Here is a 115,343-nt window from a genome sequence, read left to right as displayed (position 1 = left end):
ACGGTCAGGCAGGCCGCAGCGGCCAGACAGAGGATTTTTTTCAAAGACATAGCGTACACTTCTTTCTCTATAAGGGATTTTTCGCAGCCATCTTTGGCTTGCGGGGATATTTCTTGGGGCTTTCCTTTACTTTTTCGATATAGAGGACAGCGCGGACATCGTCCAGGCCTGGCAGGCGGACCGGCCGGACTTCGGCGACTTTGCCGCCCAGGATCTGCAGGGCTTTTTCGCCTTCCGCCAGTTCTTCTTCATACTGGGCCCCTTTGAGGGAAATGAAATAGCCGCCGGTCCGGACGTAAGGCAGGGCCCATTCGGCCAGGATGTTCAGGCGGGCCACGGCCCGGCTGGTGACGATATCGAAGGCACTGCGGTATTCCGGTTTATGGGCCATTTCTTCAGCCCGGCCGTGGAGGAACGAAGCGGTCAGTCCCAAATCGCAAACGACCTTTTCCAGGAAAGTCAGCCGCTTCTGCAGGGAATCGAAGAAGGTCACCTTCAGATCCGGCCGGTAAATGAGCAGGGGCAGGCCGGGAAAGCCGGCACCGGTCCCCAGATCGAGGACGCTGGCGCCATCTTTGAAATAAGCCGGGTCATAGCAGGACAGGCTGTCGGCCATGTGCTTGATGGCGACGCCTTTCGGATCGGTAATGGCCGTCAGGTTCATGACCTTGTTCGTTTCGACTAAAGCTTCGTCAAAGGTGCAGAACTGTGCCAGCTGGCTTTCTGATACGCTGAGGTCCATGGCCTTCAGGGCCTGTGCTAATTCACTGCGAAACATGATTTTTTTCCTCCCGGCTGTGCTGTTCCAGTACGATGAGCAGGGCCGTGATATCCGCCGGCGAGACGCCGGAGATACGGCTGGCCTGGCCCAGGGACAAGGGCCGGATTTCGTCTAGTTTCTGCCGGGCTTCGGCCGACAGGGTATCGATATCGGCATAGACGATGTCGGCAGGCATCTTCTTCTGTTCCAGGCGGTTCATCTTTTCAACCTGTTCCATCTGACGGCTGATATAGCCTTCGTATTTGATCATGATCTCGATTTCTTCTTCCACATCGGCAGCCAGTTCCGGCAGGTCGAAGACCGTCCGCAAGGCTTCATAATCGACATCATTGCGGCGCAGGAGGTCATAGGCCGTAATAGCCGTGTGAATCGGTGCCGTACCCAGGCGTTCCAGTTTTTCCAGGTTGGCCTTGGACGGCGTGACCGAAATCTCTTTCAAGGCGGCAATGCCCTGTTCGATAGCCTCTTTCTTGGCCGAGAAACGGTCGTACCGTTCCTGCGTGACCAGGCCCAAATCGTAGCCTTTCTGAGTCAGGCGCAGGTCGGCATTATCCTGGCGCAGGATGAGGCGGTATTCGCTGCGGCTGGTCATGATGCGGTACGGTTCATTCGTGCCCTTGGTGACCAAGTCGTCGATGAGGACGCCGATATAGGCTTCAGAACGGGTCAGGATGAACGGATCCTTCCCCTGTATCTTCAAGGCCGCGTTGATGCCGGCCATGAGGCCCTGGGCAGCCGCTTCTTCGTAGCCGCTGGTGCCGTTGGCCTGGCCTGCCGAGAAGAGGCCGGAAATCTTCTTCGTTTCCAGCCATGGTGTGAGCTGTGTCGGATCCAGGCAGTCGTATTCGATGGCGTAACCAGGACGCATGATCTTGACATCTTCCAGGCCCGGAATGGTCCGCAGGAAGGCGTACTGGACGTCAGCGGGCATGCTGGTGCTCATGCCCTGGACGTACATTTCTTCCGTCGATTCACCTTCCGGTTCGATGAACAACTGATGCCGCTTCTTATCGGCAAAGCGGACGATTTTCGATTCGATGGACGGGCAGTAACGCGGGCCGATGCCGGTGATGATGCCGTTACACATCGGCGCCCGATCGAGGTTGTCGCGGATGATCTTATGCGTTTCTTCATTGGTGAAAGTCAGCCAGCAGCATTCTTTGTTGCGGTCCTTGCGTTCCGACAGGAAAGAAAAGGCATGGCCGTCTTTATCGCCTTCCTGTTTGGCCATTTCGTCCGTCCGCAGGGTGCGGCGGTCGACGCGGGCCGGCGTCCCTGTCTTGAAGCGCATGAGCTTGAGGCCCGCCTTGAGGAGCGACCCCGACAGGTCTTCGGCCGAGCGCTGGCCGATGGGGCCGCCGGAATAGGTGCAGGTGCCGATGATGATTTTCCCCTTGAGGTAGGTCCCCGTCGCCAGGATGACGCACTTGGCTTTATAGACTTCGTCCAGTTCCGTCCGGACCCCGATGACGGCGCCGTCTTCGACGAGGAGATCCGTAATCATGAGCTGCTTGACATCGAGGTTTTCCTGGTTTTCCAGGGTCTTGGTCATGGCCAGCTGGTACATCTTCTTATCGGACTGGGCCCGGAGCGAATAGACAGCCGGTCCCTTGCCGGTATTGAGCATCCGCATCTGGAGGCAGGTCTTATCCGTATTGATGCCCATTTCCCCGCCCAGGGCGTCGATTTCCCGGACGAGATGGCTCTTGCCCGGACCACCGACGGCGGGATTACAGGGCATGAGGGCAATATTATCTAAGTTCAACGTCGCCATCAGGGTCTTGGCGCCCAGACGGGCACTGGCCAGGGCCGCTTCACAGCCGGCATGACCGGCACCGATGACGATGACATCGTATGTATCGACTACAAACATAGTTCCACCCCTTTATTTACCTAAACAGAATCGGCTGAATATTTCTTCGACCATATCGTCGTGAACGGTATCGCCAGTAATCGAACCCAAGAGGTCCCAGGCTTCGCGCAGGTCGACGACGGCACAGTCGACAGGCATGCCGGCTTCGATGGAATCGAGGGCCCGTTTCAAGGCTTCCCGGCTCTGGCGCACCAGTTCGATATGGCGCGTGTTGGTGAGCAGGGCGCTGCCGGCCGTATCGGCATGGGACAACGCCAGGGACAGGAGCTGTTCTTTCAAGGCTTCCAGGCCTTCCCCGGTGCCGGCCGACAAGGACAGGACGGGATGACCATACTGTCCCAGGTCTTTTTCCGCAACGACAGGCGTCAAGTCGCTCTTATTGAGGACGATGAGGACATTTCGCTCCTTCGTGTTCTCCAGGATGGCCCGGTCTTCCTCGGAAAGGGGCCGCGAGCTGTCGATGACGACGAGGATGATATCGGCCTTATCCATGTAGGCCTTGGCCTTGGTGACGCCGATTTTTTCGACTGTATCATCGGTCTCCCGGATACCCGCCGTATCGACGAGGCAGACCGGGACGCCCTTGAGGGAAATCCATTCTTCCAGGACGTCCCGCGTCGTCCCCGGCACGTCGGTGACGATGGCCCGGTCTTCCTGGAGCAGGCGGTTCAGCAGGCTCGACTTGCCGGCGTTCGGCGTGCCGGCAATGGCGGCCATGACGCCGTCGCGAATGATGCGGCCATCGTGGGAAGCTTCCAGCATCTCATCGAGGGACGCCAGCTGCTTGCGGATGGCACCGGCTACATCGGGGACCGTAATGTCTTCCAGGTCTTCTTCAGGATAATCGATAGTCACTTCCAGGCGGGTAATGAAATCGGTCAGCTCATGGCGCATGGCGCCGATGACCTTGGACAGGCGGCCTTCGAGCTGATTGACGGCACTGGTCAGGCCCTGACGGCTCTTGGCCTGGATAACATCCATGACGGCTTCGGCCTGGGCCAGATCGATGCGGCCGTTGACAAAAGCCCGCTGCGTAAATTCTCCGGGATTGGCCAGACGGGCGCCGTGGGCCAGGACCAGGCTGAGGATTTCTTCCAGGGCTTTGCGGCCGCCGTGGCACTGGATTTCCAGTACGTCTTCTGCCGTATAGGAATGGGGGCCCTTCATGATGAGCATCAGTACTTCATCGACAGGGCGGCCGTCATCGGCGACGACGAGACCATGCTGGATGGAACGGTCCCGGCGCTGGGCCAGGGGTTTTCCGGAAGGACTGCGGAAAATGGCGTCGCCGACCGCATAAGCATGGCTGCCGCTGATACGGATGACGCCGATACCGCTTTCCCCCAAAGGAGTGGCAATGGCCGCAATCGTATCGGTCGTATCGTACATAGGTCAATACTCCTTTCATATTCTAAAAGGAGCTGCCTCGATGTGACAGCTCCTTATATAATCCATAAACTAAATACTTATTCCTGGCTATAGATGACGACGTGGCGATAGGGATCCTGGCCTTCACTTTCCGTGCGGACCTGGGGATCGTTCTGCAAGGTCACGTGGATGATCTTGCGTTCATAGCCGTTCATCGGTTCCAGGACAACGCGGTCGCCGCTCTTTTTGACGCGGTTCGCCAGGCGGATAGCCAGCTGTTTCAGCGTTTCTTCGCGGCGATGGCGGTAATTTTCGACGTCGAGCATGATGAAATGACGCGTCGTTTCCCCCTGGTTCGTCGTCAAGTTGGTCAGGTACTGGAGTGCGTCCAGGGTCTGGCCGTGTTTGCCGATGAGGATGCCCAGGTTCTTGCCATGCAGGTGAAGCAGGACTTTATCGGACTTGATCATCTTTTCGATGACGACGTCGATGCCCATGTTCTTGAGGACTTCCTGGAGGAAGGCTTTGGCCTTAGCCGCTGCTTCTTCTGCCGTGAAGGCTTCTTCAGCAGCTTCGGCCGTTTCCGGTACAGCCAGTACCGTATCTTCCTGAGGAAGGCTTTCTGCTTCTACGCGGACAGCCGGTTCGGCAGCTTCCGGAGCCGCCGTTTTTTCGGCTTCTTCCAGCTGGCTTTCCATAGCCGGGACGACGGGTACGCCTTCTTTTTCGGTGATACGTACCTTAGCCGGCTTGCTGCCGAAGCCGAAAAAGCCGCTTTTCGGTTCTTCCAAGACTTCGATGTCGACTTCATCTTTCATTCTGCCGAGACGTACCAGGCCGGAACGGACGGCATCTTCAATCGTTTTTCCTGTAGTTTCGATGGTACTCATGCTTCTGATCGTGCTCCTTTTTTCTTGAGGTGGGTCATGAGGTACTGCTGTGCCCACTGGAATACGTTAGAAACAACCCAGTAAATGACCAGGCCGCTGGGGAAATTCAAACTGATCCAGCCGATGAACAAGGGCATGACGATCTTCATGATCTTCTGCTGCTTGGCCTGTGCATCCGAAGCCGCTACCTGCGCACCGGACATCTGGTTCTGGATGAAATAAGTCGAAACTGCCGACAGTACCGGCATGATATATGTGGGGTCCGGCTGGCCCAGGCTGGGAAGCCATAAGAAGCTTTCGAAAGCCGGGTCATAGGGATATTCCCGGAGAGCATAGAAAATAGCGATGAGGAATGGCATCTGAATGAGGATCGGCAGACAGCCCGACAAGGGGTTGACGCCCATTTCCCGATACAGTTTGGTCATTTCTTCCTGCATCTTTTTCTGATTGCCCTTATATTTCTTCTGTAATTCTTTGATCTTAGGCTGCAAGGTCTGCATGCCTTCCATGGAACGGATCTGTTTCGCCGTAAGCGGTGCCAGAACCAATTTGATGATCAAAGTAAGCATGATAATGGCAGCGCCATAGCTCGGATAGCCTACATTCTGGGTAAATGCATAGCAGTAATTCATGAATGTCGTCATAATACCGCTGAGGACATCCATTATTCCACTGAAAAAGCCCAATACGCTCAACTCCTGTTCAGTTGTAAAAATAGGGATCTACGGTACCGGATCATATCCGCCTTTGTGAAAGGGATGGCATTTTAAAATGCGCCTTAGTGCCAAATAACTCCCTTTGACAGCACCGTACTTCTGCAAGGCCTCGACGGCATAAGCAGAACAAGTCGGATAAAACCGGCAGCACGGCCGGTGAAGGGGCGATATGAACAACTGGTAAAACCGGATAAGGGCTATGAAACACCGTTTCATGTGTCATCACTTCTTCTTTAATACCCTGGCATGCCGGAATAACTGCAGGATGCTGTGTTCTGCGTCTTTGTATCCGGCGTATTTTAAACTGCTGCGGCCGATGAGGACCAAGTCGAAACCATCGCGCAATTCAAACTGGTGCAGGCGATAGACTTCCTTCATCAGGCGGCGGCAGCGGTTGCGTTCGACAGCGCAGCCGATTTTCTTACCCGTTACGAAACCAATCCGGGTCGGCTGTTTCGGTGAGCGCGGCAGGACGTACAGGACGACGCGGCGGTTGACATACGACTTGCCGCGGCGGTATACGAGCTGGTACTCATGATTTTTGCACAGCCGTTGCTCTTTTGTTAGTTCATACATACGTAATTGTCCTAAAAATGCCAGAAAAACAGAAAAATTCCGCCATCCGGAACTTTTCTGTTTATCTCGTAATAATTAAGCAGAGAGTTTCTTTCTGCCTTTCATGCGGCGTTTTTTCAAAACCATGCGGCCGCCTTTTGTCTTCATTCTTTCGCGGAAGCCATGAGTTCTCTTTCTCCACAATGTATTCGGCTGATATGTCTGTTTCAAGCTAGACACCTCCTTTGTCGTCATTGACAGTAAATGAATTTACACCATAACAGGTTAATTATAGTAAGCCAGCTTCTGGCTGTCAAGTCCCATTTTTTGAGCCCTATGCTTTTTGCGTATACCTTCTGTATAAGTATTCCAAGAAAATTTTCTTCCCATAATTTCGGTTTTGTTGTAAAATGTGGATAGATAAATAAGTTGTCAACAATCTATCCACATTTTGTGGATAAGTGGATAAGCCCTCGGAAATTCGATGATTATCGTCTTTCCGCCTTTTTGTGTCCCCCTTATCCCCTTTATCCACAATTCAGGCTATACACATATACACTTTATATGGTACACTCTATGTCACGCACAATTTTACGCACAGATTGGAAGGATTATTATGGACCTGCTCAGCTTATGGGAAAAAATGCTGGCTAACCTGAAACAAGTCTTGCCCAAAGAGATTTTTACCAACTGGTTTGAAGGCAACATCATTCCCTACTCTTATTCTGAAGAAGAGAATCTTCTCATATTGGACACGATGACGAATTTTCTCCGCGATTACGTCAGCAAAAAATATACGGACATCCTGGAGACGGTCGCCCAAGACGCCATCGGCCGCCCGACGCGGGTCCAGCTGATCACAAGCCAGGAAAAGAAACCTGCCGGGGAAAGCCAGTCCGAAGCCGTCGCCGAAACCATTACTCTGCCGTCCAAGCCGGCTGCCACCCCTGCACCGACGGAAACTGTAGTCCCGGATACGCACTCCGTCCCGTCAGGACAGACAGAATGGGTCCAGCCTGAGTTGCCCATCAGTGACGACAATACGGCTCCGATGCCCATCGTCAAAGAAGCCGTTCCCGTCAAACCCGATGAAACCCCTTATAATAATAATTTAAATAAAGATTATACCTTTGATAACTTCATCGTCGGCAACAGCAACCGCGTCGCTACGGCCGTGGCCAAGTCCATTGCAGCGGCACCGGCCCAGAAGTGGAATCCTTTCTACATCTACGGCGGCAGCGGCCTGGGCAAGACACACCTGATGCACGCCATCGGTCACGAACTGCTGAAGAACTTCCCCAATATGCGTCTCCTCTGTATCACCAGCGAAGACTTCGTCAACGAATTTATCCAGTGTATCCAGGACAAGAACACGGAAAGCTTCCGCCGCCGTTACCGCAACGTCGACGTCCTCTTCGTCGACGACATCCAGTTCCTGGGCCGTGGCGATAAAGAAAGCTCGAAAGAAGAATTTTTCCACACCTTCAATAAGCTCTACCAGGACAAAAAGCAGATGGTCTTCACCAGCGACCGGCCGCCACGGGATATCAAAAAATTGGAAGAACGCCTGCGTTCGCGCTTTGAAAACGGCATGGTCACCCAGATCGAACCGCCTGATCTGGAAACGCGCACGGCCATCTTGCGGGCCTGGGCTGAAAAAGAAAATATCACCTGCGACCTGGATGCCCTCAATTATATCGCAGCCAATGTCAGTGAAAATATCCGTAAACTGCACGGCGCCTTTATCCGTGTCCTCCTGGAAGCGTCACAATCCAAGAGCAACGTCACTTTGCCCCTGGTCAAGCATGCCATCCACTATATTACGGATGCCCAGGATGAGAAGAAATACATCACCATCGATGAAATCACGACCTATATCTGCCAGCACTATAACATCAATTATAAAGAACTGATGGGCAAGAAAAAGACCAAGGACATCGCTCTGCCGCGGCAGATTGCCATGTACATGTGCCGTGAACTGACGGGGAATACCTATCCCCATATCGGGACAGCCTTCAACGGCCGCGACCATACGACAGTCATGCATGCCTGCTCCCAGATCCGGAAAAAAATCGACAAGGACAGCCATTTCAAGGAGCATCTGGAAAAGATGATGAATGAAATCCGCGGTGTGGATAACTAGGCGGATAAAATTGTACATACATTGTGGATAAGTCGAAAAAAGAAATCCACAGTGGAAATGTGGATAAAAATCAACGTTTTATCCACACATTGTCCACAGGTGTGGATAGGTTAAAATAGCTGACTTTTTCCACTTATCCACAAATTCACAGCCACTATTACTAAGACTACTATTTTTTAATTCACATTTAATTAATTTACTCAGCGCAGAAAAGAGGATAACCCATTGAGACTAAAACTGAAAAAAGAAGATCTGAACAAAGGCCTGCAGGCAGTCCAGAAAGTCGCTCAGAACAAAAGCAACAACATATCTTCTGAAAACGGCTTGCTTATCAAAGCCCTGCATGGTATCATCGAGTTCCAGGCCAATGACTACGACATGGGCATCAAGATTACAGTTCCCGGCATCATTGAAGAAGGCGGGGAAGCTTTTATTGCCAATCCGTATTTAATGGAATTGACCCGGCGCCTGCCCAGCGATGAAATCGAAATCATCAAGGAAGATGCCGATACGCAGCTTATGATCAAAGGCGGCAAACTCAAGTTTGAATGTCTGACCATGAATCCCGATGATTTCAATGAAGTCGAAATCGTCGAAAACGGCTATGCCAGCTTTACGACGACGAGCGTCGTCATGAAAGACCTCATCGATAATACGTCCTATGCCTGTGCCACCGACGTGGCCCGGCCGATTTTCATGGGGACTTACCTCGATGTCCAGGGCGACCAGATGACCATGGTCGCTACGGATACGCACCGCCTGGCTTTGAAGACGGCCACCTTGGATGAACCTGTGGATAATCCGCTGCAGGCCGTTATCCCCAGCCGACTGTTATCAGAAATTTCCCGCCAGCTGCCGACGGATATCCCGGAAACGGTAGAAATCACGGCGGTCCGGAATTACCTGGCCGTCCAGTTCGGCAATGTCTACATCCGGACGCGGCTCATCGAAGGGGAGTTCCCAAATTATCGGCGCGTCATCCCGAGTGACTTCAAGTGCGTCGTCACCGTAGACCGGGCGGAATTTACGGGCGCCGTCGAACGCGCTTCCATCGTAGCCAAAGATGCCCAGTACAACGTCATCAACTTCATCGTCGCCGACGATCAGATCAAGCTCATGAGCCAGCATCCCGATTACGGGACCGTCGAAGATTACGTTCCCTGCCATCTGGAAGGCCAGGGCCTGGATATTTCCTTTAACGGGAAATTCATCCTCGATATCCTGAAACATTGCCATGATTCGGAAGTCATCTTGAAATCTAAGGAAAACAGCCCCATGCTGGTCCAGGATAAAGAAGATACGTCTTGTGTATTTGTTGTAACGCCTATGAGGACAAAATGATGGAAACAGTAACTATTACGACCGCGATGATCCAGCTCGACCAATTCTTGAAATGGGCCAGTATTTTACAGAGCGGCGGTGAAATCCGCTTCCTGCTGGACGAAAAGAAAATTTTTGTAAATGGAAATTTATGCACTGCTAAACGCAAAAAACTCTATCCGGGAGACAAAATCGAAATTAAAGGTATCGGTACGTATTTGATTAAAGGTGAATAATTATGATGATTGAATCGGTCCGGCTCCACCGTTTCCGCAATTATGAGGACGAAGTGATCACTTTTCCCAAAGCCATCATCCTCCTGTACGGGAGGAATGGCCAGGGCAAGACGAATCTCCTGGAATCCTTATATATGGGAGGCATCGGCAAGTCCTACCGGGGCATAGCCGACGCCGACCTCATCAGCTGGAACCAGGACCAGGCCAGCGTCATCATCCAGTTCAGGCGGAGCGAAACGCGGCAGCAGCTGAAGATCATCTTATCGAAGACGGCCAAGAAAGAACTCTGGGTCAATGAAACAAAAGTTCCCCAGAAGGAACTTGTCGGGACGCTCAACGAAGTCCTGTTCTCGCCGGACGACCTGCAGCTCATCAAGGGCAGCCCGTCCCTGCGGCGCCGGTTCATGGACATGGAGATTTCCCAGGTCAGCCGGTCCTATTACCAGGAACTGCTGCAGTATAACCGGGCTATTTCCCAGCGCAATCTCTTGCTGAAGAAAATGAAATATGAAGGCATCCATCCCATCGAGGAATGGGACCGCCAGATTGCCGGCTTTGCGGCCTCGCTGGTAGCCAAGCGGCTTTCGGCCCTGCACAAGCTGGCCTTTCTGGCCGGCGTCCTCCACAAGCGATTGAGCCGGGGCCAGGAGATGCTGGACCTAACATATGTTCAGCCCTACGGCGGCGGCGACCGGAGCCATCAGACCGATCCGGAATGGTACTATACGCTCTTGCAGCGCCATCTGGAAGAAGACGTCCGCCGTCAGGCAACATCCGTCGGCCCTCATCGGGACGACCTCGTCTTTTCCGTCGGCCCGGCAGACCTGCGGAAATACGGTTCCCAGGGACAGCAGCGGACGGCCGTCCTGGCCTTGAAATTATCAGAGCTGGAATACGTCAAGTCCGAGACGGGCGAATATCCCGTATTGCTCCTGGACGACGTCATGAGCGAACTGGACCCGGATCGCCGGCAGGCCTTGCTCGACTTTGTCCGCGACCGTATCCAGACGTTCATTACGACGACGGAGCCGGACATCTTTGCCGGCATGGCCGGGTGTCATCCCATTTGTATTGAAAAAGGGAAGGTGCTGTCTCATGGAGGAACGCAGTCTTGAATTAAAAAAAGCCGGTTTAGCCATACCGAAGGTATTGGAGCAGAACCGGCTTCTTTTGCCCTATCACCTGTACCAGGCCAAACGGGACTGGAAGCAGATTGCAGGCGAACAGATTGCTAAATATTCATATATATTAGATTTTAAGGATAAACAGGTCATCATTGCCGTCATGAACCCGGTCTATATGAATTACTTGTTTATGTATAAAAATAAAATAATAGAGGAAATTAATTCTTATGTCGGGCATCGGGCCATTGCCGATGTCCGTTTTGTCAAAAAGGGAAAGAAGCCGGTCCGGACGGTCTATGAGACCCTGGAAGGCGAGGTGGAAGATGTCTTTCCTAAAGAGACTATCAGCCAGGTGCGCCTGGATGACGCAACGGTGGCCCATATCCGTCGGGAAACGGCTCATCTGCCAGAAGGGCTGCGGGAAAAAGTCGTTCAGCTCCGCTTTGCCCAGGCCAAGCGGAAGAAGGCCTATGAGCTGGAAGGCTTCGCCGCCTGTCCCCGCTGCGGCCGCTGGATGGCGCCTGGCGAAAAGGAATGTCTCTTTTGCCGCAGTGAGGCCCGGCAGGCCTTGAAACGGCAGATCCGTTCCCACCTCGACGACATGCCCTGGCTGTCGTGGGAAGCCCTGGCCGCTTATCTCCAGGTACCGGTGACGGCAGGCGATGTGGAACAGGCGTATAATGAAGTCCGCCGGAACCTGATTTATACGTATATTGAAAAGGTCTATTATGAATACGATACGGCGGCCGATGATTTCACTCTGGCCATGCTCATCACCCGCCGCGTTCCCGGCGAGATTCCGCCGAAATTCATTGAGAACCTCGTTGCCAAATATAGGAGGAAAGACGACCATGTATCTTCACCTGAGCCGTGAGATTTCCATCCCTGCCGGCGATATCGTCGCCATCATCAATCTGAACGGTCATCCGGGCCGGTCCGTCCGCAAGCACCTGTGCCTTCCCCTGGTGGCTGTCGACGGGATACCGGAAAGGGACTGGCGCTGTCTGGTCATCACGGGAGAACAGGTCTTTGCCCTGCCGGTCACGGGGGAAACGATGGTCCGGCGTTATCAGAAGTGCCTGCGCCAGGCAAGGTATGTATTCAAAAATGTTTGAATTTAAGGTATAATAAAGTGTTAGATTGCCTAAATGGATCACTAAAATTGCAAGAAACAGGAGTTGAGAATCTCTATGTCGAAAGACAAAGCTAGATATGGTGCCGAACAGATTCAAGTATTGGAAGGCTTGGAAGCCGTCCGCAAACGGCCTGGGATGTACATCGGCAGTACATCGACACGAGGCCTTCATCATCTGGTCTACGAAGTCGTCGATAACAGTATCGACGAAGCCCTGGCCGGATATTGTACGCACATCGAAGTGACGATCCAGGAAGATAACAGCATTACTGTCGTCGATAATGGCCGTGGTATCCCCGTAGCCATGCATAAGATCGGCAAGCCCGCTGTCGAAGTCGTCCTGACTGTCCTCCATGCCGGCGGGAAATTCGGCGGCGACGGCTATCCTATCTCCGGCGGCCTCCACGGCGTCGGTATTTCCGTCGTCAACGCTCTCAGTGTCTGGACGAAGGTCCAGGTCAAGCGCGATGGCTACTTATGGGGCATTTCTTTCACCCGCGGCGTGACGGACGAACCGCTCCGGAAAATCCGTCCCCTGGAAGCTGGCGAAGAAACGGGGACGAAAGTTTCCTTCAAGCCGGACCACGAAATCTTCCCGGACACGGTCTATGATTTCAATACTTTGAAGACGCGCCTGCGCGAACTGGCCTTCCTCAATAAAGGCCTGCACATCACGCTGACTGACAAGCGCGGCGAAGGCAAGAGCGAAGTTTACTGCTACGAAGGCGGCCTGACATCGTTCGTCGAATTTCTCAACCAGAGCCATCAGGCCGTCAACCCGACGATCATCAACGTCGACGGCGAAAAGAATAAGGTCATCGTCGATATTGCCATGCAGTACAACGACGGCTACAGCGAAAATATCCTGACCTTCGTCAACGATATCTTCACCGAAGAAGGGGGCACGCACCTGAGCGGCTTCCGGTCCGGCCTGACGCGTACCATCAACGATTATGGCCGCAGTGCGGGTATCATTAAGGAAAATGAAGACAACTTGTCCGGCGAAGACGTCCGCGAAGGCTTGACGGCCGTTATCAGCGTAAAGGTCCGGGAACCGCAGTTCGAAGGCCAGACCAAGACCAAGCTGGGCAACAGCGAAGTCAAGGGCATCGTCGACAATATCATTTCAGATGGCTTGAAGGAATTTTTTGAAGAACATCCGTCCGAAGCCAAGGCTATCATCACCAAGACTATTTCTGCGTCCCGCGCCCGCCAGGCCGCCCGTCGTGCCCGGGAACTGACGCGCCGCAAGAATGCCCTGGAAATCAGCAGCCTTCCCGGTAAATTGGCAGACTGCTCGGAAAAGAATCCGGACCAGACGGAAATCTACCTGGTCGAAGGGGATTCGGCTGGCGGCAGTGCCAAGCAGGGCCGTGACCGCCGTTTCCAGGCCATCCTGCCCTTGCGCGGCAAGATCATCAACGTCGAAAAAGCCCGCCTCGACAAGATCCTGGCCAATGATGAAATCCGTTCCATGATTACCGCTTTCGGTACGGGCATCGGCCAGGAATTTGACTTGAGCAAACGCCGTTATGATAAGATCATCATCATGACCGATGCCGACGTCGACGGCGCCCACATCCGGACGCTGCTCCTGACCTTCTTCTATCGCTTCATGAAGCCCCTCATCACGGATGGCCACGTCTATATCGCCCAGCCGCCGCTCTACCAGGTACGTAAGGGCAAACAGGTCTGGTATTTCTATACGGATGAATCGATGCAGGCCAAGCTCGATGAACTGGGCCGCGATAACAACAGCGTCGTCGTCCAGCGCTACAAAGGCCTGGGCGAAATGAACCCGGAACAGTTGTGGGAAACGACGATGGACCCGGAAAACCGGACGATGCTCAAAGTCGAACTGGAAGATGCTGCCGAAGCGGACCGCATTTTCTCGGTCCTCATGGGTGACAAAGTCGAACCACGCCGCAAGTTCATCGAAGAAAACGCCAAGAAAGTCCGCAACCTGGATTTATAAGAGGAGACATTATGCCGAAACTTTCCCGAAAAATCGAATTGTTCACAGAATCGGTCATCGCCCGGATGTCGCGCATTGCCGAAGCTTCCGGAGCCATCAACCTGGCTGAAGGGTTCCCTGATTTCCCGCCGCCTCAGGCCATGTGCGACCGCCTCAGCCAGGTCGCTCAGGAAGGACCTCATCAGTACAGTATGGACCCTGGCGCAGCCAATCTGCGCCAGGCCATGGCCGACTGCCGCCGGCAGTTCACGGGACAGACTATCGACCCGGAAAAAGAAGTCGTCGTCACCTGTGGCGGGACGGAAGCCTTGATGGCAGCCATGATGACCCTCGTCGACCCTGGCGATAAAGTCATCCTCTTTTCGCCTTTTTACGAAGCGTACAGCACGGATGCCCTGCTCTGCGGCGCCGAACCGATTTACGTTTCCCTGCGGGAACCGGACTATACTTTTGATGGCGATGAACTGGAAGCGGCTTTTAAACAGAGGCCGAAAGTCATTTTTCTGTGCAACCCGTCCAATCCCTGCGGCAAGGTCTTCAGCCGTGACGAGTTGATGGTCATTTCCGGCCTGGCTGAAAAATACGATACTTTCGTCGTCATCGACGAAGTCTATGAACACATCCTATATGAACCGACGGAATATACGTATTTTTCGACCCTGCCCGGCATGTACGGACGGACCCTCTGCTGCGGTTCCTTGTCCAAGACGTATTCCATCACGGGCTGGCGCCTGGGCTATATCTTTGCTCCGCCGGAAATCACGGAAGCCATCAAGAAGCTCCACGTCTACCTGACCATCAGCGCGCCCAGTCCGCTGCAGGAAGCGGCTATCACGGGCCTTCGTTTCGGGCCGGACTATTACCAGGGTCTGCGGGCCATGTACACGCGCAAGCGGGATTTCGTCATGAAGCGCCTCGATGATATCGGCATCGGCCATAATGTACCGCAAGGGGCTTTCTACATGCTCGTCGATATCGGCGGCTATGGCTATGACGACGATGAGGCATTCTGCCGGGATTTGGCGGAAAAAGTCGGCGTCGCCCTGGTGCCGGCGTCGACGTTCTTCATCGAACCGGTCCATCACCTGGCGCGGCTGCAGTTCGCCGTCCGCGACGAAACCCTGGAAAAGGCTATGGAACGGCTCGAAAATATTTCTATCTTGAAAAAATGATCTGCTTTACCCTGTGTATGGGAGGGGATTTCGATGAAAAAATGGCAAATACTCTTGACCAGTCTTTGTTTCACCGTCACGGCCATGACCGCCCTGGCTGCAGAGGCGCCGGCAGCTGGCAGTACTGAAAAAGCGGCAGCCATCGTCCTGACAGACCCGACGGTCAATGTCAAGAACCTCAATGACTTTTACATCCTGAAAGGGAGTACCTACGATAAGGTCACGGGACTGCTGCAGAATTTGCCGTCCCAGACGACGGGACTCGTTGGCAGCTACTATTTCCGCGTCGATAAGAACCTCGTCGGCGATTACTTCTATCATGTAAAGGCCTATGATACGGCATCTCACGTCCTCATGGGCAACTATTTCGTCGCCAAGGATGAAAGCTGTGCCTGGAAACTGCAGGCCGGCGATGATGCGGCCCTTATCTACGGCAATACGGAAAAACTCATGGACAAAGTCGAAGTCGTCGTCTATCCGAAAAAGATTCCCCTGGGCAGCTACGGCATCATCCGCGTCCACGTACCGGGCATGATTCCTTATGACGTCAAAGCGACGAGTTTGAATACCAAAATCGCCGATATTACGGAAAAAATGAATATCCATCCGCTGCAGGCCGGCAAGACCGACCTGGTCATCGACGTGAAGATCGGTGATACTGTACGGACTGTGACCAAGACCCTTACCATCGTCGACGAAGCCGACCGTCATGGGAGTGAATCGTCCCACAGTGGACCCGGTGTCGGCGTCGGCATCGGCATTGGCTGGGGCGGCGGCTGGCACCACCACGGTGGCATCGGCATCGGCGTCGGTCCTTGGTGGTAGCGAGGTAAAAGGAGGGTGTATCTATTGTGGAGTTTTCCCTAGGGAAACAATTTATCGTCATCATTTTGCTGATTTTTGGCAATGGCATCTTTTCGCTGTTGGAAATGGCCATCGTCAGCTGCCATCAGTCGCGGCTGGAAGCCCTGGCCGATGAAGGCAGCAAATCGGCGGCCATCGTCCTGAAACTGCGTGAAAATCCGAATAAGATGTTTTCCATGGTCCAGTTCGGCATTACCCTGGTCAGCCTGCTCACCGGTGTCTACGGGGGCACGGAAATGGCCGGGCCCTTGTCGAAATACGTCGCCAAGATCCCCGGCCTGGAAAATTATGCCTATACGATCAGCCTGACGGGCATCGTCGCCTTCATCACCTATTTGACGATCATCCTCGGTGAAATCGTACCCAAGCGCATTGCCATCGACAAACCGGAAAAAATCGCCTGTCTCCTGGCCCGGCCGATGCTCTATTTTTCCGTCCTCTGTACACCGGTCGTCTGGATCCTGTCCTGGTCGACGGCAGTGGTCACGAAAATCATGGGCGTCAACAAGCCAGAAGTCCTGCCCGTCACAGAAGATGAAATCAAGCTGCTCCTGGAACAGGGCGTCGAACTGGGGGCCTTTGAAAAAGAAGAGCCGGAACTGGTAGACCGCGTCTTCCGCCTGGCCGATATGGACGTCGGCGATATCATGACCAACCGGACCCAGGTCGATTGGATTGACGTCGAGGACCCGGAAGAGACGATGATGCAGGAACTGGTGGCCTTCAATCACAATACCCTGCCCGTAGGCCGGGGTTCCCTGGATGATTTCATCGGCATGATTTCCGTCAGCGAAATCTTTCAGAAATACTATGCAGCTGTCCGCAAGGAAAAGGACGTTTCTTTGACAGCTATCGTTGAAGAGAGCGTCCACAAGCCGATTTATATTCCCGAATCCATGGACATCATGAAGGTCGTCCACGTCTTTCGCGAACACAGTGTCCATGAAGTCGCCGTTCTCGATGAATACGGCAATTTCAGCGGCATCCTGACGCTGCACGATATCCTGGAAGAATTAGTAGGCATCATGCCGGCCGGTGAAGAAGAAAAGAAAGAAGAAGCGAACCGCATCATCCAGCGCGGTCCCAATGAATGGCTCATGGAAGGCCTGCTGACCATTGAAGAGTTCAAGGACTTCTTCGACATCGAAGAGGACCTGCCCGAAGAAGACGAGGACCTCTATAAGACCCTCGGCGGCCTCATGACGTATGGCGTAGGCCGCATCCCGCGGGAAACCGATACGTATGAATGGGAAAATTTCACTTTTGAAGTCATGGATATGGATAACCTGCGGGTCGATAAGATTTTAGTGACCCGCAAGGAAATCCCGGATAGCGATGAAAAAGCGGAGAAGGGCAATGAAAAATAGTCAGCCTTTAAGAAAGGAAGGTTATATGGAAAGAGAAGAACGCCAGGCCATTTACCAGGTGTCTACGCTGCAGGCCCTGGCCCGCGGCAATTATTACGGCAGCACGGATATGGAAACACTGCTGCTCCATGGAGATACGGGGCTGGGCACGTTTCATGCCGTAGCCGGTGAACTCATCGTCATCGACGGCCACGCCTACCGCGTCTTAGGCGACGGATCGGCAGTAGAAGCGGCTCAGACCGATACAACGCCCTTCGCGACGGTAACGTGGCTGCGGCAGCAGGAGCCAGTCTTGCTGAAACATCAGCCTTCGATTGAAGCCTTGAAAGAAATCATGACGGAACATGTCCGCCGGCTGGGCATCAACGACGTCTACATCGTCCGCATCGACGGTCATTTCCGCCGTGTGTCGGCCCGGACCGAGCTGGAGCAGCAGGAGCCTTATAAGCCCTTTGCCAAAGTCCTGGAAACGGATGAACGCCGCTTTACCTTTGAAAATATAGACGGCAGCCTCATCGGGATTTACATTCCCGACTACTTGAGCGGTGTCAATACGTCGGGCTGGCATTCCCACTTCATTTCAGCGGACCGGAAAAAAGGCGGCCACGTCTTTGACCTGGATCTGGAAGAAGGCCGGGTCATCTTCAACAAAGCCGACCGCTTCATCCTCGACATGCCTCATAACAAGCAGTTCGAACGAGGTGACCTGACAGCAGCTTCACAGGAAGAAATCAAACAGATTGAACAAGGGAAATAAAAAAATAACCTGTCATTAGCATTTTTTTGACAGGTTATTTTTTATTTCGTATAATATCATCCGGTGTTGTCACGAACAATAGGCGGTTACTTAAGACCCAGAAATGGGGCGAGGCCCATGGATCATCTGAATATTACATTGTTACTTCTGATTGTCTTATTTACGGTTTTAAATAAAAAATAATCGCCTTTGCATCTCCAAGCAGTAAGGCGATTATTCTTTAGTGCTATTTGGGGCTGACCCGTTACGGACAGCACCTTTTTCATGTTTATTTTACCCTTTCCGCTAAATTACGTCAAGTTTATTATTCACATTTAGTAGAACGGAGAAATAGATTTTTCAGGACCTCGTGGGGGTCCTTTTTTTCTTTGATGATGGCATGGACGGCTGCCGTAATGGGCAGTTCTACGCCGTATTTTTGGGATAAGTCGAGGAGGGCTTCGGTCGTGCTGACGCCTTCGGCCAGTTTTTTGAAGGGCCTGCCTTCGATGAAGTCCTGGCCGAAGCGGCGGTTATTGCTGTGCAGGGAAAAGAGGGTCGCTTCGTAGTCGCCGAGGTGGCTCAGACCGTAGACGGTCATGGCCTGGCCGCCCATGGCGGCGACTAGGACCGAGAGCTCGTGAGCGCCGCGGGCCATGAGGGCCCCTTTCAGGCTGGTCAGATGGGCGCCGTCGAGCATACCGGCGGCGATGCCCATGACGTTCTTGGCGGCAGCGCCGATTTCGATGCCTAATAGGTCCTGACCATAGTAGAAGCGGATGAGGGGACTGGTGAAGGTATCGACTAAGAAATGGGTCAGGCCTTCATCAGCCGAGGCGATGACCATGCAGTTGGGCATGCCGCTGATGAAATCCTGGACGTGGCCCGGACCGACCCAGACGGCCGTGCGTACGGCCGGTTCCAGTTCTTCGGCCATGACCGTCGTCAATCGTTTGCCGCTCCCTTCCTCCAGGCCCTTCATGGCCAGGACAAAGGGCAGGGATGGGGCAAAGCCGGCTGCTTTCAGCTGACGGGCAAAGGAGCGCAGCTGCTGGGCGCTGATGGAGATGATGCAGATATCGGCAGCGTCCAGGGCGGCCTTCAGGTCCGATGTCAACGAGATGGAAGCGGGAAGGCTCAGGTATTCGTTCTTCCGGGTCTCTAAAAGTTCCTGCAAGTGCTGCGAACCGGGACGGCCCCACAAGGTGACGTCATGGCCGATGTGGTCGGCGTACCAGGCGTGGAAACTGCCCCAGCGGCCGCAGCCTAAGACGGTAATCTTCATGGAATACCTCCTTTGAGCTTACAGTTTGGCAATGACGGCGTCGCGGTATTCTTCCGTCGTGGCGCTGCCGCCCAAATCCGGTGTCAGATGCTGTTTTTCGGCCAGGACTTCGTCGACGGCTTTGCGGATCTTGGCGGCAATAGCCGTTTCGCCGATATATTCCAGGAGCATGCAGGCCGACCACAAGAGAGCCGTCGGGTTGGCGATGTGTTTACCGGCTATATCCGGGGCACTGCCGTGGACGGCTTCGAACATGGCATAGTCGTCGCCGACGTTCATGGACGGGAGCAGGCCCAGGCCGCCGATGAGACCGCTGGTCAGGTCGGACAGGATGTCGCCATAGAGGTTGGGCGTGACGATGATATCGAACTGTTCCGGACGCATGACCATCTGCATGCACGTGTTGTCGACGATTTTGTCGTCGCTTTCGATTTGCGGATAATCCTTGGCGATGGTGTGGAAGATGTCGAGGAACAAGCCGTCGCTCATCTTGAGGATATTGGCCTTATGGACGCAGGTAACCTTTTTGCGTCCATGGGCTACGGCGTAGTCGAAAGCGGCCTTAATGATGCGTTCACTGGCCTTGCGGGTGATGAGCTTGATGGCGTGGACCGTGTCTTCATTCATCTTGTATTCGACGCCGATGTACAGGTCTTCCGTGTTTTCCCGGAAAGTGACGATGTCGACGTTGGGGAAGGGCGTCTTGACGGCTGTGTTCGATTTGGCCGGACGGATATTGGCATAGAGGTCGTATTTGTTGCGCAGCGTGACGTTGAGCGAGCGGAACCCCTTGCCGATAGGCGTGGTGATTGGCGATTTCAGCAGGAGACGGGTCTTTTCAAACGAAGCGAAAGCGTCGTCCGGGATGAGGGCGCCGTGGCGTTCATATTCGGCAGCGCCGACGTTGAAAATTTCATAGGAAAGGGGAGCCTTGGCGGCGTCGAGGATCTGCAGAACAGCGTCGGTGATTTCCGGGCCGATGCCGTCGCCTTTGAATACGGTAATTGTCTTCATGATTTATCTGTCCTTTCTGGGAATATAATCCATCAGGTCGCCGACGTATTTCGCTGCCGGACGGACGATACGGTTATCATACAGCTTGTGTTCGATGTTGTGGGCCAGCCAGCCGACCATACGGCTGATGACGAAGAGCGGTGTATAGAGGTCGCGCGGGATGCCCAGCATATTGTAGGCGAAGCCGCTGTAATAATCGACGTTGCTGCACATGTTGACGCCTTTTTCTTCTTTCAAGGTCTTCATGGCCAGCTTTTCGAAGCGGTTGTAGAAGCGGAAGATATCGGTCATGCCTTTTTCCTTGGCCAGGATGCCGCAGTAGTGGCGCATGATTTCGGCGCGCGGGTCCGACAAGGTGTAGACGGCGTGGCCGAAGCCGTAGACCAGGCCATCGTGACAGCCTTTGAATTTCTTATTGAGTATCTGGTGGATGACGTCGACGATTTGTTCATCTGTGGCCTTAATGCCGATGGCGTCGATGACTTGTTCCATCATCAGGGAGACGCGGATATTGGCGCCGCCGTGACGCGGTCCCTTGAGGGCGCCGACAGAGCTGGCCATGCTGGAGTAGAGGTCCGTATCCGTCGACGAGACGACGATATTGGTGAACGTCGAGTTCGTGCCGCCGCCGTGGTCGGCGTGGAGAAATAAGAGGAGATCCAGGAGCTGCGCTTCTTTCGGCGTGAACTTGCTGTCCGGCCGCAGCATGGACAAGATGTTTTCAGCCGTCGAATAGTCTTTGCGGGGATAGTGGATGACCAGGCTCTTGCGGTTGTAATAATGGACTTTGGACATATAAGCATAGACCGCGATGGACGGCAGCTTGCTCATGATGTTCAAGCCCTTTCGGAGGGTCTGGTAGACGTCGGTGTTATCCGGGTCGGGGTCGTAGTTATAGAGGGTCAGCAGGGCGTGCTGCAGTTTATTCATTAAGTTCTTGCCGGGCAGGCGCAGGAGGTTCATTTCCAGGAAGTCGTCCGGCAGGTCGTAGCCGTTTTGTAAAACCTTGCAGAAGGCATTCAGTTCATCTTCAGTCGGCAAATAACCGAAGAGGAGGAGAAAGCTGGCTTCTTCGTATAAATAGCCTCTATAATTTTCCACTTTAGCCAGCTCGCGAATGTCGATGCCGCGATAGTACAAGACGCCGTCGCAATCGACTTTTTGGCCTTTTTCGTCGCGCTGGTAGCCGACGACATCGGCAATGCGGGTCAGGCCGACGAGGACGCCAGTATGATCTTCATTGCGCAGGCCGCGCTTTACGCCGTACTTGGTGAACCATTCGCGGGGAATCTGTGTGTAGTTCTGTGACTTGCCATAAAACTGGGCTAAATAAATATTTTTGTCCAAGATGATTCCTCTCTTTCCTGCAAGTATGAATATGGAAGAATAACTTATAAAATATCGGTTATCTACGAATATTCATAAATTTTATTTTGGGAATAATTTTTAACATATTCCTACAAAGTATAAGTTATTATAGCATAATTATGGAGAAAGTAAAATGAAAATCGCGTAAAGTATAAAACGTTTTAAGGGTAGCCATGGCCGTTTTAATTATGATATAATATTTACTGAAATGCTTAAATTTTTATATTGTGAAAATGGATTGCATTGTTTTCACGATGAGAAAAGCCATCGCCCAGGCGGTGACAAAGGAGGGCTTGGAATGATTCAGTTATATGATGGAGGCGCGTACCTGGTTCACGGGACAGATGTCGTACCGGAACAGGATGTGGCCAAACTCAGACAGCTCACAGGCAAGACTATTTCGAAAGAAGAAGGGCGGAAGGGGACCATCGCCTATTCTATCTTGAAAAATCACAATACATCAGGGTCCATGGAACACTTGAAAATCAAGTTCGATGCCATGGCTTCCCATGACATTACCTTTGTCGGCATCATCCAGACGGCAAAAGCCTCGGGAATGGAAAAATTCCCGCTCCCGTATGTGCTGACAAACTGTCACAATTCGCTCTGCGCCGTCGGCGGCACGATTAATGAAGACGACCACGTCTTCGGCTTGTCGGCAGCCAAGAAATATGGTGGCATCTTCGTTCCGCCTCACGTTGCCGTCATTCATCAGTACATGCGTGAAAAGATGGCCGGTTGCGGCCGCATGATCATCGGTTCCGACAGCCATACGCGCTATGGCGCCTTAGGGACCATGGCCGTCGGCGAAGGCGGCGGCGAGCTGGTCAAGCAGCTCTTGTGCGATACCTATGATATCGCCTATCCTGGCGTCGTCGGCGTCTACCTGACGGGGAAACCGAGCCCGGCCGTCGGCCCGCACGACATTGCCATCGCCATCGTCGGTGCCGTCTTCAAGAACGGCTATGTCAAGAACAAGGTCATGGAATTCGTCGGTCCTGGCGTCGCTTCCATGACGACGGATTACCGCAACAGCGTCGACGTCATGACGACGGAGACGACCTGCCTGTCGTCGGTATGGCGGACCGATGAAGACACTAAGGCCTATTTAACCCAGCACGGCCGCGGCGATGCCTATAAGGAATTGAATCCGGCCGACGTCGCCTACTATGACGGTATGATTTACATCGACCTGAGCACGATCAAGCCGATGATTGCCATGCCCATGCATCCCAGCAACGCCTTTATTATTGATGAGCTCAATGCCAATCTGGAAGATATCCTCCACGAAACAGAAGAAGCCATCAACGGCCGCATGAGCAATAAAGATTTGAAATACAGCCTGACCGATAAGATCCAGAACGGGAAACTCCAGGTCCAGCAGGGCGTCATCGCCGGCTGTGCCGGCGGCAACTACAGCAATGTCATGGCTGCCGCCCACATCCTGAAACAGGCTTCCTGCGGTAATGGCAATTTCACCCTCGACGTCTATCCGTCGTCGCAGCCGGTCTACCTCGACCTGGTCCGCAAAGGTGCTGTCGCCTCTCTCCTGGAAGCCGGTGCCATCTTCAAGACGGCTTTCTGCGGCCCCTGCTTCGGCGCAGGCGATACGCCGGCCAATAATGCCTTCAGCATCCGCCATACGACGCGTAACTTCCCGAACCGCGAAGGTTCCAAGCCGGGCAACGGCCAGTTCGCTTCCGTCGCCCTCATGGATGCCCGTTCCATCGCCGCGACAGCAGCCAATGGCGGCGTCCTGACCTCGGCCGAAGGTTATATGGACGACTACGTCGAAACACCTTACGATTACGATGACCAGCCCTATGCTACCCGCGTCTACCAGGGCTTCGGCCAGGCCGATGAAGGCGCTTCCCTGGTCTATGGCCCGAACATCAAGGATTGGCCGGACATGGAACCCCTGGCCGATTCGGTCCTGCTCAAGGTCTGCTCGAAAATCCTCGACCCGGTCACGACGACAGACGAACTCATCCCGTCTGGCGAAACGTCGTCGTACCGGTCCAATCCCCTGGGCCTGGCGGAATTTACCTTGTCCCGCCGCGATCCGGAATACGTCGGCCGGGCCAAAGCCGTCGACAAAGTTGAACGGGCCCGCCTGGCCGGCGACTGCCCGGCCGGTGTCGATCCGGCCTTGAAAGACGTCTTTGCCGTCTTGCGCGCTCATTTCGGCGACGTTTCCATGAAAGACGTAGAAATCGGCAGCATGATCTACTGCATCAAGCCCGGCGACGGTTCAGCCCGCGAACAGGCTGCCAGCTGCCAGCGCGTCCTCGGCGGCCTGGCCAACATCTGCCAGGAATATGCGACCAAGCGCTATCGTTCCAACGTCATCAACTGGGGTATGCTGCCCTTCCAGATGGAAGGCAAACCGGACTTTGAAATCGGCGATTACATCTATGTACCGGACGTCAAAAAAGCCCTCGACGGCGATATGAAAGCCATCAAGGCCTATGTCGTCGGCAAGGACTTGTGCGAATTGTCGCTGTACATCGCTCCCATGACGGACGATGAAAAGAAGATTGTCAAAGCCGGCTGCCTCATCAATTATAATAAAAAACGCTGATTCATTCATCGAAACTGTCGGGAAAAGCGCGGCTTCCTTCTTTTGGGGACGTGTGGTAGTGATTTTTCCAGGCCCGGTAGAACGTCGAATAATTGGTGAATCCGCAGTCATAGCAGATTTCCGTCAAAGCCCGCCCCTCCTGCATGAGGTGGCGGGCTTTTTGCAGCCGTTTCGTCGTGATGTAGCTGGCGGCGGTCATGCCCGTCTCGGCCTTGAAGAGGTGCATGAGGTAATCGGGGCTCATGAAAAAGGCCGCGGCCAGGCTGGAAATGGACAGGTCGCCGCTCAGGTTTTCTTCGATATAGGCCAGGATGCGGCGTATCTTTTCATTCTGATGGCCTTTCTGGACGACGTGGAGCTTGTCTTTCTGCAGGGCCCGCGTTAGGTGGATCATGAACTCCGTAAACAGCGTTTCCTGCAGGAGCGGGCTTTCCGGGCCCATGTCGGCCCAGGCCCGGCGCAGGCGGCACGATACATTGTATAAATTGTCCGCTTCCTGGGGCTGGCGCAGGATGGGTGCGTTTTCCCGCGTGAATATCTGCCCGGCCGGACAGCCGCGGCGTTCATAGCCCTGTAAGTAAGATGGAGAAATATAGGCTATGATGCGTTCGTAGACGGCATCGCCATAGATGATGGGGCGGTGGATCCTGCCGGCCGGGATGACGACGATGTCGAAGGGCTGCAGGTCGTAAGCCGTCCCTTCCACGTCATACGACACATGGCCCCGGAAGAAAAGGGTAATCTTGTCGAAGTCGTGATAATGATAGGGGCAGGTCCACTGCCGCTTGTCCGAGAGATGGAAGAGTTTCAGTTTTTCTGCTAAATAACCGGTTTTCTGAGCCATGGCCGTGTCACCTCGCCTGATATGCGTATAACAGGATTTGCAATATAAACAGCATTATTTTCATATATTTGCCACTTTCCGCTATTGTATAATAACAACTGTAAGGATTCAAGTAAGCAATGAAATCAGAAATAGATATTTTTTATGGAGGACTCAACTATGAAATTCGTAAAAATGCACGGTTTAGGCAATGACTTCGTCTTTTTGGAAGATAAGAACGGCGCTGACAAGGATTTTTCCCAGCTGGCCATCAAGATGTGCGCCCCTCATACGGGCATCGGTGCCGACGGCATCATCGTCATCGTGCCGAGCGATAAAGCCGACGTCCGCATGCGCATCATCAATGCCGACGGCAGTGAAGCGGAAATGTGCGGCAACGGCATCCGCTGCTTTGCCAAATACGTCTACGACAACGGCATCATCGACAAGAAAGAATTTGCTGTCGAAACCCTGGCGGGCATCATGAAACCGAAAGTCACTGTCGGCGACGACGGCAAAGTCAGCCTGGTCACGATCAACATGGGCAAACCCTTTACCGACCGCGCCCAGATTCCCATGGAAGGCCCGTCGGGTCCGGTCATCGATGAACCCATCGACATTGACGGCAAGACCTATAAGATCACCAGCCTGCTCATGGGCGTCCCCCACACCATGACTTACGTCAAGGATGTCGATGCCGTCGATCTCCATGAATTGGGCCCGAAATTTGAAACGTATAAAGCCTTCCCGCGCAAGACCAACATGAACTTCGTCCAGGTCATCGACGACCACACCATCAAAGTCCATACGTGGGAACGCGGTGCCGGGGCCACCCTGGCCTGCGGAACCGGCTCCTGCGCCTGCGCCGTCGGCTCTTTCCTGAACGGCTTCACCGGCCGCAGCGTCGACGTCCAGCTCTACTTGGGCACGCTGCACATCGAATACAACGAACAAGACGGCAACGTCTACATGACCGGCCCGGCCGCCGTCACCTTCACCGGCGACTGGCTGGAAGCGTAGGGACCGCGGGGCGGCCCGCTGTTAGCAGCTAGCAGTCAGCCGTTCGTAGGGGACGCCTAAAAGGCGTCCCGCCTGAATCTTGTGAATAATGCGTTCTGCAGTTCGTAGGGGCTCGCATGTGGTGCCCCCTACACTGTAAAATACGAATCACTAAAAAGGGCTACTATCTACTAGCTACTAACCACTAACCACTTAAAAGGCGCTGTCTTCATGCGACAGCGCCTTTTTTCACAGACAGGAGAAAAAAATGGACATGTTTTCTATCCGCAAGGGGGCCTTTATCGACAGGCCCAACCGTTTCATCGCCCATGTCGCTTTGGATGGGGATATCGTGACTTGCCATATGCCCAATCCCGGCCGCATGTGGGAACTGCTCTTTCCCGGCGTCGCTGTCTATATCCGGCCGGCAGCCAATCCCAAGCGGCGGACGGCTTACGACGTCGTCGGCATCGAGCGCGACGGCATCCCGATTCTGCTCGATACGCAGTACAATAATGATACGGCGGCCTGGCTGGTCCAGGAACACCGCATCCCCGGCTGGGAAGACTGGGACCTCATCCGCCGGGAAGTCACCGTCGGCGACAGCCGCTTCGACCTCCTCCTGGGACGGGGAGAAGAACGCTTTTTCGTCGAAGTCAAGTCGTGTACCCTTTTCAGCCGAAACGGCGCCATGTTCCCCGATGCCGTCACCGAACGGGGCCGAAAGCATATCCTGGAACTAGCCGCCATGAGTCGTCAGGGCATCCATACGGGCGTCTTGTTCTTGGTCCATTGGGACCGGGCCCGCTGGTTCCTGCCGGATTATCATACGGATCCGGCCTTTGCCCAGGCCTTTTATGAAGCGGCACCGCACCTGGACTGGAAAGCCCTAGCCCTGCACTGGGACGGCTCCTTTTCCCGGCCCGGCGTAGCCGGTGTGTTAGCGTATCCCCAGGCTATCCTGGAACGGGAGAATCACGACGGCGGTGATTATACATTCATCCTGCACCTGCCAGAAACGAAGGATATCGTCATCGGTTCCAAAGGGAGCTTCCATTTCCCGGCCGGCTACTATGTCTATACCGGGTCGGCCCGGAAGAACCTGGCTGCCCGCCTGGCCCGGCACAGCCGCAAGCGCAAGAAGATGCACTGGCATATCGATTACCTGCGGCAGGAAGCGGACGTCGTCGCCGCCCTGCCCATCCGGACGGCCGATGACCTGGAACACGACCTGGCACGGGCCGTCGGCGCCGTTTCCGACTGGTCCATCGACGGCTTTGGCTGCACGGACTGTACGTGTCCGTCCCATCTCTTCGGCTTTACGGTCAATCCCATCCATTACCGGCCCTTCATCCAGATTGTCGAAGATTTCCGCATGAACCGCCTAGACTCGTCTATTTTTTATGCTATAATGGGGTAAATCACAATTTGCTAGGGGGAGATAAAGACATGGAACGCGCACAAGCATTGGCTTTATTGCAAAAATATAATCAGGAACCGTTTCACATCATGCATGCTCTGACCGTCGAAGGCGTTATGCGCTGGTATGCCCAGGAACTGGGCTATGGCGACGACGTCGATTTCTGGGGACTCGTCGGCCTGCTCCACGATGTGGATTTTGAAAAATATCCGGACCAGCACTGTAAAAAGGCGCCGGAACTGTTGAAAGAAATCGATGCCGACGACGCTTTCATCCACGCTGTCGTTTGCCATGGCTATGGCATCTGTGTCGACGTCGCACCGGAACACTTGATGGAAAAAGTCCTCTTCGCGGCCGACGAATTGACGGGCCTCATCTGGGCTGCCGCCAAAATGCGTCCGTCCAAGAGCACGAAAGACATGGAAGTCAAGAGCCTGAAGAAGAAATTCAAAGATAAGCGCTTCGCCGCTGGCTGTTCCCGGGATGTCATCAAACAGGGGGCAGAAACCCTGGGCTGGGACTTGAACGACCTCTTTGAAAAGACGATTTTAGCTATGCGCTCCTGTGAAGACGGCGTCCGCAAGGAATGTCTGGAACTGACAGGCGTAGAAGAATAAATAGGAGGAAACCACTATGAAATTACGTAAAATGATGATGACCACTGTAGCCGCAGCCATGCTGACCCTCAGCGCTGCCGGCGCATCCTTCGCATCGGGCTTGGGCACGATCAATGCCGGTGCTCTCTTGCAGCAGCATCCGCAGTACGCTAAGACCATGGCTGCTTGGCAGTCCGACGTCAAATCGGCTCAGCAGGATTTCCAGAAAGAATTAAAAAAGACCAACGACAAGGCCGCTCAGCAGGCACTGGTACAGAAATATAACACCAAACTGAACCAGCAGCGCATCGCCCTGTTCTCGCCCTTGGAAAAGGATATCCTCGCTAAGACTCAGGCCGTCCAGAAAGAAAAAGGCCTGGACTACGTCGTCCTCTCGGGCTCCGTCGTCATCGGCCAGGCCCAGGACATCACCAAAGACGTCGCTGCTAAATTGAAATAATACCCATAGCCACTAACCACTTAAAAGGACTTGTCGCATGGCGGCAAGTCCTTTTGCATTCATGGAATTTCCAAAACGGGCAAAAAGCGCAAAGGTTGTCTTAGGGCGTTATCTTTTATTCCCTATGGCTCTAACGTATGATAAGGGTACGAAATGAGTCATTCGGAAACTAAAAGAAAAGGAGAACAAGTAGATGGAAATTGTTGCTATCGTCCTAAGTTTATTTTTACTTGTCACATTTGCTTATCGCGGATTTTCGGTTATTTTGTTTGCGCCGATTTTCGCCCTCTTTGCAGCCAGCTTTTCGGGGCTGCCGATTTTACCGGGGTATACGGAATTGTTCATGGCTAAAGCCGTTACCTACATCAAATCCTTCTTCCCGGTCTTCCTCCTCGGTGCCGTTTTCGGCAAGGTCATGGAAGAAACGGGCATGGCCCGCAGTATCGCTATGGAAACGATCAAGCTCATCGGGAAAGATAAGGCTGTCTTCGCCGTCGTCTTCGCCTGCATGATCCTCTGCTATGGCGGTATTTCCATGTTCGTCTGTGCTTTTGCTGTTTATCCCTTCGCTGCCGCTCTGTTCCGCGAAGCTGATATTCCGAAACGTTTGATTCCGGCCTGCTTCGTTGCCGGCGTCTTCACGGCTACCATGGACTGCTATCCTGGTTCGCCGCAGATCCAGAACATCATCCCGACGATTTATTTGGGAACGACGACTTTTGCCGCTCCAATCTTAGGTTTGATTTGCGGTACTTTATTGATCGTCCTCTGCTTCATTTACCTCGAATTTCGCCGCAAACAGATGGCCCGTTCCGGCGAAGGCTATGGCAACCATACCCTCAATGAAACGGTCATCGATCCGGAAGCTTCTCTTCCGCCCTGGCAGTTGTCCATCATTCCGCTCATCGTCGTCCTGGTCCTGAACTTCTACTTCTCCATGATTTTCCAGTGGGATGAATCCTTATTAGAACCGTTCCGCGCCATGAACGTGCCCCTGTTGGCTAAAGGCGTCCACAATGTCGTCGCTATCTGGGCCCTGGTCCTCGGCCTCTTGGCTGCTATCATCATCGCCGCTGCAACGGGCCGCAAATTCATGTCCAAGAACACCAGCGTCAAAGCTGCTCTTAATGCCGGCGCTCTCGGTTCTCTGCTGGCTATCATGAACACGGCTTCCGAAGTTGGTTACGGCAACGTAATTTCGTCCTTGCCGGGCTTCATGGAAGTCGCTGATGCCCTCCTCGGTATCGGCCAGGGCATGCCGTTGTTCAACGTCGCCTTGATGGTCAACATCCTGGCTGGTATCACCGGTTCTGCTTCCGGTGGTTTGAGTATCGCCCTCGATATCTTTGGTCAGCACTTCCTGGCAGAAACAGCTGCTGTCGGTATTCCGGCTGAAGTCGTCCACCGTATTGCAGCCATGGCTTCCGGCGGTATGGACAGCCTGCCCCATAACGGTGCTGTCATCACGACCTTGGCTATCTGCGGTCTGACTCATCGCGAAGCTTATAAGGATATGTTCGCCATTACCCTCTTGAAAGTAGTCGTCGCCTTCTTCGGCGTATTCTTCTACATGTTAACTGGTATTGTATGATTGGTTATTAGCGGGCCGCCCTTTGGGACGGCCCCTACAAATGCTAACCACTAGCCACTAACCACTCAAAAAGGCGCTGTCTTCGAGGACAGCGCCTTTTTCATTTCCCTTCTTTCAAATCAGCGGCACAGACTTTTCCGATGCGTGTGAGCAGGTTCAGTAGTTCCTCCCGCTCTTCTGGCTTAAAATCTTTAAAGACCATGTCGTTCAGTTCTTCGATACGCTTCTGGACCGGTTCTTTGATGGCCATGCCGGCAGCCGTCGGTTTGACGCGGATGCTGCGGCGGTTATTGGGGTCGAGGATGCGGTCGATGAGGCCTCGCTTCTGCATCCGGTCGAGGACGCCGGAAATGGTGGAGTTTTCGACGCGCAGGATGTTGGCAATTTCCTTCGGCGTCAGCGTTTCATCTTTCCAGAGACAGGCCAGGACGCCGTATTGTCCCGGTGTGATGCCGAACTCGGAAAGGTTTTCGGAGAAGATCAAAAAGACTTCATGTTGTGAAATGGTTAGCAAAAAATTAATGCATCTCGTGTAATCCACAGGATATCTGCCTTCCTTCTGACAATATTTCGTATTCCTAATTAGTTTACATTTTATCATATTTTTGCATATCTATCTAGTAAGTAGCTTTTATTTTTGCCTTGCCGTATAATAAATGTGAAAACATGCAAAGGAAGGGTTTTATGAAACGCAAGCAGATTTTTGGCTTTGATTATACCAATAACGAGTATATGAAAATCTTCATGTACCTTCTCGTCGGCGGCTCGGCGGCTCTCTTGGAATGGTCGCTTTTTTATATTTTCTTCCGGCTGTTGTCAGCCGGTGCTGTGTTTTCGATGCAGACGCAGACCGTCCTGGCTGCGACGACCCTGGCTTTTGCCTCGTCGACTCTATATCATTATGTGCTCTGTAACCGCTTTGTCTTCGACAGCGGCAGCCGCTATCACCGCGGGACGGAAGTGTCCCTGGTCTTCGTTGTCAGTGCCATCGGCCTGGGCTGGAATCTCCTGCTCATGTGGCTGTTTACGTCACCGGCTATTTTAGGGCTGAATCCGATGGTGTCGAAAATCATGGCCAGTGCCATCGTTACCGTTTGGAATTATGTGTCGCGTAAGAAATGGATTTTTAAGTAAGGGGGTGTCTCTATGGCACGAGCAGCACGCGTTATGGAAATTTTACAAGATATGATTCATATTGACAGCGAGACGAATACGCCTAAAGAACGACAGATGGAATTATACCTGCAGCAGTTCTTTTCTCATCTCGATGACGTCGCCAGCGGCCTCATCCACGTACCCGACGATAATTGCCAGCGGTCTGTCGTCTACGGCCTCGTCCGCGGCAGTACGGGCCATACGGTCATTTTCATGAATCATCACGATGTCGTCGACGTAGAGTCCTATGGCTATCTGCGGGACCAGGCCTTTGACCCGCAAGGGCTGTATAAGGCACTGGAACGGGCTCCGCTCAGTGAGGACGTGCGCCGGGACTGGGAAAGCGGGGAGTGGCTCTTTGGCCGCGGCTCCTGTGACATGAAAGGCGGCGCGGCTGCGCAATTAGCCGTCTTTGAGGATTATGCAGCCCATCCGGGCAAGGCCAGCCTGATTTATTTATCCCTGCCTGATGAAGAAACGTATTCGGCCGGCATGCGGACGGCCATTACCCTGCTCAATGAATTGCGTTCTTCTTATGGCCTGATCTACGATATCCTCATCGACAGCGAACCGAACCATAAAGAACAGGGGAAACTCGTGGCTTACACCGGTTCTGTCGGCAAAATCCTGCCCGTCGTCCTGGTCCAGGGCAAACCAGTCCACATCGGCTGCTATGATAAAGGCATGAATCCCGTCGGCGTCCTGGCCCACCTCATCGCGGCGACCGAAGGCAGCCGGGAACTGACCGACAGCTGCGATGGTGAACAGACGCCGCCGCCGGCCTGGGTCTATCTGCGGGACCGCAAGGAACGGTACGACGTGACCCTGCCCCAGCGCGTAGCTGCCGCCCTGAACCTGCTAACTTACGACAAGACACCGGACGATGTCATGTATGTCCTTTTGGAAGAAACGCGGCGGGCCGTCCATGACTTGCAGCAGACCATGGGCAGCAATCTGCCCGTCTCCGTCTGCAGTGCCGATGAGCTCTTGCAGCAGGCTGCGGCCTACCCCGGCTTCGACGTCTTCTATGAAGCGGCTAAACAGGCTTCTTTCGTCGCCCTGCAAGACGGGCGCAGCACCTATGCCGAAGAAACGATACACCTCTTGGAGCAGATTCTCGATTTCACGGGCATGACGGCGCCGATGGCCGTCGTCGCTTTTGCGCCACCTTATTATCCGGCAGCCGACAGCCTGTCTTTCCCGACGCCGGCCTTTACAGGCTTGCTGGAAAAGATTTCCTCGATGATGGATGTCCGCTTTGAACGCTATTTCAACGGCGTTTCCGATTGCAGTTACTGCTGCGTCGACCCCGATTTTGACGAAGGCATGGTCGAAAAGAACTTGCTCCTCTGGGGCAAAGCCTATCCCTTTGACTTGGAAAGTTTGAAAAAATTGCAGATTCCCTTCCTCCTCCTGGGACCGTGGGGCAAGGACTTGCACGAACGGACAGAACGCGTCCATATTGAAAGCGTATCGCAGAAATTGCCTCATATCCTCGATACCATCATTTCTTACGTCGGCCAGGCTGAATTATAAAATGTATGATGGTCGGTCAAGACATTACTAAAAAGCATGAAATAATGTAACCCATTTGTGACAATGATATGATATACTAGAACATAATAATGTCATAGGTGGCACTATTAAATACCAATAGGAAGCTGGGATTTATGATGAAAAAGAAATCTTTAGTATTGGCTGCAGTCATGGCAGCCTGCGCTACTTCCTTTGCTTTCGCTACGCCGCAGACGCAGTGGAACCAGGGACAGTGGCAGCTCGATTTAGGCGCTTGGAACCCGAAAGCAGAAGTTGACTCCAGCAACTGGAAAGACAGCGATTTCCAGGAAAAAACGGACTCTAAATGGAACTTCCAGGGCGGCTTGAGCTATGGCCTTACCGACAAATGGGGCTTGCAGTACAACTACTATGGCCTCAAAACCAAGTACAACGGGGACCATGACAACTACAAGACTGATGGCGATGAACACGAAGTAAACCTCGTTTACTCCATCAACAAGAACTTCGCTGCCTTCGCCGGCTGGAACCGCATTAAGAACGAAAGTGAAGATGTTAGCCAGACGAATAACGTCGCTCAGATCGGCTTGATCGCCAAAGCTCCCCTGGCTAAGAACCTCGACTTCTACGCTAAAGGCGCTGTCGGCACTAAGAAGACGACCATGTGGGAAGCTGGCCTCGGCTACAGCATCACACCGGACCTCGACATCAGCGCTGGCTATCGTTACTTGAACACCAAATTGGCTGATGAAGGCGACAACACATTTGGTGCATTGAAAGACGACGCTAACATCTCCTACAAAGGCTTCATCGCTGGCCTCTCCTATCGCTTCGGCGGCGGCCACAAAGAAGAAGCCCCGGCTCCGGAACCGGTTTACACACCGGAACCGACTCCGGCACCGGTCGTTGAAACGCCGGTCCAGAAGAACGACTACTACGTTGAAAGCGTTCACTTCGGCTTCGACGAAGACCAGCCGCTCGCTTCCGAACGCGCTAAGATGGACCACTTCGTCCAGGTTGCTAAAGCAAACCCTAGCGATACGTTCAAACTCGTCGGCAACACCGATGCCAAAGGCTCCAACGCTTACAACGATGACCTTTCCAAACGCCGCGTAGATAACGTAGCAGCATATGCTGAAAGCCAGGGCGTACCGGCTTCGCAGATGCAGCTCGACTACAAAGGCAAAACGGACCCCGTCAGCACCAACGACACCGAACAGGGCCGCGCTGACAACCGCCGCGTAGATATCTGGCAGAATCACTAAGTTTAGTGGCTCGTGGCTAGTTGTTCGTGGCTAGTGAAAAAGAAGCTGTCGCATAGCGACAGCTTCTTTTTTTCTGTAGGGGCTCGCACGTGGTGCCTCCTACAAGATGCTAGCCACGAACCACTAGCCCCTAACCACTAAATTCCCTCAAAAAGGGAATTTATCCTTGCCAAACTTCTGTTTTCACGATATAATAATGTAGCTAACTTAATAAAAGTACTGGTGCGTGGTAATCCGCCGGGGCTTGTGCAATGGGAACCTATGAACCTTGTCAGGTCCGAGAGGAAGCAGCAATAAGTAGACCTTTCCATGTGCCACGAGGAAACCTGGCGGGTTATCATACACGAGTACTTTTCAGTTGGTAAAAGCAGCGGTTAGCTGCTTTTTTTCGTATACGGAAGGGAAAGACTCATGGCATATATTGCATTATACCGCAAATGGCGGCCGAAGGATTTTGAAGATGTCGTCGGCCAGTCCCATATCACGGAAACCCTGCAAAAAGCGATAGATACGGACAAAGTAGCCCATGCTTACTTGTTTTCCGGTCCCCGCGGGACGGGCAAGACGAGCACGGCTAAAATTTTTGCCCGGGCCATGAACTGTGTCCACGGGCCGACGTCCCACCCGTGCAATGAATGTGAAGTCTGCCGCCACATCATGAGCGGCGAGTCCCTGGATGTCGTCGAAATCGATGCCGCTTCCAACCGCAGCATCGAAGACATCCGCACCTTGCGGGAAACGATTAAATTCATGCCGGCTGAAGGCCATAAGAAGATTTACATCATCGATGAAGTCCATATGCTGACGACAGAAGCTTTCAATGCCCTTCTGAAGACCCTGGAAGAACCGCCGGCCCATGTCATCTTCATCCTGGCGACGACGGAGCCGGAACGGATTCCCATGACCATCTTGTCGCGCTGTCAGCGTTATGAGTTCCGGCGTATTACCAGCGAGGATATTGCCAAACGCCTGCTCTATGTGGCCGGACAGGAACAGATCGACCTGACCAAAGGTGCTGCCCATATCCTGGCCGTCCAGGCCGACGGCGGCATGCGCGATGCTTTGAGTATGCTCGACCAGTGCGTCAGCAACACGAGCGGTACCATTGACGAAGGCGTCGTCCGCGATTTGCTAGGCCTCATCGGCAAAGACTGGCTGTTTTCCCTGGCTCAGGCCATTTTCGACGGCCAAGGCGATGTCATCATCAAGGCTGTCGACGACGTCATCCATATGGGCAAGGAGCCGCGGGTCATCTTGATGGAGCTGCTGGCTCATTTGCGGGCCGTCATGCTCTGCCAGGCCGCGTCATCTTCCGACACCCTTTCGGCTTACGACGACTGCCTCGACGAGTTGCGTAAACAGGCTGGCGAATGGACGCCAGCGGCAGTTTTTCAAGTCCTGGCCATTTTACAGCAGGCACTGCTGACGGCCAAGACGTCGCCGGTTCCGCGCATTGCCGTGGAAATGGGGCTGCTCATGGCAGCGCGGCAGCTGAATCAGCCGCCCGTTGTCCCCGTTGCAGCGGCTTCTGCCGCCAAGGCTCCGGCTAAACCGGCTAAAACTGCTGTGGCAGAAAAGCCGGAAGTCGTCCCAGTTCCGGAAGAGGACGATTACAGCGGCGGCTACGGCCTGGAAGAAGCTGTTCCCTTTCCAGAAGAAGAGTTTACTTCACCTGGACCCACCGTTGGCCAGGCACCGGTACAGGAAGCTGCGGCCGCTATGCCCCAGCCTGCTCGTCCGCCTGTGCCACCGGCACCGCCCCGGCCCGAGCCCGTGAAGGCGGCCGCTCCGGCTGCGAACGTACCCGCTCCGGCACCGTCCCCGGCAGCGCAGCCTGTCGCATCGGCCGAATACCAGGACGTCTGGAAAAAGATGTGCGCCATTCTCGATAAAGAAAAGAAGAAAGCCGTCTTGTCCTGTATTCGCAACGGCCGCGTCGTTTACATCGGCGAAGGCCAGGTCATCGTCGCCTTTAAGACGGCCTTCATGGTGAAAAGGGCCAACCGGGAAGATTACTATAAGTTTACCGATGCTGCCTTATCCCAGATACTGGGCGGTACGTACCACATGCAGGGCTTTTTGGAAGGTGATGCCGAACTGGATGGGTACGAAAAAAAAAAGAGTAACCTGACCCGGCCGGCGGAACCTGAACCGCTGCCCGAAGAGGATATTCCAGTTCCTGCGCCATCTCAAGAAGCAGCTAGTTCCAGCGATGAAACGGCATGGCAACCGGCTTCCATCGAGGATATGGATGAAGCCGAACGAGCCGCCTTGGGACCATTGCTTAAAAACGTAGGAGACTGTAATATATATATAGAAAATAAAAAATAAGTTTACACAAAATTAGGAGGAAAACAAATGTTTGGTGGAAATATGCAAGGTATGATGAAGAAAGTACAGAAAATGCAGAAAGAAATGAAGAAACTGCAGGAAGATTTGAAGAAACGCACTGTCGAAGCGACCGTCGGCGGCGGTGTCCTGACCATCGTCATGAACGGTGAAAAGAACGTCGAAAGCGTCCACATCGACCCGAGCATCATCGACCCGGAAGACGCTGAAATGCTGGAAGACCTCATGGTCGCTGCCGTCAATGAAGCCAACAAGAAAGTGGACGATATGATGGCTCAGGAAATGAGCAAGATCACCGGTGGCATGCACCTGCCGGGCATGTTTTAATGGATACGCCATTAGATAAGCTGACGGAAGAGTTCCGCCGCCTTCCCGGCATTGGCGTCAAGACGGCACGCAAGCTGGCCTACTATATCGTCCAGCAGCCGGCCAGCCGTGTCGACGAATTTGTCGATGCTATCCGCGATGCCAAAGCGAATATGCACTTCTGCTCGGTCTGCTTCAACTTATCGTCCCAGGATCCGTGCCCGATTTGCAGCGACATCAGCCGCGACCGCTCGACGATCTGCGTCGTCGAAACGCCGCAGGATGTCCAGGCCATTGAACGCAGCGGCGATTACCACGGCTTATATCACGTCCTGCACGGGGCCTTATCGCCTTTAGACGGCGTCAACGTCGAAGACCTGCGTATCCGCGAGCTCCTGCAGCGTCTGGGGAATACGACGGTCAAGGAAGTCATCTTGGCTACCGATCCTGACGTAGAAGGCGAAGCGACGGCGTTATACCTGGCCCGCCTCATCAAGACGGCCGGCATCCGCGTGACCCGCATTGCCCGCGGGCTTCCCATGGGCGGCGACATTGAATATGCTGACGAAGCGACGCTGGCTGGTGCCGTTGCCAATCGGCAGGAAATGTGAGGGTATTATGGAATATCTATGGATAGCCGCAGGCGTTTTTGTCCTGTTCTTAGTGCATAAGCTCATCTTGGCACCGATGCGCCATTTACTGGTCAATGTCGTCGTCGGCCTCATCGTCCTGTACGGTGTCAACCATTTTGGCTATCTTTTTGGCTTCCAGCACGTCCCCATCACCATCGGGACAGGCCTCATTATCGGCCTGTTCGGCTTGCCCGGGGTCGTACTGGTTACCTTGTATTACACGTTTTTTTAACCTACGCGAAGAGGGGATATCGTGAAATTGAAAAAATGGGCCGTCCTTGCCTGTACGGCTGCCTTGGCTGTATCAGTCCTTTCGGGCTGCGGCAACAGCGTGTCTACGAAAACTGAAACGGTTTCCAAGTCGGATCATCCTGTGGCTCTGACGCTGGATGCCAATATTACGGCTTTACATATGACCAATATCGTGCCGAAACTGTCGGGGAAACTCGTATCGACACCGTTGGCCGTCGGCCAGGAAGTCAAGGCTGGCGACGTCGTCGTCCAAGTCGATTCGGCACCGTATCAGCAGAGCGTCAGCCAGGCTGAATCGCAGCTTGTCGCTGCTTCATCGGCTGCGACGCCGACGTATAAGACCGTTACCGTACCGGCTGCCAGCAGCGGCGGCGGTGGTGGCGGCGATAACAGCGGCCACCGGGCGGAATTGAAGGCCTGGTATAATATGGGGGCCTTATCGAAAGTCGAATACAATCAGATGATGGCTGATGCTGGCGGCTCTTCAGGTTCTTCTCAGGGCGAGACGACTCAGACCGTCCAGGTCCAGGAAGCGCCGGCTGTGGACCATGAAAAAATCGCCCAGCTGCAGCAGGCCGTCCAGGCTGCCCGCGATATGTTAGGCAATACGACGATTTATTCGCCCATTGACGGCCGTGTCACGGCCGTATCGGATAATCCGTCTGTCGCCGTCGCCGGCAATGTCCTGGCTACGATTCAGCAGATGTCGCCGTTAGTGGCGACCTTTGCCATTCCTGAAATGTACATTGACGCTTTACAGGATGCCAAAAAAGACGGCAGCCTGCAAGTATCTATCATTGCCGCTTCGGGTGAAACGGAAACGGGGGAACTGACCTATCTGGCAACGACCAAGGATCCTTCGACCGGTTCTTATATGGCCAAGGTCACTTTCAACAACGCCAAGAACCTGTTCGTTCCCGGTGAATTTTATCACGTCCGCATCGCCACGCCGAAAGAAGTGTCCCAGATTACCGTTCCCAAGACGGCGGTCCGGACCAAAGACAGCGGTGACTTCGTTTACATCGTCAATGACAGCGGTCTGGCCGATGCCCGTTCCGTCCTGACTGGCGATGAAGAAGATGGCCGCGTCGTCATCCTCGACGGCCTCGACGAAGGCGATGTCGTCGTTGCCGATCCGCCGGATTCGCTGGAAATCGGCATGAAAGTTAAATCGTAATTCCAAGGAAGGTGAGAGCCAGTGGCAAAAGAAGAGCATCACAGCAGTTTATTGAAGTCCTTGGAAAAGAGCCTCGACGTCCTCGACCTCTTCGTGGAATGTAATACCGGCATGACCCTGAAGGACATTGCCGAACACACCCACTTGAATACGTCGACGGCCTTCCGCATTGTAAACACCTTGGAGCGGCGCCAGTATTTGACCCGCAACGATATGTCCAAGCAGTACCGCCTCGGTCCCCGAGCCCTGGCGCTGGGCTATTCGTCTCATTGGACAGAGAATGTCATCACTTTGGCCAAACCTTATTTACGGCGTTTACAGCAGTTGTTTAATGAAACGGTCAGCATTTACATTGCCGAAGGCGACTGCCGCATCTGCCTGGACCACGTCGAAAGCACCCATTCCCTGCGCCGGGTCATCCCCATCGGGGAGTCCCTGCCGCTCTATAAGGGGGCTGCCGGCCGGGTCCTGCTGGCCTGGACGAGCGATGACGAACGCAAGCGGTACATTGAAAAATACGGCAATATTTCTGAAGAAGAGTTCGCGGCCATCCGCCATAATGGCTATGCCATGACTCAGGATGAAAGCGAACACGGCTTATTTGCCCTGTCGGTACCTATCTTCAATTTTGAGGGCCAGGTCATCGCCTCTTTGACTATCGCCGGGCCGTCTATGCGTTTCTATGACTCGATCCGTCAGAAAATGCTGTTCACCATGAGCCAGTATGCCTATGAGATTTCCCATTCCCTGGGCTACCGGAAGAAAGCATGACCGGCCGGAAATGGAGGGCTGACGAATTTTGCGTCGACACCAGCGTACTGGCCCCGCGCCTGCTGGGGCAGTACCTCATCCATGAAACGCCACAGGGCCTCTGCAGTGGCCTCATCGTCGAGACCGAAGCTTATGGCGGCTGTTACGACGGCTTTGCCGACGACGGAGCCCATAGCTTTCATGGCCTTACCAAGCGGACGGCACCGATGTTCCACGCCGGCGGCATCAGTTATGTCTACCTGATTTACGGCATGTACTGCTGCTTCAATGTCGTCGCCGGTCCGGAAGGACAGGGCCAGGCCGTGCTCATACGGGCTGTTGAACCAGCTGAAGGGACTCCGCTCATGGTACAGCGCCGGAAGGCGAAGAAAGTCAGCAAGAATCTGACTAACGGGCCGGGAAAACTTTGCCAGGCCCTGGCTATTACGCGGGACCAGAACGGTCTGGATTTGACCGGTGATGAACTCTATCTGGCCCATCCGCTGCGTCAGGAACCTTTTTCTATCGTTCAGACGACGCGCATCAATATTGACTATGCCGAACGGGGAAAGCATTTTCCCTGGCGGTTCTATATAAAAGACAATCCTTATGTGTCTAAATTGTAATCCTAGTTAGGGGGAGATTACTATTATTGAATTTAGAGAAATCCGTTTGGAAGATAAACCCATTATAGATGACTATTTTCATCAGAAAAGATATGAACAGGCTGATGCTACCTTTATGACGCTATTTGCCTGGCAGAAGCCCTATGAAATCCAGTGGGCTGAAGAAGACAATGTCCTCTACATCCGCTCGGGCCGCGGCAAGAAACAGTTCTGGATCCCGCCTTTCGCCCGCAAAGACGGCAGTTTCGCTAAAGGCGTCCTGCGCATGCATGAATGGTTCGAAGAACACGGCTATCCTTTCTTGATGAAAGGCGTCACGCCGGCTGCTGTCGAACGGATCAAAGCGCTCTGCGAAGACTGTTACGACTTCACGCCGGACCGGGACAATTATGAATATGTCTACCTGACGCAGAACCTGATTAATCTGTCGGGCAAGAAATACCGCCAGAAAAAGAATAACCTCAACCATTTCCGTAATCAGTATTTCGGCAACTGGGAATACGTCCCCATTACGGAAGATATCTTCGATGAATGTCTGGCCGCTGAACAGTCCTGGTATGACCAGCATGAAGCCGGCGATGAAGACGATGAACTCTTAGGCGAACGCCATGCCATCGAAACGGTCTTTAACAACTGGGAAGTCCTCCAGCCGACAGGCGGCGCCATCCGCATGTATAATAAGATCGTCGCCTTCTCCATCGGTGAAATGCTCAACGATGATACGGCTATCATCCATTTTGAAAAGAGCGATCCGACCATCCGCGGCCTGTACCAGGTCATCAACCATGAATTTGTCGTCCATGCCTGGCCGCACACGACGTACATCAACCGCGAAGAAGACATGGGGATTCCCGGCCTGCGCCATTCCAAAGAATCGTATAATCCGGATCACTTCGTCGAAAAATACGACGTCACACTGCGCCAGAAATAAGGGGGCCTTTCTATGCACTTCCGTTTAGCGACTGAATCGGACCGGGGCCTCGTCGAAAGCCTTTGGGACTATTGTTTCGAACACCGGGAAGATCCGTTTTTCCAGTGGTATTTCAATCATTTTTATCGGCCTGAAAACGTCCTCATGGGCTTTGAAGGCGATGATATGGCCTGCCTGACCCATCTCAATCCGTATACGCTGTGCCTGCGCGGCAAAGCCATCGACACGTCGTATATCGTCGGTCTGGCAACGCATCCTGCAGCCCGGCGCAGCGGTGTCGGCGGGAAACTGTTGACGGCAGCCCTAAAGGAAATGAAGCGCCGCGGCCATTACATTCACATCCTCATGCCCAGCAAGGCCGGTTTCTATCAGCCTTATGGCTATGAACTCTATTGTCATCAGTGGAAGGAAACGATGCCCCTGGAAGCCTTGCGGCCTCTGACGGACCGGACCGTGCGCTATGCCTTTGTCAACAGCCCGGATCAGTGGCCTTATCTGGCCGCCGTTTATGAAGGCTATACGAAGGGCCTGTCCGGCTATGCCCTGCGCGATGAACAGAGCTGGCGGAGCCATATCGAGGCCCAGCTGGCCGAAGGCAATATCGCTGTCTGCTTCGATGGGGATGAACCGATTGGCTATGCCTTCTATCAGCTGGGAGAACCGACCATCATCAGCGGTGAATTTGTTTACACCTGCCGCAAGGGAAAACGGGGCCTCTTAGGCTATATGTACAACCACCGTTCTCAAGGCGAGGCCTTCCAATGGAACGAAGGCATCCATGACCAGTCCTATCGCTTTTATCCCGACGGGAAACAGGGCCATGAAACGATGCCCTTCATGACGGGCCGCATCGTCGATGTCAAAGGGGCCTTGGAACAGCTTCCCTACCAGACCGACGGTACGGTTACCTTCCATACGGAAGACCCCTTGGCGGATTGGAACTGCGGGACCTTTACCTTGACAGTAAACAATGGTAAACCCGTAGTTACCCAAGAAAAGAATGAGCAGGCCGACGTTACCCTGCCCATCGGTACCCTGGCTTTATTAGCCTTTGGCGCCATGGATGTAAACGACCTGGTTTTCAATGAAAAACTACAGGGAAATGAACAGGCCCTGCAAACCCTGCAGGCCCTCTTCCCGACCGAAAAAAACTGGATCAACGAGTGGTATTAGTGTCTTTTGTGGTTCGTTGTTAGTGATTCGTGGCTCGTAATCCGTAGGGGATTATACAAATCCATGGCGGGCCGCCCTTTGGGACGGCCCCTACGAAACCATTCACTAGCCACTAACCACTAACCACTAACCACTTAAAAATAGGCTGTCGCATAAGCGACAGCCTATTTTTTTACCGATAAACAGTGTAAACGACCACACTGGTTACGAGGAACACGGCGGTATACACCAGGAAGAGTGTGATCAGGGTATGGCGGCCGATGTTGGCGACGACCCGCCAGCCGCTCTTCATGCCGCCGGCCAGCATGACGTACAGGGAGTGGCCTGTGCTGGCCGGGACGTGAGCCGCTTCTCCAGGAAGAGCTTGGTACGTTCCTTCTACGACGGGATGATTTCCGTGATAGGACAGGTTGTTTTCTAAAATGCCGTCCGGGTTGGAGCGGATGTAGTCGTGGACATATTCCGTATGGCCGTCTGGGGCGATGCGGGTATAGCCGTTTACATGGTGGTAACCGGACGGCGCTTTGACTAAGCCTTCGTGGCTGACGACGCCGTCATGGGCAAAGGCGCTATCGTGGGCGAAGCCGTCGGCCATGCCGTCGACGACGCCGCCGGCAGCGGCTTTCAGGAAGGGCAGGACCAGGGCGATGATGACCAGGGGGATACTGCCCATGATGTTCAAAGCACCTGACGAGGAGTAACCATTCCGATAGAGCCAATACAACAAGAGCTGGAAGACGAAGGCGATAAGGGCGGCTAAGGCTGTCAAGGCCAAGACTCGAACCAGGAGAGACGCGTGAACGACTGTAAAGAAAACGTGAGGAAACGTGTTTACTATCGTTGCCAAGCCTCGGTAAATCGGCCGGTATAAGGTATTGAGCCAATCCATGCGGAAGTAGAGGACAAAGGCCAGGCCGTAGACCATAAGACCGGCAATGACAGCCCGCCAGTTCTTCAAGATGAAACCGATGCGGGCGATGAAGAGGACGATCATGATGATGAAGGCGACAGGCGCCAAAAAGGGAAATATGGCACAGAGGCCGCCGGCAATCAGGGAAAAGGCGAGCATCATGTAAATCATCTGCCAGGCCGTAACGATAAAAAAGCCGACGAAGCCGCCGATGATGACCCAGGGATTAAAACCGTGGATAAAAGTATACATGAGGATAGCGAAAATCCAGATGGCACTCAAAACATTCTGCCAAGTCGTGAGTTGTGCCGATACCCACTCCCGGCGCGTCATTTGCTGTCTGTCCATAAAATACCTCGCATACGTAGTCGTTACTTTTTATAGTAGAGAAAAAGCTGTAAAAAATCAAGAACATTACAGCCCCTTTTCCTTTTCGTCAAATAGGTGTAACATGAAATTATAATTCCCCTTATTGGCATGGAGGTGTTTCTATGGATTCTTTAGGTTATTTTGGCAAGTGGTTCCCGACAGAACACAAGAAGTATACCGCTATCATCGCCATGATGTATCTTGGCGTGGTAACGACGGTACTGGGTGTGTTGTTTGAATTGGCTCTTCGGGGACTGGAAATGATCGGCCTCTTCGGCGGCCCTGTTGGGATACGGCGGACGATCGATGTCCTGACTTTTTTCAGCGGTCTCAATACACTGGCTTCGCTGGCCCTTTTTGTCATCATGATTTATCTGCTCTATAAGACGCGGGCTTTAGTCTACCTGCTCAAAATGGCCCTTGGCTATTTCGTTGTAGACCTTTTATTGATTTTGATTGCCGACCTTTTCAGTGGGACTGTCGCTGCCATTCTCTGTATTCTGGGTATCATCGCTACTATTTATGTGAATCGCAGACGTTGGCATTATATCAGCAAATACCGCCGCTATATTTACTACGTCGTCCTCAGCTGGCTCATCAGTGCCCTTTGTACGGCGGCTGTCGTCGGCCACATCGTCTATAGTATGACCCAGCTCATGTTTGGCATGACCCGTGGTGGTTATGGGACTTTCATCGGCTATGCCGTCCTCCTGGTCCTGGTCTGGATGATTCCTGTTTTCTGCCAGCATTATATCTATCGCCGGGAAGAACGGCTGGGAACTTCCTTTTACCAAGCCTTCCGTCTCATGAATACCGTTCCTTGGACGGCCGTCTTCTTTATCTTCGGGATTTCGTCGCTGGCTTCTATCGGAACGATTAGTGGTGAAAACATGTTTACATCGTTTGACTTTGACGATACAGGTGACAACCAAGCCAATCTTGAAGATAGAAAAAATGGAATGTCAACGCGGAAAGTAAATGAAGTAAATAAAAAGACCTGCCCGTACTGCGGCCATCCTGTCGAAGGCGATGCCATTTTTTGCAGTCACTGCGGCAAACCCGTCTATACGTGCCCGCAATGCCATCACGTCGTCGACCCGACGGCCAAGTTCTGCCCTTCTTGCGGAACCAGACTGCAGACTCCCGATGCCTCAGCAGGCCCTTTGCCGGACCCTTTTAGCAAGGAAACGGAACCGGCAGCAGCGCCGTTATCTGAGGTTCCCCGCCATGACATTCAGCAGAATATGCCTCCTCAACGGCCTTTGAAGGAACAATTACGGGAACATGGCAAAGTCCTCATCGCCTTAGGTGTCGTCCTGGTCCTGGCCGTAGCGGGCGGTATCTGGTATGCCCATAGTCAGCCTAAAAGCCTTCCTGCCGGTACCGGGACCCATTCGCAGCAAGTTGTCAAAACGGCCGATTCTGAACTCTCTTTAAACGGTGTTTACCTGGGACAAAGCTGGGATGAAGCCAACGACGGGCTGGGACGGGAACTCAGTACCTCCGACAGTAAGGACGGGGCCGTTCACCATAAGTTCACCGATATGGACGTCGTCGTCAAAGACAACAAAGTCATCATGTTGACGTCGTCGTCGCCGGCAGCCCAGAGCAAGCGGGGAATCCATCAGGGAAGCTCTTTCGATGATGTCGTCAATGCCTATGGCGATGACTATCAGGCCTCGGAATACGGAGCCCAGATCCATTACGAATATACTTTTAAGACCGATGACGGGAAAACAGGAATCCTGCGCTTTGCCGTCAGCAAGAACAGCCAGGCTGTCGAATACATCAGCGTCCGCCTGGCCGATGAACAGACGGATGGCGCCAAACAGGCTTTCCTGGCTTATCATAAGGATATTTCCGGGCATCACCTGCAAGAGGCCTTCCAATTGCTGACACCTGATTTCCAGACTTCCGTCGGCGGTTATGATGGCTACGCACCGGGCTATGCCAATACTTTGTCCAGTGACGTTTCCAATATCCGCCAGATCGCTTCCGGCGGTAACAAGACGACCTTTTCCTTTGCTTTGAAAGCGCGGGACCGTATCCCAGGCAGTGCCAAAGTCAAAGTGCAGTATTTCAATGGCCAGGTCACGATGGTCAAAGATGGAGGTACCTGGAAAATCAGTGATATGAGTGCCAAGAAGTCGGGAGAACATGTGGAATAACTGGTATAGTCGTCATAAAGGGAAATTCAAGAAAATAGCCGTCCTGGTCCTCTGCATCGCTGCCGCCCTTTATGGCCTCTGCTTTTACATGAGTTATAAGGCAGCGGACATTTTCAACCAAGTCGTCGCCGAGCGCCAGCTCTTTCCCGGCACGGTAACTGTAGAACGGCTGACGGCGACGCCAGGCGGGACGGTCTCCTTTGAGAACCTGGTGTGGAACGACGAGGACGGCGATACGCTGGTCCAGATCCCAAAAGGCCAGTTCACGGTCAAGTTGAGCGATGTCCTGACCGGCCATATCGGTACACAGACCGTGGAAGACGTGACCTTGGATAATGCCTATATCCATTTGATCTTTAATGATAAAATGGAGTTACAGCATGTCAAGAAAATAAGCGGCCACCAGAGCGGAGATCCGCGGGGTTTCATCAAGGTCACCGGCCCTAAAGGCAATCACCCTTTTAACTGCCATGTCGCCCTGCACCAGAGCGTCATCGAAGCCGAAGCGCCAGGTCGTCATTTTACCATCGGCGATGTCGAGTTCTCTTCCCATATCCATACCAAGGGCAAGACGACCCTTGATCTGCGGGCCGGCCACTTTTCCGGTACTCTCGAAGCCAAGTCCCTGCGCATCCGCGGGAGCCTGGATTTCAAACCGGATACGCCACAGTATAACCTGTCCCTGTTGTTGAACGACTGCAATCCCCGTTCTCTCGGAGCTGGCCTCGACATCGACGACGCGGCGACGGTGTCGGCGGATATCCGCGGCCCCTTGTATGCGCCGGTCATCGACGGGACTTTGAAGATGGACCGCCTGGACATTACGGCCCTAGTCTTTACCGATGTCGTAGGGCAGGTCCACTATGAACAGGGCCTGCTCGATGTGACGGAAGTTACGGCCGGCGTCTTTGGCGGATCCATGAAGGGCCAGGGACAGGTGAACCTGGATGATAGGTCGTATACGGCCGATATGACCGGTTCCCGGCTCAAAGGCGGCATTGCGGCCCACGACCTCTTCCTGCGCTGTGATGTCGACTTGAACCTGCATATGGAAGAAAATAAATCGGCCGGCACGAAAGCCATTTATGGTGATTTCCGTTCCGGTCCGGGCCGCTATCACAACGTACCGTTCCGGGGCATTTCCGGTTCCTTTGCTCAAGATGGCAAGACCTTGAACTTCCGGGACGTCGTCATTTCCATGTTCTTTGGCGACGTATCGACGGATGCCTTTTCCATCGTCAACGGCAAAGTCAAGATAGGGGCCATCAACATCGACTATAAAAACGGCAAGCGGAGCCGCTGGGGAAAGGGCGGCCCGCAGACCATCCGGTGAACATAGATAGAGAAAGGAGTTTTCATCATGGATATTTCACGCTATTTAGCGAAATCAGGCGAAAAAGTCGATTTGGCCCAATGGCCGACGGCCTGCGATGTGGATATCGACAAGAAAAAAGTCAAAGAAGAACTGCTGGACCAGACGATTACGGAAATGCAGGATTTACAGGAAAAACTCTTTGCCGATAACCATTACGGCTTGGTCATCGTCCTGCAGGCCATGGACGCTGCCGGGAAAGACGGGACGGTCAAGCACGTCTTTGCTCGCCTCAATCCGGCTGGCGTCAAGGTGCAGAGCTTCAAGAAGCCGAGTTCGGAAGAATTGGACCACGACTACATGTGGCGCATCAACAAGGCCCTGCCCGGCCGGGGAGAAATCGGCATCTTCAACCGCTCCCATTACGAAGAAGTCGTCGTCGCCCGCATCCACAACCTCATCAAGAGCGACGGCATGCCGGAAGAACTGGTCCGCAAGGATATCTGGGAGAGCCGCTATCGCCAGATACGCGACTGGGAACGGTACTTGTCGGAAAATGGCTTTCCTATGGTCAAGATATTCCTTCATTTGTCGAAAAACGAACAGAAGAAACGCCTGATCGACCGCATCGTGACCAAGCAGAAGAACTGGAAGTTCGACATGTCCGATATTGAAGAACGGAAATACTGGAACCGATATCAGAAAGTCTATGGCGAAGTCCTGACAGCGACGTCAACGAAGTATGCGCCCTGGTATATCGTCCCGGCTGACGACAAGTGGTACACGCGCTATGTCGTTGCCCAGATCGTCCTCAAAGCGCTCAAGGCCATTGATCCGAAGTTCCCGAAATTATCGCCGGAAGTGGAAAAGCAGCTGACCCAGTTCCGTCAGCTCCTGAAAGAAGTCGATATCAAGGATTTGAAAACTATCAAGAATGTCATTGATGAGCAGAAAGTCAAATAAGAAGTGTTCCCGATAGGGCTGAATATGCTATAATTAAAAAGGTTCAAGGAAACCGATGAAGTTCTGTACAGGTTTTGAGATATATCTCAAGGAGGTACTGCCATGCTCGATGCAAAAGTAAAAGAATTAATTAACAAACAGATCAATCAGGAATTTTATTCGGAATATTTGTATTTAGCTTTTGCCAACTATTTCTATGATAATGGCCTCGACGGCTTTGCCAACTGGTATGATGTCCAGGCTCAGGAAGAACGGGACCACGCCATGCTCATGCGGACCTATCTGCACAACAACGGTGAACGCGTTACCTTCTCGGCCATTGCCGAACCGCAGAACGACTTTGATAGCATCAAAGCTGTCCTGAAAGCCGGCCTGGCCCATGAACAGTATGTCACATCCCTGATCAACAAGATCTATCAGGCCGCCGATAAAGTCCACGACTACCGGACCATGCAATGCTTCGACTGGTTCGTCAAGGAACAGGGTGAAGAAGAAAAGAATGCCGACGATTTGATCAAGAAATACAAGATGTTCGGCAGCGATGCCAAAGGCCTGTATTCTCTGAACCAGGAATTGCTGGCCCGTACCTATGTTGCTCCGACATTAGTCCTGTAAGTTTTACGATAATTCCATAAGCGCAATCAGGTGCGTAAGCTCAATAGAGAAGTCCGGTGCAAAACCGGCGCGGTCCCGCCGCTGTAAGGAGGAGCCAGGCTGCAAAGATGTCACTGTACGTTAGCGTATGGGAAGGCGCAGCCAGGACGATGAATCCGAGCCAGAAGAACTGCCTGATCCAGAATCACCGGTTGACCTGCGAGCGATGGGGATGGCGATTTTCATAGTTAGTGACTGTGATCGACTAAGTATGCAAAGGACTGTCGCATAAGGGTTTTACCCTCGTGTGGCAGTCCCTTTTTTTTTATGTTTTTTATAAAAGGAGAGATGGTTATGTTCCACAAAAAAATGAAAACAGCGTTACTCTTGTCCTTAGCCCTGACTTCGTTCGGTGCTTTTTCGGCCCCTTCGTTTGCTGCCGGCTATACGCTGAACCCCGAAGTCAAAGACGCCACGCCGGCTTTGAAGCAGGCCGCAGAAATCGGCGTCCGTACCTATAATAACCCGGCCATGCAGAACGAAGCCAATAAAGATGCCATCCTGGTGTTGAGTTTCGGTACGACTTATAAAGACAGCCGCCAGAAGACCATCGACCGGACTGTCGATGCCATCAAGGCGGCCCATCCGGACCAGAAAGTCGTCGTCGCCTTTACGTCACATATCATCGTCGACCGCATCAAGGCCAAAGAAGGCCTGACCGTACCGACGCCGGAACAGGCTATGGCCCAGTTGAAAAAAGAAGGCTATACGCGCGTGGCCATTACGTCCCTCGACGTCATCCCCGGCATGGAATACGCTTATGACTCGGCTATTTTCGACCTCTATAAAAAGGATTTCAAAAAAATGACCCTCGGCACGCCGTTGATGTATTGGATGGGTCAGGAAGACCAGCGCGATGATATCGCTGAATTTGTCAAAGCCTTTTCGACACAGTTCCCGAAAATCGGCAAGAAAGATGCCATCCTGGTCATGGCTCATGGCACGCCTCATCCGGCCAATGCCTACTACTCCGTCGTCCAGAACCGCCTCGATGCCGCTGATCTGGGCAATGTCTTCATCTATTCCGTCGAAGGCTGGCCCCATCTGGATACGGTCATTCCTCAGCTGAAAGCCAAGGGCATCGAGAACGTCATCCTCATGCCTATGATGATGGTCGCCGGCGACCATGCCAATAACGATATGGCCGGCGCTGATGACGATTCCCATAAGAGCATCCTGGAAAAAGAAGGATTCAAAGTGACAACCTATATCCATGGCTTGGGAGAAAATGAAGCGGTCCGCCAGATGTTCGTCGAACGGGCAGATGAAGCCTGGCAGGCCCTGGAAGCCCAGTAATTTGACTTCTTGGAATTTTTTCCTACCAATTTAGTCCATTCCTTTCGTCTATCATTCCACTTGCTTCCTCTGTATACTGAAGTCACGAAATGAACATAACAAACGTGAAGAAATAGGAGATGGAAGACATGAAGCAAGTGAAAATAATTACAGCGCAAGAAGCAGCACAGCTCGTCAAAGACGGTGACGTCGTTACGACTAACGGGTTCGTCGGTTCCGGCCAGCCGGAAGCCTTGACCAGTGCCCTGGAAGAACGCTTCCTCAACACGGGTTCGCCGAAAGATTTGACCCTCATCTATGCCGCTTCCCAAGGGAATACGGACGGCCGCGGCGGCGACCACTTCGCCCACGAAGGGATGCTGAAAAAAGCCATCCTCGGCCATTGGAATGCTGTTACTTCTTTACAGAAATTAGTCAATGAAAATAAAATCCAGGCTTATAACCTGCCGCAGGGCACGTTGTCCCAGTACTTCCGCGACGTCGCAGCTCATCGCTTAGGCACGATTACCCACGTCGGCCTCGATACCTTTGCCGACCCCCGCATCAGCGGCGGCCGCCTCAATGACGTCACCAAAGAAGATTTTGTCAAAGTCATCAACATCGAAGGCCATGACCAGCTCTTCTATCCGCGCATGGATATGAATATCGGCTTCATCCGCGGGACTTATGCCGATGAATGGGGCAACGTCGTTATGAGCAAGGAAGTATCGCCTTTCGATGCTACACCGCTGGCACAGGCCGTCCATAACAGCGGCGGTATCGTCGTCGTCCAGGTCGAAAAAATCGTCAAAGGCGGCACGCTCGACCCGAAACTGGTCAAAGTACCGGGCATCTATGTCGACTATATCGTCCAGGTCGATGATGAAACGAAACGGCAGCAGTCCTTTGATTGCGAATACGATCCGTCCCTGACCGGGGAAACGACGATTCCTGTCAAAGCCCTCGATCCGGCTCCGCTCAATGCCAAGAAAGTCATTGCCCGCCGGGCAGCTCTCCTGCTCCTCAATATGAGCAATGAAGCCGTCATCAACCTGGGTATCGGTATTCCGGAACTCGTTTCGTCGGTTGCTAACGAAGAAGGCATCGGCGACAGCCTGACCATGACTGTCGAAGCCGGGGCTATCGGCGGCGTTCCCCTCGGCGGCGTCCGCTTCGGTGCTTCTGTCAATGCCGAAGCTTATATGGACCAGGCTACCCAGTTCGACTTCTACGATGGCGGCGGTCTGGACCTGACCTGCCTGGGCCTGGCTGAATGTGATAAAGACGGCAACATCAACGTATCCAAATTCGGTACGCGTATCGCTGGCTGCGGCGGCTTCGTCAACATCACCCAGAATACGAAGAACGTCGTCTTCTGCGGCACCTTCACGACAGGGAAACTCCGCGAAGAAATCAAAGATGGCGAACTGCACATCACGCAGGAAGGGAAAGTCAAGAAATTCGTCCCCGAAGTCGGCCACATTACCTTCAGCGGCAACTATGCCCGGAAACATAAACAGCATGTCCTGTACATTACGGAACGTGCCGTATTCGAAATGAAGGAAGATGGCGTCCATCTGACAGAAATCGCACCGGGCGTCGACCTCCAGAAAGATGTCCTCGACCAGATGGGCTTCAAACCGATCATCGACGACGTCAAACTCATGCCGGCCTTCCTCTTCGAAGATAAACCCATGGGCCTGAAAAAGATGAAAGAAGAAATGAATAAATAATAGTTTGTAGCACAGAGTTTGTAGTTTGCAGAAAGGCTCCCCTGATAGGGGAGCTGGCCGCCGAAGGCGGTCTGAGAGGTTTTGACACAGCCGCGGACTATGCCATGAGTTGCGGACTGTAAAAAAAGAGGCTGTCGCATTAAGACAGCCTCTTTTTAAGTATTAAGTTTGTAGTTTATAGTTTTTAGTGAAGGTTTTTAAATTTAAAACCCTCTTCTACAAACTACAAACTCCCAACTACAAACTATAAAGCAAAAGGGACTACGCATGATGGCAGAAACCTTCGTGCGATAGCCCCTACTTTTTTTTACTTCGACAAGGACAAGGTCCGTTCGATGAGGGGTTTATAGGTTTCGTATTTTTTCTTGAGTGCCTCTAAATCGTACTGGCGGTACGACGGCTGGTTCTTCATGCTCTGGAAAGCGTTGAGCAGGATGGAGTGGAGACGGTTGCTGCTGATGACGTAGAAGGAATCGGCGTCATTGTGGATATTCCGCTTGTTCTTTTTCAAGAAGCCCGTCTTGTAGTTCGAGTAGAACGATAAGTCCTTGCCCGTGTACATGTCGTCGCTGACCGTCGGCAGGAGGACGCCCGTCGTTAAATGGGGATTCTTTTCCAGGCCCTCAAAGATACTTTTTATATGATCTTTCCGTTCTTCTGCGGTTAAGCTGTATTCGATATCGGTCAGGTAGATATAGCCCGATTCGACGTAGCGCAGGAGCGACGTCGTCGGCATGATGAAGGTGATTTCCGAGGCGTTGAGGATTTCTTCCCACGTGACGCAGAGGCGCTGGATGGAGAAGGCCTGTTCGGGCGAGACCCTTTCGCTGATGTGGTCGAAGACTTCGTGGGGCAGGAGAAATTCGAAGCCGATGGTCAAGTAGAAAAAGAATTTCGTCGTTGCATAGAAGGCCGTGCGGTAGCCTAATTCATCCATCCCCAGAGAGCTGACCGTCGACATGAGGGGCTTCTTTTCGGCGCCGTTGAAGCTGAATTTTTCATAAATGTCGCCGATCAAGGATTCATCGAAGATATAGGTGCACATCTTGAAGCGGGGCTGCGTGTCCAAAGCGTACTGGACGACGAACGAGTCCTTGAGGATGATGAGGTTGGCATTGGACGTATCCTGGATATCGTAAAAGACGAAATCGATGTCCAGGAAGCTGTCGAGGATGCGGTACACCGTGAGTAAGTCATCGAAGTTTTCTTCGATCTTATCCAGGTCCAGGCCGACGCGGATGGTCAGCTTGTGCTGCAATTTCAGTCCATCGAAATACTTCCAGAATCCCGTTTTATACAAGGTGCAGAATTCACCGAGGACCAGGAGTTCCCCGTCTGATTCCAGACTTTGGATGCTCTTTTGCAGTAAGTCCGACAAGAAAGCCGACGTATCGTGATGGCCGGTAATGACTTGAATGGACGGCCGGTTTTCTTTCCCCTTGGGGGAGCGGCTCTGATTGAGCGTCGTCCGGTAAGCTGCGCAGAGATACTGGCCGATTTCAAAACCTAAGTCTTCCGTATTTTCCGAAATGGGGAAGGCCTTGAAGAATTTGGCTTCTTTCTTCTGCTTGGCAATCAGTTCGGCAAAGTACTGACCCATTTCTTCGTTGATCCGTTCGACATAACGGGAAGACGGTAATTTCGTGCCATTGCTCCATTTATTGACATACGAGACGTCATAGCCGACGACGTCGGCCAGGGAGATGAACTTGGCCTGAGTGAAGGTAATGAGCCGTTTTAACGTCGATGCATATCCATCTGAAATCACGTTGGAACCCCCTTATAAATAAGTTCATGCTATTATCTAAAACGTACAGTTCGTAAAACACATGAAATACGCTCATGTGACGTATAGATTTAATTCACCAAAGCATGTACATTTTATCACATGCCTTGGTGAACCACAACGGATTTGGACAAAAAAATTCACAAGGACTTAATTCTATGCAAAAAAGGTCAAGCCTTTCCTGTTTTGTTCCAAGCCGGTCATTTGTATACTGTAGTCACAAGGTTGGTTCAAGGCAAGGCCAATCCATTGAGAAATAGTTAGTAAATCTAAGTAACTATATTAGGAGGTTTTTTATTATGGCTTACAACAACATTAAATTCGTCAACGAAGATGGTATCGGTATTTTAACGATCAGCCGCCCGAAGGCTCTCAACGCATTGAATACGGAAACAGTTACGGAACTGAATGATTGCGTTGGTAAAATCGAAGCTGACGAATCGGTCAAAGTTGTTATCATCACTGGTGAAGGTGCTAAATCCTTCGTAGCTGGCGCTGACATCGTCGAAATGTCCACCAAGAACCCTGTCGAAGGCCGTAAATTCGGTAAAATTTCCCAGGATACCTTCACTCGCATTGAAAACCTGCCCCAGCCGGTCATCGCTGCTGTCAACGGCTACGCTCTCGGCGGCGGCTGCGAACTCGCTTGCGCTTGCGACTTCCGTTATGCTGCTGAAAACGCTAAATTCGGTCAGCCTGAAGTTGGTCTCGGCATTACACCGGGCTTCGGTGGTACACAGCGTCTCCCCCGTGTCGTAGGCCGCGGCTATGGTAAAGAAATGATCTTCCGTGCTAACATGATCGACGCTCAGGAAGCTCATCGCATCGGCTTGGTCAACAAAGTCGTTCCCCAGGAAGAATTGATGGATACCTGCAAAAAGGTAGCTAAAGAAATCATGGGCAACGCTCCTATCGCTGTACAGCTCGCTAAGACCGCTATCAACCGTGGTATCAACTGCGACGTCGTCACCGGTATCGCTTACGAAGACGAAGTATTCGCTCTCTGCTTCTCCACGGAAGACCAGAAGGAAGGCATGGACGCATTCGTCAACAAACGCGCTAAACACTTCCAGGGCAAATAATAGCGTAAGTGCTTGATTGTTAGAAAAAGGGGCTTCGCATGGCAGCCAAAGCTTCGTGCGACAGTCCCTTTCCTATAAACCTTTAGTATGGAATAAGAATTATTTTTAGGAGGAATATTTACTATGGATTTCAAACTCAGCGAAATGCAGCAGGATATTGCTAAATTGGCGAAAGACTTTGCTGAAAAAGAATTGGCACCGACTGTCAAAGAACGTGACGAAAAAGAAGTCTTTGACCGCGCTATTCTCGACAAAATGGGCACCCTCGGCCTTCTCGGCATCCCCTGGGAAGAAGAAAACGGCGGCGTAGGTGCTGACTTCCTCAGCCTGGCTGTTGCCTGCGAAGAAGTTGCTAAAGTCGACCCGTCCATCGCTCTCAGCTTTGAAGTACACACCATGCTCTGCTCCTGGCCGATCTGGAAATTCGGCACGGCTGAACAGAAAGCCAAATATTTGAAACCCTTGGCAGAAGGCACGAAACTCGGCGCTTTCGGCCTCACGGAACCGAACGCTGGTACCGACGCTTTGAACGGCTCCACCGTTGCTACGAAAAATGAAGACGGCAGCTACACCTTGAACGGCTCCAAAGTCTTCAACACCAACGGCGGCGAAGCTGACGTTACCGTCGTATTCGCTTCCACGGACAAATCCAAAGGCGCTAAAGGCATGAGCGCTTTCATCCTTGAAAAAGGCATGGAAGGCTTCACCTATGGCAAAGAAGAAGTGAAAATGGGTATCCGCGCTTCCGTACAGCGTGAACTCGTATTCCAGAACGTAAAAGTTCCGGCTGAAAACCTCCTCGGCAAAGAAGGCGAAGGCTTTAAGATCGCTATGATGACCCTCGACGGCGGCCGTGTTGGCGTTGGCGCACAGGCTCTCGGCATTGCGGAAGGCGCTTACAATGCAGCTGTTCAGTACGCTAAAGAACGTACACAGTTCGGCAAACCGATTGCTAAATTCCAGGCTATCAGCTTCATGCTCGCTGACATGAAACTCAAAATCGAAACGGCTCGTCTTGCTGTTTATCAGGCTGCTTGGAAAATGGCTCAGCCCGACGTTAAATCCTACTCCGTAGACGCAGCTATCGCTAAGAAATACGCTTCTGACGTAGCTATGCAGGTCACCACCGATGCTGTCCAGGTATTCGGCGGCTATGGCTTCACTCGCGAATACCCGGTTGAACGCTACATGCGCGACGCTAAGATCACTCAGATCTATGAAGGCACCAACCAGGTACAGCAGATGGTTATCTCCGGCGCTATCCTCAGATAAGCCTTTTTTCCTGAAAAACGAATAATAGTATAGTAAGTATATAAGAAACGCTCCATAAAAAAGGACCTCACATGAAACTTCCGCCCATCATGTGGGGTTCTTTTTTTGCTGGAAATTAACAAATAAAGAATAATTATTTGTTAATTATTTCTTGACAAAAAGAGTCAAATCATGTAAGATATAGACATAACAAAGAACTAATATCAATTAAAAGTACAAAAGATTTCATGACCACCTATGAATGACATATAATATATATCTTTATATATAGAACTTGCATTTTTTATTAGAGGAGGAGTTACTATGAAAGACGTAAAATTCTATCAGCTCGAAGGTAAAAACGTATTGGCCTTGCTCAGCGGCAGTGTAGAAGGGGCTGAACCCATTGCTGTCGGCTCCGTCGATGCAGCGAAAGAAAAACACATCCCCGTCGTAAAACGCGTCGGTGATACGCTGGAAGTCACCGTTGGCTCTGTAACTCATCCGATGCTGGAAGAACATCATATTGAATGGATCGCTTTGGCAACGGACGATAAACTGGAAATCAAATTCCTCAAACCCGGTGAAGAACCGAAAGCCGTATTCGCAGCCGTAGACTCCGGCGTCGTATACGAATCGTGCAATCTCCACGGCATCTGGAAAGCTGAATTTTAATGGATGAAAAAAAGGGCTTGTCGCGCGACGACAAGCCCCTTTTTTTCGCCGGTCGCAGGCCGCAGGCCAGAGCTCATCGCCTCGAGTAACCCTCGGCTCGTAAAAAAAGCCCCGACCGGGGCCATCGTAGGGGCCGACCCGGCTAGGGCGGCCCGCTGTGATATTTGATCATGGCCCATTCGGAATGATGGTGAGCTTTTACGAGCCACGAGCCACGAACCACGGCTTTTTCCTCGGATTCAGATGCGGCGTTCCGCCGCGACAGACTCAAACGGACAACGACGCTTCGGGATGCCCTCAGCGCGTAGCGGGCCGCCTTTACAGGACGGCCCCTACGGATGCCGTTGCACAACGGAACCTCAAACTGACAACATCGCCTCGAGTAACCCTCGGCTCGTAAAAAAGCCCCGACCGGGGCCAGCGTAGGGGCCGACCCGGCTAGGGCGGCCCGCTGTGATATTTGATCATGGCCCATTCGGAATGATGGTGAGCTTTTACGAGCCACGAGCCACGAGCCACGAACCACGGCTTTTTCCTCGGAATCAGATGCGGCGTACCGCCGCGGCAGACTCAAACGGACAACGACGCTTCGGGAAACCCTCAGCGCGTAGCGGGCCGCCTTTACAGGACGGCCCCTACGGATGCCGTTACACCGCGGCATCTCAAACTGACAACATCGCCTCGAGTAACCCTCGGCTCGTAAAAAAATGCCCCGACCAGGGCCATCGTAGGGGCCGACCCGGCTAGGGCGGCCCGCTGTGATATTTGATCATGGCCCATTCGGAATGATGGTGAGCTTTTACGAGCCACGAGCCACGAACCACGGCTTTTTCCTCGGATTCAGATGCGGCGTTCCGCCGCGACAGACTCAAACGGACAACGACGCTTCGGGGAGCCCTCAGCGCGTAACGGGCCGCCTTTACAGGACGGCCCCTACGGATGCCGTTGCACAACGGCACCTCAAACTGACAATGACGCTTCGGGATGCCCTCAGCGCGTAACGGGCCGCCTTTACAGGACGGCCCCTACGGAATCGCGGCCAGGCGATGTTACGGATTGACGACGAACGATGAACGACGAACACATCGCCGCAGGCGATGATTCGTGGCCGGCGTCAAGAATTTGAAAAAAATCCTTGACATATTCTTTACACAGTAGTATACTAAATGAGCTGTCAGGGCAAGGCCCTGACGCCGCAGGAACTTTATCCTGCAAAGGTCTGTTTTATGCAGACCGGGGTGATTTGAGTTTTTAAAAAAGTTCAAATTAATCCTTGACAAGCTCTTCCGAGTTTGTTAAAATAAATAAGTCGTCGCCACCCGGTGATGACAACGATGACCTTTGAAAACTGAACAATGAACTGAATGAACGCCAGAGTGCGAGGTTCTATTTCAATAGAACGTCAAACAATGAGTAATACCAATCAATAAACAAGAGCCAAACAGCTCTTCCATATATCATGGAGAGTTTGATCCTGGCTCAGGACGAACGCTGGCGGCGTGCTTAACACATGCAAGTCGAACGAGAAGAGATGAGAAGCTTGCTTCTTATCAATTCGAGTGGCAAACGGGTGAGTAACGCGTAAGCAACCTGCCCTTCAGATGGGGACAACAGCTGGAAACGGCTGCTAATACCGAATACGTTCTTTTTGTCGCATGGCAGAGGGAAGAAAGGGAGGCTCTTCGGAGCTTTCGCTGAAGGAGGGGCTTGCGTCTGATTAGCTAGTTGGAGGGGTAACGGCCCACCAAGGCGACGATCAGTAGCCGGTCTGAGAGGATGAACGGCCACATTGGGACTGAGACACGGCCCAGACTCCTACGGGAGGCAGCAGTGGGGAATCTTCCGCAATGGACGAAAGTCTGACGGAGCAACGCCGCGTGAACGATGACGGCCTTCGGGTTGTAAAGTTCTGTTATACGGGACGAATGGCGTAGCGGTCAATACCCGTTACGAGTGACGGTACCGTAAGAGAAAGCCACGGCTAACTACGTGCCAGCAGCCGCGGTAATACGTAGGTGGCAAGCGTTGTCCGGAATTATTGGGCGTAAAGGGCGCGCAGGCGGCGTCGTAAGTCGGTCTTAAAAGTGCGGGGCTTAACCCCGTGAGGGGACCGAAACTGCGATGCTAGAGTATCGGAGAGGAAAGCGGAATTCCTAGTGTAGCGGTGAAATGCGTAGATATTAGGAGGAACACCAGTGGCGAAAGCGGCTTTCTGGACGACAACTGACGCTGAGGCGCGAAAGCCAGGGGAGCAAACGGGATTAGATACCCCGGTAGTCCTGGCCGTAAACGATGGATACTAGGTGTAGGAGGTATCGACCCCTTCTGTGCCGGAGTTAACGCAATAAGTATCCCGCCTGGGGAGTACGGCCGCAAGGCTGAAACTCAAAGGAATTGACGGGGGCCCGCACAAGCGGTGGAGTATGTGGTTTAATTCGACGCAACGCGAAGAACCTTACCAAGCCTTGACATTGATTGCTATGGATAGAGATATCCAGTTCCTCTTCGGAGGACAAGAAAACAGGTGGTGCACGGCTGTCGTCAGCTCGTGTCGTGAGATGTTGGGTTAAGTCCCGCAACGAGCGCAACCCCTATCTTCTGTTACCAGCGGTTCGGCCGGGGACTCAGGAGAGACTGCCGCAGACAATGCGGAGGAAGGCGGGGATGACGTCAAGTCATCATGCCCCTTATGGCTTGGGCTACACACGTACTACAATGGCTCTTAATAGAGGGAAGCGAAGGAGCGATCCGGAGCAAACCCCAAAAACAGAGTCCCAGTTCGGATTGCAGGCTGCAACTCGCCTGCATGAAGCAGGAATCGCTAGTAATCGCAGGTCAGCATACTGCGGTGAATACGTTCCCGGGCCTTGTACACACCGCCCGTCACACCACGAAAGTCATTCACACCCGAAGCCGGTGAGGTAACCTTTTGGAGCCAGCCGTCGAAGGTGGGGGCGATGATTGGGGTGAAGTCGTAACAAGGTAGCCGTATCGGAAGGTGCGGCTGGATCACCTCCTTTCTAGGGAAAACCTAAGAAGTCGGCACTTTGGTAATTCATTCATTGTTCAGTTTTGAGAGGTCATCCTCTCAATCGTACCTTGACAACTGCATAAAAATGTTAGAAAATACCTCTTTTTAAAAAGAGATCTTAACGAACCTTGAATTCTTGTTTATAGAAATTAGTCAAGTAAGTAAGGGCGTACGGCGGATGCCTTGGCCATATCAGCCGAAGAAGGACGCGATAAGCTGCGATAAGCTGCGGTGAGGTGCAAGTAACCTTTGACCCGCAGATCTCCGAATGGGGAAACCCGGCAGCAGTAGTGCTGTCATCCTCTATGAGGAAGGGCACCCGGTGAACTGAAACATCTAAGTAGCCGGAGGAAAAGGAATCAACAGAGATACCCCTAGTAGCGGCGAGCGAACGGGGCAGAGCCCAAACCGGAATGGGAAACCAATCCGGGGTTGTGGACTGCTATCAAATGCATGAGTGAAGCAGAATGAGCTGGGAAGCTCAGCCAGAGAGAGTGAGAGCCTCGTAGGCGTAAGCAAATGCATGGAGCAGGATCCAGAGTACCACGGGACACGAGAAACCCTGTGGGAAGCTGGGGGGACCACCCTCCAAGGCGAAACACTGATATGGACCGATAGCGCATAGTACCGTGAGGGAAAGGTGAAAAGAACCCCGGGAGGGGAATGAAAGAGAACCTGAAACCGTATGTCTACAAGCAGTCGAAGACCTTTATATGGTCGACGGCGTGCCTATTGAAGAATGAACCGGCGAGTTACTTCAGCTAGCGAGGTTAAGCGGAAAACGTGGAGCCGAAGCGAAAGCGAGTCTGAACAGGGCGTATAGTTAGTTGGAGTAGACCCGAAACCACAGTGATCTACCCATGTCCAGGTTGAAGCACAGGTAAAAATGTGTGGAGGACCGAACCAGTGAGCGTTGAAAAGCTTTTGGATGAGATGTGGGTAGGGGTGAAATGCCAATCGAACGTGGAGATAGCTGGTTCTCCCCGAAATAGCTTTAGGGCTAGCCTCATGGCGAGAGTACAGGCGGTAGAGCACTGAACGGGGTAGGGGCCTATCCGGCTACTGAACCTAATCAAACTGCGAATGGCTGTACTTATCCATGGGAGTCAGACTGTGAGTAATAAGGCCCATAGTCAAGAGGGAAACAGCCCAGACCAACAGCTAAGGTCCCCAATGCCGTACTAAGTGGCGAAGGATGTGGAATTTCGAAAACAACCAGGATGTTGGCTCAGAAGCAGCCACCATTAAAAGAGTGCGTAATAGCTCACTGGTCGAGAGACTCTGCGCCGAAGATGTCCGGGGCTAAAGTACGGAACCGAAGCTTTGGCAATTGACGTTAGTCAATTGGGTAGGGGAGCGTTCCTGCATGGGAGAAGCCTGACCGGAAGGACAGGTGGACAGGCAGGAAGAGAGAATGCCGGTATGAGTAGCGAAAAGAAGGGTGAGAATCCCTTCCACCGAAAGCCTAAGGGTTCCTGGGCAACGATCGTCGTCCCAGGGTAAGTCGGGACCTAATCCGAGGCGGAGACGCGTAGGAGATGGACAACAGGTTGAAATTCCTGTACTGGCTGAGGCCGTTTGAGCGAAGGAATGACACAGGAAGGAAGGCGCGCGTGCGATTGGAAGAGCACGTCCAAGCAGGTAGGTTGGGAGACAGGCAAATCCGTTTCCCGAGAGGCCGAGATGCGATGGGGAGCTTCTGGAGACAGAAGCGAAGGGGCTGGCACTAAACTGTCGAGAAAAGCTTCTAGTGAGGACTCAGGCACCCGTACCGAAACCGACACAGGTAGGCAGGATGAGAATTCTAAGGTGCGCGGGAAAACCCTCGTTAAGGAACTCGGCAAAATATATCCGTAACTTCGGGAAAAGGATAACCCAGCGTACGTGAAGTGCAGAAGCGCACGGAGCGGAGATGGGTGGCAGAAGAGAGGCCCAAGCGACTGTTTACCACAAACACAGGCGTCTGCTAAAGCGAAAGCTGATGTATAGATGCTGACACCTGCCCGGTGCTGGAAGGTTAAGAGGAAGTGTTAGCGCAAGCGAAGCAGTGAATTGAAGCCCCAGTAAACGGCGGCCGTAACTATAACGGTCCTAAGGTAGCGAAATTCCTTGTCGGGTAAGTTCCGACCCGCACGAAAGGTGTAACGATTTGGGCACTGTCTCAACGAGGGACCCGGTGAAATTGAAGTACCTGTGAAGATGCAGGTTACCCGCGACTGGACAGAAAGACCCCATGGAGCTTTACTGTAACCTGAGATTGGATTCCGGTAAGAGATGTACAGGATAGTTGGGAGGCTTAGATACAAGTACGCCAGTATTTGTGGAGCCATTGGTGGGATACCAACCTTGTTTTATTGGAATTCTAACGAGAAGCGTAACGAGCTTGCGGACAGTCTCAGGCGGGCAGTTTGACTGGGGCGGTCGCCTCCGAAAGAGTAACGGAGGCGCCCAAAGGTTCCCTCAGCGCGGACGGAAACCGCGCGAAGAGTGCAAAGGCAGAAGGGAGCTTGACTGCGAGACGGACAGGTCGAGCAGGGACGAAAGTCGGGCTTAGTGATCCGGTGGTAGAGAGTGGAATTGCCATCGCTCAACGGATAAAAGCTACCCTGGGGATAACAGGCTTATCTCTCCCAAGAGTCCATATCGACGGGGAGGTTTGGCACCTCGATGTCGGCTCATCACATCCTGGGGCTGAAGTAGGTCCCAAGGGTTGGGCTGTTCGCCCATTAAAGTGGTACGCGAGCTGGGTTCAGAACGTCGTGAGACAGTTCGGTCCCTATCCATCGCGGGCGTAAGAAACTTGAAAGGGGCTGCTCCTAGTACGAGAGGACCGGAGTGGACCGACCAATGGTGTACCAGTCATGGCGCCAGCCGTGCAGCTGGGTAGCTACGTCGGGGACGGATAAACGCTGAAAGCATCTAAGCGTGAAACCAGCCTAGAGATGAGGTTTCTCATTGTTTTAACAAGTAAGGTCCCACAAAGACGATGTGGTTGATAGGCCGGGAGTGGAAGTACAGCGATGTACGGAGCGGACCGGTACTAATAGACCGAGGACTTGACTTAAGCAGAGAACCAGTTTTGAAGGAGTCGGAGACGACACGCAAAACTGAGTGAATCGCTTACTCCGAATCTCAGAAAACTGTGAAACTGGAAACAGATACACAGAGGGAACGACGATTCGGAGACGAGCAGAGAGTTTGTTAAGAAAAACATTTTTATGCAGTTGTCAGGATACGAATCCTGAACAACCTAACAATTCAGTGGCGATAGCTGCGGGGATCCACCTGTTCCCATGCCGAACACAGCAGTTAAGCCCGCAAACGCCGAAAGTACTTGGGGGGAGGCCCCCTGGGAGGATAGGAAGCCGCTGATTCTTGTAAAAAAAGCACTGGAAAATTCCAGTGCTTTTTTTGTTGTTCGTAGTTCGTGGCTCGTGGCTCGTAGGGGCCGTCCCAAAGGGCGGCCCGCCTGAAATGTGATGTACACGTAATGCATGGTAAGTAAAGGAGCTTTGCGACGCGCAAAACCGTGTGAGTCGCTTATGCCGAATCTCGTGACCTGATGGTGTGAAAGTATACAGCCAGACAGAGATACCCTGGATTCGGCAGGAGAGGTGGGACGACCGCCAACCTTTTTGCGTGTGTATATTATTTTTTCACATAACGGATTGACTTTTCTTATTGTGAAATATATAATAAATACAAAGAATAAAAGCAAGGACAAAGATGTCTTGAGAATGAACATTATGCCCTTGCTCTTTTTTTACTCTTTTGTCAAATTTACATGAAAGGATGGATGGTTATGCTTTCACGGACCTTGTTGGGAATGAGATGGGGCGACTTATCGGAAGATACGCGCCAGATGTTGTTGAACCGCGCCGATATTGATGGCTTTAATGGCGCTGATGGAGACCGTTATAGTCGAGGGACGCTCCATTTCCGCGATACCCTCATGGGAATCCAGGCCTCAGTGGAAACAGATCGTTTTTCCGGCGATATGGGAAACAACGGCATTTTCATTGACGACGATGCTGTCATTTCCCGTATCTAATCTCATTTAAATACGAACACCTTGCATAAGCCGATGATGATAAAGGCTGCAACGATGATGACACTGATAACCCGAGTCTTAGTAAAGATCTTCGGGTTATTTTGTATGTTTTTTGGCGGGACTGGCGGCGGTACTTCCTGTTTGGTGCCGCAGATGGGGCACATGAGGACGCCGTCGCGCAATTCTGTACCGCATTTTGGACAAATCATAAGCTCAACTCCTGTTCTTCTTTTATGTATACTATAGAAGGCTCTTCAGGCTGTGTCAAGAAGTTATCTTTTTGTGAGGAAAAGATACGTATAAAACCTTGTATAAATGGGGAAAATAGCATACAATTTTACTTGTCTGCTGTTTTTTTATTACCAGAGAAAAGGAGATACGCCTTGAAAAGAAAAATTGGCTTGAGTTCACAGATTTTGATCGGCTTGGTCCTCGGTGCCCTGGTCGGTTATTTATTTCCTGATTTCGGCGATAAGCTGAAACCCTTCGGCGATGCTTTCTTGCGCATGATCAAGATGATCGTCGTTCCCCTCATCTTCAGTACCCTGGTTATGGGTATTGCCGGTACGGGTGATTTTAAGAAGCTCGGCCGCTTAGGCGGTAAGGCCATCATTTGGTTCGAGTTCGCTACGACCATTGCCCTGGCTATCGGCCTGCTGTTCATGAATATTGCAGAGCCTGGCGTAGGCGTTACCTTGTCGGCGTCTGCTGCCAATGCTTCCAACGCCGCTGCAGCCAGCCAGCACAGCGTCGACCTCGTCGATTATGCCGTACACATCATCCCGACGAATATCGTCGATGCCATGGCCCGCCAGGATATGCTGCAGATTATCTTTTTTGCCTGCTTCTTTGGCGTCGCCGTCGCCCATATCGGCGGTAAAGGCGAAACCATCGTCGATATCTGTCAGAGCGTGGCCGAAGCTATGTTCAAAGTGACGGGCTATGTCATGCACTTCGCCCCTATCGGCGTCTTTGCCATGATTGCCTATACCGTTGGCAGCTATGGCATTGCCATGCTTATCCCTTTGGGGAAGCTCATCCTGTCCGTTGCCTGTGCTACGGCTCTGTTCATCTGTGTCGTCGCCCTCATTGCCAGCGTCTTTACGGGCATCAATTTCTTCCACGTCATCCGGGCCTTGAAGGACATCCTCTTCCTGGCTTTCTCGACAGCCAGCAGTGAAGCGGCCCTGCCTGGTGCCATGAAGCGTCTGGAAGAATTAGGTGTTCCCAAGACCATCGTCACCTTCGTCATGCCTACAGGCTATTCTTTCAACCTCGACGGCTCGACGCTGTACAGCTCGGCCGGTATCTTATTCATTGCCCAGCTCTACGGCATCCAGATGCCCATTGAGCAGCAGCTGTTGGTCATGGTAACGCTCATGCTGTCGACCAAGGGCATTGCCGGTGTTCCCGGTGCAGGCATCATCGTCGTCGCTGCGACGGCTGCAGCCTTCAATCTGCCGACGGAAGGCGTTGCCATCCTCCTCGGTATCGACCGTCTCCTGGATATGATCCGCACGATCTGTAACGTCTGCGGCAACTGCATGGCTACGGTCGTCGTCGCCTGCTGGGAAAAGGAATTGAACAAGGCCACGTTCAATGAAAAGTACCGCGCTTTCTTAGGCGGGAAAAATAGCTGATTATTCGCCAAACTAGACTAAATCTGTTATAATAGTAGGGTAAATAAGTGCTCCGTAAGGGTTGCCTGACGGAAAACTTCATTCATGAAGCAGCCGTGCTCCTCTGCAAAGATTTGACTGCGCAGACGAGGCGAAAGCACCATTATCCGAAAAGGGACTGTCGCACGGAGGCTTCTTCCATCATGCGTGGTCCTTTTTTCTTTAATGTTTGAGGTTTGATGTATGATGCTTGAGGCGATGGCTTTTAAATTTAAAACCAGTCACATCAAACATCAAACTTTCAACATCAAACTTAAAAAGAGGCTGTCCGACAGCCTCTTTTTCTTTAGGAGGTATAAATATGGAAACAAGAGTCGCTTTAATCGGTATCATCGTAGGGAACCGCCAGGAATCGGCTAAACTGAACGAAATCCTGCATGAATATGGCCAGTACGTCGTCGGCCGCATGGGCGTTCCTTATAAAGATAAAGACATCAACGTCATCAGCCTCATCGTCGATGCGCCGCAGGACGTCATCAGTGCGCTGTCGGGTAAATTGGGCATGCTCCCCGACGTCAGCACCAAGACGATTTATCCGCCCATGCCGCAGTAGGAGGCACGTATGCTGAAAATTGCAATCTATGGTAAAGGCGGTATCGGGAAATCGACGATGACCAGTAACTTGGCGGCTTCCTTCGCTTATTTAGGCAAGAAAGTCATCCAGATAGGCTGCGACCCCAAGGCCGATTCGACATTCAACCTCCTCGGCGGCCATCCCGTCCAGCCGGTCATGAATTATCTGCGGGAACACGACGAAGATCCGGAATCCATCGAAGATATTTCCCGCATCGGCTATGGCGGCGTCCTCTGTATCGAAACGGGAGGGCCGACGCCGGGCCTGGGCTGTGCCGGCCGGGGCATCATCGCCACTTTTTCGCTCCTCGAAGACTTAGGTCTTTTTGAAAAATACGAGCCTGACGTCGTCCTGTACGATGTCTTGGGCGACGTCGTCTGCGGCGGCTTTGCGGCGCCGATCCGCGAAGGCTATGCCGAACAGGTCCTCATCGTCACATCTGGCGAAAAGATGGCCCTCTATGCGGCCAATAATATCAATACGGCTGTGGCCAATTTTGCCGACCGCAGTTATGCCAAGGTCCGGGGCATCATCCTCAACCGCCGCAATGTCCCCGACGAAGAAGCCAAGGTCCGGGCTTTTGCCGACCGGGCTCATTTGTCCATCGTCGGCGATATTCCCCGCAGCGATGACATCAACCGCTACGAAGATTTGGGCCAGACCGTCATCGAAGGCGATCCGGACCTGCCGATCAGCCGCACCTTCCTCGATTTGGCTCAGAAATTATTACAAGATAAGGAATGATTATGACAGAAAGAAAACCTTATGCCATTACCGTGCAGGACTTAGTGGAACGCGGCCGCGACGACATCCCGGCTGAACTCATTACGTCGACGCACCTCATTTATAATTCACCGGCCGCCCTGGCTTTCAACTCGCCTGGGGCCCAGGGCTTCGGCGTCAAACGGGCAGGCCTTTCCATTCCCGGTTCGGTCATGCTCCTCGTCGGTCCGGGCTGCTGCGGCCGCAATACGACCATCCTCAGCGAACTGGGCGGCTACAGTGATCGTTTTTTCTTCTACATCATGGATGAGACGGATATCGTCACGGGCCGCCATTTAAAGAAAATTCCCCAGGCCGTCTGTGAAGTCGTCGACAGCCTGGCTGAAAAGCCGTCGGTCGTCATGATCTGCATGACTTGTGTCGACGCCCTGCTGGGCACCGATATGGAACGGGTCTGCCGAAAAGCGGAAAAAGAAGCGGGTCTGCCCGTCGTGCCCTGCTATATGTACGCCCTGACCCGGGAAGGCCGTAAGCCGCCTATGGTCGATGTCCGCCGGGCCATTTATTCACTGCTGGAAAAACAGCCGCGCCGCCGCCGGACGGTCAACCTTTTGGGCTATTTCGCGCCCTTGCAGGACGACTGTGAAATCTACGATATCCTCCGCGGCGTCGGCTTTACGCAGATCAACGAAATTTCCCGCTGCCCCGACTTTGCTGCCTATAAAGCCATGTCTCAGGCCAACGTCAATTTCATCCTAAACCCGGAATCGCGCCTGGCTGCTCAGGATATGGAGAAACGGTTGGGGATTCCCAGCGTCGAACTGACGCGGCTCTACCAGGTCGCTCAGATCCACAAACAGTACCAGGCCCTGGCCCAGGTATTGGGGACGGAGATCGACGACAGTTCCTGGCACGAACGGGCCCAGGCCGTCGTCGGGAAGATGCGGGAGAAATACAGTGGGACGACTGTCGCCATCGGCGAGATGCAGAACGGCAATGCCTTTGAGATGGCCTTAGCCCTGACCCGCTATGGCTTCGTCATCAAAGAAATCTACGCCAACCTGGGACCGGATGACTTCGTCTACCTCCGCCATCTGGCCGCTTTGAGCCCGGATACGGAAGTCTACTCGAACTTATCGCCGTCTATGCTCTATTACCAGGGCCAGGATCATCCTGTCGACGTCACCATCGGCAAGGATGCCGCATATTACCATGAACAGGCCGCTCATCTTCATTGGGATGAAGATATCCAGCCCTTCGGCTATGCCGGAGTCATTTCCCTGTTACAGGGACTGGATCGGGTCCTGTCGGAAAGGAAGCATCCATGAAAGGTTTATGGAAATATATTTCACCCTTTGCTCCGGACGACTCCGGCGCGGCTGCCGTCCTCTACGGACTGAATGGCATTGTCGTCATCTGCGACGCCGGCGGCTGTGCCGGCAATATCTGCGGGTTTGACGAACCGCGCTGGTTCAGTGGCAAAAAAAGTGCCGTCTTCAGCGCCGGCCTGCGCGATATGGACGCCATCCTCGGCCGTGACGACCGCCTGGTCGACAAGCTCTGTGATGCGGCCAAGACAATCGATGCGTCCTTTGCGGCCATCGTCGGCACGCCGGTCCCTTCCGTCATCGGTACGGACTACAAGGCCTTGAAGCGCATGGCTGAAAAGCGCTTGTCCCTGCCGGTCGTTACCGTCGATACGACGGGGATGGACTATTACGACAAGGGCATTGAAAAGGCCTATGAGGCCCTGTTCCCGGCCCTGATCGACCCGTCACAGCAGGCCGAAGCCGATACGGTCGGCGTCCTCGGCGCCGTCCCGCTGGAACTGATGCATCCCGGCGATATCGAATGGATCAGCCAGTCCCTAGTGGAAGACGGCTGGCAGCAAATCCTCTTATTCGATGAAATCGATGATTACCGCAAGGCCGGCAAGGCCTCTCTCAATCTCGTCGTGTCGCCGGCGGGCCTGAAAGCGGCTCAATATCTGAAAGAGACTTTTGGTACGCCTTATGAGCTCCATTACTTCGGCCTCGACGCCGTCGTCGATTTCGACGACAACCTCTTTGCCGGTAAGAACGTCCTCATCATCCATCAACAGGTGGCCGCTTCGGCCATGGCCGCCATGGCGGAAGAAGCAGGCGCTGCCTATGTGACGACGGCTTCGTGGTTCATGGAACTTCCGGGACCGCAGTCGACGGACTACGTACAGCTCCGGGAAGAAGATGATTTGCGCCAGCTGGCCGATAACGACCATTTCGACGTCATCCTCGGCGATGCCTATTTCCGCCGGGCCCTGCCGAATTTCCACGGTCAGTACATTGATTTCCCGCATTTCGCTGTATCCGGGAGGGGATAAGATGTATACGGAACGGATTTGCGTCTTTGGTATCGTCCAGGGCGTCGGCTTCCGGCCCTTTGTCAGCCGCATCGCAACGGCCCACTCGATTTGCGGGACGGTCTGCAACAAGGGCTCTTACGTGGAAATCCTGGCCCAAGGGTCCCAATCAGACCTGGCCGCTTTCCGCGAGGATCTGGAGGCCAGGGCGCCGGAACGGTCGGCTATTTTGAAGGTCCTTAGGGAAAGCGAAGACCGGCCGCCTTATGAGGCCTTTTCCATTGTCGAAAGCGCTAGGGAAGAAGGCGATATCTTCGTCTCGCCGGACATTGCCATCTGCGATGCCTGTAAGAAAGAACTCTTTGACAAGACGAACCGCCGCTATCTCCATCCCTTCATCAACTGCACGGCCTGCGGGCCGCGGCTGACCATCCTCGACGCCATGCCCTATGACCGCGAGCGGACGAGTATGGGCGAATTTCCCATGTGCCCGCAGTGCGAATATGAATATACCCACGCCGAGACGCGGCGTTACGATGCCCAGCCCGTCTGCTGCAACGACTGTGGTCCCGAAGTCTATCTCCTGGACCGGCCCGAACGGCGCCGTCAGGCCATCGTCGCAGCCAGACAGGCTATCGTCGATGGGAAGATCATCGCCATCAAGGGCATCGGCGGCTTTCACCTGTGCTGTGATGCCCGCAATGAACAGGCTGTCCGGACACTGCGCCAGCGCAAGCGGCGGCCTGTGAAGCCCTTTGCCGTCATGATGAAGGACCTCGAAGCCGTCCGCCGGCAGTGCGTCATTCCCGACGGGGCGGAAAAGGTTCTCGACGGCCATCAGAAGCCCATCGTCTTACTGCCTAAGAAAAGCGGTCAGACCTTGGCGCCGTCCATCGCGCCGGGCAATCCGTCCGTCGGCGTCATGCTGCCCTATACGCCGCTCCATCTCTTGCTGTTTACCTATGACGATGACCTTTCCGTACCGGATGCGCTGGTCATGACCAGTGCCAATGAGTCCGGCGCGCCCATCTGCCATAACGATGAGGAAGCGCGGCAGGAATTATCCGGCCTTTGCGACCTCGTTTTGAGCCATAACCGCCGCATCCGCCTGCGGGCCGACGATTCGGTCATGGACTGGTATGACGGCAGGCCCTATATGATACGCCGGTCCCGGGGCTATGCGCCGCTGCCTTTCTTCTATGGCAGGGGAAGCGGCAAGGACGTCCTGGCTATGGGCGGGGAACTGAAGAACTGTTTCTGTATCGGCCGGAACAACTTGTTCTATCCATCGCCGTACATCGGCGACATGGCCGATATCCGCACGGTCGAAGCCCTGCGCCAGTCCATCCGCCGCATGACGACGCTCCTCGAAGCGAAACCGGCTGTCGTCGCCTGTGACCTGCATCCGCGTTATAATACGACGGCTGTAGCCCATGAACTGGGCCTGCCCGTCGTCGCCGTCCAGCACCATTATGCCCATATCTTGTCCTGCATGGCTGAAAATGGCTGTGAACAGCCCGTCATCGGCGTCGCCTTTGACGGCACCGGTTATGGGACGGACGGGACGATTTGGGGCGGCGAAATCCTGGTCAGCCAGGTCCAGGGCTTCCGCCGGGCTGGGTCCATCCAGCCTTTCTGGCAGCGCGGCGGCGATGCCTCTGCCCGCGAAGGCTGGCGCATTGCTGTCAGCCTCATCGACGGCTTGCAAGAAGACCGGGAAAAGGCCTCGGCCATCATCGATGAACTACAGCTCTGCAGCGCTGTAGAAAAGCAGGCCCAGTTTTTCCTGGCTGACCAGCAGATCAACAGCGTCTTGTCGACCAGTGCCGGCCGCCTCTTCGATGGCGTCAGCGCCATCCTCGGCATTTGCCGGGCTTCGACCTTTGAAGGTCAGGCGTCGATGGCCCTGCAGTTTGCGGCGGAGACCTGGGAAAAAGAACACCCTCAGCCGGCCGTGCAACCCATGGCACCGCTCCACGGTAAAGAGCGCCTGCTCTTGCCGACCGGGGCCCTGGTCCAACGTTTGCTGGAAGAACGCCTGGCTGGAGGGAATACGGACCAGCTGGCCTATGTCTTCCATCGTGACCTGGCGGCTATGATCGCCGGTGCCTGCCTGTCTGTCCGCGAGGAAACGGGCCTGACGACGGCCGCCCTGAGCGGCGGCGTCTTCCAGAACCGCCTGCTCCTGCGCCTTTGTGACCAGACCCTGCAGCAGCTGGGCTTCACCGTCCTGAAGCACAGTACGGTCCCGCCCAACGACGGCGGCATCGCCTTAGGACAGGCCGTTTACGCCGCATATATGTAGGGGCCGTCCCAAAGGGCGGCCCGCCTGGAACAATGATGTATGCATTATAAATACATGCGCAGGCCACCGTTCGTAGGGGCCGTCCCAACGGGCGGCCCGCCTGGACAATGCTGTATGCATTATAAATACATGCGCAGGCCACCGTTCGTAGGGGCCGTCCCAAAGGGCGGCCCGCTTGGAACAATGATGTACACGTTATACATGTTCGATGATATAAAAGGAGGAATTATCATGTGTGTAGGATTACCGGCACGTGTTATGAAAATACAGAATGGAATGGCCCTCGTCGATGCTTCCGGAGCCAAACGGGAAGTATCGGCAGCCCTTATTGATGAACTGGATCCTGGCGATTACGTCATGGTCCACGCCGGCATGGCTATTGCCAAGATTACCAATAATGATGCCGACGAAACCGACGATATCCTGGAGGAACTGGACTGATGGCAGAAGCAAAGAAGCGGACGGCCCTGGATATCATCCGCAGTTATGACGGGCCGAAAATCCGCATTATGGAAGTCTGCGGGACCCATACACATGAAATCTTCCGACAGGGCATCCGCCAGATCCTGCCGCCCCAGGTCGACGTCATTTCCGGACCGGGCTGCCCGGTCTGCGTCACGCCGGTCGGCTATATCGACCAGGCTATCTGGCTGGCTCTGGAAAAAGGCGTCACCATCTGCACCTTTGGCGACCTCGTCCGCGTCCCCGGCAGTACGATGAGCCTGGCTGACGCCCGCAGTGAGGGGGCTCATGTGGAGATCGTTTATTCGCCCCTCGATGCCTACGACTATGCCAAGGCGCACCCGGATGAAGACGTCGTCTTCTTGTCCGTCGGCTTTGAAACGACGACACCGCCGTCGTGCCTGGCCGTCAAACAGGCCGTCGCCGACGGGATGACGAATTTCTCCCTGCTCACGGCCAATAAGACCATGCCCATGGCCTATGAAGCGATGAAAGACAGCGCCGATGCCTTCCTCTATCCCGGCCATGTCGACGCCGTCATGGGGACCGGTGACGGCGAAGCCATGCTGAAAGAAGGCGTATCCGGTGTCGTCGCCGGTTTTACGGCCAAGGAACTGCTCACGGCCTTTGCCGTCATCCTGGCCAAGTTCCCCCAGGGGAAACCGTTCTTCAAGAACTGCTATCCCCGCGTCGTCAAAGCCGAAGGCAGCCCGGCAGCACAGGCCCTCATGAAAGAAGTCATGGAACCGTGCGATTCGGAATGGCGCGGCTTAGGCGTCATCCCCCAGTCGGGTCAGCAGCTGCGGCCCGCTTTCGCTGTCTGTGACGCCCGCAAGAAATACGGCGTACCCGATATGGACGGTCGCGCCAACCCGGCCTGCCGCTGCGGCGACATCCTGAAAGGTCAGTGCAAGCCGCCCCAGTGCCCGCTCTTCGGCAAGGTCTGCACGCCGGAACATCCTGTAGGAGCCTGCATGGTTTCCCATGAAGGGGCCTGCTCGGCTTATTATTTATATGGAGGCAATTTACATGAGTGATGTCATTACCTTAGCCCACGGTGCCGGCGGTAAACAGACTGCCGAACTCATCGACCGTGTCTTTAAAGCGCATTTTTCCAATCCCCAGTTCACCGGTGACGACGCCGCTGTCCTGCCCATCGGCGGGGCTAACCTGGCTTTCACGACGGATGGCTTCATCGTCTCGCCGCCGGAATTTCCAGGTGGCAATATCGGTAAACTGAGCATCTGCGGGACCGTCAACGACTTGTCCTGCATGGGCGCCAAGCCCTTATATCTGTCGTGTGCCTTCGTCATCGAAGAAGGCTTCCCCCTGGCCAAAGTCGAAGAATACGCTGCGGCCATGGCCAAGACGGCTGCCGAAGCCGGCGTGCGCATCGTCGCCGGCGATACGAAAGTCGCCGGTAAAGGCCAGGTCGACCACCTGTTCATTACGACGACGGGGATCGGCCAGATCGTCGACGGCGTCCATACGTCGGGAACTCTGGCCCGGCCTGGGGATGCCGTCATCGTCAGCGGCGACGTCGGCCGTCACGGCTGCACGATTCTCCTGGCCCGCAACCAGTTCGGCATCGACGCCGACGTGACCAGTGACTGCGCGCCCCTGTGGGGGACTGTCGAAGCCATGCTGGATACGACCAAGGATATTCACGTCATCCGCGATGCGACTCGCGGCGGCGTTGGCACGGTCCTCTACGAAATCGCCGGCCAGAGCCATGTCGGCATCCATTTGGACAGCCAGGCTATCCCCGTCGATCCGGCCGTCCGCGGCGTCTGCGGCATGCTCGGTTTGGAACCGCTTTACCTGGCCTGTGAAGGCCGTTTGGTCATCTTTGCGCCTAAAGCCGTTGCCGACGATATTGTCGCCACCCTGCGTCAGGGCAAATATTCGAAAGATGCGGCCATCATCGGCGAAGTCACAGCCGACCAGCCGGGCCGGGTCATCATGCGTACGGAAATCGGCGCGGAAACGCTGCTGCCGCCGCCGGGCGGTGAACTGCTGCCGCGCATCTGCTGAGGAGGAGGGAGAGCATGATTTACGAAAATGAAATCCATCCACCCCAGGTGCCGCGGTATCACGTCACGCCGGACGGAGCTGAAATCGCCATCGGCCAGGCATCGTTCCCCAAGCCGTTCCATATCGGCTTGCAATATGCTTCGCCGGCCCGGGGCCACTGGACCATCGCCCATTCGCCCATGCTCATCCCCGGTTGTCACGAAATCTACGTCTGCTGCGCCTGCTGCCTTCACGGTGTCGTCTTGTCGGCCGATGAAGTCCCGGACGGTGCCGGCCGTTTCTCCATGGTCACCTTGACCAATGAAAACCTGATCAAAGGCAATCTGGAAGAGATGATGATCGATGGCATTTCCCATATCATCGACGATATGCCCGAACATCCGAAGTGCGTCGAAGGCTTTACCAGCTGTATGCAGCATTTCCTGCACATCGACTTGCACGTCGTCTACGATACGCTGCGTCAGAAATATCCCGACATCGATTTCATCGACGGCTACATGATTCCGACTCTGCAGCGGCGCTTTACGCCGGATATCCTCGGTCGGCGCCAGCTCGTGCGGGCTGTCCAGCCCCTGCCGAAACAGAAGGCTGTCAACTATGTCGTCAATTACTATCCCGTCGACGAAGACAATGAATTGACGGTCATGCTCCGCCAGGGGGGCTACGCTATCCACGATTTCGCCGCCTGCAAGACCTATGAAGAATACAAGGCCATGGGCGAATCGCAGGCGAATATCTATTTCCTGGAAAATGCCGGCCCTGCCGCCAAGGACATGGAAAAGCGACTGGATCAGCAGGCCCTGTATCTGCCTTATGCCTATGACTATGAAACTTTGCGCCGCAACCTGCAGCAGGCAGCCCAAATCCTGGGCCTTGACCTGCCGGACTGCGACGCCTATGAACGGACTGTCGAAGAAAAAGTAAGGGCTCTGAAGGAACGAGTCGGCGACACGCACATCGCCATCGACTATACGGCGACGCCGCGGCCCCTGGGATTGGCCAAGTTTCTCTTGATTCACGGCTTCAATGTCTATGCCGTCTATCTCGATGCCATTTCGCCGGACGAAAAGGATACCTTCCAGTTCCTGCAGACCCACTATCCGGACCTGTCCCTGCGTTCGACGATGCATTTCAAGCGCCGTCTCCTGCCGCGCGACGACAGCCGAAAGTATGGGAAAGTCCTGGCCATCGGCCAGATGGCGGCGTATTTTACCGATACGAAGTACTTCGTCAATCTGATTGAAAACAGCGGCCTCTATGGCTATGTCGGCCTACTCAAGCTCCTCGATTGGATCGGTCGGGCTGACGAAGCCGAAAATCCCAAGATGCGGGATATCATTCAAATCAAAGCTTGGGGGTGTCACGGTTGAAACAAGCACAACGCGTCTTATCGACGTATGCTGTCGACATGTTCGGCATTGCGTCGTCGCTCTTTGAGTTAGGCGGCCTCATCGTCATGCACGATGCATCGGGCTGTAATTCGACATACGATACGCACGACGAACCGCGGTGGTACGATACGCCGAGTATGGTCTATATTTCCGGTCTCAACGAAATTGATACCATCCAGGGCAATGACCAGCGCCTCGTCGACGATATCGCTGAAGCCGTGGAAGCGGCCCATCCCCGCTTTGTCGCCATCGGCGGCAGTCCCATGCCGAACGCCATCGGCACGGACTTCAAGGCTATCGAGCGCCTGGTTGCGGCCCGGACGGGCCTGCCGACGCTGGGGTTCCGGACCGACGGCATCCACAGCTATCTGCCCGGAGCCGGCGGTGCCTATGTCTGGCTGGCCAAGACCTTCGTCAAGGCGCCGGAAAAGGCACCGCAGCGACCGGCAAAGCGGGTCAATCTCCTGGGGCTGACGCCATTGGACTTTTCCGTCGTCGGTAATGCGACGACGCTCAAGCAAATCGTCACCGATGCCGGTTTTACCTTGCAGAGTTCGTGGTCCATGGGGGACACGCTGGACCAGCTGGCGACGGCTGCCAATGCCGACGTCAACGTCGTCCTGTCGTCGACGGCCTTCTACCTGGCCCAATACCTGCGCGACACCTACGGCATCCCGTATGTCGTAGGCATCCCCATGGGCGAAAAGGGGACGGCGGACTGGCTGGAAGCTCTGCGGAACTGCGATTCGTCGTATCTCACGGGCTTTACAGGACAAGAAAAATATATTAGAGCCCAGTATGCCCTGGCCGACCTCAACGCCTGGAAGACGGAACAGGCCTACGACGATACGCCGTGCGACGTCCTGGTCATCGGTGAACCGGTCTACCTGCTGTCGATGAAGGCTTTCCTCCAGCAGGAAATGGGCCTTTCCGACGTCCGCCTGCTCTGCCCTCTGGCCGATGCGCCGCGGTGGCTCCTGGAACAGGTCGAAGTGGCCAGTGTGGAAGACGTTATCCGTCAGGAATGTTGTAAAGCCCGCCGGGTCATTGCCGACCCGATTTATGCCCGGCTCTTGCCGGACGAAAAGGAAAAATTCGTTTCCATGCCCCATGAAGCCTATTCCGGCCGTCATTACCACGATGACATGCCAATCTTCGTCGGGCCGTCCTTTACGGCATGGATGAAAGAGAAGTTGACTTGAGGAGGAAGACGTATGAGAAAATTTGCGATTTATGGGAAAGGCGGCATCGGCAAGTCGACGACGACGGCAAACTTATCGGCGGCTCTGTCCATGATGGGGAAAAAAGTCGTCCAAGTCGGCTGCGACCCTAAGGCCGATTCGACGCTGAACCTCTTGCATGGCGAACCGGTCATGCCGGTCATGGATTACTATCGGAAATATACGGAAGGACCGGACTTCGAGCACATCGGCAAAGAAGGTTTCGGCGGCGTCTTCTGCATCGAAACGGGCGGACCTACGCCGGGTCTGGGCTGTGCCGGCCGGGGCATCATTGCCACCTTCGACCTCATGGACGAACAGGAAGTCTTCCAGAAGCTCCAGCCTGACGTCGTCTTGTATGATGTCCTGGGCGACGTCGTCTGCGGCGGTTTCTCCGCGCCTATCCGCGATGGTTATGCCGATGAAATCTTTATCGTCACGTCCGGCGAAAAGATGGCCCTCTATGCAGCGGCCAACATCATCAAGGCCGTCGAGAATTTCAAGAGCCGCGGCTATGCCCAGGTCAAGGGCATAATCCTCAACCGCCGCAATGTCGACGACGAATACGAACTGGTCAAGGCCTTCGCAGACGAACACGGCCTGCCTATCGTAGCCGACATTCCCCGGAGCAAGGATATCCAGTATTATGAAAATAAGGGCATGACCGTCGTCGAAGGCAATCCGGACCTGGCGGTCAGCCAGATTTATCAGGACTTGGCCCGGAAACTGCTTCAGGCCTAGGAAGGGGACGATGTTATGGGAATGAATGATACGCCATCAGGCGAACGGGTCCATATTGGTTTCTTTGGCCGCCGCAATGCCGGGAAATCGAGTGTCGTCAACGCCGTGACCGGCCAGGACCTGTCTATCGTATCGGCGACGAAAGGGACGACGACGGACCCGGTCTACAAAGCCATGGAACTCCTGCCCTTAGGACCAGTGGTCATCATCGACACGCCGGGATTCGACGACGTCGGGGCCTTGGGGGAAGAACGGGTGCGCCGGACGAAACAGGTCCTCAACAAGACGGATATAGCTGTCGTCATCATCGACGCCGCTGAAGGCCGGTCGCCTGCCGACGATGAAGTCCTGAATCTCATCCGGGACAAGAACCTGCCTTACCTCGTCGTCTATAATAAATCGGACCTGCTGAACCAAGCCAGTAAGGCACAGGACCATGAAATCTACGTCAGCGCTTTGAAGGGAGAAGGCATTTACGAATTGAAAGAACGCCTGGCCCGCCTGAAACCTGTCGAGACAGCATCGCCTATTGTGAGCGACCTCATCCAGGGCGGTGACTTCGTCGTCCTCGTCGTCCCCATCGATACGGCAGCGCCGAAAGGGCGCCTTATCCTGCCGCAGCAGCAGACTATCCGGGAAATCATCGACAACGACAGTGCGGCCATCGTCGTCAAGGAATATGAACTGCGCCATACCTTGGAATGTCTGGGTCAGAAACCGGCCCTGGTCATTACAGACAGTCAGGTCTTTGCCAAAGTGTCGGCCGACACGCCTATGGACGTGCGCCTGACGTCGTTCTCCATCCTCATGGCTCGACATAAAGGCCTGCTGGAAACGGCCGTCCGCGGCGTCACGGCCCTGGAAAAGCTGCAAGACGGCGACACGGTCCTCATTGCCGAAGGCTGTACCCATCATCGCCAGTGCGACGACATCGGCACGGTCAAGATTCCCCGCTGGCTTCGTAATTATACGCATAAGGATATCCGCATCGAAACGGCCAGCGGCCGCGATTTTCCGGAAGACTTGTCGCCGTATGCCTTGGTCATCCACTGCGGCGGTTGTATGCTCAACGGCAGGGAAGTCCAATACCGCATGAAGTGCGCCGCCGACCAGGCTGTGCCCATTACCAACTACGGCATAGCCATTGCCTACATGCAGGGCATCTTGAAACGCAGCCTCAGCGTCTTCCCGTACTTGCAGTCGCTGGTTTAAAAAATAGTTTGTAGTATGGAGTTTGTAGAAAATGGTAGGGCGGTTGCTGAAACGGACCGCTGTAGAGGGGGCGCCCGTTTTAGGAGGGATTTGAATGGAAAAAACGCGTATCGAACGCGATGTACTGGGTGAAGTGGAGTTACCTGAAGGGACGATGTACGGTATCAATACGGCCAGGGCCTTGGAAAATTTCCCTTTAGGCCATAAGCGGACAGCGATGGATCTCATTTATGCCATGGTGACCGTTAAGAAAGCCGCTGCTCTGACTTATGCCCGCCTCGGTGTCCGTGAAGACGGGATTTATCAGGCCATCGCCGCGGCTTGCGACGCTATCTTGGCCGGTCAGTATGACGATGCTTTTGTAACCGAAGCCCTTCAAGGCGGCGCCGGTACGTCGACGAACATGAACGTCAATGAAGTCATTGCCAACGCGGCCTTGCTGAAGCTGGGGAAACAGCCCGGGCAGTACGACGTCATCCATCCCCTGGATGACGTCAACCGCGGCCAGTCGACGAATGACGTCTACCCGACGGCCCTGCGGATCGCCGCCATCCGCAAGCTGCGGGAACTGAGCCAGGCTTGTGCCGACTTGCAGGAAGCCTTCCAGCATAAAGAGCAGGCCTATGAAAAGACGTATAAATTGGGGCGGACGGAGCTCATGGATGCCGTTCCCATGACGGCAGGCGAAGAATTTGGCGCCTATGCCCAGGCCTTGTCCCGTGACCGCTGGCGTTTGTATAAAATCGAAGAACGCCTGCGCATGGTTAACCTTGGTGGCACGGCTATCGGCACATCCGATACGGCATCACGGCAGTACCGCTATGAAGTCATTGAGGAATTGCGCCGTTTGACGGGCATCGGCCTGGCTGCGGCAGAATACCCTGTCGACCTGACCCAGAACAACGACGTCTTCGTCGAAGTGTCGGGCTTGCTCAAGGCCCTGGCCGTCAACTTGATGAAAATTGCCAATGATTTGCGCCTCATGAATTCCGGCCCTCACGGCGGCATCGGTGAAATCCGCCTGCCTGCCCGTCAGCAGGGCAGTTCCATCATGCCCGGCAAGGTCAATCCGGTCATCCCGGAAATGGTCATGCAGTGTGCCATGAAAGTAATGGCTGACGACAGCGCCATCGCCATGGCCGCTGCCCACGGCGAATTTGAACTCAACGCCTTTGAACCGCTCATCGCCGACTGCCTCCTGGAAAGCCTGCAGCTCCTGATCCGGTCGGTACGCATCTTCCAGACGGCCTGTGTCGAAGGCCTGGAAGTACGGGAAGACCGGTGCCAGCAGCATTTGAAGGCATCTGCCGCCTTCGGGGCGGCCTACATCGGCGCTTTGGGCTATGATACGGTGAGCCGCATCATCAAGGACCATGAACCGGACGAAGCGCGGCGCATCTTGGAATCTATGGTGAAAAAGTAAGCCATGAATGGAAAGAGGGGCCTTATGTCGAATTTATCCTTGAAACTCGAACAAAAAGCGAAAATACTGCAGGTCCAGCGATTGACCATCCAGATGCTGGCCCTCCATGGCCAGGATTTGGTAGATTTCTTGCAGGAAAAAGTGACGGCTAACCCCTTGATGGACATCTGCTATCATGATGTCCGGGCCGACGAAGAAAAGGGCCGTAAAGCTATCGAGAATGTGCACAATCACGGCGCCTCCCTGGAAGCGAAGCTCATGGCCCAGCTGCGGGTCCAGACCCTGCCGAAACCGGTCATGCTGGCGGCGGGCCTGGTCATCGGCTCCCTCGATGCCAAAGGGTTTTTCCAGGGTGACTTAGCTTCTCTGGGCCGGGCTTACCAGTTGGGACCGGCCGATATGGAAAAAGGACTGGCCCTCGTCCAGTCCTTCGACCCGCCGGGCATTGCCGCCAGGGATCTCCGTGAAGCCCTGCTCATCCAGACCCGGCGGGCCCGCAAGGCGCCTCGCCAGGCGGAAGCCCTGCTAGAAAAGCATTATGACGATTTTCTCCAGGGGAAGTGGCAGAAAATCCAGGCTTCCCTGGGCTTGTCGGACTCGGAATTGCGGGATATCCGGGATTTTTTCAAGAGCCTGTCCCTCCAGCCGGCCAGCCAGATCGTCCAGGAAGAGGTATATATCCGGCCCGATATAGAAATCTACTGCGATGCCAAAGGCCAGCTGACCCAGCGGTCCCTTGAGGACATACCGGATGTCTATTTCCGCGATGATTTATACGACCAGTATGCCGCCCGGGGGGACAAGGAAATCTTGGATTACATCCGCAAAGCCCGCCGGGATTTTACCGATTTGGCCTCAGCCCTGGCTTACCGCCATCATTCCATCGAACAGGTCGTGGCCTGCCTCATGGACCGGCAGAAGGACTATTTCTTGCACCATCGGTCTTTGCGGCCCCTGCGCCAGAAGGATATCGCTGCCGACACCCAGCTCAGTACGGCGACGGTCAGCCGCGTCTGCCGCCACCGCTATGTCCTGTTTGAAGGGCGGATATATCCGCTCCAATCTTTTTTAGCGACGGCTTATCCTTCCGATACCGAAGGCAGTGTATCCGATAAGGTCGTCATGGAGAAAATCGCCGCCCTCGTCGCCGGTGAAGACAAAAGCCATCCTTATTCGGACCAGGACCTGTCTGAGTGCCTGGCTTTGTCGGACCGGATTTCCGTGGCCCGGCGGACAGTAACCAAACTCCGGCAGAAGCTGAATATCCCCAACAGCCGTATCCGCCGGTTGTAAGCGAGGCGTTACCACATCTTAATACCCTCTTAACGCACATATGCGTTAGGGTGAGTTGATTTTAACGCACGTGTGTGTTAGAATCGACACAAAGGATGTGATACGATGTATAGGTTTCCTACCGAAGAAAGCTTGACCGTAGAATTTAAAAGCGACAGAAATTGTTTACCTGATAACGATATTATTGATGCTGTTGTAGCTTTTGCCAATACAGAAGGTGGCGATTTGTATCTTGGTATAGAGGATGATGGTACAATAACAGGTCTCCATCCTAAACATAGGGATATCACTCGTCTTACTGCCTTCATTGCCAATAAAACAGTTCCTCCAGTCAGCACACGTGCGACAATACTTCATGATGGGCAATGTGATGTTTTGAAGTTAAGTGTTCCCCGATATACTTCGATTGTAGCAAGTGCTGCTGGAAAAATACAAAAACGTCGATTAAAAGCAGATCATACACCAGAAAATGTTCCTTTATATCCCTATGAAATTCCTCAGCGGCTTTCCAGTTTGTCTTTATTGGATTTCTCTGCACAACCATTGCCTGACTCAACCCGGGATGATTTGAGTGTTGCCGAACGGGAACGGTTGCGTCATATTATTCGTACCTATCATGGAGAGTCCGCACTTTTGGAGCTAGATGATCTGGAGCTGGATAAAGCTCTTCGGCTTGTCACCCAAATAGGCGAAGGCTATATTCCTACGGTCACCGGAATGTTGCTCATTGGTCGTGCAGAGCGCCTGCAGGAACTTATCCCTACAGCGGAATCATCTATACAAATTATGGATAATGCGCAACTTCGCGTCAACGAAACATTTACTCTCCCTCTGCTGGCCAGCATTGAAAAAATTAATACGTACTTTCTTTCTATTAACCAGGAAGATGAAATTGATGTTGGCTTATTCCGTGTTCCCATTCCACATTATGCTCCTCAGGCATTTCGTGAAGCGCTCATCAATGCGTATAGTCATCGGGACTATTCCATGCTGGGACGTGTCCGTGTTCTTATTGAACGCGATGGCATGACTATTGCTAATCCTGGTGGCTTTATCCAGGGCATTACTTATGATTCTCTGTTAGATGCTGAACCTCATGGTCGAAATCCCGTGCTTGCTGATTGTTTAAAACGCATTGGAATGGCCGAACGGTCTGGCCGGGGTATTGACCGTATCTATGCTGGTAGTTTGCGCTATGGCAAACTGCCACCAGACTACAGCCAATCTACTGATACTTCTGTGCGGCTTTATATCCCGGACAGTCGTCCTGATAAAAATTTTGTCCGCTTACTCATAGAAGAACAAGAAAAACTGAACCGTGATTTTACCGTTTATGAACTCTTAATTCTCAATTTATTGAAAACACATCACCGGATGTCACAAAAGGAAATAGCTGATGCTGCCGGAATTCCTTCATATAAGCTCCCAACTACGCTTGAATCGCTTGTAGAATCTGGCCTGATTGAGGCGATAGGACGGGGAAAAAGTCGTGGATATTTTCTCAGTGCCCATCTATATCAGCGACAAGAGAACACCATTGGATATGTGCGTCAAACTGACATTGATACAGTTCGTTACCCGGAACTCATCTTGAAGCTGGCTCAAAAGCAAGGACTGGTAACAAGATCAGATGTTGTCAAGCTTCTTCACGTTTCACCAGCTCAAGCTTATCATCTACTTAATAAGTTAAAGAAAAATCATAAACTTATTTTAGAAGGGCGAGGGAAATATGCCCACTATAAGCCAGTGAATCGGCAATAGTCATGAAGATACTGAGAGGAAAATTGTATTTCAGCACACGTTTCACACATCTTAACGCACATGTGCGTTAAATATATTGATTCTAACACATGCATGTGTTAAGGTGCGTTGGTTACCGGTGCAACTTGTTGAAAATCGTCTGGCGCGATACATTGAGTAATTTGGCTATATCCTTCTGGCTATAGCCTTTTTCTTGCAGCTCTCCGATGAGTATCTGCTGGATCGTCTTTTCCAGATGTTTCATGTCCAGCTGGAGCGATGCTGTATCGAGGAGACTTTCCTTCCGGTTTTCGTCGGGGATGTCAAATAATGAATCATAAGCCCCATTCAGGGTGTCGCCGAAGATGTAATAACGCAAGGTAACACTGTGCAGTTCGCGGATATTGCCCCACCAGTCATGCTGGATGAGGGCTTTTTTTAATATTTTGGGAAGGGAAACTTGGCGATGGCGGAAGCTTTGCAGGAAGTACGAGAATAAGTAGAGAACATCATCAGGCCGGTCGTTCAGAGATGGCAGGCTCAGGCGCAGGGTATTTGTCCTCAAAATGGTGAGCCGCCGTCAGGCCCGTCTTGGACGATTTGCGGCAGAAGCGGACAACCGACGATGGCCGTATCTGGTGTGACCGGAATCTGACGGACCTGGGCCAGTAGTTCTAAATGGGTCTTATCCAGGCTGTAGCGGCGATAGAAGACGATTTTTTTTACGCAGCTCTTCCGGGCAGGCGTCTTTGTTGAACATGAAGTTTTCGTTGAGGAGCAAATGGATCTTCTTATATTTCGGCGCAATGGAACGGAGCGTATATAAGGCATCGTTCATCGAACTGAACAGGCAGAGGATGGGGATGGTGTCGATGAGACGGGGAAAATCGATGATTTCTATTTTGATGCGGAAAGAGTGTTGGGTTAATTTTTCATTACTCAGAATGAACAGGACAACCGGAATTATGCCAAATTTGCCAAAATCGCCATGTTCGAGCCGTCCGATTCGCAGGAATGCATCGACATGACCAAGGAAGCCTATCGGGTCAGTGAAACCTATGACGTCCCGGTCATGATTCGCATGACGACCCGAGTCTGCCATTCCAAGAGCCTCGTCGAAGAAAAAGACCGCCAGGAAGTGGCGCCCGTCCTCTATCAGAAACAGCGGGATAAAATGGATGCCGTACCGGCCATTTCCAAGAGACGCCGCTATGTCATCGAAGAACAGGAAGAAAAATTGAAGGGCTATGCCGAAAGCTGTCCTTTCAATGAAATCGAGATGAACGACACGAAAATTGGCATTATCGCAGCCGGTGCGGCTTATCTGTATGCTAAGGAAGCCTTAGGCGATAAAGCGTCGTATTTGAAGCTGGGCTTTACTTATCCTCTGTCGATGGAGATAATCAAAGCCTTTTCCGATAACTTTGATGAACTCTACGTCATCGAAGAACTGGACCCCCCTTTATGGAAGAACAGATACGCCATCGGAAAGACACGGTCATGATCGGCGATATCGGCTGTTACGCCTTAGGCGGGGCGGCGCCGCTCAACGCCAAGGACCTGGCCGTCTGCATGGGCGATTCGACGTTCTTCCATACGGGCATCAATTCCCTGACCGATGTGGCCTATAACGGCTCGAATGCCATCTGTGTCATCCTGGACAACCGCATCACCGGTATGACCGGCCATCAGGATAACCCCAGGACGGGCTATAACATCAAAGGGGAACCGGCCACGCTCATTGACGTCGAAACGGTCGTCAATGTCCTGGGCATCAAGCACGTCCGGACGGTCAATCCCCTGGACCTGAAGGCCATGAAAGAAACGCTGGACTGGGCTTTTGCCATGGAAGATGAACCGTCGGTCATCATCACCAAATGGCCTTGTATCCTCAAAAAGTATTCCAAAGAAGATAAAGCCCAGTTCAACCTCGACAAGACGCCGTGCGTCGTCGATGCGGATAAGTGCATTGGCTGCAAGAAATGCCTCTCCACCGGCTGCCCGGCCCTGCGCTATGACAGTGAAACGAAGAAATCCAGTATTGCTCAGGCGGATTGCGTCGGCTGTACGGTCTGCATGCAGGTCTGCCCGGTTCAGGCCATTTCCAGAAAGGGGGATAAATAATATGTCAGATATAAAGAGTGTACTCTTCGTCGGTGTCGGTGGCCAGGGTACGATATTAGCCAGCAAAATCCTCACCATAGGCCTCATCGGACATGGCTACGATGTCAAGATGTCCGAAGTCCACGGCATGAGCCAGCGCGGCGGCAGCGTCAGTACGCAGGTCCACTTTGGCTCCAAAGTTTACTCACCCATCATCGGCGAAGGCTCGGCGGATATCCTCGTTTCCTTTGAAGAAATGGAAGCGGCCCGCTATGCCCGGTTCCTGAAGAAAGACGGCAAGATGGTCGTCAATACGACGCAGATTCCATCGCTGCCTGTCCTGTCCGGGGTCTGCCAGTATCCCCGGGGAATCGTTGAAGAACTGAAGAAACACGTGCCCGTCTGGGCTTTCGATGCGACGAAGGTCGATGCCATCGTCGAAAGCGAAGAACCGATTAGCCTGGCGCCGAACCGGGAACCGAGTGCTATTGACCAGCAGATTGCCGAGAATATTTTCCCTTACTTGCACGACGGCATTACCTTGCAACTCGGTATCGGTGGTATGCCCAATGCCTTAGGCAGCCTCATTGCCGGATTGGACTTGAAAGACTTAGGTATGCATACAGAGCTCATGAGTGACGGCTATCTCGATCTGTACCAGTCAGGGAAGATTACTAACGACAAAAAGCCTTTCCAGCGGGGGAAAGGCGTCTTCTCCATTTGTATGGGCTCGAAAGAACTCTATGAATTTTTGGACCATAACCAGGATATCCTGTCGGCACCTATGCATTATGTCAACAATCCAGAAACAATCCGCCAGCTCGATGATTTCATTTCCATCAACAGCTGTATTGCCGTCGACCTCTATGGCCAGGTCTGCTCGGAATCGGCAGGGACACGGAAAATCAGCGGGACTGGCGGCCATCTGGACTTCGTGACCGGCGCCTATGTAGCCGATCATGGCAAAGCCTTCCTGGCCATGCCGTCGAGCCGGGTCGATAAGCAGGGCATCCGTCATTCCAATATCCTGCCTAAGTTCACGGCCGGCGACATCATTACGACGCCGCGGACCCAGGCGCCGTACATGGTCACGGAATACGGCGTAGCCAACCTGTCCGGTCTGGCTACTTGGCAAAGGGCCGAAGCGCTGATTAACATCGCTCATCCCGATGTGCGCGAAGCCCTGATTCAAGCTGCTGAAGCCCAGCGCATCTGGCGGCAGAGAAACAAATGCTAGAAAGTGTCAGGATATTGAACCTCTCCCGCTTATAGAAGCGAGAGATTCTTGAGAAGTTTGATACATGGACTAACGCCTAACAGCCTATTCCAAAGGAGTTAGCTGTCAGGATATCCTTATTCTCAAAGGGCTGTCCAAAAGCCCCTTACACAGTCCCTCGAAATCGAAGTTCTGCTTACTTGAGTAGATACACATTTTGCACTTCTTTTCTACCCGTCGCGATTCGCCTATGGCGTCGTGCTGCGGCAAGGGGGAGTGCTCCTCCGAAAACGGCTCAAAGACCGTTGATTGAAAATACTTTTTTGTTCTCGCAGAAGTTCTAACTGCTATTAATATTATACCACAAGCTCGCCATTCATCCACCACCTAAGAGGTGGGGACGGTGTCAACGAACGCATTCCTGCTGCCACACTTCCGGGATCTCGTAATTTCTTCCGCAGACTGATGGAAAATTACAATGCATAACAGAATAAGCCTAAAAAAATGGTTTATGGAGTATTTTGTTCCATAAGCCAGTTTTTTTACTTATACGAAAGATAGCATGTTGTATTGCTTCATGCGGCGGATATCCTCTTTGGAAATCATCAGAGATTTGATGAGGTCGTCTGTTTCCGGGAGAATTTTTTTTGAAATAAGCATTTTGGTAGCGACGGGCATTAATGGTCGGGAAGAAACGCCGAATCCCATGGCCCATTTGGTGGGAGCATCTAAAAACGACGCGAGGATGCGGATAATATATTTTTCTATATAGGTATCCTGATTCTGGAATTCCATAGTGGTCAGGGCGTCGTAATGGGATATTGTTCCTGTATAAGTGTTTTCACAATTCTGATATTCATTATAATTCTTTATATTCATGTACATGATGGCTGGAAATATATGCTGATTTTCCGGAAATACATTGATAATCGTGCGGTTCAGATGGTTATTACGGCCATCATACATATATATGTACATGTGATTCAGATTTTTGAAGAAATTGGGAACGGTTACAGTTTCTGTTGGGACATTTTCCGGTGGCATGTATAATAACTGCTCGAGGCGGACCTGTAATACCTGTGCAATATCGAACAGGGTATCCAAATCCAAAGAAATTTTACCGCTTTCATATTTGGAAACTGTTGCTTTGCTCTTACAGATGCGATCCGCCAGTTCCTGGACGGTCAGCTTATTCTTTTTCCGGAATGTACGGATTGCCTTACCCGTATTTTCTGTTACCAGAGACATGAAATCACCTCTGATGTCATTGTACACGTTTTTTTGTTTCTTTAAAATATTCAAAATAAAAAAAACAATTGAAAAAACATGTCTTCTGATGAAATTGGAAGATGATTGGCCCTTATGTTTCGCCTAAAGAAACACAGTGACTATGTTTATGTCTTTAAACGAAACATAGGGGCTTTTGCCAGTGGACATCGGAACTGATATAGTATAAGCATAAACAGAGAGCTCTTACCTATAATAATTATAATTCTGAATAATCGCATATTTGTAGAAAAGAGGAATACTGATGACGTACGATTTTGATGAAATCATTGACAGAAAACATACGAATGCACTCAATACGGATGGGTTCCGTGGCTACATTTTCCATGATTTTGAAGGGAAAAAGACCTTTCCGTTCAAGGACGATGAATTTGTCCGCATGTGGGTAGCCGATATGGAATTTGCCATGTGCCCGGCTATTATCCAGGCAATCAAAGACCGGGCCGACAAGCGCATCATCGGATACAGCCAGGTGTTTGAACCGGAATTTTTCCAGGCCTATAATTCCTGGTGTGAAAAGATGTACGGCTGGACCTATCCGAAAGAAGAAATCTGCTTTTCTCTGGGTATCATACCGGCATTGTATACATTAGTCGATCTGCTTCTTGGCGACTATGATTATGCCATCATCAATACGCCGGCATACGGATATTTCCAGCACCCGATTGATGAACGGCATAAACACGCTATCCACAATAAGCTGAAATGTGATGCTCAGGGAAATTGGACCATCGATTTTGATGCATTAGAAAAAGACGCCTCCAATCCGTTTGCCAAACTTCTTATCTGGTGCAATCCACAGAATCCGACGGGACGGGTCTGGACAGAAGAAGAACTCCGCAAGGTAGCGGCTATTGTAGAAAAACATAATCTTTGGATTATCAGTGACGAAATCCATTGCGATCTCCTGCGCCAGGGCGTTAAACATATCCCCATGGCTAAGATTATGCCAGAATATAAAAAACTGATTACCTGCACCTCTGTATCCAAAGCATTCAATATGGCGGGGATGATGTTTGCCGAAATCATCATCCGCGATAAAGGGCTGCGCGATCTCTATATCGGTACGACCAATGCCTATGCCATGAACGTAAATCCCCTTTCTATCGCCGCCCATCAGGCAGCTTACGAACACGGGAGTGAATGGCTGGACCAGCTCAAGACGTATCTGGACGGGAATTTCCAGTTTGTGAAGGACACTCTGGACAGAGAACTCCCGGATATCACCTTCCAGATTCCACAGGCAACCTATCTGGCATGGGTCAACATGAATCCGTATCTCGGCGATGTGGAAGATATTCCTGATTTCATGGCTAATAAAGCAGGGGTTCTCCTGGAAGGAGGAGATGCACTCTTTGTCGATAATGCAAAAGGCTATATCCGCCTCAATCTGGCTATGCCGCGGGTTATCGTTGACAAAGGCCTGCAGCGTATCGTAAAGGCCGTTAAAGCCCATCAGGCTGAATAAGGGGTGGCCTACTATGGAAAATGCTACAAAACGTATAGGAATGGCTTCGGGCAGTACCCATTGGGAAAAAGCGGGTATGACTAGGAAGAATGGAAGAAGGCCGTAAAATTCGATAGTACAGACTGGGGCTGGGTAATTATGAGTATTGGCATGGCTATCGGTTCGGGCATTGTCTTCCTGCCGGTACAGGTCGGTCTAGTAGGTCTCTGGGTATTTCTCGCTTCGGCAGTCATCAGCTACCCAATCATGTATGGTTTCCAGCGGCTGTACATTAACACCTTGGCTAGCTCGCCGAAGTGTGAAGATTATGCCAGTGTCATCAGTGGCTATCTGGGAAAAAACTGGGGATTCTTCTTGGGGATTATTTACTTCATCATGATTATTATGGGAGTCATGATGTACTCTACGGCTATCACGAATGACAGTGCTTCCTTTTTGTACAGTTTTGGAGTAACGGATGCTATTTTATCTGAAAATCCTCTGTATGGACTGGTCATCATTGTATTATTGGTCGCAGTCGCTTCCCGTGGGGAACAAATCCTTTGTGAACGTACTCCCGCCTATAGAGGCGGGAGCTTCCTGCTTCAACGAGAACAGCGCCACTGACTCCAAAGAGTTGCGGCGTCTTACACTCTCTCCACAGGCGTAGATTCCCGTGCGACCCACGGTATTTTATGGATTACGTCAGGCTGATATTCGCCTGGCTTCTTCTCGGATATTGATGGCTGCGTTTTTATCGCGATTATGGTGACTTCCACATTTCGGGCAATTCCATTCCCTTACAGACAATTCCTTGGTTTCGTGGTTCTGATATCCGCAAATATGGCACAGCTGGCTGCTCGGATACCACTTGTCTATCTTGATAAGCTGTTTGCCTTGCCAAGCCAGCTTATATTCCAGCATGTTCGTGAACATATTCCAGCCATTGTCCGCTACGGATTTGCCAAAGCTGAACTTGCCACCCTTTTTCCGCTTTGCCATCGCTTTGACGCTGATATCCTCAATACCAATGGCATCATAGCGGTCTGCAAGGTAGCGGGCCTTCTTGTGCAGGAAATCCCGGCGTTGATTGGCCACTTTCTCATGAAGAATAGCTACGCGCAGTCTTTGCTTTTCCCTGTTGTGACTTCCTTTTTGCTTTTTGGATAGCTTCCGCTGCGCCTTAGCCAGTCTTTTCTCTGCCTTCCGCAGGAAATCTGGATATTTAGCATCCTCCTCATCGGAAGCCACATACAAGCCGTGCATCGCAAAATCCAAGCCAAGGAAGGTCTTCGGTATGACAGGGAGTACTTGGTTTTCATACTCCACCAGCATACTGATATAGTACTTTCCTGATGGCGTCTTGCTGATGGTTACGGTCTTTATGATACTGTTCTCTGGCAAGGGGCGATGCTGGCATAATTTCACCCAGCCGACTTTTGGCAGTTTCACCTTATGGTCCTCGATTCGGACAGAACCCTTCTGGTTGTTCGTAGAATACGAAGCGCGACTATTTTTCTTTGACTTGAAGCGCGGCTTGCCGAAATGCTGGCTGTCATTCCAAAAGTGGCTGTATGCCTTGTTCAGATTCAGTTGGGCATTGGCAAGGGCTAAACTATCGACTTCCTTTAGCCAAGGGAATTCTTCCTTGTACTGCGCAGGCGTGTTATTCAGCTTTTGGCCGGTTTCCTTATAATAGTCAATGCGGTCACTCAGCATCTTGTTGTAGATGAATCGGACACACCCAAAGGTCTTGGCAAACATCATTTTCTGTGCCGTTGTCGGATAGATTCTGTATCGGTATGCCTTATTCACTATCATCACCTGCCTTGACTTTCTATATACTTTCACTCTTACTACTGATTATACTGCAAATCAACTTGTGAAGCTATTGTTTTTCTGATGGCATCGAGCCCTCAGAAAAACCTGCAATTCATCTCACCGCCTAAAGAGGCGGGAGACTTCTTGCAGAATCAGGTTAAAGTATCGACCGGTATGGTACTGACGAAATTAATCGTTATAGCCGTATTGGGAGCTGTCATGATTCCCTATTGGAATCTGGCAAATGTAGGTGCATTTCCTAATATGAATGATTTTGGTGCTGTTAATGCCGTATATGCCAGTTTCTTTAAGAAAACGCTGCCTGCCCGGTCTTGTGTGGAAATCGGCAAACTCCCCATGAATGGCGATGTAGAGGTAGAAGTAGTTGCTTACTGCAAGTAAATCATGCTTTGCGCTTAGATAAATGCCCACCCTTCTTCCCTGGAAAAGGAACAATGGTTCCTTTTTCAGGGATTTTTTTGGCGCCGAATAGGCATGATTAAACCCCCAGTTCAACTGGGGGTAAGTAAAATTTCTTAAAGTAAAAAAAGAACCTCTCATGATACAATGTAGATGGTCTGGCAACCACTACATTATTCAGAAGAGAGGTTCATGTCAATGAATGACGTAAAAAGTTTATCACATAGCAAATGGCGATGCAAGTATCATATTGTATTTGCGCCTAAGTACCGTAGACAAATTATTTATGGACAAATAAAAGAAGATATAGGAAAGATATTAAGGTCACTTTGTAATCGAAAGCAGGTTGAGTTAATTGAAGGAGAATGCTGCCCGGATCATATTCATATTTTAGTGGCTATTCCACCGCATCTTAGCGTATCTCAATTCATGGGATATTTTAAAGAGTATAAAAGTAGCCTGATGATTTTTGACCGCCATGCAAACCTGAAATATAAATATGGGAATCGACATTTTTGGTGCCGAGGTTATTAAGTGGATACAGTGGGAAAATATGAAGGAGCTATTAAGGAGTATATTCGCAATCAATTACAAGAAGATATTGAAATGGATACATTAGATTTCAAGGAATACGTAGACCCGTTTACGGGTAGCAGGAAAAAGTAGGCAAAAAAAAGCCCCCGAGTAGGGGGCAGCCTGTAATAAAAGTGTGATTGCCAGACTTTTATTCGGTGCACTCTTTAGAGTGCTACCACGGGAGTTAGGCCCTTATAGGGCCTGAGCAAACCACCAGTTTTACTGGTGGTTATGATTCTTCTGTCGGAAAGAGATGTGCGGCAAGGGAATCTGCGCTAAGATGACGGCGGCGAAGACGAGGACGCAGCCGGTCAATTCTTTGGCTGTCATGACTTCTCCCAGGATAAGCCAGCCTGCTAAGGCGGCAAAAACTGATTCCAGGCTCATGATGAGGGTCGCCGTTGTCGGTTCGGTATATTTCTGGCCAACGATTTGCAAGGTGTAGGCGACGCCGCTGGACAGGCCGCCGGCGTAGAGAAGGGGCCATTTGGCAGCCCACAGGGCGGACCAGTCGGGCTGCTCGAAGAGGACTGTCAGGGTGCCGGAAAAGAGAAAGGCCGTGGCGAACTGGACCCAGGACAACTTGATGCTGTTGGCTTTTTTCAAGAGAAAATGGTCGATGACCAGGATGTGCAGGGCGAAGAAGACGGCACAGCAGAGGACCAGGAAGTCGCCGAAAGAAACTTGGAAATCGCCGTTGATGCATAAGAGGTAAAAGCCGGCAATGGCCAGGGCGACGCAGATTACGATGATCCGCGAGACCTTGCGGCCCATGAAGCGGCCCAGGAGGGGGACGAGAATGATATACAGGGCCGTGATGAACCCGGCTTTCCCAGCTGTCGTCATGGAGATACCGACCTGCTGCAGCGTATCGGCGGCGCCCAGGACCAGGCCGCACCAGGCCCCGCCTATGAGGGTGATGCGATCCGGCTTCAACTGGTGCAAAATTGGCGGATACGTCCCATCTGCCCTTTTATCGGTAAACAGCAGGATGACCGGGATGAGGACGACGATGGCGATGACATCGCGGGCGGCGCTGAAAGTAAAAGGGCCGATATAGTCCATGCCGACGCTCTGAGCGACAAAGGCCGCCCCCCAGATGAGGGCTGTAATGAGCAGCAGTATCGTGCCCTTTGCTTGTGACTGATACATGAGATAAATCTTCCTTTATTGTGGATTCGTCAAAGTGACAATAATATAATTGTACCATAAAACAAAAGCTTTTTTAGACGTTCTACCTCCAGATTTTGTAATATTTTTCACAAAATGTCGTTGCAGTTGTCGCAGGAAAGTTTTATACTATATGTAAGGTTATCTCATACTACTATTGCAAAGTCATGAAGGAGGAGACTTTAGAATGTACAAACTTTCACAAATCCCTGAAGAGTATAAGAAAAAATTGATTACGGCTGAACAGGCGGCAGCCCTCGTCAAAGATGGCGACCGCGTTTCTTATGGCCTCGGCTGCGCTGCTCCGTATGATATCGATATCGAAATCGGTAAGCGGGCTAAAGACCTGCACGGCGTTGAAATCGTCGCTACGACTGTCGTCAAAGACGAACCGTATGCAGCTTATCTGAATAGTGATTCGAACGAACAAATCCGCTTCGCAACGGCTCATATGAACGGGTTTGAACGCAAGATGTCCAAAGATGGCCGCTGCTGGTTCATTCCTATTCTCTTCAACGAATTGCCGAAGTATTGGGAAAACATCGATAAACTCATCATCCAGGTTCATCCTATGGACCAGTGGGGCAACTTCAATCTCGGGCCTCAGGCTTCGGACCTTCGCGGCTTGATCCGTGCAGCTAAGACGATCATTCTCGAAGTCAACCAGAACATGCCGAAAGCCCTGGGCTATGAAACGGAACTGAACCTCTGCGACGTTGACTATGTCGTCGAAGGTTCGAATCATCCTATGCCGCAGATCCCCAACCGGGCAGGTACGCCGGTCGACGACAAAATCGCCGATTACATCATCCCCATGATTGAAGACGGCAGTACGCTTCAGCTCGGTATCGGCGGTATCCCGTCGGCTGTCGGCCGCAAACTGGCTGAATCGGATGTCAAAGATTTGAGCGGTCATACGGAAATGCTCGTCGATTCCTATGTCGACCTCTATGAAGCCGGCAAGATTACGGGCAACAAGAACCGCGATAAAGGTAAAATCATTTATGCTTTTGCCGGTGGTACACAGCGCCTCTATGATTTCATCAACGATAACCAGATCGTCTTCAATGCGCCGGTAAGCTACGTCAACAACGTCGGCGTCGTTGCCAGCATCGATAAATTCATCTCCATCAACGGCTGCATCGACCTTGACCTCTATGGCCAGGTCAACGCTGAAACGGCTGGCTATCAGCAGATTAGCGGAACCGGCGGCCAGCTCGACTTCGCCCAGGGCGCTTTCGCATCCAACGGCGGCAAGAGCTTCATCTGCGTCCATTCGACGCGTAAATTCAAGGATGGCCATGTCGAATCCCTGATCAAACCGACCCTCCCGGCTGGCACGGTCATCACGACGCCGCGTTCGGCTGTCCACTACATCGTCACCGAATACGGTACAGCCCTGCTGAAAGGCAAATCGACGTGGGAACGCGCCGAAGCCTTGATCAACATCGCTCATCCGGACTTCCGTGAAGAACTCATCAAAGATGCAGAAAAGATGGGCATCTGGACCAAGACCAGCAAGATTTCCATGTAAATAATAGGTTGTAGTCCGTAGGGGCTTGCACGTGGTAAGCCCGCCCTACAACGCAAAAAGAGGCTGTCTTCATGCGACAGCCTCTTTTTCTATGCGCCAGCTAAACTGGTGATTTTTTCCAGCATGTGTTGGTAGATCCTGATTTTGCTTTCCAGTTCCGGACCGTTGCAAGGCTGGCAGTATGACGCCTTTGTCATGCTGTCGAAGTAGTCCAGGACCATCTTATCCAACTCTTTGTCGACGATGATGTAGAACGGGTCGGCCTGGCTGTTCATGGCCAGGGTATTCTTTTTGAAGAAGCTCATGCGGTAGTTGGAATAAAAGGACAGGTTGGCTTCTTTGTAGGACAGGAAGGCCGGCGACAAGTGCATCGTCGACAAGGTGATGCACTGGCTCTGGGTCAGCGTCCGGGCGATGACCTTCAAATGTTCAATCCGTTCGCTTGGCGTCAAGGTATACTGGACGTCGGTCAAGTCGATGTGTCCCGTTTCCAGATAGCGCATGAAGGAGGGCGTCGGCACGATGAGCGATACGCGGGCTTTGGCGATGATTTCTTCCCAGGTAATGCATAGCCGCTCGATATTGCCGGCTCGGTCGGCCGACGATTCGGAAATAAGCCGGTCGAATACTTCCTGTGGCAGGAGGTATTCGATGCCGTTGGTCAGGAAGAAGCAGAACCGCGACGTTTCATAGAAGGACGTGCGGTAGCCGTAGTCGTCGTTCCAAGGGCTCTGGATATGCGTGAGGAGTTTCGGTGTATGGTGGACGCCAAAGCGCTCGTAAATGTCGTGAACGACGGCTGGATCATCGATATAGGAACACATCATCATCCCCCGGTGGCTTTGAAGCGAATACTGGATGACGAACTGGTCCTTGAGGATGATGAGGTTGGCGTCGCTCAGGGCAGAGAAGTCGTAAAAAGTGAATTCTGCATCCATGAAGCGATTGAGGACGGCGTAGAGTCGGGTCACGTATTTAGGATGGCGGCGCAGTTTTTCCTTGTCCAGACCGATGCGGATGCGCAGGCGTTTATAGTGGGACGGCACGTCGAGGTAAGACCAAAAGCCATCGTCATAGAAATCAAAGAATTCTCCATAAATGACTAATTCTTCCTTGCCCGTCAGGGTAGGGATTTTTTTTCGGAATAAATCTTTTAAGAAGTGGGCGGCTTTCTGATGGCTCGTGACGATGCGGACAGGCCAGGATTTCTTGCTTTTTTCAGTGCGTCCGTTTTGGAGCGACGTGCGGTATGCCCGGCTTAGATAGTCGCTGATGGCGAAGGTCAGGTCTTCTGTCGTGTCGGGAAAAGAAAAATAGCGGCAGCAGTCTTCGCGGCGATCGAGTTTTTCAATCGTTTCAGCAAAGAGTGCAGCCGCATCTTCATTGACGCGTTCTATAGCCCGTGACGATGGCAGCTTGGCTCCGTTGATCCACTTACTGATATAGGATACATCGTAACCGATGCGTTCTGCCAGGGTCACAGATTTTGTTTTCGTGAATTTCATGAATTTCTTCAATGCAATCGGGTAAGTTTCTACGATCATGTATCATTCCCCCTCTATCGGGCAGCTTTTTTATTCACTCCTCCAGAAATAAGCCTGCTTTTATTATTGTAACACAGAATTTATCGATAAAAAATAAGGCGAATAAGGTGAATTCATGAAAATTTCAAGTTTTCCTGTTTTTTTCAACCTGTCTGGAGACTATACTAAGGCCATGCTTGAGGACATCAAGCGAAGAAAGAATCTAAGCATCATGATCCTAGGAGGTGGACGGACGTGAGACCCTTTGTTTTTCCTTTTTCGCAGCACATCGGTGCCCCATCGGTCCCGGTGGTCCAGCCTGGAGACAGGGTACAGCGTGGCCAATGCATCGCTGAGGCTGGGGAAGGATTAGGAAGCCCGATATATACGAGTGTATCCGGGATGGTCCTGGAAGTGACGGGGAATGCCGTCATCGTTCGAGCTGACGACGTCCAGCCGAAAGACTACGTGCCCCTTACGGCACAGGCGCCGTTGGAGTGTATCCGTCAGGCCGGAATCGTCGGCTTGGGCGGCGCCGGATTCCCGACGTATCAGAAACTGGCCGTTCCTTTTTCTCATGGCGGTGTCGTCATTGCCAATGCTTCAGAGTGTGAACCCATCCTGAACCATAATATCGACGCCTTGGAAAAAGATTGCCGTCCGATGATACGCGGCTTGCAGCTGGCTATGGACCTCGTCCATGCCGATAAAGGTGTCATCGCCATCAAAGCCATCCATGGTGACGCCGTCCGGGCTTTACAGCAAGCTATTGCTGATGATGACCGCCTGGCCCTTCATTTTTTGCCCAATATCTATCCTGTTGGGGAAGAACGGGCCGTCGTCCGGGAAGTCCTAGGGACGCTCCTCGATGCCGGCAGCCTGCCGTCGAAAGCCGGAGCCGTCATCATCAATGTGGAAACGCTCCAGCGCATGGCCGAAGCCATCGATGCTAAGAAACCGCTCATCGACAAAGACTTGACCGTAGCGGGCAAGTTGAATGGCCCGGAAGTCCAGATTTTCCATGATATGCCCTTGGGCATGGCTGTCAGCGATGTCTTGGAACGGGCCGGCGGCTTGGGAAAGGAATATGGCGAGCTCATCATGGGAGGCCCGTTCATGGGCAAGCGGACGACGCTGGATGCGCCTATCGTCAAGACGACAGGCGGCATCATTGCGGCAGAAACGTTTTTGCCAGGACCTGAAAAAATAGGGCTTCTCGTCTGTGCCTGCGGCGCCGATGAAAAACGGCTACGGGAAATGGCAGCGTCCATGGGTTCTGCCGTCGCCGGCGTCGCCTTCTGCAAACAGGCTCACGAAGTCAAGCCAGGCGTCCGCAAATGCGATAATCCCGGCCATTGCCCGGGACAAGTCCAACGGGTCATGACCTTGAAGAAAGAAGGGGCCCAGGCCCTGCTCATCAGCAACTGCACGGACTGTACCAATACGGTCATGGCCTGTGCGCCACAGCTCCATTTGCCGGTCTACCATTGTACCGATGGTGCCCTGCGGGCTGTCCATCATAAATTAATCCGCCGCATCAAGGCGTAATTCATACTACACAGGGGGAGTGATTGTATGTCTATTACGAAAGATACCTTACAGAAACACCTTACGGATCCTGCTGTTTTCTGCTGCCGCCGGGCTAAGGGGACAGTCATCGGAGCCGATGACCTGGAAGATCCGACGCTGTTTGACGATATGGTCGATGCCGGCCTGCTCACCTTGAGCGATGACGGCTTGACTATCGAAGAAGTCTTGGGCAGTACGCTCCAGAAAGACGTAGAAGCCTTGACGCCGATTACCAAAGACGTCTTGGATAAAGTCAATCCTAAGTCGGCTAAGCCTGTTGAAACGGTACCGACCGCAGCTCCGGCCAAAGCAGCTGCTCCGGAAGCCGCACCGTCCGGGACGATTCATCTGAAAATCGATAAACTGGAAGGCCTGAGCCTGGATATCCCGGCAGGGACCGTCTTAGGCGCGTCCGGTGTCCTGCCGGCAGCAGAAACGGGCAGAGGCGAAAAGAAAGTCATCCGCACACTGCTCAAGAAGCACATCAAGATTACAGATGTCGAAATCAGCGACCATACGGCCATCAAAGACGGCAAGATTTTTATCGATGGATCCATCGTTGACAAGGCCGTCAAAGAAGACCCGCTCTGCGTCAGCATGAGCCTCGATGTTATTTATCCTGATAAACGCCACGTCTATACGGACACCATCATGGACGTCGCGCCTATTGCGACGAAAGTCGAAGGCGAACTCGGTGAAGGCGTCACTAAAGTGGCTGACGGCGTCGTATTCATGCTCACTGGCGTCGATGAAGATGGCGTCCAGATTCACGAATTCGGATCGTCTGAAGGGTTCCTCGATGAAAAGATGTATTTTGGCCATCCTGGCTGTGCCGATGAAGGGGACATCATCATCCGCTGCCATGCCGTCATCAAACGGCTTACCGGCATGACCCGTCCGGGACCTTTTGCCGCTCATAAATGCGAAGACTACATCATTCAGGCCGTCCGCAACGAATTGAAGAAATACGACGGTGAAGTCGTCCGTGAAGAAGTTTGCGAAGACCTGCGCCGGAAAGGCAATCCCCGCGTCGTCTTGGTCAAGGAAATCATGGGCCAAGGGGCTATGCATGACAATGTTCTCTGCCCGAATGAACCGTGCGGCGTCATGGGCGGCCAGAAAAACGTCGACCTCGGCAACGTGCCCATCGTCTTGACGCCGAACCAGGTCCGCGACGGTTCCATCCACGCTTTGACCTGCATTGGACCGGCTACGAAAGAAATGACCCGCCATTATATCCGCGAACCCTTGGTCGAAGGCCTGGCTAAGGATGATGAACTGGACCTTATCGGCGTCGTCTTCGTCGGATCCCCTCAGGTCAATGACGAAAAGCTCTGGGTTTCTGACCGCTTAGGTTCGCTTTTGGAAAGCCTGGACATCGACGGTTGCATCATTACGACGGAAGGTTTTGGCAACAACCATATCGACTTCATCCAGCATATCGGCCAGGCTGGCAAGCGGGGAATCCCCGTCGTGGGCGTTTCCTTCTGCGCCTACCAGGGACAGCTCGTCGTTGGCAATCCCTATGCCGATGCCATGGTCGAAGAAAATATGGACCAAGGCGGTTTTGAAAACGACGTCGCCGGCTGCTCGTGCGTCACGAAAGAAGTAGCAGCCCGGGCTATCCAGATGCTCAAGAATAAGATGGCCGGCGTCCCCATTGCGGCAGCACCGAAAAAATGGGATAACGCCGTTATAAACGCTAACAATAAACTCCTCGGTCTCCCGGAAACAGTTCTCCTCGATAAAGGGACGCTCCACTGATGGCAAAACTCGACTATCAGATCAACCCGGTACTCATGGAAGGGACTGTGACCAAGGCGGGTGCTGACGATGTGGCGCTCAACCTGCGGGGGAGACTCGGTGTGATCCACGCAGCACCGTCTTTGTTCCTTCATCAGCCTCGGGAAGGCCGGAAATTCCGATTTTATTTTAGTTATATGCAAATCGTAAAGGCCCCGCTCGATTACGATTATGCGCCGCTCCAGATAGACCGGGAATTCACACCGGTCTTGGCCGGCGGCGTCCTCAGCGAAGTCAATGATACGGCCATCAAAGCCGACTGCCTCGGCGGTTTGGCTACCATTGCCGTACCGCGGCGTTGGGTCTTTACCGATGTGACCCTAAAAGAGGGAGAATATACTGAATTTTACATCAGCCCCATGGCGGCTGTAGATGAACTATAGGAGGGGTAGTTATGAATTTAACGACTGTAGAAGGGATGCGCTCGGAAATCTTCGTTCCCGTTACACCGAAACCGGTATTTACTGAATTAAAGAAACCACTGAGTGAATGTAAAGTCGCCTTCATTACGGCTGGCGGCATCCATAAAAAAGACCAGACGCCGTTCAATACATCTGGGGATTTTACGTATCGCGTCATCCCCTTCGATACGCCATCGTCGAACCTGATGGTTACCCACGGCGGCTTCGATAACTCCGATATTAATAAGGACGTCAACGCCATGTTCCCCATCGACCGCCTGCACGAATTGGTTGCTGAAGGCTTCATCGGATCCCTTCCGAAAGAAACGTATACTTTCATGGGCGGCGGCGGCAACGTCGAAAAATTCCGCAACGAAACGGGTCCGGAAATCGCCAAGAAGCTGAAAGCCCAGGGCGTCGATGTCGTCCTTTGCACCGGCGGCTGCGGGACCTGCCACCGTTCGGCAACCATCGTCACCCGCTGCTGCGAAGCTGAAGGCATGAGCTGCTGCGTCATCGCCGCCTTACCGCCTATTGCCCGTCAGCAAGGAGCTCCGCGCATTACAGCGCCGCACGTACCTATCGGATCCAATGCCGGCGAACCGAATAATATCCCCATGCAGACGGCCATCCTCAAGGAATCCCTGGAATGGGTCCGCGATTGCCCGAGTTATAATGGTCTGAAAGTTCTTCCCTATGAATATCGCCATAATGTGTAATAAAAATATAAGAGTGGAAGGGGGGATTCGATGTGGCATGCTAATCAGGAACGCTTGATGGAAAAATTGCGGGGCGACGAAAAAATCCTGGTCATCGATTCGCATACCATGGGAGAACCGACGCGCATCGTCGTCAATGGATTTCCTCATGCACCAGGCAAAACGATGATGGAAAAGAAACAGTACATCGCCAAACACTACGATACGTACCGTCAGGCAATCTTACTAGAGCCCCGGGGCCATACGAATATGTTCGGTGCCATCCTCATGACGCCAGTCCACGAAGAAGCCGACGTCGGCGTTATCTTCATGGACAGCGGCGGTTATCTGAACATGTGCGGTCACGGCTCCATCGGCGTCGCGACGGTACTGGTCAATGAACAGATGATACCTGTCCACGAACCGTATACGGATATCTGCCTCGATGCGCCGTCAGGTCTCATCAAAGCCCATGTTAAAGTCGAAGCTGGCCGGGCCGTAGAAGTGACCATTACCAACGTGCCCTGCTTCTTATATCGGACAGGTGTCACCGTTCCCGTCGATGGCTTAGGCCATGTCGCCCTGGACATCGCCTTCGGCGGCAGCTTCTTCGCCCTCGTCGACGCCGATGCCTTGGGGATGCGCTTAGCGCCGGACAATATCCGGACCATCATCGATACGGGAATGAACATCCTCCATTCTGTCAATGCTCAGGAAGTCGTAGCCCATCCGGAACTGGACATCCACAGCGTCGACTTAGTCGAATTTTATGGCAAGGCCGACCGGCCCGAAGCGACCATGAAGAATGCCGTCGTCTTCGGCAACTACCAGATTGACCGCAGCCCCTGCGGGACCGGTACCAGCGCAAAAGTGGCGTCGCTGTACTTGCGGGGAAAATTGAAGAAAAATGAACTTTTCGTTTATGAGAGTATCATGGGGACCTTGTTCAAAGCCCGCATCGTAGAGGATGCCAAAGTCGGCGGCATGGCTGCGGCTATTCCACAGATTACGGGCAGTGCCTATATTACGGGCATCAACTGCCTGGTCCTCGATGAGACGGACCCGTTCCGCCATGGTTTCCAGATTCAAGCCTGATTCCAACGTTCCGGTCGCGAGACCTGAATGATAGATTCCAGTCATACATACGAAGAGGGGTGCCTGATTATGATGATGAACAGTAAAGTAAAAAAAGCAATCTTAGCCGGCTTGAGTGCCGTCGTATCCATATCTGTCTTAGCTGGCTGTGGCGGGGGAAGTGGCAGCGGTGATAAGGCTAGCCTGAAAGGGAAAGAATTGAAAGTAGCGACCGGGATCTATGCGCCTTTTGCTTTCAAAGATGAAAACAGCAAGCTCGTCGGTTACGACTTGGACTTGCTCGACGCCATGTCCAAGAAACTGGGCTTTACGTATAAAGTCACGCCGACAGAATACGACAACATGTTCATGGCCGTCGCCAATGGCGAATATGATATCGGCATGGGCCAGGTCTGCATTACCGAAGACCGCAAGAAAAAGATGGACTTCACCGAACCTTATGAAAACGCAGGATTGCAGTTCATCGTCCGCAAAGATGAAAACCTTACGTCTGTCGATCAGCTGAAAGGTAAGAAAATCGCCGTCGAAAAAGGGACAGCTTCTCATAAGTACGTAACGGAACACTGCAGGGACTCGGAAATCGTCGTCTTCCCGTCCATTTCGGCAGCCTTCATGGAGGTTGAACAGGGGAAGGCCGATGCCCTTATGCAGGATAAACCGAATGCCGTCTACTATTTGAAGAAACATCCCGAAAGCGGCCTGACCCTCTTAGGGGAAGAAACGGCGAAAATTCCCGATGGTTTCGCCCTGCCAAAGGACAGCCCGTATAAAGCCGAATTCGACAAAGCTTTGAAGGAATTGCAGGAAGACGGGACAATCAAGAAATTAGAAGATAAATGGCTGAACGTCTAAGGTCATCAGTCATACCGCAGTGGCCCGGCAAGAGTCGTACTTTTGCCGGACTTCTTGCTATAAGGGGTATTCCTTTAAGGAGGGAAGGCTATGTTTAACTGGGAACACTTGGACATCATCATCGGTGTCATTATGAAAGGTCTGTTCTGGACCGTCGTCATTTCCGTGACGAGTATCATCATCGGCTATTTCATCGGCTTGGCTACGGGTTTTTCCCGGGCCCGCAATATACGCATCCTCAAGAGCATCAGCGCCTTTTATGTCTGGATCATCCGCAGCACGCCAATCTTGGTCCAGGCTTTGTACATCTATTTCGTCATGCCGAAACTCTTTGGCCTCCATTTATCTCATGAAGCGGCAGGCATTCTCTGTGTTTCCCTTAATGCCGGGGCTTACATTTCAGAAATCGTCCGCGGCGCTATCCTGGAAGTGCCTAAAGGCCAGTGGGAAGCAGGGATGTCTTTGGGAATGACGAAATTCCAGATTGTCATGAAACTGATCCTGCCCATGGCTTTCCGGACTATGTTGCCGGCACTGGGCAACCAGTTCATCATTACCGTAAAGGATACGTCTATCCTGACCGTCATCGGTGTCGCCGAAATGACCTATCAAGCTGGTCAGTACGCGTCGTCGAACTTTGAATTCGTCGAAAGCTATACGGTCCTGGCCGTGTTCTACTTAGTCTTGATTTCGCTGCTGACAGTCGCTGTCAATATTTGCGAACAGAAGATGGGAGCTGATGTAAAATGATGAGAATTGAACATTTGAAGAAACAGTATGGTGATAACCTGGTCCTAAATGATATCAGCCTGTCCCTGGATGATGAAGTTACCTGTATCCTCGGACCCTCCGGTGCCGGGAAGAGCACTTTCTTGCGCTGTCTGAATCTGTTGGAATCGCCGACTGGAGGCGACATCAAATATAATGGCCAGAGCATCCTTCAGCCTGGCTACGACATCCGTAAGATGCGCGAAGAAGTGACCATGGTCTTCCAGCATTTCAACCTCTTTCCCCTGCGCAACGTCGTCGGCAACGTCATGCTGGCCCTGCAGAGCGTCAAACACATGAAAAAAGCCGACGCCCACGATATTGCCATGGAAATGCTCAAAAAAGTCGACATGGCCGACAAGGCCGAAAAGATGCCGGATATGCTCTCCGGCGGCCAGCAGCAGCGCGTCGCCATTGCCCGCGCCCTGGCCATGAACCCTAAGATGATTCTTTTCGATGAACCGACATCGGCCTTGGACCCGGAACTCGTCGGCGGCGTTCTCGATGTCATGCGCGACTTGGCCCACAATGGCATGTCTATGGTCATCGTGACCCATGAAATGGCTTTTGCCCGCGACGTGTCGGACCGCATCGTCTTCATGGCCGACAGCATTGTCCAGGAAGATACGACGCCGGCTGAATTCTTCAGCCATCCCAAGACGGAACGAGCCCGCAACTTCTTGAGCCGTTTCTTGTCGTAAAGGAGGGAGTACGATGGAAAAATTCATCATCACCATTAACCGTCAGTTTGGCAGTATGGGCCGGCCCATTGCCAAAGAAATGGCCGAAGCCCTGAACGTCGAGTTCTATGACCGGGACCTCATCGAAGCGGCGGCGAAAAAGATGAATATGTCCTTGTCCATTGCTAGCGATCTGGAAGAATCGGCCAAACCCAACCGCTTCTGGCGCATGTGCTTTCCCTTAGGGCACGACGAAACGCGGAAACAGGACGAGCTCTTCCAGGTAGAAAAGAAAATCATCTTGAACCTAGCCGATGCCAAGTCGTGCATCATCGTCGGCCGCTGTTCCGATTCTATCTTGAAATGTTCCAAGCACTTGCTGCGCATCTTTATCTATGCACCCTATAAAGAACGCCTCAAGAACTGCGTTGAACGGCTCAAGATGGACGAACGGACGGCCAAGGAAATGATGCGCAACGTCGACCGGGCCCGCGACGCCTACCAGGTTCGTTATGCCGGTTATCTGCCAGGCGACTTCCACCATACGGACCTGCTCATCAACAGCAGCTTTCTCGGCGTCGAAGCGACGGCCCAGTATTTGACCGAACTCGTACTCAAAAAATACGGCTCCCACCACATTGCGTAAGACTAGCCGAGCTCCCGCCAGGGACATCATCCTCGTTATTGACAAACAAAAAGGCCTATTGCATGATAGTAGTAACAATAAGCTGAATCAGTCAAAGGAGATATCTTATGGACGGGAGCAAAATTTGTTATATCTATTTCATTCTAAGTCAGGCCATCTGGGGCGTACTGCCGGCCTTCTGGCTGCTGTTGCGGCAGCTGCCGCCGCTGTACACGCTGGCCTCGCGCATTGTCTGGGCGTCGGTCTTCTGCTTTTTCCTCATCATACAGAAAAAGCTCCTGCCCGACCTGAAAGGGGTCCGGCAGGAGCGCTGGCAATGGCCGTATATTGCTGGGGCCTGTATCTTCATTACCCTGAACTGGGGGTCTTATATTTACGCGACGACACAGGGCTTCATTCTCCAGGCCAGCCTGGCCTATTTCATCAATCCTATCGTCCTCGTCTTTTTCGGCGGCCTTCTCTTCCATGAACGGCTGCGGCCTATCCAGAAACTGTCCGTCGTCGTCGCCGGAGCCGGCCTGGTCCTGGCCTTCTGTCTGTACGGTGTCGTTCCCTGGTTGTCGTTCCTCATCTGCCTGACCTGGGCGACGTACAGCATGTTGAAAAAGAAAGTCCGCCTGGACAGCCAGGTTTCGGTCTTCATCGAATCCTTTTCCATGGTACCCTTATCCCTGCTTTTCATCGCCTTTAGCGAAGGGCATGGCCTGGGTGCCATAGGAACCTTCCAGGGTTGGCAATGGCTGCTCCTGCCGGCGACGGGCGTCGTCACCGCCGTTCCTATGATGCTCTTTTCGGCCGGTGTCAAAGGGGTCCCCATAACGACGGGCGGTATGCTCATGTACCTCTCGCCGAGCATCACCCTGGTCATCGGCCTCTTGAGCGGTGAAACTATCACGCCGCCCTTGCGCCTGACCTTCTGCTTCGCCTGGGTAGCCGTCGCCCTCTACGTGTACGGCCTTTACCAGACAATCAAGGGGCTTCGTGAAAGTGAATGCCATTAAGCACACCCCGGTTCCAGAATTACGCTGTAGGGACTCGCACGTGGCGAGCCCGTTCCGGGATATGTGTGATTTCCAGGCCAGTTTACAGTACAGCAGTACAGCCTTTGTAGTTTACAGAGAAAACCTTTAAATTTAAAGCCATTCACTAACCACTAGCCACTAAACCCTAATCACTAAAAAGGCGCTGTCTTCCTGCGACAGCGCCTTTTTCTCACTTACTTTCAAAAAAGGCTTTATAGGCCAGGTAGCCACTGTAGGCATCGGCTTTGGCGACGATTTCTAAAGGAGCGTGCATGCTGTGCATGGCTACGCCGCAGTCGACGACGTCGCAGCCCCAGTCGGCCATGATGTAGGCGATGGTGCCACCGCCACCTTGGTCGACTTTACCCAGTTCCCCGACCTGCCAGGGAACTTCTTTTTCGTTGAAGATGCGGCGGATCTTGGCCATAAATTCGGCGTTGGCGTCGTTGCTGCCGGCCTTGCCGCGGGCACCGGTGTATTTGCACAGGCAGATGCCGTAGCCGAGTTTGGCCGAGTTCTGTTCTTCATAGGCATCGGCAAAGACCGGGTCGAAGGCGGCGCAGACGTCGGCCGACAGGACTTCGCTGTTGCGCAGGGTCCGGCGCAGCCAGATTTCTTGGTCACGACCCTGGAGGGACAAGAGTTCGGCAATGAAGTCCGGAAAATACGACGAGTGGACGCCGGTGTTGCCGACGGAACCGATTTCTTCTTTATCGGCAAAGAGGGCGACTTGCGTCTTTTCCCCTGGTTCGGCATCGAGGATGGCGGCTAGGTTGGCGTAAGAGCAGACGCGGTCGTCATGGCCGTGGGACATGATCATCGACCGGTCCAGGCCGACGTCGCGGCTCTTGACGGCCGGGATGATTTCCAGTTCGGCACTGGTGAAATCTTCTTCTTCAATACCGTATTTGTCCTTTAACAAGGTCAGAATAGCCGGTTTCGTCTTTTCTCCTTCGCCGTTCGTGCCGGCCAGGGGCATGAGCATTTCGCCGCTGATGGCTTCAGAGAGTTTCTTAGCAGCCTGGTCCTTGCCCAGGTGAGGCAGGAGGTCGTTGATGAACAGGACAGGATCGCCCTGGTCTTCGCCGATGGAGACGTCGATGCGGCTGCCATCGGCTTTATAGACGACGCCAATCAGGGACAAGGGCAGGCAGACCCACTGGTATTTCAGCAAGCCGCCGTAATAATGGGTCTTGAAGTAGACGATTTTGTTCTTTTCGACAACGGGCATGGCCTTGACGTCCAGCCGCGGGCAGTCGATATGGGAGCCGACGATTTTCAGCCCCTTTTCGATGGGGTCAGAGCCGATGACGGCTAAGATGACCGATTTCCCTTTCTGGTCCCAGTAGACCTTGTCGCCGGCTTTCAGGCTGGTGAAGTCAGCCAAGGGCCGGAATCCGGCGTTTTCAGCCTGGCGGATGATTTCCTTATTGGCCAGCCGTTCTGTCCGGGCTGTGTCCAAAAACTGGCGGTAGTGGACGCTGTAAGTTTCCATCTGGCCGCGCTGTTCCGGTGAGAAGCGGGCCCAGACGCTGTTTTCTGTATCAAATGCTTTCATGCATAAGCCTCCCTTTTAAAATGGATGAATTATGAACTTGCATCCTTATTATAACGCACTTATCAGGGCTGTACCAGCTCTTGTAAAAGACTAGTGAAGCAGTTGTATTTTCTCATGTTATGTGGTATTATTAGCCATATTTTATAAATAATAATTCATACATGGAGGGTTTGCCATGATCGATAAAATGATTATCAAAGACTTAGTGAAGCAGGCTGTGCCTGATATTTGTGCCATGCGCCGTCATATCCATGAAAATCCGGAATTATCTGGCGAAGAAGTGGAAACGGCTGCTTTTATGGCAGCCAAGCTGCGGTCTTTCGGAATCGATGTACAGGAATATGTTGCCGGTACGACGGCTGTCCTGGGGACGCTCAAAGGCGGAAAGCCGGGACCGGTCATCGCTTTGCGGGCCGATATGGACGCCCTGCCCATGACGGAAGAAACGGGCCTGCCCTTTGCGTCCAATTTCCCCGGCAAGATGCACGCCTGCGGCCATGACGGCCACATGAGCATCCTCCTCGGTGCCGCTAAGGTTCTGAGCCAGGTGAAAGACGATATTCCCGGTACGGTCGTCTTCATCTGCCAGCCAGCCGAAGAAAAATCGCCTGTCGGCGGCGCCAAGGGGCTGGTTGCGTCCGGCGTCCTCGACGGCGTCGATGCCGTTTACGGCCTCCACGTCTGGCCGGCCCTGCCCAGTGGCAAAATCGGCGTCCTGCCCGGCCCGATGATGGCTGCTTCGGATCATATCCGCATCGTCCTCAATGGTAAGGCCAGCCATGCCGCCATGCCCCATAAAGGCGTCGACACCATCGTCGCTGCGGCCCAGTTCCTGACAGCGGCCCAGACTATCATCAGCCGCCGCGTCAATCCCCTTTATCCGGCTGTCCTGACCTTTGGCAGGATTACTGGCGGCACGCGCTACAATGTCGTCGCCGATACCGTCGAAATCGAAGGGACCTGCCGGACGTACCACGCCGAAGCCCAGGATGCTGTCGAAGCCCATCTGCAGGATACGCTGAAGGGAATCGATGCCATGTACGGGACGGTCAGCCGCCTCGATTATGAACGGGGTTATGCCGCTGTCCGCAACACGCCCCAGCAGGCCGCTTTTGTCGCCGGTGTGGCTAAGGACTGCTTTGGCCCGGGCATCTTGGCAGACGTCGACGAACCGGCCATGACGGCCGAAGACTTTTCCGGATATCTGCAGAAATTCGACGGTGCCTTCTTCTGGCTCGGTGCGACCAAGCCTGGTGATACGGTCTATCCTTTGCACAATACTCATTTTGCCGTCGATGAAGCTTGCCTGCCTGTAGGCGTCGAACTGATGGTTTCCTTAGTTCTGGCCAAAATGAAAGAAAAAGCATAATTATTTTTGAAAAAGTGCAACTTAAAAAAGGAATCTGCCCCCTTCATCTCGAATATATAATATTAACTGAGATTCCATAGGAGGCGATTGTTTTATGAAAGAATACACAAGTGATAAAATTCGCAACGTTGCTGTACTTTCGCATGATGGCGCCGGCAAAACGGCTGTTGTTGAATCATTACTGCTTGCCTGCGGTGCTGTCGATGCCGTTGGCGTCGGTAAAGACAACAAGCATATTATGGACTATGAACCGGAAGAAATTAAGAGAAACGTCACCATCCAGCTTGGCATTGCGCCTTGCGAATGGGAAGGCTATAAGCTGAATTTCCTCGATACGCCGGGGTACTCCGAATTCTGCGGCGAAGTCCGCGCCGCCCTGCGTGCCAGCGACGGCATCCTGCTCGTCGTTTCGGCTGAATCGGGCGTCGAAATGGATACGGAACGGGCCTGGGACTACGGCGTTGAATTGAAATTGCCGCGCATGGTTTATGTCAACAAGATGGATGCGGAACATGCCGATTTCTTCGGCTGCCTGGAAAAACTGCGTTCGGTCTTCGGCAAATCCATCATGCCCCTTCAGATCCCTATCGGCGAAGGCAAGGATTTCCGGGGCATCATCGACGTCTGCAAGATGGTAGCCTGGGAATGGAACAATGGCGAATGCTCGGAAATCAAGGTTCCGCCGGAATATATGGCCAAAGCCCGCGAAGTCCGCGAAATGTGCATGGAAGCCGCTGCCGAAGGCGATGATGAATTGCTGGAAAAATACCTCAACGGCGATGAACTGACTATCGAAGAACTGCGCAAAGGCCTGCGCCAGGGCATGCTTACGGGCCGTGTCTGCCCGCTCATGTGCGGCAGTGCCATCAACCATATCGGTACGGCCGAACTCCTGCGCCGTATCATCACCTACATGCCCGACGCTTCGCAGAAAGTCATGATGGGCACGGATAAGAAGACGGGCGAACCGGTCCTGGTCTATCCCAACAAGCCGTTCACGGCTTTCGTCTTCAAGACCCTTGTCGATCCCTTTGCCGGCAAATTGAGCTATGTCCGCATTTTCTCGGGCGAACTCAAAGAAGGAGATAAATTGTATAATATGTCCCAGGGCAAAGAAGAAAAGATGGGCAAAGTCTTGACCCTGGTCGGCAAGGAACAGATCCCCGTTCCGGCTGCCATTGCCGGGGACATCGTCGTCCTGCCGAAATTACCGAGTGCCCGGACCGGCGATACCTTTGCCGCTCCCGATTTCCCCGTCATTTATGACCCCATCCGCTTCCCGAACCCACTGCACACGGTAGCCCTGGTCCCGGAAAAGAAGGGCGAAGAAGAAAAATTGATGAACGCTCTCCTGAAGGTCAGCGAAGAAGATCCGACGTGCCAAGTAGAAAAGAGTACGGAAGGCAAACAGCTCCTCGTCCGTTGCATGGGCGACGTCCACCTCGATCATATCCTGACTAAGATTGAACGGAAATACGGTGTCAAAGCGAAACAGGAAGACGTCTACATCCCGTATCGTGAAACCATCAAGAGCAAGGCGACAGCTGAAGGTAAACATAAGAAACAGAGCGGCGGTCACGGTCAGTTCGGCCATGTCTTCTTGGATATCGAACCGCTGACGACGGGCGAACCCTTTGAATTCGTCGATAAGATTTTTGGCGGTGCCGTGCCGAAACAGTACATCCCGGCTGTTGAAAAAGGCGTCCGCGAAACCTTGGAAAAAGGCCTCATCGCCGGCTTCCCCATGATCAACGTCAAAGTCACGTTGACCGATGGCTCTTATCACCCCGTCGACTCGTCGGAAATGGCCTTCAAAGTCGCTGCCGCCCAGGCCCTCAAGAAAGCCGTACCGGAAGCTAAACCGATCCTCTTGGAACCGATTTACAACGTCGACGTCGTCATCCCGGAAGATTACATGGGTGATGTCATGGGCGACTTCAGCAGCCGCCGTGGCCGCATCCTCGGTATGGAACATCATCGCAACCGCAAAGGCATCATCGTCGTTAAAGCCCAGGTCCCTCTGGCAGAAATGAAAGATTACGTCACCGTCCTGCGCTCCATGACCCAGGGCAAAGGCACGTTCAACATGGAATTTTTCGACTATGAAGAAGTACCGAAGAAAATCATGGATGAAATCATCGAAAAAAGACAAAGTGAATAAGACTAGTGGCTAGCAGTTCGTGGCTCGTGGCTAGTTAAGGGCCGTCCCTTTGGACGGCTCTTTTTTCTAGCCATGAACCACGAACCACGAGACCCTACAGGCATATGCTCAAACAGCATACACGTGTTTACCCAAACGCCTTGCCAGGGCGCTTCTGGCGTCGTATAATAAGGATATAAGTAAACGTAAAACGTCGTACTAAAAACAAATCAGACGAAAGGGTGATTTTTATGTCCCAATGGACAGATATGTACAAACAGAAACTGATGACGCCGGAAGAAGCAGTGAAAGTCGTTAAATCCGGGGATTGGGTCGATTACGGTATGGGCACGACTCAGCCGATTCTCCTCGACCAGGCCCTGGCAGCCCGACGGGATGAACTGCAAGATGTCAAGGTCCGCATGTGTCTTTCCGTAGCGCCGCGGCAAATCATCGAACAGGACCCGGAACGCAAGGCCTTTACGGCTATGAACTGGCATATGAGCGGCTATGACCGGAAAAAATGCGCCCTCGGCCAGATGAATTTCATCCCCATGTGCTACCGCAACAAGCCGTCCATGTACCGCGACCTCCTTGACGTCGACGTGGCCTTGATTACCGTCGGCCCCATGGATAAACACGGCTTCTTCAATTTCGGCCTGGCCGTCTCGGCAACGGAAGCTATCACCAAGAAGGCCAAGAAGGTCATCGTCGAAGTCAATGAAGCCATGCCCCGTGTTCTCGGCGGCCGCGGCGAATGTATCCATATCAGCGATATCGACGGAATCGTCGAATACGGCAACCATCCCTTGGCGACGATTCCCTTTACGACAGGTGATGACATCGACGCCAAGATTGCCAAGACCATTGTTCAGCAGATTCCCGACGGGGCGACACTGCAGCTCGGCATCGGCAGCCTGCCCAACACGATCGGTGCCCTCTTGGCCGAATCGGACCTGAAAGACCTAGGCGTCCATACGGAAATGCTCGTCGATGCCTTTTACCTCATGTATCAGCACGGCCAGCTCACGAACCGTCGCAAGGCCTTTTGCCGTGATAAGGTAAGCTGGGCCTTTGCCCTGGGGACGCAGGACCTCTATGACTGGATGGACGACAATCCTTTCCTGGCAGCCTATCCGGTAGACGTCATCAATGATCCTTTCGTCATTTCCCAGATGGATAATTTCATTTCTATCAATAACTGCATCGACATCGACCTCTTTGGCCAGGTATCGTCTGAATCGGCCGGGACCCATCAAATCAGCGGCAGTGGCGGTCAGCTCGACTTCACCGACGGCGCTTATCGGTCCCGCGGCGGCAAGAGCATCATCGCCTTGCGGTCGACGTTCCACAACAAGAAGACCGGCCGCGACGAATCGCGCATCATCCCGACGCTGGCAGCGGGCACGACGGTTACGGACCCGCGCTCCCAGGTCAACTGGGTCGCTACGGAATATGGCATCGTCAACCTCATGGGTGCCTCGACCTGGGAACGGGCTGAACGCCTCATCAGCATCGCCCATCCGGATTTCCGGGAAGACCTGATCAAAGAAGCCGAAAAAATGAAAATCTGGAGATATAGCAATAAACGGTAGGGGATACGCCATTATTCTGGCAAGTGTCTCTCCAGGATACTTGTTCGTCGTAGGTCGTTCATCGTAGGTCGAAATTTCAAAAGCCATTACGATGAACGACGAACGATGAACTGCAAACTACAAACTCTGAACTCTAAACCATGAACTAATTTTTACCCTCTAGAGAAAACTGGAAATATTTGTTATAATATAATCGTATGCGCCCATTTGTTCATTTTACGGGCTGCCATATGACGATAACGATTCGGACTGCGGGTCCTTTGCTGGCCGGCAGTTATTTTCAGTTTGTATATGAGGTGAAATTTGTGGACGAACAACAAGTAGATAAAATTGTGCCGGTTTGTCTGGAAAGTGAAATGCAGACGTCGTACATCGACTATGCCATGAGTGTCATCATCACTCGTGCCCTGCCAGATGTACGCGATGGGCTGAAGCCGGTTCACCGGCGTATTCTCTATGCTATGCACGAAGCAGGCATGACGCCGAACAAGCCCTATAAAAAATCGGCTCGTATTGTCGGCGAAGTTTTAGGTAAGTATCACCCCCATGGTGACAGCTCCGTCTATGATGCGACCGTCCGCCTGGCTCAGGATTTCTCAACGCGCTATCCCTTGGTCGATGGCCACGGCAACTTCGGTTCTGTTGACGGCGACTCGGCCGCTGCCATGCGTTATACCGAAGTCCGTATGGCTAAGATTACCGGCGAAATGCTGGAAGATATCGACAAGGAAACGGTCGATTTCATGCCCAACTACGATGGCTCCCTGCAGGAACCGACGGTCCTGCCGTCGAAGATCCCGAACCTCCTGGTCAACGGTTCGGCTGGGATTGCTGTCGGCATGGCCACAAACATTCCGCCTCATAATTTAGGCGAAGTCATCGACGGCTGCGTCCTGCTCATCGACAACCCCGAAGCCAGCCTGGAAGAAATCATGACTAAAATCAAAGGGCCTGATTTCCCGACGGGCGCTAAGATCATGGGCCGCGACGGCATCATCAAAGCCTATTCGACCGGCCGGGGCAGCATCAAGATGCGGTCCTGTGCGACTATCGAACCGATGAACAAGGGGAAACACCGCATTGTCGTGACGGAAATCCCGTATCAGGTCAATAAAGCGCGCGTCATCGAGTCCATTGCCGACTTGTCCCGCAATAAGGAAATCGACGGCATTACGGCCCTGCGCGATGAATCGGACCGCAAGGGCATGCGCATCGTCGTCGAACTGCGGGCCGATGTCAACCCGGATATCGTCCTGAACAAGCTGTACAAGCACACGCAGCTCCAGGAAACGTTCGGCGTCATCATGCTGGCCCTCGTCGACGGCCATCCGCGCGTCTTGACGCTCAAACAGATTCTGAACTACTATCTTGATCATCAGAAAGACGTCATCACCCGCCGTAGCAAGTTCGAGCTCGATAAAGCCCTGGCACGGGCTCATATCTTGGAAGGCCTGCTCATTGCCCTGGACCACATCGACGAAGTCATCAAGACGATCCGCGAATCGGCTACGGACGATGCGGCAAAACAGTCTTTGATGAGCAAGTTCAATCTCAGCGAAAAACAGGCCCTGGCTATCCTCGACATGCGTCTGCGCCGTCTGACCGGCTTAGAACGCGAAAAGATCGAAGAAGAATATGCGGAACTGGAAAAACGCATTGCCTACTTGCGCAGCGTCCTGGCTGATGAACACAAAGTCATGGAAATCGTAAAGACGGAACTCCTCGATGCCAAGAAGAAATTCGGTGATGAACGGCGTACACAGATCGTAGCCGATTCGTCGGATTTCTCCATCGAAGATATGATCCCCAATGAACGCATGGTCCTCACGCTGACCCGTCGGGGTTACATGAAGCGCATCAACGCCAATGTATACCATACACAGAACAAAGGCGGCCGCGGCATCAAGGGCATGGGTACGAAAGATGAAGATGCTGTAAACCATCTGCTCTATACATCGGCATGGAATACGGTCCTGTTCTTCACCAACTTCGGGCGCGTCTATCGCTTGAAGGCCTATGAAATCCCGGAAGCCAACAGCCGTAATTCCAAGGGTATTGCCGCCATCAACATCCTGCCCTTGTCCAATGGTGAAAAAGTCAACGCCCTCATCGACCTCGATCAGGTCGACCCGTCGATGAACCTGTTCATGGTTACAGAAAAAGGCCTGGTCAAGAAGACGCTCCTCCAGGAATTTAAGAACGTCCGCCGCAATGGCCTCATCGCCATTTCCCTCATGGAAGGGGACCACTTGGCCAAGGTACGCCTGACCAACGGCGACCAGACGATTATCTTGGCGACTAAATTGGGCATGGCTATCTGCTTCAATGAAAATGACGTCCGTCCCATGGGCCGGAATACCCGCGGCGTCCGCGGCATTACCCTGGCCGAAGGCGATATGGTCATCGGTGCTGACGTCCTTGAACCGGACTGCCAGGTCCTGACCGTCAGTGAAGAAGGCTTCGGCAAGCGCAACAATATCGATGCCTATAAAGTCCAGCTCCGCGGCGGTAAAGGCATCAAGAACTTCAAGATTACGCCGAAGACTGGCGACATCGTTGGCGTCGAAGTTGTCCATGAAGGACAGGAACTGATGCTCATCACATCGAATGGTATCGTCATCCGCACGGACATCGAAAGCATCGGCATCAAGAAAGGCCGCAATACATCAGGCGTCAAGATTCAGAAACTGGAAGGCGACGATAAAGTAGCGGCACTCGATACCATTGCTATCGAAGGCAACGATGAAGACGAAAAAGAACAGACGAAATTGTTTAAATAAAAAAAGAGGCCTGCGGGCCTCTTTTTTTGTGCCAGTCGCAGTTTGCCGGCCGCAGTCCGCCTCGGACTCAGATGCGGCGTTCCGCCGCGACAGACTCAAACTGACAACGACGCTTCGGGATGCCCTCGGCGCGTGGCGGGCCGCCTTCACAGGACGCCCCCTACGGATACCGTTGCACAGTGGCATCTCAAACTGACAACATCGCCTCGAGTAACCCTCGGCTCGTAAAAAAAGCCCCGACCGGGGCCAGCGTAGGGGCTGACCCGGCTAGGGCGGCCCGCTGTGATATTTGATCATGGCCTATTCGGAATGATGGTGAGCTTTTACGAGCTACGAGCCACGAACTACGAAC

General features: G+C 52.9%; 98 protein-coding genes, 3 rRNA genes, 1 other RNA gene, 3 pseudogenes and 1 riboswitch (1 of these 106 running past the window's edge). Of the genes and pseudogenes, 81 read left to right on the top strand and 24 right to left on the bottom strand.

Going from position 1 to position 115,343, the window contains the following annotated elements; translation table 11 throughout:
* The 9 genes from C6362_RS04055 to rpmH all read right to left on the bottom strand — a co-directional run.
* Positions 1–50, bottom strand: the beginning of a protein-coding gene (locus C6362_RS04055; protein ID WP_014015478.1) for a D-alanyl-D-alanine carboxypeptidase family protein. 1,096 nt of this gene lie to the left of the window's left edge; 50 of the gene's 1,146 nt are visible here — the first part of the coding sequence; the start codon lies at positions 48–50; its stop codon lies off the left edge, out of view.
* A 17-nt stretch (positions 51–67) separates the two neighbouring features.
* The gene (gene rsmG, locus C6362_RS04050) at positions 68–778 is read right to left on the bottom strand and encodes a 16S rRNA (guanine(527)-N(7))-methyltransferase RsmG (protein WP_014015477.1); all 711 of its coding nucleotides are present in this window, start codon (positions 776–778) and stop codon (positions 68–70) included.
* Positions 765–2,654 (bottom strand): tRNA uridine-5-carboxymethylaminomethyl(34) synthesis enzyme MnmG, encoded by a 1,890-nt coding sequence (mnmG, locus tag C6362_RS04045; RefSeq protein WP_014015476.1) that lies wholly within the window; start codon positions 2,652–2,654, stop codon positions 765–767. Before mnmG ends, rsmG begins: the two co-directional genes overlap by 14 nt.
* A 12-nt stretch (positions 2,655–2,666) precedes the next feature.
* Positions 2,667–4,043: a tRNA uridine-5-carboxymethylaminomethyl(34) synthesis GTPase MnmE gene (mnmE, locus tag C6362_RS04040; RefSeq protein ID WP_014015475.1), complete on the bottom strand. Its 1,377-nt coding sequence runs from the start codon at positions 4,041–4,043 to the stop codon at positions 2,667–2,669.
* Positions 4,044–4,120: 77 nt separating this feature from the next.
* On the bottom strand, positions 4,121–4,912 hold the full coding sequence (jag, locus tag C6362_RS04035) for an RNA-binding cell elongation regulator Jag/EloR (RefSeq protein ID WP_014015474.1): 792 nt from the start codon (positions 4,910–4,912) through the stop codon (positions 4,121–4,123).
* Complete coding sequence (locus tag C6362_RS04030; RefSeq protein WP_036205049.1) at positions 4,909–5,577, bottom strand: YidC/Oxa1 family membrane protein insertase; 669 nt, start codon at positions 5,575–5,577, stop codon at positions 4,909–4,911. Before C6362_RS04030 ends, jag begins: the two co-directional genes overlap by 4 nt.
* Before the next feature lie 57 nt (positions 5,578–5,634).
* Entirely contained in the window at positions 5,635–5,844 is a 210-nt protein-coding gene (yidD, locus tag C6362_RS04025) for a membrane protein insertion efficiency factor YidD (RefSeq protein ID WP_071821835.1), read from the bottom strand.
* A gap of 6 nt (positions 5,845–5,850) precedes the next feature.
* Positions 5,851–6,204 carry a ribonuclease P protein component gene (gene rnpA / locus C6362_RS04020; RefSeq protein WP_014015472.1) on the bottom strand — a complete coding sequence of 118 codons (354 nt, stop codon included), beginning with the start codon at positions 6,202–6,204 and terminating at the stop codon, positions 5,851–5,853.
* Between the two features lie 75 nt (positions 6,205–6,279).
* Positions 6,280–6,414, bottom strand: a complete 135-nt coding sequence (gene rpmH / locus C6362_RS04015; protein WP_020310268.1) for a 50S ribosomal protein L34 — start codon at positions 6,412–6,414, stop codon at positions 6,280–6,282.
* A 385-nt stretch (positions 6,415–6,799) separates the two neighbouring features.
* On the opposite strand from rpmH, the gene dnaA reads away from it, so the two are divergent.
* From dnaA to budA, 11 genes are all read left to right on the top strand, one after another.
* Complete coding sequence (dnaA, locus tag C6362_RS04010; protein WP_014015471.1) at positions 6,800–8,326, top strand: chromosomal replication initiator protein DnaA; 1,527 nt, start codon at positions 6,800–6,802, stop codon at positions 8,324–8,326.
* A 225-nt stretch (positions 8,327–8,551) separates the two neighbouring features.
* Entirely contained in the window at positions 8,552–9,667 is a 1,116-nt protein-coding gene (gene dnaN / locus C6362_RS04005) for a DNA polymerase III subunit beta (RefSeq protein ID WP_014015470.1), read from the top strand.
* A complete protein-coding gene (locus C6362_RS04000) occupies positions 9,667–9,882 on the top strand; it encodes an RNA-binding S4 domain-containing protein (RefSeq protein ID WP_041647081.1) in 216 nt (71 codons plus the stop codon). The genes dnaN and C6362_RS04000 overlap by 1 nt, the downstream gene beginning before the upstream one ends.
* A 2-nt stretch (positions 9,883–9,884) precedes the next feature.
* Positions 9,885–10,997: a DNA replication/repair protein RecF gene (recF, locus tag C6362_RS03995; protein WP_014015468.1), complete on the top strand. Its 1,113-nt coding sequence runs from the start codon at positions 9,885–9,887 to the stop codon at positions 10,995–10,997.
* Positions 10,978–11,880, top strand: a complete 903-nt coding sequence (locus C6362_RS03990; protein WP_014015467.1) for a DUF721 domain-containing protein — start codon at positions 10,978–10,980, stop codon at positions 11,878–11,880. The genes recF and C6362_RS03990 overlap by 20 nt, the downstream gene beginning before the upstream one ends.
* Entirely contained in the window at positions 11,858–12,121 is a 264-nt protein-coding gene (locus C6362_RS03985) for a hypothetical protein (RefSeq protein WP_014015466.1), read from the top strand. Before C6362_RS03990 ends, C6362_RS03985 begins: the two co-directional genes overlap by 23 nt.
* Before the next feature lie 75 nt (positions 12,122–12,196).
* Complete coding sequence (gyrB, locus tag C6362_RS03980) at positions 12,197–14,116, top strand: DNA topoisomerase (ATP-hydrolyzing) subunit B (RefSeq protein WP_014015465.1); 1,920 nt, start codon at positions 12,197–12,199, stop codon at positions 14,114–14,116.
* An 11-nt stretch (positions 14,117–14,127) separates the two neighbouring features.
* On the top strand, positions 14,128–15,288 hold the full coding sequence (locus C6362_RS03975) for a pyridoxal phosphate-dependent aminotransferase (RefSeq protein WP_014015464.1): 1,161 nt from the start codon (positions 14,128–14,130) through the stop codon (positions 15,286–15,288).
* A 33-nt stretch (positions 15,289–15,321) separates the two neighbouring features.
* Positions 15,322–16,113 carry a hypothetical protein gene (locus C6362_RS03970; protein WP_014015463.1) on the top strand — a complete coding sequence of 264 codons (792 nt, stop codon included), beginning with the start codon at positions 15,322–15,324 and terminating at the stop codon, positions 16,111–16,113.
* Between the two features lie 26 nt (positions 16,114–16,139).
* Positions 16,140–17,519: a hemolysin family protein gene (locus tag C6362_RS03965; RefSeq protein ID WP_014015462.1), complete on the top strand. Its 1,380-nt coding sequence runs from the start codon at positions 16,140–16,142 to the stop codon at positions 17,517–17,519.
* 25 nt (positions 17,520–17,544) lie between these two features.
* Complete coding sequence (gene budA, locus C6362_RS03960; RefSeq protein WP_014015461.1) at positions 17,545–18,276, top strand: acetolactate decarboxylase; 732 nt, start codon at positions 17,545–17,547, stop codon at positions 18,274–18,276.
* A 304-nt stretch (positions 18,277–18,580) separates the two neighbouring features.
* Here the strand turns inward: budA and C6362_RS03955 are convergent, their stop codons facing one another.
* From C6362_RS03955 to C6362_RS03945, 3 genes are read right to left on the bottom strand one after another with little or no spacing between them, the layout of a single operon-like run.
* Positions 18,581–19,540 carry an NAD(P)H-dependent glycerol-3-phosphate dehydrogenase gene (locus C6362_RS03955; RefSeq protein WP_014015460.1) on the bottom strand — a complete coding sequence of 320 codons (960 nt, stop codon included), beginning with the start codon at positions 19,538–19,540 and terminating at the stop codon, positions 18,581–18,583.
* An 18-nt stretch (positions 19,541–19,558) separates the two neighbouring features.
* Complete coding sequence (locus C6362_RS03950; RefSeq protein WP_014015459.1) at positions 19,559–20,554, bottom strand: isocitrate/isopropylmalate dehydrogenase family protein; 996 nt, start codon at positions 20,552–20,554, stop codon at positions 19,559–19,561.
* A 3-nt stretch (positions 20,555–20,557) separates the two neighbouring features.
* On the bottom strand, positions 20,558–21,901 hold the full coding sequence (locus C6362_RS03945) for a citrate synthase (protein ID WP_014015458.1): 1,344 nt from the start codon (positions 21,899–21,901) through the stop codon (positions 20,558–20,560).
* A 319-nt stretch (positions 21,902–22,220) separates the two neighbouring features.
* On the opposite strand from C6362_RS03945, the gene C6362_RS03940 reads away from it, so the two are divergent.
* The gene (locus C6362_RS03940; protein WP_014015457.1) at positions 22,221–24,503 is read left to right on the top strand and encodes a hydratase; all 2,283 of its coding nucleotides are present in this window, start codon (positions 22,221–22,223) and stop codon (positions 24,501–24,503) included.
* 1 nt (position 24,504) lies between these two features.
* Here C6362_RS03940 and C6362_RS03935 read toward each other — a convergent pair whose 3' ends face one another.
* A complete protein-coding gene (locus C6362_RS03935; RefSeq protein WP_014015456.1) occupies positions 24,505–25,347 on the bottom strand; it encodes an AraC family transcriptional regulator in 843 nt (280 codons plus the stop codon).
* A 159-nt stretch (positions 25,348–25,506) separates the two neighbouring features.
* On the opposite strand from C6362_RS03935, the gene dapF reads away from it, so the two are divergent.
* From dapF to C6362_RS03910, 5 genes are all read left to right on the top strand, one after another.
* Positions 25,507–26,346 (top strand): diaminopimelate epimerase, encoded by an 840-nt coding sequence (dapF, locus tag C6362_RS03930; RefSeq protein WP_014015455.1) that lies wholly within the window; start codon positions 25,507–25,509, stop codon positions 26,344–26,346.
* Positions 26,347–26,593: 247 nt separating this feature from the next.
* Positions 26,594–27,745 (top strand): DNA/RNA nuclease SfsA, encoded by a 1,152-nt coding sequence (gene sfsA / locus C6362_RS03925; protein ID WP_014015454.1) that lies wholly within the window; start codon positions 26,594–26,596, stop codon positions 27,743–27,745.
* 29 nt (positions 27,746–27,774) lie between these two features.
* On the top strand, positions 27,775–28,362 hold the full coding sequence (locus C6362_RS03920; RefSeq protein WP_014015453.1) for a hydrolase: 588 nt from the start codon (positions 27,775–27,777) through the stop codon (positions 28,360–28,362).
* Positions 28,363–28,378: 16 nt separating this feature from the next.
* Positions 28,379–28,801 carry an OmpH family outer membrane protein gene (locus tag C6362_RS03915; RefSeq protein ID WP_014015452.1) on the top strand — a complete coding sequence of 141 codons (423 nt, stop codon included), beginning with the start codon at positions 28,379–28,381 and terminating at the stop codon, positions 28,799–28,801.
* A 193-nt stretch (positions 28,802–28,994) separates the two neighbouring features.
* Positions 28,995–30,392 carry a GntP family permease gene (locus C6362_RS03910; protein WP_014015451.1) on the top strand — a complete coding sequence of 466 codons (1,398 nt, stop codon included), beginning with the start codon at positions 28,995–28,997 and terminating at the stop codon, positions 30,390–30,392.
* 100 nt (positions 30,393–30,492) lie between these two features.
* On the opposite strand, the gene C6362_RS03905 is transcribed toward C6362_RS03910, so the two are convergent.
* Positions 30,493–30,933, bottom strand: a complete 441-nt coding sequence (locus C6362_RS03905; RefSeq protein WP_014015450.1) for a MarR family winged helix-turn-helix transcriptional regulator — start codon at positions 30,931–30,933, stop codon at positions 30,493–30,495.
* Between the two features lie 143 nt (positions 30,934–31,076).
* Between C6362_RS03905 and C6362_RS03900 the strand changes: the two genes are divergently transcribed.
* The 13 genes from C6362_RS03900 (at position 31,077) to C6362_RS03840 (ending at position 42,523) form a co-directional block, all read left to right on the top strand.
* Complete coding sequence (locus C6362_RS03900) at positions 31,077–31,526, top strand: GtrA family protein (protein WP_014015449.1); 450 nt, start codon at positions 31,077–31,079, stop codon at positions 31,524–31,526.
* A 12-nt stretch (positions 31,527–31,538) separates the two neighbouring features.
* Positions 31,539–33,083: a M20/M25/M40 family metallo-hydrolase gene (locus C6362_RS03895; protein WP_014015448.1), complete on the top strand. Its 1,545-nt coding sequence runs from the start codon at positions 31,539–31,541 to the stop codon at positions 33,081–33,083.
* A 134-nt stretch (positions 33,084–33,217) separates the two neighbouring features.
* The gene (locus tag C6362_RS03890) at positions 33,218–34,327 is read left to right on the top strand and encodes an OmpA family protein (protein ID WP_014015447.1); all 1,110 of its coding nucleotides are present in this window, start codon (positions 33,218–33,220) and stop codon (positions 34,325–34,327) included.
* 177 nt (positions 34,328–34,504) lie between these two features.
* An RNA gene (gene ffs / locus C6362_RS03885) (signal recognition particle sRNA large type) lies at positions 34,505–34,698 on the top strand.
* Between the two features lie 40 nt (positions 34,699–34,738).
* On the top strand, positions 34,739–36,658 hold the full coding sequence (gene dnaX, locus C6362_RS03880) for a DNA polymerase III subunit gamma/tau (protein WP_014015446.1): 1,920 nt from the start codon (positions 34,739–34,741) through the stop codon (positions 36,656–36,658).
* A 27-nt stretch (positions 36,659–36,685) separates the two neighbouring features.
* Positions 36,686–37,003 (top strand): YbaB/EbfC family nucleoid-associated protein, encoded by a 318-nt coding sequence (locus C6362_RS03875; protein ID WP_014015445.1) that lies wholly within the window; start codon positions 36,686–36,688, stop codon positions 37,001–37,003.
* On the top strand, positions 37,003–37,593 hold the full coding sequence (gene recR / locus C6362_RS03870) for a recombination mediator RecR (RefSeq protein WP_014015444.1): 591 nt from the start codon (positions 37,003–37,005) through the stop codon (positions 37,591–37,593). Before C6362_RS03875 ends, recR begins: the two co-directional genes overlap by 1 nt.
* Before the next feature lie 7 nt (positions 37,594–37,600).
* On the top strand, positions 37,601–37,846 hold the full coding sequence (locus C6362_RS03865) for a pro-sigmaK processing inhibitor BofA family protein (protein ID WP_014015443.1): 246 nt from the start codon (positions 37,601–37,603) through the stop codon (positions 37,844–37,846).
* A gap of 21 nt (positions 37,847–37,867) precedes the next feature.
* Positions 37,868–39,043 (top strand): efflux RND transporter periplasmic adaptor subunit, encoded by a 1,176-nt coding sequence (locus C6362_RS03860; protein ID WP_014015442.1) that lies wholly within the window; start codon positions 37,868–37,870, stop codon positions 39,041–39,043.
* A 21-nt stretch (positions 39,044–39,064) separates the two neighbouring features.
* Positions 39,065–39,814 (top strand): IclR family transcriptional regulator, encoded by a 750-nt coding sequence (locus C6362_RS03855; protein WP_014015441.1) that lies wholly within the window; start codon positions 39,065–39,067, stop codon positions 39,812–39,814.
* Positions 39,811–40,419: a DNA-3-methyladenine glycosylase gene (locus C6362_RS03850; RefSeq protein WP_014015440.1), complete on the top strand. Its 609-nt coding sequence runs from the start codon at positions 39,811–39,813 to the stop codon at positions 40,417–40,419. Before C6362_RS03855 ends, C6362_RS03850 begins: the two co-directional genes overlap by 4 nt.
* Before the next feature lie 46 nt (positions 40,420–40,465).
* Positions 40,466–41,350 (top strand): DUF2156 domain-containing protein, encoded by an 885-nt coding sequence (locus C6362_RS03845; protein WP_014015439.1) that lies wholly within the window; start codon positions 40,466–40,468, stop codon positions 41,348–41,350.
* 12 nt (positions 41,351–41,362) lie between these two features.
* Positions 41,363–42,523 carry a GNAT family N-acetyltransferase gene (locus tag C6362_RS03840; RefSeq protein ID WP_014015438.1) on the top strand — a complete coding sequence of 387 codons (1,161 nt, stop codon included), beginning with the start codon at positions 41,363–41,365 and terminating at the stop codon, positions 42,521–42,523.
* Positions 42,524–42,695: 172 nt separating this feature from the next.
* On the opposite strand, the gene C6362_RS03835 is transcribed toward C6362_RS03840, so the two are convergent.
* Positions 42,696–43,781, bottom strand: a complete 1,086-nt coding sequence (locus tag C6362_RS03835) for a hypothetical protein (protein WP_014015437.1) — start codon at positions 43,779–43,781, stop codon at positions 42,696–42,698.
* Between the two features lie 143 nt (positions 43,782–43,924).
* On the opposite strand from C6362_RS03835, the gene C6362_RS03830 reads away from it, so the two are divergent.
* From C6362_RS03830 to C6362_RS03805, 6 genes are all read left to right on the top strand, one after another.
* Positions 43,925–45,970, top strand: coding sequence for a zinc-ribbon domain-containing protein (locus C6362_RS03830; protein ID WP_014015436.1), 2,046 nt, complete (start codon positions 43,925–43,927; stop codon positions 45,968–45,970).
* Positions 45,960–47,303 carry an AsmA family protein gene (locus C6362_RS03825; RefSeq protein ID WP_014015435.1) on the top strand — a complete coding sequence of 448 codons (1,344 nt, stop codon included), beginning with the start codon at positions 45,960–45,962 and terminating at the stop codon, positions 47,301–47,303. Before C6362_RS03830 ends, C6362_RS03825 begins: the two co-directional genes overlap by 11 nt.
* Before the next feature lie 27 nt (positions 47,304–47,330).
* Positions 47,331–48,245: a polyphosphate kinase 2 family protein gene (locus C6362_RS03820; protein WP_014015434.1), complete on the top strand. Its 915-nt coding sequence runs from the start codon at positions 47,331–47,333 to the stop codon at positions 48,243–48,245.
* Positions 48,246–48,347: 102 nt separating this feature from the next.
* A complete protein-coding gene (locus C6362_RS03815; RefSeq protein WP_014015433.1) occupies positions 48,348–48,860 on the top strand; it encodes a ferritin in 513 nt (170 codons plus the stop codon).
* Between the two features lie 11 nt (positions 48,861–48,871).
* A riboswitch (cobalamin riboswitch) is annotated at positions 48,872–49,051 on the top strand.
* Between the two features lie 157 nt (positions 49,052–49,208).
* Positions 49,209–50,195, top strand: coding sequence for a sirohydrochlorin cobaltochelatase (locus C6362_RS03810; RefSeq protein ID WP_370687616.1), 987 nt, complete (start codon positions 49,209–49,211; stop codon positions 50,193–50,195).
* Positions 50,196–50,323: 128 nt separating this feature from the next.
* On the top strand, positions 50,324–51,907 hold the full coding sequence (locus tag C6362_RS03805) for an acyl CoA:acetate/3-ketoacid CoA transferase (protein WP_014015431.1): 1,584 nt from the start codon (positions 50,324–50,326) through the stop codon (positions 51,905–51,907).
* Positions 51,908–52,214: 307 nt separating this feature from the next.
* Here C6362_RS03805 and C6362_RS03800 read toward each other — a convergent pair whose 3' ends face one another.
* Complete coding sequence (locus C6362_RS03800) at positions 52,215–53,675, bottom strand: hypothetical protein (protein ID WP_014015430.1); 1,461 nt, start codon at positions 53,673–53,675, stop codon at positions 52,215–52,217.
* A gap of 317 nt (positions 53,676–53,992) precedes the next feature.
* Here C6362_RS03800 and C6362_RS03795 point away from each other — a divergent pair, with 317 nt between their 5' ends.
* From C6362_RS03795 to C6362_RS03765, 7 genes are all read left to right on the top strand, one after another.
* Positions 53,993–54,775: an enoyl-CoA hydratase-related protein gene (locus C6362_RS03795; RefSeq protein ID WP_014015429.1), complete on the top strand. Its 783-nt coding sequence runs from the start codon at positions 53,993–53,995 to the stop codon at positions 54,773–54,775.
* 123 nt (positions 54,776–54,898) lie between these two features.
* Positions 54,899–56,047: an acyl-CoA dehydrogenase gene (locus tag C6362_RS03790; protein ID WP_014015428.1), complete on the top strand. Its 1,149-nt coding sequence runs from the start codon at positions 54,899–54,901 to the stop codon at positions 56,045–56,047.
* Between the two features lie 303 nt (positions 56,048–56,350).
* Positions 56,351–56,701 (top strand): desulfoferrodoxin family protein, encoded by a 351-nt coding sequence (locus tag C6362_RS03785; protein ID WP_014015427.1) that lies wholly within the window; start codon positions 56,351–56,353, stop codon positions 56,699–56,701.
* 1,456 nt (positions 56,702–58,157) lie between these two features.
* A 16S ribosomal RNA gene (locus tag C6362_RS03780) occupies positions 58,158–59,721 on the top strand.
* 162 nt (positions 59,722–59,883) lie between these two features.
* Positions 59,884–62,796, top strand: a 23S ribosomal RNA gene (locus C6362_RS03775).
* Between the two features lie 193 nt (positions 62,797–62,989).
* Positions 62,990–63,106 (top strand): 5S ribosomal RNA (gene rrf / locus C6362_RS03770).
* The 16S, 23S and 5S rRNA genes sit together here, the layout of an rRNA operon.
* Before the next feature lie 428 nt (positions 63,107–63,534).
* The gene (locus tag C6362_RS03765; protein WP_014015426.1) at positions 63,535–63,783 is read left to right on the top strand and encodes a hypothetical protein; all 249 of its coding nucleotides are present in this window, start codon (positions 63,535–63,537) and stop codon (positions 63,781–63,783) included.
* 2 nt (positions 63,784–63,785) lie between these two features.
* On the opposite strand, the gene C6362_RS03760 is transcribed toward C6362_RS03765, so the two are convergent.
* Positions 63,786–63,992 carry a zinc-ribbon domain-containing protein gene (locus tag C6362_RS03760; protein WP_014015425.1) on the bottom strand — a complete coding sequence of 69 codons (207 nt, stop codon included), beginning with the start codon at positions 63,990–63,992 and terminating at the stop codon, positions 63,786–63,788.
* Between the two features lie 174 nt (positions 63,993–64,166).
* Between C6362_RS03760 and C6362_RS03755 the strand changes: the two genes are divergently transcribed.
* The 16 genes from C6362_RS03755 (at position 64,167) to C6362_RS03680 (ending at position 82,939) form a co-directional block, all read left to right on the top strand.
* Positions 64,167–65,423: a dicarboxylate/amino acid:cation symporter gene (locus C6362_RS03755; protein ID WP_014015424.1), complete on the top strand. Its 1,257-nt coding sequence runs from the start codon at positions 64,167–64,169 to the stop codon at positions 65,421–65,423.
* A 340-nt stretch (positions 65,424–65,763) separates the two neighbouring features.
* Entirely contained in the window at positions 65,764–66,015 is a 252-nt protein-coding gene (locus C6362_RS03750) for a TM1266 family iron-only hydrogenase system putative regulator (protein WP_014015423.1), read from the top strand.
* A 9-nt stretch (positions 66,016–66,024) separates the two neighbouring features.
* Positions 66,025–66,780, top strand: a complete 756-nt coding sequence (locus C6362_RS03745; RefSeq protein WP_014015422.1) for a nucleotide-binding protein — start codon at positions 66,025–66,027, stop codon at positions 66,778–66,780.
* Between the two features lie 2 nt (positions 66,781–66,782).
* A complete protein-coding gene (locus C6362_RS03740; protein WP_014015421.1) occupies positions 66,783–68,087 on the top strand; it encodes a nitrogenase component 1 in 1,305 nt (434 codons plus the stop codon).
* A complete protein-coding gene (locus C6362_RS03735) occupies positions 68,084–69,118 on the top strand; it encodes a nitrogenase component 1 (RefSeq protein ID WP_014015420.1) in 1,035 nt (344 codons plus the stop codon). Before C6362_RS03740 ends, C6362_RS03735 begins: the two co-directional genes overlap by 4 nt.
* Before the next feature lies 1 nt (position 69,119).
* Positions 69,120–71,402, top strand: a complete 2,283-nt coding sequence (hypF, locus tag C6362_RS03730; protein ID WP_014015419.1) for a carbamoyltransferase HypF — start codon at positions 69,120–69,122, stop codon at positions 71,400–71,402.
* Positions 71,403–71,633: 231 nt separating this feature from the next.
* Complete coding sequence (locus C6362_RS03725) at positions 71,634–71,843, top strand: HypC/HybG/HupF family hydrogenase formation chaperone (RefSeq protein WP_014015418.1); 210 nt, start codon at positions 71,634–71,636, stop codon at positions 71,841–71,843.
* A complete protein-coding gene (hypD, locus tag C6362_RS03720; protein ID WP_014015417.1) occupies positions 71,843–72,901 on the top strand; it encodes a hydrogenase formation protein HypD in 1,059 nt (352 codons plus the stop codon). Before C6362_RS03725 ends, hypD begins: the two co-directional genes overlap by 1 nt.
* The gene (gene hypE / locus C6362_RS03715) at positions 72,894–73,898 is read left to right on the top strand and encodes a hydrogenase expression/formation protein HypE (RefSeq protein WP_014015416.1); all 1,005 of its coding nucleotides are present in this window, start codon (positions 72,894–72,896) and stop codon (positions 73,896–73,898) included. The genes hypD and hypE overlap by 8 nt, the downstream gene beginning before the upstream one ends.
* Before the next feature lie 14 nt (positions 73,899–73,912).
* Entirely contained in the window at positions 73,913–75,268 is a 1,356-nt protein-coding gene (locus C6362_RS03710; RefSeq protein ID WP_014015415.1) for a nitrogenase component 1, read from the top strand.
* Positions 75,265–76,491, top strand: a complete 1,227-nt coding sequence (locus C6362_RS03705; protein ID WP_014015414.1) for a nitrogenase component 1 — start codon at positions 75,265–75,267, stop codon at positions 76,489–76,491. The genes C6362_RS03710 and C6362_RS03705 overlap by 4 nt, the downstream gene beginning before the upstream one ends.
* Before the next feature lie 12 nt (positions 76,492–76,503).
* Positions 76,504–77,250: a nucleotide-binding protein gene (locus C6362_RS03700; protein WP_014015413.1), complete on the top strand. Its 747-nt coding sequence runs from the start codon at positions 76,504–76,506 to the stop codon at positions 77,248–77,250.
* 15 nt (positions 77,251–77,265) lie between these two features.
* Positions 77,266–78,462 (top strand): [FeFe] hydrogenase H-cluster maturation GTPase HydF, encoded by a 1,197-nt coding sequence (gene hydF, locus C6362_RS03695; protein WP_014015412.1) that lies wholly within the window; start codon positions 77,266–77,268, stop codon positions 78,460–78,462.
* Positions 78,463–78,556: 94 nt separating this feature from the next.
* Positions 78,557–79,885, top strand: coding sequence for an aspartate ammonia-lyase (locus C6362_RS03690; RefSeq protein WP_014015411.1), 1,329 nt, complete (start codon positions 78,557–78,559; stop codon positions 79,883–79,885).
* Between the two features lie 24 nt (positions 79,886–79,909).
* A complete protein-coding gene (gene rpoN / locus C6362_RS03685; protein ID WP_014015410.1) occupies positions 79,910–81,178 on the top strand; it encodes an RNA polymerase factor sigma-54 in 1,269 nt (422 codons plus the stop codon).
* A gap of 105 nt (positions 81,179–81,283) precedes the next feature.
* Positions 81,284–82,939 (top strand): RNA-binding domain-containing protein, encoded by a 1,656-nt coding sequence (locus C6362_RS03680; protein WP_014015409.1) that lies wholly within the window; start codon positions 81,284–81,286, stop codon positions 82,937–82,939.
* Positions 82,940–83,051: 112 nt separating this feature from the next.
* On the opposite strand, the gene C6362_RS03675 is transcribed toward C6362_RS03680, so the two are convergent.
* Positions 83,052–83,483, bottom strand: a complete 432-nt coding sequence (locus tag C6362_RS03675; protein ID WP_014015408.1) for an AAA-type ATPase lid domain-containing protein — start codon at positions 83,481–83,483, stop codon at positions 83,052–83,054.
* A 120-nt stretch (positions 83,484–83,603) separates the two neighbouring features.
* On the bottom strand, positions 83,604–84,020 hold the full coding sequence (locus C6362_RS12095; protein WP_232501518.1) for a hypothetical protein: 417 nt from the start codon (positions 84,018–84,020) through the stop codon (positions 83,604–83,606).
* On the opposite strand from C6362_RS12095, the gene C6362_RS12090 reads away from it, so the two are divergent.
* From C6362_RS12090 to C6362_RS03660, 3 genes are read left to right on the top strand one after another with little or no spacing between them, the layout of a single operon-like run.
* Positions 83,907–84,422, top strand: a complete 516-nt coding sequence (locus tag C6362_RS12090) for a hypothetical protein (RefSeq protein ID WP_232501479.1) — start codon at positions 83,907–83,909, stop codon at positions 84,420–84,422. The genes C6362_RS12095 and C6362_RS12090 overlap by 114 nt on opposite strands.
* Positions 84,383–85,042, top strand: a complete 660-nt coding sequence (locus tag C6362_RS12085) for a thiamine pyrophosphate-dependent enzyme (protein WP_014015406.1) — start codon at positions 84,383–84,385, stop codon at positions 85,040–85,042. Before C6362_RS12090 ends, C6362_RS12085 begins: the two co-directional genes overlap by 40 nt.
* A gap of 1 nt (position 85,043) precedes the next feature.
* Positions 85,044–86,258, top strand: a complete 1,215-nt coding sequence (locus C6362_RS03660) for an acetyl-CoA hydrolase/transferase C-terminal domain-containing protein (RefSeq protein WP_014015405.1) — start codon at positions 85,044–85,046, stop codon at positions 86,256–86,258.
* 525 nt (positions 86,259–86,783) lie between these two features.
* On the opposite strand, the gene C6362_RS03650 is transcribed toward C6362_RS03660, so the two are convergent.
* Positions 86,784–87,539 carry a helix-turn-helix domain-containing protein gene (locus C6362_RS03650; RefSeq protein WP_255411309.1) on the bottom strand — a complete coding sequence of 252 codons (756 nt, stop codon included), beginning with the start codon at positions 87,537–87,539 and terminating at the stop codon, positions 86,784–86,786.
* A gap of 229 nt (positions 87,540–87,768) precedes the next feature.
* Here C6362_RS03650 and C6362_RS03645 point away from each other — a divergent pair, with 229 nt between their 5' ends.
* On the top strand, positions 87,769–88,992 hold the full coding sequence (locus tag C6362_RS03645; protein ID WP_014015403.1) for a MalY/PatB family protein: 1,224 nt from the start codon (positions 87,769–87,771) through the stop codon (positions 88,990–88,992).
* A 40-nt stretch (positions 88,993–89,032) separates the two neighbouring features.
* Positions 89,033–89,535, top strand: a pseudogene (locus C6362_RS03640) (transporter); the annotation flags it as partial.
* A 141-nt stretch (positions 89,536–89,676) separates the two neighbouring features.
* On the opposite strand, the gene C6362_RS03635 reads toward C6362_RS03640, so the two are convergent.
* Complete coding sequence (locus tag C6362_RS03635; protein ID WP_014015401.1) at positions 89,677–90,792, bottom strand: RNA-guided endonuclease TnpB family protein; 1,116 nt, start codon at positions 90,790–90,792, stop codon at positions 89,677–89,679.
* A gap of 144 nt (positions 90,793–90,936) precedes the next feature.
* On the opposite strand from C6362_RS03635, the gene C6362_RS12080 reads away from it, so the two are divergent.
* Positions 90,937–91,194: a Rid family hydrolase gene (locus tag C6362_RS12080; protein ID WP_014015400.1), complete on the top strand. Its 258-nt coding sequence runs from the start codon at positions 90,937–90,939 to the stop codon at positions 91,192–91,194.
* Between the two features lie 216 nt (positions 91,195–91,410).
* Positions 91,411–91,878 (top strand): annotated as a pseudogene (gene tnpA / locus C6362_RS03625) (IS200/IS605 family transposase).
* A 129-nt stretch (positions 91,879–92,007) separates the two neighbouring features.
* Here the strand turns inward: tnpA and C6362_RS03620 are convergent.
* Positions 92,008–92,940: a DMT family transporter gene (locus C6362_RS03620; protein WP_014015399.1), complete on the bottom strand. Its 933-nt coding sequence runs from the start codon at positions 92,938–92,940 to the stop codon at positions 92,008–92,010.
* Positions 92,941–93,145: 205 nt separating this feature from the next.
* Between C6362_RS03620 and C6362_RS03615 the strand changes: the two genes are divergently transcribed.
* Positions 93,146–94,492, top strand: a complete 1,347-nt coding sequence (locus C6362_RS03615; protein ID WP_014015398.1) for an acetyl-CoA hydrolase/transferase family protein — start codon at positions 93,146–93,148, stop codon at positions 94,490–94,492.
* An 89-nt stretch (positions 94,493–94,581) separates the two neighbouring features.
* Here the strand turns inward: C6362_RS03615 and C6362_RS03610 are convergent, their stop codons facing one another.
* Positions 94,582–96,036, bottom strand: a complete 1,455-nt coding sequence (locus tag C6362_RS03610; protein ID WP_014015397.1) for a helix-turn-helix domain-containing protein — start codon at positions 96,034–96,036, stop codon at positions 94,582–94,584.
* 201 nt (positions 96,037–96,237) lie between these two features.
* Here C6362_RS03610 and prdC point away from each other — a divergent pair.
* The 10 genes and pseudogenes from prdC to rarD form a co-directional block, all read left to right on the top strand.
* Positions 96,238–97,563 (top strand): annotated as a pseudogene (prdC, locus tag C6362_RS03605) (proline reductase-associated electron transfer protein PrdC); the annotation flags it as partial.
* A 27-nt stretch (positions 97,564–97,590) separates the two neighbouring features.
* Positions 97,591–99,348 (top strand): D-proline reductase (dithiol) proprotein PrdA, encoded by a 1,758-nt coding sequence (prdA, locus tag C6362_RS03600; RefSeq protein WP_014015395.1) that lies wholly within the window; start codon positions 97,591–97,593, stop codon positions 99,346–99,348.
* The gene (locus tag C6362_RS03595) at positions 99,348–99,770 is read left to right on the top strand and encodes a CBO2463/CBO2479 domain-containing protein (RefSeq protein WP_014015394.1); all 423 of its coding nucleotides are present in this window, start codon (positions 99,348–99,350) and stop codon (positions 99,768–99,770) included. Before prdA ends, C6362_RS03595 begins: the two co-directional genes overlap by 1 nt.
* 11 nt (positions 99,771–99,781) lie before the next feature.
* Positions 99,782–100,507 carry a D-proline reductase (dithiol) protein PrdB gene (gene prdB, locus C6362_RS03590; protein WP_014015393.1) on the top strand — a complete coding sequence of 242 codons (726 nt, stop codon included), beginning with the start codon at positions 99,782–99,784 and terminating at the stop codon, positions 100,505–100,507.
* A 30-nt stretch (positions 100,508–100,537) separates the two neighbouring features.
* Positions 100,538–101,581: a proline racemase family protein gene (locus C6362_RS03585; protein ID WP_014015392.1), complete on the top strand. Its 1,044-nt coding sequence runs from the start codon at positions 100,538–100,540 to the stop codon at positions 101,579–101,581.
* Positions 101,582–101,650: 69 nt separating this feature from the next.
* Positions 101,651–102,433, top strand: coding sequence for an ABC transporter substrate-binding protein (locus C6362_RS03580; RefSeq protein ID WP_014015391.1), 783 nt, complete (start codon positions 101,651–101,653; stop codon positions 102,431–102,433).
* Positions 102,434–102,523: 90 nt separating this feature from the next.
* The gene (locus C6362_RS03575) at positions 102,524–103,183 is read left to right on the top strand and encodes an amino acid ABC transporter permease (protein ID WP_014015390.1); all 660 of its coding nucleotides are present in this window, start codon (positions 102,524–102,526) and stop codon (positions 103,181–103,183) included.
* Positions 103,180–103,902: an amino acid ABC transporter ATP-binding protein gene (locus C6362_RS03570; protein ID WP_014015389.1), complete on the top strand. Its 723-nt coding sequence runs from the start codon at positions 103,180–103,182 to the stop codon at positions 103,900–103,902. Before C6362_RS03575 ends, C6362_RS03570 begins: the two co-directional genes overlap by 4 nt.
* A gap of 13 nt (positions 103,903–103,915) precedes the next feature.
* Complete coding sequence (locus C6362_RS03565) at positions 103,916–104,527, top strand: cytidylate kinase-like family protein (protein ID WP_014015388.1); 612 nt, start codon at positions 103,916–103,918, stop codon at positions 104,525–104,527.
* A gap of 107 nt (positions 104,528–104,634) precedes the next feature.
* Entirely contained in the window at positions 104,635–105,528 is an 894-nt protein-coding gene (gene rarD, locus C6362_RS03560) for an EamA family transporter RarD (RefSeq protein WP_014015387.1), read from the top strand.
* Between the two features lie 211 nt (positions 105,529–105,739).
* Here rarD and C6362_RS03555 read toward each other — a convergent pair whose 3' ends face one another.
* Entirely contained in the window at positions 105,740–107,107 is a 1,368-nt protein-coding gene (locus C6362_RS03555; protein WP_014015386.1) for an aminopeptidase, read from the bottom strand.
* Positions 107,108–107,282: 175 nt separating this feature from the next.
* On the opposite strand from C6362_RS03555, the gene C6362_RS03550 reads away from it, so the two are divergent.
* The 4 genes from C6362_RS03550 to gyrA all read left to right on the top strand — a co-directional run bounded on the left by C6362_RS03550 (position 107,283) and on the right by gyrA (position 114,991).
* Positions 107,283–108,476 carry a M20 metallopeptidase family protein gene (locus C6362_RS03550; RefSeq protein ID WP_014015385.1) on the top strand — a complete coding sequence of 398 codons (1,194 nt, stop codon included), beginning with the start codon at positions 107,283–107,285 and terminating at the stop codon, positions 108,474–108,476.
* Between the two features lie 94 nt (positions 108,477–108,570).
* Complete coding sequence (gene fusA / locus C6362_RS03545; RefSeq protein WP_014015384.1) at positions 108,571–110,637, top strand: elongation factor G; 2,067 nt, start codon at positions 108,571–108,573, stop codon at positions 110,635–110,637.
* A gap of 230 nt (positions 110,638–110,867) precedes the next feature.
* The gene (locus C6362_RS03540) at positions 110,868–112,211 is read left to right on the top strand and encodes an acetyl-CoA hydrolase/transferase family protein (RefSeq protein ID WP_014015383.1); all 1,344 of its coding nucleotides are present in this window, start codon (positions 110,868–110,870) and stop codon (positions 112,209–112,211) included.
* 305 nt (positions 112,212–112,516) lie between these two features.
* Positions 112,517–114,991, top strand: coding sequence for a DNA gyrase subunit A (gene gyrA / locus C6362_RS03535; protein WP_014015382.1), 2,475 nt, complete (start codon positions 112,517–112,519; stop codon positions 114,989–114,991).
* The last annotated feature ends 352 nt before the right edge of the window (positions 114,992–115,343 follow it).

Source organism: Megasphaera elsdenii DSM 20460 (genome assembly GCF_003010495.1).
Lineage (GTDB): Bacteria > Bacillota > Negativicutes > Veillonellales > Megasphaeraceae > Megasphaera > Megasphaera elsdenii.
This window is presented reverse-complemented; position numbering and strand designations above follow the sequence as displayed.

What these genes read in the sequence shown, in the direction of transcription:
- C6362_RS03850 (WP_014015440.1), top strand. Translation starts at nt 39,811, where the DNA reads ATGACCGGCCGGAAATGGAGGGCTGACGAATTTTGCGTCGACACCAGC.
- prdA (WP_014015395.1), top strand. Translation starts at nt 97,591, where the DNA reads ATGTCTATTACGAAAGATACCTTACAGAAACACCTTACGGATCCTGCT.
- C6362_RS03745 (WP_014015422.1), top strand. Translation starts at nt 66,025, where the DNA reads ATGCTGAAAATTGCAATCTATGGTAAAGGCGGTATCGGGAAATCGACG.
- C6362_RS03700 (WP_014015413.1), top strand. Translation starts at nt 76,504, where the DNA reads ATGAGAAAATTTGCGATTTATGGGAAAGGCGGCATCGGCAAGTCGACG.
- C6362_RS03580 (WP_014015391.1), top strand. Translation starts at nt 101,651, where the DNA reads ATGATGATGAACAGTAAAGTAAAAAAAGCAATCTTAGCCGGCTTGAGT.
- mnmG (WP_014015476.1), bottom strand. Translation starts at nt 2,654, where the DNA reads ATGTTTGTAGTCGATACATACGATGTCATCGTCATCGGTGCCGGTCAT.
- C6362_RS03585 (WP_014015392.1), top strand. Translation starts at nt 100,538, where the DNA reads ATGTGGCATGCTAATCAGGAACGCTTGATGGAAAAATTGCGGGGCGAC.
- C6362_RS03710 (WP_014015415.1), top strand. Translation starts at nt 73,913, where the DNA reads ATGATTTACGAAAATGAAATCCATCCACCCCAGGTGCCGCGGTATCAC.
- C6362_RS03975 (WP_014015464.1), top strand. Translation starts at nt 14,128, where the DNA reads ATGCCGAAACTTTCCCGAAAAATCGAATTGTTCACAGAATCGGTCATC.
- rarD (WP_014015387.1), top strand. Translation starts at nt 104,635, where the DNA reads ATGGACGGGAGCAAAATTTGTTATATCTATTTCATTCTAAGTCAGGCC.
- C6362_RS03740 (WP_014015421.1), top strand. Translation starts at nt 66,783, where the DNA reads ATGACAGAAAGAAAACCTTATGCCATTACCGTGCAGGACTTAGTGGAA.
- C6362_RS03890 (WP_014015447.1), top strand. Translation starts at nt 33,218, where the DNA reads ATGATGAAAAAGAAATCTTTAGTATTGGCTGCAGTCATGGCAGCCTGC.
- C6362_RS03680 (WP_014015409.1), top strand. Translation starts at nt 81,284, where the DNA reads ATGTATAGGTTTCCTACCGAAGAAAGCTTGACCGTAGAATTTAAAAGC.
- C6362_RS03955 (WP_014015460.1), bottom strand. Translation starts at nt 19,540, where the DNA reads ATGAAGATTACCGTCTTAGGCTGCGGCCGCTGGGGCAGTTTCCACGCC.
- C6362_RS03910 (WP_014015451.1), top strand. Translation starts at nt 28,995, where the DNA reads ATGGAAATTGTTGCTATCGTCCTAAGTTTATTTTTACTTGTCACATTT.
- mnmE (WP_014015475.1), bottom strand. Translation starts at nt 4,043, where the DNA reads ATGTACGATACGACCGATACGATTGCGGCCATTGCCACTCCTTTGGGG.
- C6362_RS03635 (WP_014015401.1), bottom strand. Translation starts at nt 90,792, where the DNA reads ATGATAGTGAATAAGGCATACCGATACAGAATCTATCCGACAACGGCA.
- C6362_RS12095 (WP_232501518.1), bottom strand. Translation starts at nt 84,020, where the DNA reads ATGGCAGACTCGGGTCGTCATGCGAATCATGACCGGGACGTCATAGGT.
- C6362_RS03750 (WP_014015423.1), top strand. Translation starts at nt 65,764, where the DNA reads ATGGAAACAAGAGTCGCTTTAATCGGTATCATCGTAGGGAACCGCCAG.
- dnaA (WP_014015471.1), top strand. Translation starts at nt 6,800, where the DNA reads ATGGACCTGCTCAGCTTATGGGAAAAAATGCTGGCTAACCTGAAACAA.
- C6362_RS03610 (WP_014015397.1), bottom strand. Translation starts at nt 96,036, where the DNA reads ATGATCGTAGAAACTTACCCGATTGCATTGAAGAAATTCATGAAATTC.
- C6362_RS12085 (WP_014015406.1), top strand. Translation starts at nt 84,383, where the DNA reads ATGGAAGAACAGATACGCCATCGGAAAGACACGGTCATGATCGGCGAT.
- C6362_RS03570 (WP_014015389.1), top strand. Translation starts at nt 103,180, where the DNA reads ATGATGAGAATTGAACATTTGAAGAAACAGTATGGTGATAACCTGGTC.
- C6362_RS03615 (WP_014015398.1), top strand. Translation starts at nt 93,146, where the DNA reads ATGTACAAACTTTCACAAATCCCTGAAGAGTATAAGAAAAAATTGATT.
- C6362_RS03895 (WP_014015448.1), top strand. Translation starts at nt 31,539, where the DNA reads ATGGCACGAGCAGCACGCGTTATGGAAATTTTACAAGATATGATTCAT.
- recF (WP_014015468.1), top strand. Translation starts at nt 9,885, where the DNA reads ATGATGATTGAATCGGTCCGGCTCCACCGTTTCCGCAATTATGAGGAC.
- jag (WP_014015474.1), bottom strand. Translation starts at nt 4,912, where the DNA reads ATGAGTACCATCGAAACTACAGGAAAAACGATTGAAGATGCCGTCCGT.
- C6362_RS03820 (WP_014015434.1), top strand. Translation starts at nt 47,331, where the DNA reads ATGGATATTTCACGCTATTTAGCGAAATCAGGCGAAAAAGTCGATTTG.
- C6362_RS03595 (WP_014015394.1), top strand. Translation starts at nt 99,348, where the DNA reads ATGGCAAAACTCGACTATCAGATCAACCCGGTACTCATGGAAGGGACT.
- C6362_RS03940 (WP_014015457.1), top strand. Translation starts at nt 22,221, where the DNA reads ATGATTCAGTTATATGATGGAGGCGCGTACCTGGTTCACGGGACAGAT.
- C6362_RS03725 (WP_014015418.1), top strand. Translation starts at nt 71,634, where the DNA reads ATGTGTGTAGGATTACCGGCACGTGTTATGAAAATACAGAATGGAATG.
- C6362_RS03785 (WP_014015427.1), top strand. Translation starts at nt 56,351, where the DNA reads ATGAAAGACGTAAAATTCTATCAGCTCGAAGGTAAAAACGTATTGGCC.
- hydF (WP_014015412.1), top strand. Translation starts at nt 77,266, where the DNA reads ATGGGAATGAATGATACGCCATCAGGCGAACGGGTCCATATTGGTTTC.
- C6362_RS03565 (WP_014015388.1), top strand. Translation starts at nt 103,916, where the DNA reads ATGGAAAAATTCATCATCACCATTAACCGTCAGTTTGGCAGTATGGGC.
- C6362_RS03865 (WP_014015443.1), top strand. Translation starts at nt 37,601, where the DNA reads ATGGAATATCTATGGATAGCCGCAGGCGTTTTTGTCCTGTTCTTAGTG.
- rsmG (WP_014015477.1), bottom strand. Translation starts at nt 778, where the DNA reads ATGTTTCGCAGTGAATTAGCACAGGCCCTGAAGGCCATGGACCTCAGC.
- C6362_RS03540 (WP_014015383.1), top strand. Translation starts at nt 110,868, where the DNA reads ATGTCCCAATGGACAGATATGTACAAACAGAAACTGATGACGCCGGAA.
- C6362_RS03920 (WP_014015453.1), top strand. Translation starts at nt 27,775, where the DNA reads ATGGAACGCGCACAAGCATTGGCTTTATTGCAAAAATATAATCAGGAA.
- budA (WP_014015461.1), top strand. Translation starts at nt 17,545, where the DNA reads ATGGAAAGAGAAGAACGCCAGGCCATTTACCAGGTGTCTACGCTGCAG.
- C6362_RS03765 (WP_014015426.1), top strand. Translation starts at nt 63,535, where the DNA reads ATGCTTTCACGGACCTTGTTGGGAATGAGATGGGGCGACTTATCGGAA.
- yidD (WP_071821835.1), bottom strand. Translation starts at nt 5,844, where the DNA reads ATGAAACGGTGTTTCATAGCCCTTATCCGGTTTTACCAGTTGTTCATA.
- C6362_RS04030 (WP_036205049.1), bottom strand. Translation starts at nt 5,577, where the DNA reads ATGGATGTCCTCAGCGGTATTATGACGACATTCATGAATTACTGCTAT.
- fusA (WP_014015384.1), top strand. Translation starts at nt 108,571, where the DNA reads ATGAAAGAATACACAAGTGATAAAATTCGCAACGTTGCTGTACTTTCG.
- C6362_RS03555 (WP_014015386.1), bottom strand. Translation starts at nt 107,107, where the DNA reads ATGAAAGCATTTGATACAGAAAACAGCGTCTGGGCCCGCTTCTCACCG.
- C6362_RS03575 (WP_014015390.1), top strand. Translation starts at nt 102,524, where the DNA reads ATGTTTAACTGGGAACACTTGGACATCATCATCGGTGTCATTATGAAA.
- C6362_RS03825 (WP_014015435.1), top strand. Translation starts at nt 45,960, where the DNA reads ATGTGGAATAACTGGTATAGTCGTCATAAAGGGAAATTCAAGAAAATA.
- rpoN (WP_014015410.1), top strand. Translation starts at nt 79,910, where the DNA reads ATGTCGAATTTATCCTTGAAACTCGAACAAAAAGCGAAAATACTGCAG.
- C6362_RS03835 (WP_014015437.1), bottom strand. Translation starts at nt 43,781, where the DNA reads ATGGACAGACAGCAAATGACGCGCCGGGAGTGGGTATCGGCACAACTC.
- rnpA (WP_014015472.1), bottom strand. Translation starts at nt 6,204, where the DNA reads ATGTATGAACTAACAAAAGAGCAACGGCTGTGCAAAAATCATGAGTAC.
- C6362_RS03760 (WP_014015425.1), bottom strand. Translation starts at nt 63,992, where the DNA reads ATGATTTGTCCAAAATGCGGTACAGAATTGCGCGACGGCGTCCTCATG.
- C6362_RS03805 (WP_014015431.1), top strand. Translation starts at nt 50,324, where the DNA reads ATGAAGCAAGTGAAAATAATTACAGCGCAAGAAGCAGCACAGCTCGTC.
- C6362_RS03990 (WP_014015467.1), top strand. Translation starts at nt 10,978, where the DNA reads ATGGAGGAACGCAGTCTTGAATTAAAAAAAGCCGGTTTAGCCATACCG.
- C6362_RS03875 (WP_014015445.1), top strand. Translation starts at nt 36,686, where the DNA reads ATGTTTGGTGGAAATATGCAAGGTATGATGAAGAAAGTACAGAAAATG.
- C6362_RS03950 (WP_014015459.1), bottom strand. Translation starts at nt 20,554, where the DNA reads ATGAAGACAATTACCGTATTCAAAGGCGACGGCATCGGCCCGGAAATC.
- C6362_RS03915 (WP_014015452.1), top strand. Translation starts at nt 28,379, where the DNA reads ATGAAATTACGTAAAATGATGATGACCACTGTAGCCGCAGCCATGCTG.
- C6362_RS03550 (WP_014015385.1), top strand. Translation starts at nt 107,283, where the DNA reads ATGATCGATAAAATGATTATCAAAGACTTAGTGAAGCAGGCTGTGCCT.
- C6362_RS03935 (WP_014015456.1), bottom strand. Translation starts at nt 25,347, where the DNA reads ATGGCTCAGAAAACCGGTTATTTAGCAGAAAAACTGAAACTCTTCCAT.
- dnaX (WP_014015446.1), top strand. Translation starts at nt 34,739, where the DNA reads ATGGCATATATTGCATTATACCGCAAATGGCGGCCGAAGGATTTTGAA.
- hypF (WP_014015419.1), top strand. Translation starts at nt 69,120, where the DNA reads ATGTATACGGAACGGATTTGCGTCTTTGGTATCGTCCAGGGCGTCGGC.
- hypD (WP_014015417.1), top strand. Translation starts at nt 71,843, where the DNA reads ATGGCAGAAGCAAAGAAGCGGACGGCCCTGGATATCATCCGCAGTTAT.
- C6362_RS03900 (WP_014015449.1), top strand. Translation starts at nt 31,077, where the DNA reads ATGAAACGCAAGCAGATTTTTGGCTTTGATTATACCAATAACGAGTAT.
- C6362_RS12090 (WP_232501479.1), top strand. Translation starts at nt 83,907, where the DNA reads ATGTTCGAGCCGTCCGATTCGCAGGAATGCATCGACATGACCAAGGAA.
- C6362_RS03645 (WP_014015403.1), top strand. Translation starts at nt 87,769, where the DNA reads ATGACGTACGATTTTGATGAAATCATTGACAGAAAACATACGAATGCA.
- C6362_RS04000 (WP_041647081.1), top strand. Translation starts at nt 9,667, where the DNA reads ATGGAAACAGTAACTATTACGACCGCGATGATCCAGCTCGACCAATTC.
- C6362_RS03830 (WP_014015436.1), top strand. Translation starts at nt 43,925, where the DNA reads ATGGATTCTTTAGGTTATTTTGGCAAGTGGTTCCCGACAGAACACAAG.
- C6362_RS03790 (WP_014015428.1), top strand. Translation starts at nt 54,899, where the DNA reads ATGGATTTCAAACTCAGCGAAATGCAGCAGGATATTGCTAAATTGGCG.
- hypE (WP_014015416.1), top strand. Translation starts at nt 72,894, where the DNA reads ATGAGTGATGTCATTACCTTAGCCCACGGTGCCGGCGGTAAACAGACT.
- C6362_RS03815 (WP_014015433.1), top strand. Translation starts at nt 48,348, where the DNA reads ATGCTCGATGCAAAAGTAAAAGAATTAATTAACAAACAGATCAATCAG.
- dapF (WP_014015455.1), top strand. Translation starts at nt 25,507, where the DNA reads ATGAAATTCGTAAAAATGCACGGTTTAGGCAATGACTTCGTCTTTTTG.
- C6362_RS03690 (WP_014015411.1), top strand. Translation starts at nt 78,557, where the DNA reads ATGGAAAAAACGCGTATCGAACGCGATGTACTGGGTGAAGTGGAGTTA.
- recR (WP_014015444.1), top strand. Translation starts at nt 37,003, where the DNA reads ATGGATACGCCATTAGATAAGCTGACGGAAGAGTTCCGCCGCCTTCCC.
- gyrB (WP_014015465.1), top strand. Translation starts at nt 12,197, where the DNA reads ATGTCGAAAGACAAAGCTAGATATGGTGCCGAACAGATTCAAGTATTG.
- C6362_RS03810 (WP_370687616.1), top strand. Translation starts at nt 49,209, where the DNA reads ATGAAAACAGCGTTACTCTTGTCCTTAGCCCTGACTTCGTTCGGTGCT.
- C6362_RS03970 (WP_014015463.1), top strand. Translation starts at nt 15,322, where the DNA reads ATGAAAAAATGGCAAATACTCTTGACCAGTCTTTGTTTCACCGTCACG.
- C6362_RS03795 (WP_014015429.1), top strand. Translation starts at nt 53,993, where the DNA reads ATGGCTTACAACAACATTAAATTCGTCAACGAAGATGGTATCGGTATT.
- C6362_RS03985 (WP_014015466.1), top strand. Translation starts at nt 11,858, where the DNA reads ATGTATCTTCACCTGAGCCGTGAGATTTCCATCCCTGCCGGCGATATC.
- prdB (WP_014015393.1), top strand. Translation starts at nt 99,782, where the DNA reads ATGAATTTAACGACTGTAGAAGGGATGCGCTCGGAAATCTTCGTTCCC.
- C6362_RS03840 (WP_014015438.1), top strand. Translation starts at nt 41,363, where the DNA reads ATGCACTTCCGTTTAGCGACTGAATCGGACCGGGGCCTCGTCGAAAGC.
- sfsA (WP_014015454.1), top strand. Translation starts at nt 26,594, where the DNA reads ATGGACATGTTTTCTATCCGCAAGGGGGCCTTTATCGACAGGCCCAAC.
- C6362_RS03620 (WP_014015399.1), bottom strand. Translation starts at nt 92,940, where the DNA reads ATGTATCAGTCACAAGCAAAGGGCACGATACTGCTGCTCATTACAGCC.
- C6362_RS03735 (WP_014015420.1), top strand. Translation starts at nt 68,084, where the DNA reads ATGAAAGGTTTATGGAAATATATTTCACCCTTTGCTCCGGACGACTCC.
- C6362_RS03660 (WP_014015405.1), top strand. Translation starts at nt 85,044, where the DNA reads ATGTCAGATATAAAGAGTGTACTCTTCGTCGGTGTCGGTGGCCAGGGT.